113 protein-coding genes and 1 pseudogene (2 of these 114 only partly in view) are annotated in these 112,270 nt (G+C 63.1%); 69 read left to right on the forward strand and 45 right to left on the reverse strand.

All coding sequences use genetic code 11. From position 1 onward, the window contains the following. Both puuE and uraD read left to right on the forward strand, forming a co-directional pair. Positions 1-256: the 3' portion of an allantoinase PuuE gene (gene puuE, locus B5V03_RS34125; RefSeq protein WP_129274749.1), read on the forward strand. The gene continues 680 nt to the left of window position 1, outside the view; only the last 256 of its 936 coding nucleotides appear in the window; its start codon lies beyond the left edge, outside the window; it ends in the stop codon at positions 254-256. 7 nt (positions 257-263) lie between these two features. Further along, positions 264-1,151, forward strand: a complete 888-nt coding sequence (gene uraD / locus B5V03_RS34130) for a 2-oxo-4-hydroxy-4-carboxy-5-ureidoimidazoline decarboxylase (RefSeq protein WP_129274750.1) — start codon at positions 264-266, stop codon at positions 1,149-1,151. Here the strand turns inward: uraD and B5V03_RS34135 are convergent. From B5V03_RS34135 to B5V03_RS34145, 3 genes are read right to left on the reverse strand one after another with little or no spacing between them, the layout of a single operon-like run. Beyond that, positions 1,148-2,545, reverse strand: coding sequence for a nucleobase:cation symporter-2 family protein (locus B5V03_RS34135; protein WP_129274751.1), 1,398 nt, complete (start codon positions 2,543-2,545; stop codon positions 1,148-1,150). The two genes, uraD and B5V03_RS34135, sit on opposite strands and share 4 nt — an antisense overlap. A gap of 22 nt (positions 2,546-2,567) precedes the next feature. Then, on the reverse strand, positions 2,568-5,291 hold the full coding sequence (locus B5V03_RS34140) for a molybdopterin-dependent oxidoreductase (protein ID WP_129274752.1): 2,724 nt from the start codon (positions 5,289-5,291) through the stop codon (positions 2,568-2,570). Continuing rightward, positions 5,288-6,115 (reverse strand): FAD binding domain-containing protein, encoded by an 828-nt coding sequence (locus tag B5V03_RS34145; RefSeq protein WP_129274753.1) that lies wholly within the window; start codon positions 6,113-6,115, stop codon positions 5,288-5,290. Before B5V03_RS34145 ends, B5V03_RS34140 begins: the two co-directional genes overlap by 4 nt. Positions 6,116-6,267: 152 nt before the next feature. Here B5V03_RS34145 and B5V03_RS34150 point away from each other — a divergent pair, with 152 nt between their 5' ends. Beyond that, entirely contained in the window at positions 6,268-7,617 is a 1,350-nt protein-coding gene (locus B5V03_RS34150) for an 8-oxoguanine deaminase (RefSeq protein ID WP_164988467.1), read from the forward strand. Positions 7,618-7,726: 109 nt separating this feature from the next. On the opposite strand, the gene B5V03_RS34155 is transcribed toward B5V03_RS34150, so the two are convergent. From B5V03_RS34155 to B5V03_RS34170, 4 genes are all read right to left on the reverse strand, one after another. Next, positions 7,727-8,803, reverse strand: coding sequence for a BMP family ABC transporter substrate-binding protein (locus B5V03_RS34155; protein WP_164988468.1), 1,077 nt, complete (start codon positions 8,801-8,803; stop codon positions 7,727-7,729). A 77-nt stretch (positions 8,804-8,880) separates the two neighbouring features. Continuing rightward, the gene (locus tag B5V03_RS34160; RefSeq protein WP_129274756.1) at positions 8,881-9,798 is read right to left on the reverse strand and encodes an ABC transporter permease; all 918 of its coding nucleotides are present in this window, start codon (positions 9,796-9,798) and stop codon (positions 8,881-8,883) included. Next, a complete protein-coding gene (locus B5V03_RS34165; protein ID WP_129274757.1) occupies positions 9,785-10,876 on the reverse strand; it encodes an ABC transporter permease in 1,092 nt (363 codons plus the stop codon). The genes B5V03_RS34160 and B5V03_RS34165 overlap by 14 nt, the downstream gene beginning before the upstream one ends. Further along, positions 10,860-12,431 carry an ABC transporter ATP-binding protein gene (locus B5V03_RS34170; protein WP_129274758.1) on the reverse strand — a complete coding sequence of 524 codons (1,572 nt, stop codon included), beginning with the start codon at positions 12,429-12,431 and terminating at the stop codon, positions 10,860-10,862. Before B5V03_RS34170 ends, B5V03_RS34165 begins: the two co-directional genes overlap by 17 nt. 582 nt (positions 12,432-13,013) lie before the next feature. On the opposite strand from B5V03_RS34170, the gene B5V03_RS34175 reads away from it, so the two are divergent. Beyond that, positions 13,014-14,120, forward strand: coding sequence for a hypothetical protein (locus B5V03_RS34175; protein WP_129274759.1), 1,107 nt, complete (start codon positions 13,014-13,016; stop codon positions 14,118-14,120). A gap of 232 nt (positions 14,121-14,352) precedes the next feature. Here B5V03_RS34175 and B5V03_RS34180 read toward each other — a convergent pair whose 3' ends face one another. From B5V03_RS34180 to B5V03_RS34205, 6 genes are read right to left on the reverse strand one after another with little or no spacing between them, the layout of a single operon-like run. Then, positions 14,353-14,838 (reverse strand): nucleoside deaminase, encoded by a 486-nt coding sequence (locus B5V03_RS34180; RefSeq protein WP_129274760.1) that lies wholly within the window; start codon positions 14,836-14,838, stop codon positions 14,353-14,355. A 13-nt stretch (positions 14,839-14,851) separates the two neighbouring features. Continuing rightward, positions 14,852-16,384, reverse strand: a complete 1,533-nt coding sequence (locus B5V03_RS34185; RefSeq protein WP_129274761.1) for an ABC transporter ATP-binding protein — start codon at positions 16,382-16,384, stop codon at positions 14,852-14,854. Next, positions 16,381-17,064 carry a biuret amidohydrolase gene (biuH, locus tag B5V03_RS34190; protein ID WP_129274762.1) on the reverse strand — a complete coding sequence of 228 codons (684 nt, stop codon included), beginning with the start codon at positions 17,062-17,064 and terminating at the stop codon, positions 16,381-16,383. Before biuH ends, B5V03_RS34185 begins: the two co-directional genes overlap by 4 nt. A 26-nt stretch (positions 17,065-17,090) precedes the next feature. After that, positions 17,091-18,017 (reverse strand): ABC transporter permease, encoded by a 927-nt coding sequence (locus tag B5V03_RS34195; protein WP_129274763.1) that lies wholly within the window; start codon positions 18,015-18,017, stop codon positions 17,091-17,093. A gap of 1 nt (position 18,018) precedes the next feature. After that, complete coding sequence (locus B5V03_RS34200; protein ID WP_129274764.1) at positions 18,019-19,131, reverse strand: ABC transporter permease; 1,113 nt, start codon at positions 19,129-19,131, stop codon at positions 18,019-18,021. Next, entirely contained in the window at positions 19,128-20,240 is a 1,113-nt protein-coding gene (locus tag B5V03_RS34205) for a BMP family ABC transporter substrate-binding protein (protein WP_129274765.1), read from the reverse strand. Before B5V03_RS34205 ends, B5V03_RS34200 begins: the two co-directional genes overlap by 4 nt. A gap of 406 nt (positions 20,241-20,646) precedes the next feature. Here B5V03_RS34205 and B5V03_RS34210 point away from each other — a divergent pair, with 406 nt between their 5' ends. Further along, a complete protein-coding gene (locus tag B5V03_RS34210) occupies positions 20,647-21,909 on the forward strand; it encodes an allantoate amidohydrolase (RefSeq protein ID WP_129274766.1) in 1,263 nt (420 codons plus the stop codon). 93 nt (positions 21,910-22,002) lie between these two features. Continuing rightward, positions 22,003-23,376, forward strand: coding sequence for a hypothetical protein (locus B5V03_RS34215; RefSeq protein ID WP_129274767.1), 1,374 nt, complete (start codon positions 22,003-22,005; stop codon positions 23,374-23,376). Between the two features lie 8 nt (positions 23,377-23,384). Here B5V03_RS34215 and B5V03_RS34220 read toward each other — a convergent pair whose 3' ends face one another. Continuing rightward, the gene (locus B5V03_RS34220) at positions 23,385-24,704 is read right to left on the reverse strand and encodes a dicarboxylate/amino acid:cation symporter (RefSeq protein ID WP_129274768.1); all 1,320 of its coding nucleotides are present in this window, start codon (positions 24,702-24,704) and stop codon (positions 23,385-23,387) included. Between the two features lie 86 nt (positions 24,705-24,790). Further along, a complete protein-coding gene (locus B5V03_RS34225) occupies positions 24,791-25,804 on the reverse strand; it encodes a formamidase (RefSeq protein WP_129274769.1) in 1,014 nt (337 codons plus the stop codon). 235 nt (positions 25,805-26,039) lie between these two features. On the opposite strand from B5V03_RS34225, the gene B5V03_RS34230 reads away from it, so the two are divergent. Genes B5V03_RS34230 through B5V03_RS34240 form a run of 3 tightly spaced genes read left to right on the forward strand, consistent with a single transcriptional unit; the run spans position 26,040 to position 29,985 of the window. After that, a complete protein-coding gene (locus B5V03_RS34230; protein WP_129274770.1) occupies positions 26,040-26,702 on the forward strand; it encodes a TetR family transcriptional regulator in 663 nt (220 codons plus the stop codon). A 13-nt stretch (positions 26,703-26,715) separates the two neighbouring features. Beyond that, positions 26,716-28,581, forward strand: coding sequence for an adenine deaminase (locus tag B5V03_RS34235; RefSeq protein ID WP_164988470.1), 1,866 nt, complete (start codon positions 26,716-26,718; stop codon positions 28,579-28,581). 12 nt (positions 28,582-28,593) lie between these two features. Then, positions 28,594-29,985, forward strand: coding sequence for an NCS2 family permease (locus B5V03_RS34240; RefSeq protein WP_129274772.1), 1,392 nt, complete (start codon positions 28,594-28,596; stop codon positions 29,983-29,985). A gap of 8 nt (positions 29,986-29,993) precedes the next feature. On the opposite strand, the gene B5V03_RS34245 is transcribed toward B5V03_RS34240, so the two are convergent. From B5V03_RS34245 to B5V03_RS34265, 4 genes are all read right to left on the reverse strand, one after another. Continuing rightward, the gene (locus B5V03_RS34245) at positions 29,994-30,215 is read right to left on the reverse strand and encodes a hypothetical protein (protein WP_129274773.1); all 222 of its coding nucleotides are present in this window, start codon (positions 30,213-30,215) and stop codon (positions 29,994-29,996) included. Positions 30,216-30,605: 390 nt separating this feature from the next. Then, the gene (locus tag B5V03_RS34255; RefSeq protein WP_129274774.1) at positions 30,606-31,979 is read right to left on the reverse strand and encodes a vWA domain-containing protein; all 1,374 of its coding nucleotides are present in this window, start codon (positions 31,977-31,979) and stop codon (positions 30,606-30,608) included. A gap of 5 nt (positions 31,980-31,984) precedes the next feature. Then, on the reverse strand, positions 31,985-32,932 hold the full coding sequence (locus B5V03_RS34260) for an AAA family ATPase (RefSeq protein ID WP_164988471.1): 948 nt from the start codon (positions 32,930-32,932) through the stop codon (positions 31,985-31,987). Between the two features lie 147 nt (positions 32,933-33,079). Beyond that, positions 33,080-33,280, reverse strand: a complete 201-nt coding sequence (locus B5V03_RS34265; RefSeq protein ID WP_057749711.1) for a hypothetical protein — start codon at positions 33,278-33,280, stop codon at positions 33,080-33,082. 225 nt (positions 33,281-33,505) lie between these two features. Between B5V03_RS34265 and B5V03_RS34270 the strand changes: the two genes are divergently transcribed. Further along, on the forward strand, positions 33,506-34,480 hold the full coding sequence (locus tag B5V03_RS34270) for a quinone oxidoreductase family protein (RefSeq protein ID WP_129274776.1): 975 nt from the start codon (positions 33,506-33,508) through the stop codon (positions 34,478-34,480). Between the two features lie 39 nt (positions 34,481-34,519). Here the strand turns inward: B5V03_RS34270 and B5V03_RS34275 are convergent, their stop codons facing one another. Together B5V03_RS34275 and B5V03_RS34280 are read right to left on the reverse strand one after the other, a co-directional pair. Continuing rightward, the gene (locus B5V03_RS34275; RefSeq protein ID WP_129274777.1) at positions 34,520-34,795 is read right to left on the reverse strand and encodes a hypothetical protein; all 276 of its coding nucleotides are present in this window, start codon (positions 34,793-34,795) and stop codon (positions 34,520-34,522) included. 98 nt (positions 34,796-34,893) lie between these two features. After that, a complete protein-coding gene (locus B5V03_RS34280) occupies positions 34,894-35,502 on the reverse strand; it encodes a S24 family peptidase (RefSeq protein WP_129274778.1) in 609 nt (202 codons plus the stop codon). Positions 35,503-35,668: 166 nt separating this feature from the next. On the opposite strand from B5V03_RS34280, the gene B5V03_RS34285 reads away from it, so the two are divergent. Together B5V03_RS34285 and B5V03_RS34290 are read left to right on the forward strand one after the other, a co-directional pair. Further along, complete coding sequence (locus B5V03_RS34285; protein ID WP_129274779.1) at positions 35,669-36,202, forward strand: GcrA family cell cycle regulator; 534 nt, start codon at positions 35,669-35,671, stop codon at positions 36,200-36,202. 46 nt (positions 36,203-36,248) lie between these two features. Next, positions 36,249-36,824: a hypothetical protein gene (locus B5V03_RS34290; protein ID WP_129274780.1), complete on the forward strand. Its 576-nt coding sequence runs from the start codon at positions 36,249-36,251 to the stop codon at positions 36,822-36,824. A 45-nt stretch (positions 36,825-36,869) separates the two neighbouring features. Here the strand turns inward: B5V03_RS34290 and B5V03_RS34295 are convergent, their stop codons facing one another. After that, positions 36,870-37,226, reverse strand: coding sequence for a hypothetical protein (locus tag B5V03_RS34295; protein ID WP_028174425.1), 357 nt, complete (start codon positions 37,224-37,226; stop codon positions 36,870-36,872). Between the two features lie 197 nt (positions 37,227-37,423). Between B5V03_RS34295 and B5V03_RS34300 the strand changes: the two genes are divergently transcribed. The 3 genes from B5V03_RS34300 to B5V03_RS34310 all read left to right on the forward strand — a co-directional run bounded on the left by B5V03_RS34300 (position 37,424) and on the right by B5V03_RS34310 (position 38,936). Next, positions 37,424-37,891, forward strand: coding sequence for a hypothetical protein (locus B5V03_RS34300; protein ID WP_129274781.1), 468 nt, complete (start codon positions 37,424-37,426; stop codon positions 37,889-37,891). Between the two features lie 378 nt (positions 37,892-38,269). Further along, positions 38,270-38,455 (forward strand): hypothetical protein, encoded by a 186-nt coding sequence (locus B5V03_RS41820; RefSeq protein ID WP_007601490.1) that lies wholly within the window; start codon positions 38,270-38,272, stop codon positions 38,453-38,455. Between the two features lie 139 nt (positions 38,456-38,594). Further along, positions 38,595-38,936 (forward strand): phasin, encoded by a 342-nt coding sequence (locus tag B5V03_RS34310; RefSeq protein WP_027562452.1) that lies wholly within the window; start codon positions 38,595-38,597, stop codon positions 38,934-38,936. Between the two features lie 190 nt (positions 38,937-39,126). Here the strand turns inward: B5V03_RS34310 and B5V03_RS34315 are convergent. The 3 genes and pseudogenes from B5V03_RS34315 to B5V03_RS34325 all read right to left on the reverse strand — a co-directional run bounded on the left by B5V03_RS34315 (position 39,127) and on the right by B5V03_RS34325 (position 42,503). Continuing rightward, positions 39,127-39,446 (reverse strand): annotated as a pseudogene (locus B5V03_RS34315) (c-type cytochrome). Positions 39,447-39,723: 277 nt separating this feature from the next. Continuing rightward, positions 39,724-40,554, reverse strand: a complete 831-nt coding sequence (locus B5V03_RS34320) for an alpha/beta fold hydrolase (protein WP_129274783.1) — start codon at positions 40,552-40,554, stop codon at positions 39,724-39,726. A gap of 152 nt (positions 40,555-40,706) precedes the next feature. Beyond that, positions 40,707-42,503: a ShlB/FhaC/HecB family hemolysin secretion/activation protein gene (locus tag B5V03_RS34325; protein WP_129274784.1), complete on the reverse strand. Its 1,797-nt coding sequence runs from the start codon at positions 42,501-42,503 to the stop codon at positions 40,707-40,709. Positions 42,504-42,632: 129 nt separating this feature from the next. Between B5V03_RS34325 and B5V03_RS34330 the strand changes: the two genes are divergently transcribed. Further along, the gene (locus B5V03_RS34330; RefSeq protein ID WP_129274785.1) at positions 42,633-43,874 is read left to right on the forward strand and encodes a FecR family protein; all 1,242 of its coding nucleotides are present in this window, start codon (positions 42,633-42,635) and stop codon (positions 43,872-43,874) included. A 62-nt stretch (positions 43,875-43,936) separates the two neighbouring features. Then, on the forward strand, positions 43,937-46,681 hold the full coding sequence (locus B5V03_RS34335) for an EAL domain-containing protein (protein ID WP_164988472.1): 2,745 nt from the start codon (positions 43,937-43,939) through the stop codon (positions 46,679-46,681). Between the two features lie 23 nt (positions 46,682-46,704). Here B5V03_RS34335 and B5V03_RS41825 read toward each other — a convergent pair whose 3' ends face one another. Then, positions 46,705-46,965, reverse strand: coding sequence for a hypothetical protein (locus tag B5V03_RS41825; RefSeq protein WP_164988473.1), 261 nt, complete (start codon positions 46,963-46,965; stop codon positions 46,705-46,707). Positions 46,966-47,221: 256 nt separating this feature from the next. Here B5V03_RS41825 and rocF point away from each other — a divergent pair, with 256 nt between their 5' ends. From rocF to B5V03_RS34360, 4 genes are all read left to right on the forward strand, one after another. Continuing rightward, positions 47,222-48,199: an arginase gene (rocF, locus tag B5V03_RS34345; protein WP_129274788.1), complete on the forward strand. Its 978-nt coding sequence runs from the start codon at positions 47,222-47,224 to the stop codon at positions 48,197-48,199. Between the two features lie 160 nt (positions 48,200-48,359). Next, on the forward strand, positions 48,360-49,628 hold the full coding sequence (gene soxC / locus B5V03_RS34350) for a sulfite dehydrogenase (RefSeq protein WP_129274789.1): 1,269 nt from the start codon (positions 48,360-48,362) through the stop codon (positions 49,626-49,628). Beyond that, the gene (locus B5V03_RS34355; RefSeq protein ID WP_129274790.1) at positions 49,615-50,157 is read left to right on the forward strand and encodes a c-type cytochrome; all 543 of its coding nucleotides are present in this window, start codon (positions 49,615-49,617) and stop codon (positions 50,155-50,157) included. The genes soxC and B5V03_RS34355 overlap by 14 nt, the downstream gene beginning before the upstream one ends. 114 nt (positions 50,158-50,271) lie before the next feature. Beyond that, complete coding sequence (locus B5V03_RS34360; RefSeq protein WP_129274791.1) at positions 50,272-50,556, forward strand: hypothetical protein; 285 nt, start codon at positions 50,272-50,274, stop codon at positions 50,554-50,556. 5 nt (positions 50,557-50,561) lie between these two features. On the opposite strand, the gene B5V03_RS34365 is transcribed toward B5V03_RS34360, so the two are convergent. Together B5V03_RS34365 and B5V03_RS34370 are read right to left on the reverse strand one after the other, a co-directional pair. Next, complete coding sequence (locus B5V03_RS34365) at positions 50,562-51,776, reverse strand: mandelate racemase/muconate lactonizing enzyme family protein (protein ID WP_129274792.1); 1,215 nt, start codon at positions 51,774-51,776, stop codon at positions 50,562-50,564. 198 nt (positions 51,777-51,974) lie between these two features. Further along, positions 51,975-53,261 carry an NRAMP family divalent metal transporter gene (locus tag B5V03_RS34370; protein WP_129274793.1) on the reverse strand — a complete coding sequence of 429 codons (1,287 nt, stop codon included), beginning with the start codon at positions 53,259-53,261 and terminating at the stop codon, positions 51,975-51,977. Positions 53,262-53,551: 290 nt separating this feature from the next. Here B5V03_RS34370 and B5V03_RS34375 point away from each other — a divergent pair, with 290 nt between their 5' ends. The 3 genes from B5V03_RS34375 to B5V03_RS41830 are packed head-to-tail and all read left to right on the forward strand — an operon-like array spanning position 53,552 to position 54,662. Next, positions 53,552-54,259 carry a phytanoyl-CoA dioxygenase family protein gene (locus B5V03_RS34375; protein ID WP_129274794.1) on the forward strand — a complete coding sequence of 236 codons (708 nt, stop codon included), beginning with the start codon at positions 53,552-53,554 and terminating at the stop codon, positions 54,257-54,259. 49 nt (positions 54,260-54,308) lie between these two features. After that, positions 54,309-54,482 (forward strand): DUF3606 domain-containing protein, encoded by a 174-nt coding sequence (locus tag B5V03_RS34380; RefSeq protein WP_129274795.1) that lies wholly within the window; start codon positions 54,309-54,311, stop codon positions 54,480-54,482. A gap of 30 nt (positions 54,483-54,512) precedes the next feature. Continuing rightward, positions 54,513-54,662 carry a hypothetical protein gene (locus tag B5V03_RS41830; RefSeq protein WP_164988475.1) on the forward strand — a complete coding sequence of 50 codons (150 nt, stop codon included), beginning with the start codon at positions 54,513-54,515 and terminating at the stop codon, positions 54,660-54,662. A 23-nt stretch (positions 54,663-54,685) separates the two neighbouring features. Here B5V03_RS41830 and B5V03_RS34385 read toward each other — a convergent pair whose 3' ends face one another. Next, the gene (locus B5V03_RS34385; protein WP_129274796.1) at positions 54,686-54,871 is read right to left on the reverse strand and encodes a hypothetical protein; all 186 of its coding nucleotides are present in this window, start codon (positions 54,869-54,871) and stop codon (positions 54,686-54,688) included. A gap of 215 nt (positions 54,872-55,086) precedes the next feature. Here B5V03_RS34385 and B5V03_RS34390 point away from each other — a divergent pair, with 215 nt between their 5' ends. Further along, positions 55,087-55,431 (forward strand): response regulator, encoded by a 345-nt coding sequence (locus B5V03_RS34390; RefSeq protein WP_129274797.1) that lies wholly within the window; start codon positions 55,087-55,089, stop codon positions 55,429-55,431. On the opposite strand, the gene B5V03_RS34395 is transcribed toward B5V03_RS34390, so the two are convergent. After that, positions 55,428-55,772: a response regulator gene (locus B5V03_RS34395; protein WP_129274798.1), complete on the reverse strand. Its 345-nt coding sequence runs from the start codon at positions 55,770-55,772 to the stop codon at positions 55,428-55,430. The genes B5V03_RS34390 and B5V03_RS34395 overlap by 4 nt on opposite strands. Before the next feature lie 140 nt (positions 55,773-55,912). Between B5V03_RS34395 and B5V03_RS34400 the strand changes: the two genes are divergently transcribed. The 3 genes from B5V03_RS34400 (at position 55,913) to B5V03_RS34415 (ending at position 57,231) form a co-directional block, all read left to right on the forward strand. Continuing rightward, entirely contained in the window at positions 55,913-56,161 is a 249-nt protein-coding gene (locus B5V03_RS34400; RefSeq protein ID WP_129274799.1) for a hypothetical protein, read from the forward strand. A 446-nt stretch (positions 56,162-56,607) separates the two neighbouring features. Further along, complete coding sequence (locus B5V03_RS34410; RefSeq protein ID WP_129274801.1) at positions 56,608-56,856, forward strand: hypothetical protein; 249 nt, start codon at positions 56,608-56,610, stop codon at positions 56,854-56,856. Positions 56,857-56,973: 117 nt separating this feature from the next. Beyond that, a complete protein-coding gene (locus B5V03_RS34415; RefSeq protein WP_129274802.1) occupies positions 56,974-57,231 on the forward strand; it encodes a hypothetical protein in 258 nt (85 codons plus the stop codon). 95 nt (positions 57,232-57,326) lie between these two features. On the opposite strand, the gene B5V03_RS34420 is transcribed toward B5V03_RS34415, so the two are convergent. Beyond that, positions 57,327-57,584 carry a hypothetical protein gene (locus B5V03_RS34420; protein ID WP_206736230.1) on the reverse strand — a complete coding sequence of 86 codons (258 nt, stop codon included), beginning with the start codon at positions 57,582-57,584 and terminating at the stop codon, positions 57,327-57,329. Positions 57,585-57,685: 101 nt separating this feature from the next. Between B5V03_RS34420 and B5V03_RS34425 the strand changes: the two genes are divergently transcribed. The 4 genes from B5V03_RS34425 (at position 57,686) to B5V03_RS34440 (ending at position 61,926) form a co-directional block, all read left to right on the forward strand. Continuing rightward, the gene (locus tag B5V03_RS34425) at positions 57,686-58,459 is read left to right on the forward strand and encodes a DUF4261 domain-containing protein (RefSeq protein WP_129274803.1); all 774 of its coding nucleotides are present in this window, start codon (positions 57,686-57,688) and stop codon (positions 58,457-58,459) included. A gap of 182 nt (positions 58,460-58,641) precedes the next feature. Further along, positions 58,642-59,274, forward strand: a complete 633-nt coding sequence (locus B5V03_RS34430) for an imm11 family protein (protein WP_164988476.1) — start codon at positions 58,642-58,644, stop codon at positions 59,272-59,274. Between the two features lie 106 nt (positions 59,275-59,380). Beyond that, positions 59,381-59,941 carry an imm11 family protein gene (locus tag B5V03_RS34435; protein ID WP_245502426.1) on the forward strand — a complete coding sequence of 187 codons (561 nt, stop codon included), beginning with the start codon at positions 59,381-59,383 and terminating at the stop codon, positions 59,939-59,941. A 350-nt stretch (positions 59,942-60,291) separates the two neighbouring features. Then, a complete protein-coding gene (locus B5V03_RS34440) occupies positions 60,292-61,926 on the forward strand; it encodes a hypothetical protein (protein ID WP_129274806.1) in 1,635 nt (544 codons plus the stop codon). Between the two features lie 155 nt (positions 61,927-62,081). Here the strand turns inward: B5V03_RS34440 and B5V03_RS34445 are convergent, their stop codons facing one another. Beyond that, entirely contained in the window at positions 62,082-63,626 is a 1,545-nt protein-coding gene (locus B5V03_RS34445; RefSeq protein WP_129274807.1) for an FAD-dependent monooxygenase, read from the reverse strand. A gap of 715 nt (positions 63,627-64,341) precedes the next feature. Here B5V03_RS34445 and B5V03_RS34455 point away from each other — a divergent pair. Beyond that, positions 64,342-64,668, forward strand: a complete 327-nt coding sequence (locus B5V03_RS34455; RefSeq protein ID WP_433995365.1) for a hypothetical protein — start codon at positions 64,342-64,344, stop codon at positions 64,666-64,668. Positions 64,669-64,702: 34 nt separating this feature from the next. On the opposite strand, the gene B5V03_RS34460 is transcribed toward B5V03_RS34455, so the two are convergent. After that, positions 64,703-65,164 carry a hypothetical protein gene (locus tag B5V03_RS34460; RefSeq protein WP_129274810.1) on the reverse strand — a complete coding sequence of 154 codons (462 nt, stop codon included), beginning with the start codon at positions 65,162-65,164 and terminating at the stop codon, positions 64,703-64,705. A gap of 183 nt (positions 65,165-65,347) precedes the next feature. Between B5V03_RS34460 and B5V03_RS34465 the strand changes: the two genes are divergently transcribed. The 14 genes from B5V03_RS34465 (at position 65,348) to B5V03_RS34525 (ending at position 75,319) form a co-directional block, all read left to right on the forward strand. Further along, a complete protein-coding gene (locus B5V03_RS34465) occupies positions 65,348-65,863 on the forward strand; it encodes a M23 family metallopeptidase (RefSeq protein ID WP_245502442.1) in 516 nt (171 codons plus the stop codon). 17 nt (positions 65,864-65,880) lie between these two features. Continuing rightward, complete coding sequence (locus B5V03_RS34470; RefSeq protein ID WP_129274812.1) at positions 65,881-67,167, forward strand: PBSX family phage terminase large subunit; 1,287 nt, start codon at positions 65,881-65,883, stop codon at positions 67,165-67,167. 88 nt (positions 67,168-67,255) lie between these two features. After that, positions 67,256-67,510 (forward strand): hypothetical protein, encoded by a 255-nt coding sequence (locus B5V03_RS34475; protein WP_129274813.1) that lies wholly within the window; start codon positions 67,256-67,258, stop codon positions 67,508-67,510. A gap of 43 nt (positions 67,511-67,553) precedes the next feature. Next, positions 67,554-67,778 carry a hypothetical protein gene (locus B5V03_RS34480; RefSeq protein WP_129274814.1) on the forward strand — a complete coding sequence of 75 codons (225 nt, stop codon included), beginning with the start codon at positions 67,554-67,556 and terminating at the stop codon, positions 67,776-67,778. Then, positions 67,775-67,903 carry a hypothetical protein gene (locus tag B5V03_RS42840; protein WP_283811561.1) on the forward strand — a complete coding sequence of 43 codons (129 nt, stop codon included), beginning with the start codon at positions 67,775-67,777 and terminating at the stop codon, positions 67,901-67,903. Before B5V03_RS34480 ends, B5V03_RS42840 begins: the two co-directional genes overlap by 4 nt. A 140-nt stretch (positions 67,904-68,043) precedes the next feature. Then, entirely contained in the window at positions 68,044-68,619 is a 576-nt protein-coding gene (locus tag B5V03_RS34485) for a portal protein (RefSeq protein ID WP_129274815.1), read from the forward strand. A gap of 242 nt (positions 68,620-68,861) precedes the next feature. Next, complete coding sequence (locus B5V03_RS34490; protein WP_129274816.1) at positions 68,862-69,392, forward strand: hypothetical protein; 531 nt, start codon at positions 68,862-68,864, stop codon at positions 69,390-69,392. Beyond that, positions 69,389-70,501 carry a hypothetical protein gene (locus tag B5V03_RS34495; RefSeq protein WP_129274817.1) on the forward strand — a complete coding sequence of 371 codons (1,113 nt, stop codon included), beginning with the start codon at positions 69,389-69,391 and terminating at the stop codon, positions 70,499-70,501. The genes B5V03_RS34490 and B5V03_RS34495 overlap by 4 nt, the downstream gene beginning before the upstream one ends. 95 nt (positions 70,502-70,596) lie before the next feature. Next, positions 70,597-71,115 carry a portal protein gene (locus tag B5V03_RS42615; protein ID WP_245502427.1) on the forward strand — a complete coding sequence of 173 codons (519 nt, stop codon included), beginning with the start codon at positions 70,597-70,599 and terminating at the stop codon, positions 71,113-71,115. After that, the gene (locus B5V03_RS34505; protein ID WP_129274819.1) at positions 71,112-71,408 is read left to right on the forward strand and encodes a hypothetical protein; all 297 of its coding nucleotides are present in this window, start codon (positions 71,112-71,114) and stop codon (positions 71,406-71,408) included. The genes B5V03_RS42615 and B5V03_RS34505 overlap by 4 nt, the downstream gene beginning before the upstream one ends. Before the next feature lie 63 nt (positions 71,409-71,471). Beyond that, positions 71,472-71,900, forward strand: coding sequence for a GNAT family N-acetyltransferase (locus B5V03_RS34510; protein ID WP_129274820.1), 429 nt, complete (start codon positions 71,472-71,474; stop codon positions 71,898-71,900). Positions 71,901-72,139: 239 nt separating this feature from the next. Further along, on the forward strand, positions 72,140-73,408 hold the full coding sequence (locus tag B5V03_RS34515; protein WP_164988488.1) for a CaiB/BaiF CoA transferase family protein: 1,269 nt from the start codon (positions 72,140-72,142) through the stop codon (positions 73,406-73,408). A gap of 132 nt (positions 73,409-73,540) precedes the next feature. Next, positions 73,541-74,746 carry an acyl-CoA dehydrogenase family protein gene (locus tag B5V03_RS34520; RefSeq protein WP_245502428.1) on the forward strand — a complete coding sequence of 402 codons (1,206 nt, stop codon included), beginning with the start codon at positions 73,541-73,543 and terminating at the stop codon, positions 74,744-74,746. 9 nt (positions 74,747-74,755) lie between these two features. Further along, complete coding sequence (locus B5V03_RS34525) at positions 74,756-75,319, forward strand: flavin reductase family protein (RefSeq protein WP_129274823.1); 564 nt, start codon at positions 74,756-74,758, stop codon at positions 75,317-75,319. 25 nt (positions 75,320-75,344) lie between these two features. Here B5V03_RS34525 and B5V03_RS34530 read toward each other — a convergent pair whose 3' ends face one another. Further along, entirely contained in the window at positions 75,345-76,253 is a 909-nt protein-coding gene (locus B5V03_RS34530) for an NAD(P)-dependent oxidoreductase (RefSeq protein WP_129274824.1), read from the reverse strand. 176 nt (positions 76,254-76,429) lie between these two features. On the opposite strand from B5V03_RS34530, the gene B5V03_RS34535 reads away from it, so the two are divergent. The 6 genes from B5V03_RS34535 (at position 76,430) to B5V03_RS34560 (ending at position 82,773) form a co-directional block, all read left to right on the forward strand. Then, entirely contained in the window at positions 76,430-77,413 is a 984-nt protein-coding gene (locus tag B5V03_RS34535) for an ABC transporter substrate-binding protein (protein ID WP_129274955.1), read from the forward strand. A gap of 78 nt (positions 77,414-77,491) precedes the next feature. Next, a complete protein-coding gene (gene ilvD / locus B5V03_RS34540) occupies positions 77,492-79,186 on the forward strand; it encodes a dihydroxy-acid dehydratase (RefSeq protein WP_129274825.1) in 1,695 nt (564 codons plus the stop codon). Between the two features lie 110 nt (positions 79,187-79,296). After that, on the forward strand, positions 79,297-80,142 hold the full coding sequence (locus tag B5V03_RS34545) for an ABC transporter ATP-binding protein (protein WP_129274826.1): 846 nt from the start codon (positions 79,297-79,299) through the stop codon (positions 80,140-80,142). After that, positions 80,139-80,924 carry an ABC transporter permease gene (locus tag B5V03_RS34550; RefSeq protein WP_129274827.1) on the forward strand — a complete coding sequence of 262 codons (786 nt, stop codon included), beginning with the start codon at positions 80,139-80,141 and terminating at the stop codon, positions 80,922-80,924. The genes B5V03_RS34545 and B5V03_RS34550 overlap by 4 nt, the downstream gene beginning before the upstream one ends. Continuing rightward, positions 80,921-81,688 (forward strand): ABC transporter permease, encoded by a 768-nt coding sequence (locus tag B5V03_RS34555; RefSeq protein WP_129274828.1) that lies wholly within the window; start codon positions 80,921-80,923, stop codon positions 81,686-81,688. Before B5V03_RS34550 ends, B5V03_RS34555 begins: the two co-directional genes overlap by 4 nt. Before the next feature lie 38 nt (positions 81,689-81,726). Beyond that, positions 81,727-82,773, forward strand: a complete 1,047-nt coding sequence (locus B5V03_RS34560) for a peptidase M29 (protein ID WP_129274829.1) — start codon at positions 81,727-81,729, stop codon at positions 82,771-82,773. Here B5V03_RS34560 and B5V03_RS34565 read toward each other — a convergent pair. Genes B5V03_RS34565 through B5V03_RS34585 form a run of 5 tightly spaced genes read right to left on the reverse strand, consistent with a single transcriptional unit; the run spans position 82,770 to position 88,502 of the window. After that, positions 82,770-83,762, reverse strand: a complete 993-nt coding sequence (locus tag B5V03_RS34565; RefSeq protein WP_129274830.1) for a 3-hydroxybutyryl-CoA dehydrogenase — start codon at positions 83,760-83,762, stop codon at positions 82,770-82,772. The two genes, B5V03_RS34560 and B5V03_RS34565, sit on opposite strands and share 4 nt — an antisense overlap. A 3-nt stretch (positions 83,763-83,765) precedes the next feature. After that, complete coding sequence (locus B5V03_RS34570; RefSeq protein ID WP_129274831.1) at positions 83,766-84,854, reverse strand: NAD/NADP-dependent octopine/nopaline dehydrogenase family protein; 1,089 nt, start codon at positions 84,852-84,854, stop codon at positions 83,766-83,768. Further along, entirely contained in the window at positions 84,851-86,386 is a 1,536-nt protein-coding gene (locus tag B5V03_RS34575; protein WP_129274832.1) for a class I adenylate-forming enzyme family protein, read from the reverse strand. Before B5V03_RS34575 ends, B5V03_RS34570 begins: the two co-directional genes overlap by 4 nt. Positions 86,387-86,388: 2 nt before the next feature. Beyond that, positions 86,389-87,678, reverse strand: a complete 1,290-nt coding sequence (locus tag B5V03_RS34580) for an acyl-CoA dehydrogenase family protein (RefSeq protein WP_129274833.1) — start codon at positions 87,676-87,678, stop codon at positions 86,389-86,391. Beyond that, on the reverse strand, positions 87,675-88,502 hold the full coding sequence (locus B5V03_RS34585; protein WP_129274834.1) for an alpha/beta fold hydrolase: 828 nt from the start codon (positions 88,500-88,502) through the stop codon (positions 87,675-87,677). The genes B5V03_RS34580 and B5V03_RS34585 overlap by 4 nt, the downstream gene beginning before the upstream one ends. Positions 88,503-88,701: 199 nt before the next feature. On the opposite strand from B5V03_RS34585, the gene B5V03_RS34590 reads away from it, so the two are divergent. The 3 genes from B5V03_RS34590 to B5V03_RS34600 all read left to right on the forward strand — a co-directional run bounded on the left by B5V03_RS34590 (position 88,702) and on the right by B5V03_RS34600 (position 91,722). Continuing rightward, positions 88,702-89,463, forward strand: a complete 762-nt coding sequence (locus B5V03_RS34590) for an SDR family NAD(P)-dependent oxidoreductase (protein WP_129274835.1) — start codon at positions 88,702-88,704, stop codon at positions 89,461-89,463. 29 nt (positions 89,464-89,492) lie between these two features. After that, complete coding sequence (locus B5V03_RS34595; RefSeq protein WP_129274836.1) at positions 89,493-90,329, forward strand: enoyl-CoA hydratase family protein; 837 nt, start codon at positions 89,493-89,495, stop codon at positions 90,327-90,329. Between the two features lie 142 nt (positions 90,330-90,471). After that, positions 90,472-91,722, forward strand: a complete 1,251-nt coding sequence (locus B5V03_RS34600) for a flavin-dependent oxidoreductase (protein ID WP_129274837.1) — start codon at positions 90,472-90,474, stop codon at positions 91,720-91,722. Positions 91,723-91,728: 6 nt separating this feature from the next. Here B5V03_RS34600 and B5V03_RS34605 read toward each other — a convergent pair whose 3' ends face one another. Continuing rightward, positions 91,729-92,184, reverse strand: coding sequence for a cupin domain-containing protein (locus B5V03_RS34605; protein ID WP_129274838.1), 456 nt, complete (start codon positions 92,182-92,184; stop codon positions 91,729-91,731). Between the two features lie 30 nt (positions 92,185-92,214). Then, on the reverse strand, positions 92,215-93,390 hold the full coding sequence (locus tag B5V03_RS34610; RefSeq protein ID WP_129274839.1) for an ABC transporter substrate-binding protein: 1,176 nt from the start codon (positions 93,388-93,390) through the stop codon (positions 92,215-92,217). Positions 93,391-93,641: 251 nt separating this feature from the next. On the opposite strand from B5V03_RS34610, the gene B5V03_RS34615 reads away from it, so the two are divergent. The 3 genes from B5V03_RS34615 to B5V03_RS34625 all read left to right on the forward strand — a co-directional run bounded on the left by B5V03_RS34615 (position 93,642) and on the right by B5V03_RS34625 (position 96,473). Continuing rightward, positions 93,642-94,160: a MarR family winged helix-turn-helix transcriptional regulator gene (locus B5V03_RS34615; RefSeq protein WP_164988489.1), complete on the forward strand. Its 519-nt coding sequence runs from the start codon at positions 93,642-93,644 to the stop codon at positions 94,158-94,160. Positions 94,161-94,303: 143 nt separating this feature from the next. After that, positions 94,304-95,995 (forward strand): benzoate-CoA ligase family protein, encoded by a 1,692-nt coding sequence (locus B5V03_RS34620; RefSeq protein ID WP_129274840.1) that lies wholly within the window; start codon positions 94,304-94,306, stop codon positions 95,993-95,995. Between the two features lie 19 nt (positions 95,996-96,014). Then, on the forward strand, positions 96,015-96,473 hold the full coding sequence (locus B5V03_RS34625) for a RidA family protein (protein ID WP_129274841.1): 459 nt from the start codon (positions 96,015-96,017) through the stop codon (positions 96,471-96,473). Between the two features lie 24 nt (positions 96,474-96,497). On the opposite strand, the gene B5V03_RS34630 is transcribed toward B5V03_RS34625, so the two are convergent. From B5V03_RS34630 to B5V03_RS34640, 3 genes are all read right to left on the reverse strand, one after another. Beyond that, positions 96,498-97,226, reverse strand: a complete 729-nt coding sequence (locus tag B5V03_RS34630; RefSeq protein ID WP_129274842.1) for a CBS domain-containing protein — start codon at positions 97,224-97,226, stop codon at positions 96,498-96,500. Positions 97,227-97,324: 98 nt separating this feature from the next. Continuing rightward, on the reverse strand, positions 97,325-98,299 hold the full coding sequence (locus B5V03_RS34635) for a CHAD domain-containing protein (RefSeq protein WP_129274843.1): 975 nt from the start codon (positions 98,297-98,299) through the stop codon (positions 97,325-97,327). 25 nt (positions 98,300-98,324) lie between these two features. Next, positions 98,325-99,857 carry an AAA family ATPase gene (locus B5V03_RS34640; protein ID WP_129274844.1) on the reverse strand — a complete coding sequence of 511 codons (1,533 nt, stop codon included), beginning with the start codon at positions 99,855-99,857 and terminating at the stop codon, positions 98,325-98,327. A gap of 194 nt (positions 99,858-100,051) precedes the next feature. Between B5V03_RS34640 and B5V03_RS34645 the strand changes: the two genes are divergently transcribed. The 7 genes from B5V03_RS34645 (at position 100,052) to B5V03_RS34675 (ending at position 108,749) form a co-directional block, all read left to right on the forward strand. Continuing rightward, positions 100,052-100,885, forward strand: a complete 834-nt coding sequence (locus B5V03_RS34645) for a universal stress protein (RefSeq protein ID WP_129274845.1) — start codon at positions 100,052-100,054, stop codon at positions 100,883-100,885. A 69-nt stretch (positions 100,886-100,954) separates the two neighbouring features. Beyond that, positions 100,955-103,648 carry a bifunctional acetate--CoA ligase family protein/GNAT family N-acetyltransferase gene (locus B5V03_RS34650; RefSeq protein WP_129274846.1) on the forward strand — a complete coding sequence of 898 codons (2,694 nt, stop codon included), beginning with the start codon at positions 100,955-100,957 and terminating at the stop codon, positions 103,646-103,648. A 208-nt stretch (positions 103,649-103,856) separates the two neighbouring features. Then, entirely contained in the window at positions 103,857-104,993 is a 1,137-nt protein-coding gene (locus B5V03_RS34655; protein ID WP_129274847.1) for an ABC transporter permease, read from the forward strand. 2 nt (positions 104,994-104,995) lie between these two features. Continuing rightward, positions 104,996-105,763 carry an ABC transporter ATP-binding protein gene (locus tag B5V03_RS34660; protein ID WP_164988478.1) on the forward strand — a complete coding sequence of 256 codons (768 nt, stop codon included), beginning with the start codon at positions 104,996-104,998 and terminating at the stop codon, positions 105,761-105,763. 3 nt (positions 105,764-105,766) lie between these two features. Continuing rightward, positions 105,767-106,870, forward strand: a complete 1,104-nt coding sequence (locus B5V03_RS34665) for an ABC-type transport auxiliary lipoprotein family protein (RefSeq protein WP_129274849.1) — start codon at positions 105,767-105,769, stop codon at positions 106,868-106,870. Positions 106,871-106,998: 128 nt separating this feature from the next. After that, positions 106,999-107,712 (forward strand): helix-turn-helix domain-containing protein, encoded by a 714-nt coding sequence (locus B5V03_RS34670; protein WP_129274850.1) that lies wholly within the window; start codon positions 106,999-107,001, stop codon positions 107,710-107,712. A 308-nt stretch (positions 107,713-108,020) separates the two neighbouring features. Continuing rightward, complete coding sequence (locus B5V03_RS34675) at positions 108,021-108,749, forward strand: Crp/Fnr family transcriptional regulator (protein WP_129274851.1); 729 nt, start codon at positions 108,021-108,023, stop codon at positions 108,747-108,749. Between the two features lie 4 nt (positions 108,750-108,753). Here B5V03_RS34675 and B5V03_RS34680 read toward each other — a convergent pair whose 3' ends face one another. Then, on the reverse strand, positions 108,754-109,536 hold the full coding sequence (locus B5V03_RS34680; protein ID WP_129274852.1) for a cyclase family protein: 783 nt from the start codon (positions 109,534-109,536) through the stop codon (positions 108,754-108,756). Positions 109,537-110,126: 590 nt separating this feature from the next. Between B5V03_RS34680 and B5V03_RS34690 the strand changes: the two genes are divergently transcribed. The 3 genes from B5V03_RS34690 to B5V03_RS34700 form a co-directional block, all read left to right on the forward strand. Then, positions 110,127-111,098, forward strand: coding sequence for a TRAP transporter substrate-binding protein (locus B5V03_RS34690; RefSeq protein WP_129274853.1), 972 nt, complete (start codon positions 110,127-110,129; stop codon positions 111,096-111,098). A gap of 64 nt (positions 111,099-111,162) precedes the next feature. Continuing rightward, positions 111,163-111,711, forward strand: a complete 549-nt coding sequence (locus B5V03_RS34695; RefSeq protein ID WP_129274854.1) for a TRAP transporter small permease — start codon at positions 111,163-111,165, stop codon at positions 111,709-111,711. Beyond that, positions 111,702-112,270: the 5' portion of a TRAP transporter large permease gene (locus B5V03_RS34700; RefSeq protein WP_129274855.1), read on the forward strand. 724 nt of this gene lie beyond the right edge of the window; 569 of the gene's 1,293 nt are visible here — the first part of the coding sequence; the start codon lies at positions 111,702-111,704; the stop codon falls past the right edge of the window. Before B5V03_RS34695 ends, B5V03_RS34700 begins: the two co-directional genes overlap by 10 nt.

Genomic DNA, 112,270 nt, shown 5'->3' on the forward strand with positions numbered 1-112,270 from the left:
AGGCGAGCAGTTCTTCACCTATCTGAAGGACGCCTTCGACGTGCTCTATGCCGAGGGGGAGACCGCACCGAAGATGATGTCGGTGGGGCTGCACTGCCGTCTCGCCGGCCGGCCCGGTCGCGCCGCGGGGCTGATCCGTTTCCTCGATTACATCGGCAAGCACGAGCGCGTCTGGGTGCCGACGCGGCTCCAGATCGCGCAGCACTGGCACGACAAGCACGCGCATCTGGCGGCAGACGCGTTCGAGATCGGATAAGGAAGCAATGTCGCAGATCGCCTTGTCTGATCTCAATGTCGCGAGCTTCGACGATTTCGTCGCAGTACTTGAAAACGTCGTCGAATATTCGCCTTGGATTGCCCAAGAAGCCGCGGCGCGCCGTCCGTTTGCCGGCATCAATCCACTGCTCGACGCGATCAAGGCGGCGATCGCGAGCGCTGAGCCCGAGGTGCAACTGGCGCTGATACGTGCGCACCCCGACCTTGCCAACAAGACCCAGCGCGCAGCGGGACTCACGCCTGACTCGAGTGCCGAGCAGAATAGCGCCGGCCTGGACCGTCTGTCGGACGCCGAATACGCGGCCTTCGAGCGGGCGAACAATGCATATCGCGAAAAATTTGGTTTCCCCTATATCGTCTGCGCGCGCCGGCATACCAAGGATTCCATCCTGCGGGACTTCGAAGCGCGGCTGCAGAACATCGCCAAGACCGAGACACGCCGCGCGCTTGAGGAAATCTCTCGTATCGCTGCTCTGCGTCTCGATCAGCTCGTCATCGCCGATGACAAGCTCAAGGTGCACGGCCGGCTTTCGACCCATGTACTGGACAATCACGCCGGCAAGCCCGCGCCGGGTATTCCGGTCGAGCTGGTCGAGCTCGCCGCGCTCGGGGAAAGCCGCGTCATCGCGCGCACTGTCACCAATGCGGATGGCCGTACCGACCAGCCGTTGATCGGCGGCCGTCCGCTGCCGATCGGCCGCTACGAGCTCCGCTTCAGCGTTGCCAAATACTACGCCGAACGAAACGTGCCGCTGTCCGACCCGCCGTTCCTCGACGAGATCCCGCTGCGCTTTGCGATCAGCGAGCCGGAAAATCACTATCACGTGCCGCTGCTGGTCACGCCCTGGAGTTACTCGACCTATCGCGGCAGCTAAACGTGCTGCGCGGATGACGCGACTGCGGCGGCATCCGCTTCAGCCGCGGCGCCGCCGCTCAGGCCGTTGAAGAACGCATTGAGGAGTACCGAGACGATTGCGCAGAGCAGGATTCCGGACTCCAGCAGCGGCTGGAGATCGTGCGGCAGATTCCGGAAGAAGCCGGGTGCTGCGAGCGGGATCAGGCCGAAGCCGATCGAGATCGCGACGATGAAGAGATTGTAGCGGTTGTTGCGGAAATCGACCGAGGTGAGGATGCGCGCGCCTGTCGCTGCGACCATGCCGAACATCACGAGGCCGGCGCCGCCGAGCACCACCAGCGGCACCGCCTCGACCAGCGCGGCGAGTTTTGGCAGCAGCCCGAGCACGAGCATGATGCAGCCGCCCGTGACCGTCACCCAGCGCGAGCGCACGCCGGTGACGGAGACGAGGCCGACATTCTGCGAGAACGAGGTGTAGGGAAAGGTGTTGAAGATGCCGCCGAGCAGCGTACCGACGCCGTCGGCACGCAGGCCCCGGCTCAGGGCTTCGCGGTCGATCGACTTGCCGGTGATGTCGCCGAGCGCGAGGAACATGCCGAGCGACTCGATCATCACCACGATCATGACGACGCACATGGTGATAACAGGCACCAGATGGAATTGCGGCATGCCGAAGCGGAACGGGATCACGATCGCGCCCCAGGACGCCGCCGCGACCTTGTCGAAATGCATCACGCCGAGAACGGTCGCGAGCACGGCGCCGGCGATGATGCCGAGCAGCACGGAGACGTTGGCGAGGAAGCCGGTGCCCCATTTGATCAGGCCGAGAATGAAGAGCAGCACGAACAGCGAGATGCCGAGCCCCTGCAATTGCCCGTAGGCCGGATTGGGAAAGCTGCCGGCGACGCCGTCGACCACCTTCGTCAGCGTCGGCAGGCCGCCGCCGGCCCAGTTGATGCCGACCCGCATCAGCGAGATGCCGATGACGAGAATGATGGTGCCGGTGACCACGGGCGGAAACAGCGGCAGCAGCCGGCTGACGAACGGCGCGACAATGATACCGAACAGGCCAGCCGCGATCACGGAGCCGTAGATGCCGAGCAGGCCGATATCAGGCGCGACCGCCATCGACAGCATCGGGCCGACCGAGGCAAACGTCACGCCCATCATCACGGGCAGGCGGATGCCGACACCGGGAAAGCCGAGACATTGCACCAGCGTCGCAAGTCCGCAGGCGAACAAATCGGCGCTGATCAGGAAGGCGACGTCCTCCGGTGGAAGCTTCAGCGCACGCCCGATGATCAGCGGCACTGCCACCGCGCCGGCATACATCACCAGCACATGCTGGAGCCCGAGCGCCAGGAGGCGCGGGACCGGCAAAACTTCGTCGACGGGATGCACTTCGCCGGTCATGGATCAATCCCCCGAAATATGCCTATCCAAATTTCTCGTGCAGCGCCGGAAACAGCCGGTCCGGCTTGAAAGGTGGTGCGGTGAACCGGATGCCGGTGGCATCCGCGATCGCGTTGCCGAGCGCAGCCGCGACCGGATTGTACGGACTCTCACTCATCGACTTCGCGCCCAGCGGCCCGATGGTGTCCGTCGTCTCGGCGAAGAAGACCTCCGTGCGCGGAACGTCGGCGAAGGAAGGCAAATGGTAGTCGCGGAATTTCGGGTTGGTGACGCGACCGGTCGCGTCGATCACCATCTCCTCGTAGAGCGCGGCACCAAGCGCCTGGGCGACGCCGCCTTCGACCTGGCCGCGGCACTGCATCGGATTGGCGACGACGCCCGCGTCCGCCGCCTGCACGCTCCTGAGAATCTTGAGCTCGCCGGTGCCCTTGTTCACCGCGACGCGAAAACCCTGGACGTTGAAGCCAACCGAGCGCGGTGTGCCGCCGGAATTGCCGTTGGCCACGAGCGGCTGGCCGCGTTCGCGGGCAAGTTTCGCCAGCTCAGCAAAGGGCATCCGTCGCACGCCGCTGACGACCGTCTCGCCTTCGAGCCTGCAAGTTCCGACGTCGCACAGCCAGGCATCTGCAGCCGCCACCTTCAGATCCGTCGCGAGCTGCATCGCCGCTTCATGCGTCGCCTTGCCGGCGACGAAGGTGCCCGCGCTGCCATAGGCGCCGGTGTCGTGGCCGCCATGGGCGGTGTCGGACTGGCGCAAATGGATGCGATCGACGGTGGTCGCCAGCGTCGTCGCCGCGATCTGCCGGTGCACGGTGCTGGTGCCATTGCCGAACTCGGCGGTGCCGACGGTGAGATCGAAGCCGCCCTCGTCATTGAGCGCGATCATGGCGTCCGCGATGTGGCCGGCCGGCGGCACGGTGTCGATCATGGTCAGCGCAACGCCATCGCCGATCAGCCATTCCGGCGACAGATCCGGCTGCGGGCCGTCCGCCTGCATCGCGCGCTCGACGAGGTCGAGACACTGGTCGAGCCCGTAGGAGCCATAGACCACGTCGTGAAATTCGGATGGCGGCGGCGACAGCATGGGGTCGCCTGTTTTGACGACGTTGCGCCGGCGCATCTCGTAGGGGCTGATGCCGAGCTGCTTGGCCAGTTCGTCGATCGCGGCCTCGATCGCAATCTGCGTCTGGGGCAAGCCATAGCCACGAAACGCGCCCGCCGGCACCGTGTTGGTGTAGACGGCAAATCCGTCGACCCGCTTGTTCGGGCAATTGTAGACGGCGATGGACTCGGACAACGAGTGGAACATCACCGGGCCGGCGTGATTGCCGTAAGCGCCGGTGTTGGAGAGCACCTCGAGCTGGAGCGCGGTGAGCTTGCCGTCGGCATCGGCGCCGGCCTTGATGTGGACCCGCATCGGGTGCCGCGTCGATGTCGCGATGAACTGCTCTTCGCGGGTGAGCTCCAGCTTCACCGGACGTCCGGTCTTCAGCGCAGCGAGCGCGAGAATGTCCTCGACGAACATCTCCTGCTTGCCGCCAAAGCCGCCGCCGACGCGCTCGCAGAACACGCGGACCTTGTCCATCGGAAGCTTGAAGATGTCCGACAGCGCCCGCCGGGTTAGGAACGGCACCTGTGTCGACGTGCGGACATTGAGGATGCCCGCCTCATCAAGCCAGGCGAGGCCGCCATGGGTCTCCAGCGCCGCGTGCTGCACGCGATGACTGTGGAAGGTGGCTTCGTACTTGACGGCGGATGTCGCCAGTACAGCCGCAACATCGCCGTACTCGCCATGCGTCTCCGCGACGAGGTTGCGCTTGGCGTCGGCAACACGGTTCTCGGTGGTCCGGTCAGGATGAACGACCGGTGCGCCCGGTGCCATCGCTTGCTCAGGATCGATCAGCGCAGGCAGAATCTCGTAGTCGACCTTGATTCGGCGGCACGCCTCCTCGGCGGCCGCCTCGCTCTCGGCGACGACGGCGGCAACCTTCTGGCCGATGAAACGGACGACGTCGTCGAGGATGCGGGTATCCTCGGGATCCATCCAGTCCTTCTCGTGCCGCGCGGTCGACATCAGCACCGACGGCGCATCCTCATGCGTCAGCACGGCGTGCACGCCGGGAACGTTCAGCGCGTCCGATTTGTCGATCGCGATGATCTTCGCGTGGGCGTGCGGCGAACGCAGCAGCTTGATATGCAGCAGGCCGTCGATAGCAGTGTCGAACGTGTAGCGAGCCTTGCCGCGCACGACGTCGGGGCCTGCGGGGGCCGGCAGGCTGCGGCCGAATGCGGCGCCGGCCTCGACGCTCTCCTCGACATTGTTTTTTCCGAGCAGCGCGTCCTCGATCGCGCGATAGCCGGTGCAGCGGCAGATGTTGCCCTTCAGCGCGGAGCCGAGATCGGTGCGCTGCGCCTGGTTCAGCGAGGCGCAGGTCAGGATCATGCCGGCGGTGCAGAAGCCGCATTGAAAGCCTTGCGCATCGAGGAAAGCCTGCTGCATCGGATGCGCGCCGTGATCGCTGCCGAGCCCTTCGATCGTGGTGACGGCGCGCCCTTCGGCGCGGAAGGCTGGGATCAGGCAGCTATGCACCGGCTCGCCGTCGAGCAGCACAGTGCAGGCACCGCAATCGCCGGCATCGCAGCCCTTCTTGACGCCGAAATGGCCGAGCTCGCGCAGGAACGTGCGCAGGCATTGCCCCGCGCGCGGCTCTTGCGAAAACGGCGTGCCGTTGATCTCGAAGCTCATGAGGACGTCGCTCCGAGAAGTTCGTTGCGGATCTCCTCGGCGAGTCGCAGCGTCATGTGCTTGCGCCAGAGCGGCTTGCCGTGGATGTCGGTATGGTACAGCTGGTCCGTGATCTGTTGCGCGATCGCGTCGCGAAGCGCATTCGCGTCCGGGGCCTTGGGAAAGGACAGTCGGATCGGCCGCACAGTCGATGCAGTCACTGTCAGTGCCAGCGTGCCATCGGCGTCGAGACTGCCGATCAGGAGCGCCGCGGAGCGGCCGACTGGTGCGAGCGAGATCTGGCGAAAGGCCGAACGGCGCTTCAGCACGGCAATCGGGATGTCGATCTGTCGGATCAGGTCGCCTTGCGTCAGACGGTTGCTCTGGTTGCCGGTGACGAAGTCGATGACGGGAACTGTCTGTTCGCCTCCGCCGGCCTTCCAGATCGTGCAGACTCCATCGAGCGCGGATGTGAGCGAGATCATCGGTCCCGCCGGCAGTGACATGCAGAGATTGCCGCCGACGGTCGCGGTCTTCCAGATCTTGAACGAGGCGAGGAAGGCCCGGCAGCACTGGCCGATCAGCGGTGCTGCGAGCCAGTCGGACGGGCAGGCGAAGCCATCGAGCTGTGCGACGGTACAGGTGGCTGCGATGCTGAGATGGGTCTCGGTGACCGTCAGCGCCGGCCATTTCAGATCGGTGAGATCGATCAGCCGAGTGAGGTGCGCCTGCGGCTCCGAGAACAGCCAGGTGCCGCCTGCGAGCCAAGCATCACCGGCCGTCCAAGCGGGCAGGTCGCAGCGCGTTTGCGGATGGGCCACCGTCGTGATGGTATTCAAATCCATGGCTGCGCCGTGCTTGCATCGAGTGAATCGAACAGAGAGAAAGTGTTGCAAGACCAGCGCCAAGTGGCAACAACAACTCGCGGTGATAATGCTCTCGGGCTGGCCTCCGCCTTGCAGGCCCGCCTTCGGCGGATATGAGGAGAACTGGGATCATGAGCGACGCAAAGCCGATCTGGATCAGGGATCCCCTGGCCATCCTCGCCGACGGCGCCGAGCGCGGGATCGTGGTGAAGGACGGCCAGATCGTTGAGCTGGTGCCGGCCGGCGGCACGCCTGCGACGGCCGATGTCGCGGTGTTCGATGCGGGCGAGCATGTCGTGCTGCCGGGCCTGATCAACACCCATCATCACTTCTACCAGACCTTGACCCGCGCGCTGCCGGCGGCGATGGACCGCGAGCTGTTTCCCTGGCTCCAGGCGCTCTACCCGGTATGGGCGAAGCTGACGCCGGAGCGGCTGCAGCTCGGCGTCACCGTGGCGATGTCCGAGCTGCTCCTCTCGGGCTGCACCACGACGACGGATCATCACTACGTCTTCCCGGCGGGGCTCGAGGAGTCCGTCGATATCGAAGTCGACGTCGCAAAGCGGCTTGGCATGCGCGTGCTGCTGACACGCGGCTCGATGAACCTGTCGCAACGTGACGGCGGCCTGCCGCCTGACAGCGTCGTGCAGGACGAGGACACGATCCTCGCCGACAGCGCGCGCGTGGTGGCCAAGCATCACCAGCGTGGTGCGGATGCGATGGTGCAGATTGCGCTCGCACCATGCTCGCCGTTCTCGGTGACGACGTCGTTGATGCGCGCCACCGCCGATCTCGCCGACAGGCTCGACGTGCGCCTGCACACCCATCTCGCCGAGACCGAGGACGAGAACAAATTCTGCCAGCAGATGTATGGCTGCCGTCCGCTCGACTATCTCGAGCAATGCGGCTGGCTCAATGCGCGGACCTGGCTCGCCCACGGCATCTTCTTCAATGCCGACGAGATGAAGCGGCTGGGCAAGGCCAAGACGACCATCAGCCATTGCGCGTGCAGCAACCAGCTTCTGGCGTCGGGTTGCTGCCCAGTCTGCGAGATGGAGGAGGCCGGTGTCGGGATCGGCATCGGCGTGGACGGCTCGGCCTCGAACGACGGATCGAACCTGATGCAGGAGGTCCGGGCGGCATTCCTGCTGCAACGGGCGCGCTACGGGGTGACCAAGGTCAGCCACAAGGATGCGCTGCGCTGGGCCACCAAGGGCTCGGCGGCCTGTGTCGGCCGGCCGGAACTCGGCGAGATCGCCGTCGGCAAAGCGGCTGACCTCGCGCTGTTCAAGCTCGACGAGCTGCGCTTCTCCGGCCATGGCGATCCCTTGGCCGCATTGGTGCTGTGCGGGGCGCATCGGGCCGATCGGGTGATGGTCGCGGGAAAATGGGCCGTGATCGACGGTGCGATCCCGGGACTGGATGTTGCTGAGCTCATCCACCGCCACAGTTCCGCGGCGCGGGCTATGCAGGCGGGATAGTCCAGCCAGAGTAGAAAGAGGGGGCGACCACAAGTGCCGGGTGCTTCTGGCCACCCCCTCCGAACCTCCTCCGGGAGGAGCAGGTGATTTAGTCAATGCAAGAAGCGTGCTACTTGCCGGGCAGCTTGTCGTCGATGCCCTTGACGTAGAAATTCATGCCGAGGATCTGGCCGGCGTCGAGATTGGCGCCGCCCTTGCACTCGATCTCCTTGCCGTCCTGCCCAATGACCGGGCACTTGAACGGATGCAGCTTGCCCGAGGTGATCGCGGCCTGAGCATCCTCGGCGATCTTCTTCACGTCGTCAGGCATGTTGGTGTAGGGCGCCATCGCGAACATGTGGCTGTCGAGGCCGCCCCAAGTGTCCTCGGACTTCCAGGTACCGGCAAGCTCCGCCTTGACGCGCTCGATGTAGTAGGGGCCCCAGGTGTCGAGGATCGAGGTCAGCTGGGTCTTGGGACCGAACTTGATCATCTCGGAATCCTGGCCGAAGGCGAGCTTGCCGCGTTCGCTGGCAATCTGCATCGCGGCGGGCGAATCCGTGTGCTGCATGATGACGTCGGCGCCCTGGTCGATCAGCGCCTTGGCGGCGTCGGCCTCCTTGCCAGGGTCGAACCAGGTGTTGGCCCAGATGATCTTGACCTTGATGTTCGGGTTGATGGTCTGCGCCGCCAGGATCGTCGCGTTGATGCCGGAGACGACCTCCGGAATCGGGAACGAGCCGATATAGCCGAGTACGCCGGACTTCGACATCTTGGCCGCGATCAGGCCCTGGATGTAGCGGCCCTGATACCATTTGGCCGAATAGGTCGACATGTTCTTGTCGCGCTTGTAGCCGGTCGAGTGCTCAAAATGCACGTTCGGATATTTCTTGGCGACCTTCAGCGTCGGATCCATGTAGCCGAACGACGTGGTGAAGATCAGCTTGTTGCCGGCGCGAACGAGCTGCTCGATGGCGCGCTCGGCGTCGGGACCTTCGGGCACGTTCTCGAGATAGGTGGTCTCGATCTTGTCGCCCAGCTCCTTGACGAGAGCCTGGCGGCCGACGTCGTGCTGGTAGGTCCAGCCGAGGTCTCCGATCGGACCGAGGTAAATGAAACCGACTTTCAGCTTGTCGGCGGCGGAGGCTGCACTGACGCTTCCGGCAAGCAGAAGGCCGGCAGCGAGCGCAAGAACTGATTTCCTCATCATCAATCTCCAAACATCAGGGGAAAGCCACGATCCGCAAAATGCGCGCCCCATCGCGCACCTCGCGGAAATGAAACTCAGCGGTCAGGCACGAACACGGTGCCGAGCGCGGCCGGCGCGGTCGAACCGCCGGTGCGTGCACGGGAGAGCAGGACCAGCACGATGACGGTCGCGAGATAAGGCAGCGCCGACATGAATTGCGAGGGAATGCCGACGCCCCAGCCTTGTGCATGCAGTTGCAGGATCGTCACCGCGCCGAACAGATAAGCGCCGATCACGAGCCGGCCCGGCCGCCAGGACGAGAACACGACGAGCGCCAGCGCGATCCAGCCGCGGCCTGCGGTCATGCCGGGAATGAAGAACGGCGTGTAGGCGAGTGGCAAATAAGCGCCGGCAAGCCCGGCGCAGGCGCCGCCGAACATCACCGCGAAGGTGCGGATGCGCAGCACTGGGTAGCCGAGCGCATGCGCGGAGACGTGGTTGTCGCCGCAGGCGCGCAGGATCAGCCCCGCCCGCGTGCGGTACAGGAACAACCAGACGCCGACGATCAGCGCCAGCGAGAAATAGACGAAGGCATCTTCGCCGAACAGCACGCGACCGATCAGCGGGATGTCCGTGAGGCCGGGAATGTAGAGATGCATTGCCGGCGTAATGCGTTCGCCGACGAAGCCGGCGCCGATCAGGCCGGAGAGACCGACGCCGAGGATGGTCAGCGCGAGACCCGTCGCGACCTGGTTGACCGCGAGTCCGAGCGCCATCAGCGCGAAGACCAGCGACATCAGCGTGCCCGCGACGATGCCGAACAGCGCGCCGATGAAGATCGAGCCGGTCAGCCATGCCCCGCCAAAGCCGCAGGCCGCGCCGACGATCATCATGCCCTCGACGCCGAGATTGAGCACGCCGGAGCGCTCGGTCACGAGCTCGCCGGTCGCTGCGAGCAGCAGCGGCGTCGATGCCGCGAGGACCGCGAGGACGATGGCTTCAATGAGTTCCACTGGCCACCTGTCGGTTCGGGAACACTAGCTTGAAGCGGTAGAGAATGAGGGAGTCGCAGGCGAGCACGTAGAACAACAGAATGCCCTGAAATACCTTGGTGACATCCAACGGGATCTTCATCGCGATCTGCGCCTGCTCGCCGCCGATAAAGGTCAATGCGAGAAAAAGGCCTGCAATTAATATTCCTAGCGGGTTCAGACGGCCGAGGAAGGCGACGATGATCGCGGTAAAACCGTAGCCCGGCGAGATGCCGGGCTGCAGATGGCCGACCGGACCCGCGACCTCGATGATACCGGCAAGACCCGCAAGCGCGCCCGATACCGCGAAGGTCAGGATGATCAACTGGTTGGCGTTGAAGCCGCCGAACCGCGCGGCGCGGGGCGCCGCGCCGACCACGCGGATCTCAAAACCCTTGATGGTTCGTCCGAGCAGGATTGCGGCTCCTGCGACGACGAGCAGCGCGATGATTGAGCCGAGATGCAGCCGGCCGCCTTCGATCAATAGCGGCACCGTCGCGACCGGATCGAATTCGGCAGTGGTCGGAAAATTGAAACCGTGCGGATCACGCCAAGGGCCGCGCACGAGATAGTCGAGGAAGAGATCGGCGACATAGACCAACATCAGGCTGGTCAGGATTTCGCTGGCGCCGAACTTGACCTTGCAGATCGCCGGGATCAGCGCATAGAGCGCGCCCGCGGCTGCCGCGAGCACGAACATCGCAGGCAGCACCCACACACCGGCGTCGGTGCCTTGCGTCTTCACCGCGATCCAGCTTCCGGCGACCGCGCCGATCAGGAACTGCCCCTCCGCGCCGATGTTCCAGGCGTTGGCGAGATAGCAGAGCGACAGACCGATTGCGATCATCACCAGCGGCGTCGCCTTCACCGCGATCTCCTGCAGCGAATAGCCGTCGGTCAAGGGTGCGATGAAATAGGCATGCAGCGCGAGCAGGGGATTTTTGCCGAGGATCGCGAACAGGATGGTCATGGTGACGATCGTCAGCCCGATCGCGATCAGCGGCGAGACCAGCGCGATAGTGTTGGAGCGTTCGGCGCGCTTCTCAAGCACCAACTGCATGCGCGGCCTCCTTCGTGTCGAGGCTGCTGCCGCCCATGAGAAGGCCGAGCTTTTCGCGGCTCGCATCAGCGGTGGCGAGCGGCGCTGAAAGGTGGCCGTGGAACATCACCGCAATGCGGTCGGCGATTTCGGCGAGCTCGTCGAGATCCTGGCTGGTGACGAGCACGGCGGCGCCCGCGGTTGCGAGATCGAGCAGCGCCTGGCGGATGACGGCGGCGGCGCCGGCATCGACGCCCCAGGTCGGCTGGCTGACCACCAGCACCGCAGGGTTGCGCAGGATCTCGCGTCCGACGATGAATTTTTGCAGATTGCCGCCCGAAAGGGATGCTGCTTCCGGATCGCGCTTGGCCTTGCGCACGTCAAACGTTTCGGTCGCGCGATCGACCGTTTTCAGCGTGGCCGCGGTGTCGATGAAGCCGTGATGGACCATGCCGCTGGCGGCGTGCCCGGTGAGCAACGCGTTCTCCGACAGCTTCATGCGCGGCGCGGTGCCGTGGCCGAGCCGCTCCTCGGGCACGAAAGCGGCGCCGAGCTTGCGCCGCTGCGTGATCGAGAGGTGGCCGGCGGCAATGCCCTCGATCACCACCGTGCCGGGGTCCTTCGAGAGGCGCTCACCGGAGAGCGCGGCGAACAGCTCGTCCTGGCCGTTGCCGGCAACGCCGGCAATGCCGAGGATTTCACCGCCCTTGAGTTCGAACGAGATGTGCTCGAGCCGCACGCCATGCGCCTCGCCCGGCGCGAGCGAGAGATCGTTGACGACGAGGCGCGGCACCGTGGTCTTCCGGCCGGCCGCTGCCTTCACCTCCTTGATCTCGCCGCCAACCATCATGCGCGCAAGCGAGGCCGCGGTCTCGAGCCTGGGATTGCAAGTGTCCACCTTCTTGCCGCCGCGCAGGATCGTGGCGGTGTCGCACAGGCGCTTCACCTCCTCGAGCTTGTGGCTGATGTAGAGGATGGCGCGGCCTTCGGCTTTGAGGCGTTCCAGCACGATGAAGAGCTGGTCGGCTTCCTGCGGCGTCAGGACCGCGGTGGGCTCGTCCAGGATCAGGAATTTCGGGTCCTGCATCAGCGCGCGCACGATCTCGATGCGCTGGCGCTCGCCGACCGAGAGTTGCCAGACCTCGCGTTTGGGATCGAGCGGCAGTCCATAGGTCTTCGACACCTGCTCCAGCCGCGCCGACATGTCCTTGAAGGATTCCTTGCCGTCGAGGCCGAGCGCGACGTTCTCGGCGACGGTGAGATTGTCGAACAGCGAGAAATGCTGGAACACCATACCGATGCCGCGGCTGCGTGCTTCGGACGGGCCCGACAGCACGATCGGCTGGCCCTGCCAGCGAATTTCGCCGGCGCTGGGCTGGATCAGCCCGTAGATTGCCTTCACCAGCGTCGACTTGCCGGCGCCGTTCTCGCCGAGCAGGGCGTGGATTTCGTTCGGCCAGATATCGATGTCGATGGAATCGTTGGCGAGGAAATCGCCATAGCGCTTGGTGAGCCCGAGCGTCTGAAGCAACGGGGACTCGCCGGAATGCAGGCCGTTAGGCGTCGGATCTAACATTCGCTGATGCGCTTGCATGGGGTGAAGTGCCTCAATACTGGGCTAGTTTGAACCGCCGCGTAAGGTGTGAAAAAGCGTCATCCCTTGCTCAACGCTTCGGCAGGTGGCCGGTGTCGCGAGTCGCGGCCCGCGCCGGCCGATGATTGTCCCCAGCCGGTATTCGAAAGCGGCTTTGCGTCTTCTCCCCCGAGCGAAGCCTGTTGTAAATTTGTGACGGTTTAAACCAAATCGGAACCCGCTGTGCAGGCTTGACGTGAAGTTGAGCAAGATCGCGCCAGCGCGCGTATGCAATTCCGTCCCGACGCGACGGACGTCGCGGACGATGATGTTCGCACTCCCAGACCGACGTGAAAGACAAGCAAAATCAAACGGGAATGTCCGGCAAGGATAGACATCGTGTTGCCGTGCGCAGGCGATCGCGAAACAGAAAACCCCTCAAGATTCCGCAGTGAGGCGCTATCGCCTGCCAAAACATGCGGCATGCCTTGAAAAAAGTTGAGGCTTCTCACCCCGGGATATCGGCGCAAGTGTCGCACCCAAGGGACGTTCATTTTTACGTGTCCAAACTTGGGGGTATTCAGGATGTCGTTTCGTTTCAAGGCAGTTGCAGCCGCCGCGCTGTCACTTGCCACGCTCGCCACCTCTGGCCTGGCTCAGGCAGCGGATCTGACGGTCAAGGCCCCCAAGAAGGCGGCGGACCTCCCGTTCTTCCTGGTGATCGACAACCGCGTGTCATTCTCCTGGATGCCCAAGGGCACCGACCCCGGTATGTGGAGCGTTCGTCCCGACGGCAGCATCAACGGCACCACCGCCAAGCAGGTCTACTCCTTCACCCATTTCGACCTCTGGCAGTACGGCACCAACTTCTTCACCATCTCGATGTTCAAGTCGGGCAAGAACGACCCTGCCAATCCCTGCACCGCGCCGGGCGTGACCATCACCGGCGGTGCCGCCGACTGCGCCGGCGCGACCGAGATCTACGGCCTGTTCCGCTCGACGTTCGGCTGGAACGAGATCTTCAACACCAAGGCCTTCACGATGGGGCCGCTGCACAACATCTCGTTCGAAGTCGGCATGGACGCCAACACCGAGAACAACTTCCTGGCGCCCGCCAAGCGCGACGTCGTCGCCGGTCTCCAGTTCGCCTTCGACCTTCCCTACAAGGGCTACATCAACGTCGCGCCGTTGATGTATTACGAGTTCCTCAACCACAACGCCTTCACCCAGTGCGGCCTGTTCGGTGCCGGCGTTGCGGGCGTGACCTGTAATTCGGACGGCAATGTCAGCTACAAGCCGACCTGGGCCGTTGAAATCAACTACTACATGGACCTCGGCTTCCTGCCGCCGAACATGCAGTTCTGGTCGATCAGCGGCCGCGCCGGCTGGTATGGCCCGAAGGGCGACTCGAACGGCCTGCCCGCGCTCTCCGGCATCGGCCGCTTCTCCACGACGTCCAAGACCGAGCTGAACAGCGAACCGATCCGCCTGACTTTCGACGCCTCGAAGGCGGTCTGGGGTGACAAGTACTCGCACTTCGTCGACCTCTGGGTTGCCTATCGCTACTGGCAGAACAAGTTCGGCCTCGACCACAACGCGATGCCCGGCGTCTGCACCGTCGCGGCGACCGGCCAGAGCACCAAGAGCTGCACCGAGTCCACGGTTTACGGTGGCGTGACGGTGAAGTTCTGATCGGCTGAAAATCTTAAAGATCGGATGGCGCCGCGCAGGGAATGCGCGGCGCCATTTTCTTGTGTTCACCTCGCCCCGCTAGCGGGGAGAGGTCGGATCGCATCGTCAGATGCGATCCGGGTGAGGAGGACTCACCGGGAGTCCAACTCTCACGGTGTTTGCGGAAGCAGCCCCTCACCCCAACCCTCTCCCCGCAAGAGCGGGGCGAGGGGGCGCATCGAGCTCGCGGCGACTACTTCGTCCAAACACCGTCGTGCAGCGCTTCGGCTTCGTCTTCCAGCAGCGGGCCGACGACCTCCGTCGGCCGCTGGCCGCTCGCGAAGACCTCGCGGCAGGGCAGATCGAGCGTCGGGTTCTCGGGATGGTTGCCGGTGACGCCGCGCAAGCGGTGCTCGCTGAGGCCGTAGACGACGCGGCCGATGCCGGCCCAGTAAATCGCGCCGGCGCACATCGCGCATGGTTCTGCGGAGGAATAGAGCGTGGCCTTCGCCAGTACCTCGCGGGCAAGCGTGCGGCAGGCCTGAGTGGCCGCGAGGCGCTCGGCATGCGCGGTGCCGTCGTGATCCGGCATGTAGCCGTTCTCGGTCTCGATCAGCACTTGGCCGTCGGCATCGACGACGATGCAGCCGAAGGGGTGGTTGCCATGGGTGAGGGAACGGCCGGCGACCGCGAAGGACAAGCGCAAAAAGTGCTCGTCGCGTTCGGCTGTACCGCTCATTGCCACTCCCAGGTCAGTGCCCCGCCATGTGCCGGCCGACCACGGTGAGGTCGGCTTCGCTGGTCCGTGCTTCATACACGAATTCGCCGTGGAACATCACCACCAGCCGGTCGGAGAGTTCGAGCAATTCGTCGAGGTCCTCGCTGACGAGCAGCACCGCGGCGCCGCGGTTGCGCGCGGCCATGATCTCGGCGTGGATCTGCGCCACCGCGGCGAAGTCGAGGCCGAAGCAGGGATTGGCTGCGATCAGCACCTCCACGTCGCCCGCAAGCTCGCGGGCGAGCACGGCGCGCTGGACGTTGCCGCCTGACAGCGCCGAGATCGGCGTATCGGGCGTGCGGGTCTTGATCTTGTACTGGCCGATCTTCTTCTTCGCGTCGTCGCGGAAGGCGCCGCGATTGAGCCACCAGCCGCCGCTGGCGAACGGCGCGCGGTCGAACTCGCGGAAGGCGATGTTGTCGGCAACGCTCATGCCGCCGACACAGGCGTTCTTCAGCGGCTCCTCGGGGAGGAGCGACATCCTGTGGCAGCGCATCTCCTCGCGGCTGGCGCGATAGGGATCGCCTGCGACCCGGACCTCGCCGCTCTCGGCCTCGCGCTGGCCCGCCAGCACCTCGACGAGCTGGCGCTGACCGTTGCCGGAGACGCCGGCGATGCCGACGATCTCGCCGGCACGGACCGTGAGCGACACATCGTGCACGGCGACGGCGCCGGTATCGTCGAGCGCACGGACTTTCGCCAGCTCCAGCCGTGCTTGGCCGGCTTCGCCGGTGCGCGGCGGCTGAACCGTCAGCTCCTCGGCGCCGATCATGGTGCGCGCCATCGCATCCGGCGTGAGCTCCGCGACCTTGCCGGCTCCGGCGAGCTTCCCGCGGCGCAGGATGGTGACCTCATCGGCGAAGGCCATCACCTCGCGGAATTTGTGCGTGATCATCAAGATGGTCAGCTCGCCCTTCACGACCATGTCGCGGAGCATGCCGAGCACTTCGTCGGCCTCTGCCGGCGTCAGCACCGAGGTCGGCTCGTCCAGGATCAGGAAGCGGCGCTTCAGGTAGAGCTGCTTGAGGATCTCGCATTTCTGGCGTTCGCCAGCGGAGATGTCGGAGACCCTTGCGCCGAGCGGGACCTTGAACGGCATGCGCGCCAGGAAGGCCTCGAGCTCCTTCATCTCCTTCGGCCAGTTCACCACGGCCGGCACATCGTCGCGCGCCAGCACCAGGTTCTCCGCGACCGTCATCGCCGGCACCAGTGTAAAATGCTGGTAGACCATGCCGAGGCCGAGCGCGTGGGCGTCCTTCGGGTTGGCGATGGCCTGCTCGCGGTCCCCGACGATGATGTCGCCTTCGGTCGCGTGGTAATAGCCCATGATGCATTTGACGAGGGTGGACTTTCCGGCGCCGTTCTCGCCGAGCAGGGCGTGGAACGAGCCCGGGCGCACCTTCAGCTCGACATTGTCGAGCGCCAGGAAGTCGCCGAACCGCATGGTCATGGCGATGGCGTCGACGCCGAAGGCGCCTGAAGGGGGAACCGGCTCGCCGATGATCACGAAATCGCTCCGATGAAGGCATCGGAGGTCGAGACGGCTCCGAACACGCCGCCCTGCATCTTGATCATCTTGAGCGCATGCTCGTGGTTGCTCTTGTCGGTCGCGCCGCAGCAATCGTGCAGCAGCACGCATTCGAAGCCGCGGTCGTTGGCCTCGCGCATGGTGGTGTGGACGCAGACGTCGGTTGTGATGCCCGTCAGCACGATGTTCTCGATGCCGCGCACCCGCAGGATCAGCTCCAGATCGGTGGCGCAGAACGAGCCTTTGCCGGGTTTGTCGATGATGGGCTCACCCGGCAGCGGTGCAAGCTCCTCGATGATGTCCCAGCCGGGCTCGCCGCGCACTAGGATACGGCCGCACGGGCCGGCATCGCCGATGCCGGCGCCGATCTGGCGCGAGCGCCAGCGCTTGTTGGCGGGCAGATCGGAGAGATCGGGGCGATGGCCTTCGCGGGTATGGATGATGTGGAAGCCTTGGGCGCGCATTGCCGTGAGCAGCTTCTTGATCGGCTCGATCGGGGCCCGCGTCAGCGAGAGGTCGTAGCCCATCTTGTCGACATAGCCGCCGACGCCGCAGAAATCGGTCTGCATGTCGATGATAACAAGCGCGGTGTTCTCGGGGCGGAGATCGCCGTTATAGGGCCAGGCATAGGGCTCGGACTTGATATAGCGCTCGGGCATGGACGACCTCGTTGCGTGCCAGCGTGTTACCGTGTGATCGACAATTCGGCGGGCGCGCCGGTCAGCGTCCGCTTCGGCGAGCAGGTGATGATCATAATCGCCAGCGTCAGGATGTAAGGCGCGGCGTTGAAGAGGTGATAGCCGGAGGTGACACCGACCGATTGCAGCGCGGGGCCCAGCGCCGCGGCGCCCCCGAAGGCGAGCGAGGCCCACAGGCAGAGCAGGGGATCCCAGCGCGCGAAGATCACGAGCGCGACGGCGGTGATGCCCTGGCCGGACGACAGGCCCTCGTTCCAGCTGCCGGGATAGAACAGCGACAGGAACGAGCCCCCGATTCCGGCGAGGAAGCCGCCGACCATGGTCGCGCGCAGGCGGATCAGCAGTACGGAGTGGCCCATGGCGCGGGCGGCATCCGAACTCTCGCCGGCGGTGCGGATCAAAAGGCCCCAGCGCGTGGTGCGGAAGGCCCAATAGAGGATCGGCGCGAGCGCGACGCCGATCAGGAACAGGACATTGACCCGCAGCGCGGCGCGGACCTGCGGGATGTCGCTCCACCAGCCGAAATCGATTGCGGGCAGCCGCGGCGCGGTCGGCTCGATCAGCGGCTTGCCGAGATAGAAGGCGAGTCCCGTGCCGAACAGCATCAAGGCGATGCCGACCGCGACATCGTTGACGCGGGGCAGCGAGCAGATGCCGGCGTGCAGCGCGCCCAGCAGCGCACCGGTGATGCCGGCGGCGAGCACGCCGAGCCAGGGAGAGCCGGAAAGGTAAGAGATGCCGTAGGCGCTCATGGCGCCCATCACCAGCGTGCCTTCGAGGCCGAGATTAATCCGGCCCGAGCGCTCGGTGATGCATTCCCCGAGGCTCACGAACAAGAACGGTGTGGAGACGCGAATGGCGCCGCCGAACACGGCGAGGGGAACGGTCCAGAGTCCGATCGATCCGTCTGCCATCTCAGGATTTTCCCTTCAGAAACCCGATGCGGCCGTAGAGTGCATCGCTGGCCAGCACGAAGACGAAGATGATGCCTTGCAACACCAGCACGGACGCATCGGGCAGGCCGAGGCGGCGTTGCAGCAGGCCGCCGCTGGCGCTGATGCCGCCGAGCAGGATCGCGACGGGAATGATGGCGAGCGGATTTTGCCGTGCGAGGAAGGCGACGAGGATGCCGGTGAAGCCGTAGCCCGCGGCGAGATTAGCATTTGTGCGCCCCTGGACGGCTGCGACCTCGACCATGCCGGCGAGACCTGCGGCACCGCCGGCGAGGAAGCAGATGGTGAGAATGAGTTTGCTGACGCCGAGGCCGACAATCTTTGCGGCGCGGATGTTGCCGCCGGCAACGCGCGCGGCGAAGCCGAACACGGTGTGGTAGATCAGGATATAGGCGGCGATCGCGGCGATCAGACCGAAGACGAGACCCCAATGCACGTCGGTGCCGGGAATGGAGCCGATCATGTTGGCCGCACCGATCTCGCGCGTGGACGGCTTGTTGAGGCTCGCAGGATCGCGCATCGCGCCTTCGACGAGATGATTGAGGATTGCGAGGCCAATGTAGACGAGCAGCAGGCTCGAGATGGTTTCGTTGACGCCGCGATATTGCCGCAGCGCGCCCGACAGCATGATCCACAAGCCGCCGCCGACCACACCGGCGATGACCATGGCGATCTGCACGATGAGCGGCGGCATACCCTGAAGCATCAGTGCGGCGCTCGTCGCCGACAGCGCGCCGATCAACAGCGCGCCTTCGCCGCCGATGATGACCATGCCGAGTTGCGCGGGCAGCGCTGTGCAGAGCGCGGTGAGGATCAATGGCGCCGCGCGCGTCAGCGTGTTCTGCCAGGAGAACCAGGTGCCGAACGCGCCGTAGTACATGTAGAAATAGAGGTCGAGCGGGTTCTTGCCGAACATCGCGACGAAGATGCCGAACACCACGAGCGCGCCGGCGAGCGCCGCGCCCGGGATCAGGACATATTCGATCGTGCCGCCGTGGCGTTGCAGAAAGCCGGGATCAGCGGCCGGGGCAATTGTCCCGGCCGCTTCAGTGGAATCCGCGGCTTCCGTGGTCACGAAGTCGCTCCGATCACGCCTTCGACGAGATAGTCCATCTTCTCGAGTTCAGGATCCTTCTGGCCGCGATCGGTGCCGGCCGGGATGACCGTCTTGCCCTTGTTGTCGACCAGCCCGCCCTTGAAGATGGCGTAGCCTTCCGCCGACAGGAACTTTGCCTTGATGTCGTCGGCATGCTTGCGCGCTTCGGCGGAGACGGCCTCGCCATAGGGCGAGGTCTTGACGATCTCTTCCTTGAGGCCGCCGCGATAGAAGTTCGGGATGCTCTCGCCGGCGGCGATCATCTTGACGAACTTCGGATAGAGCGCTTCCCAGTTCCACTCGGCGCCGGTGAGATACGCCTTCGGCGCCAGCGGCGACTGGTTGACGTGATAGCCGCAGACAAAGGCGCCGCGGCGCGCCGCGTTCTCGACCATGGTCTTCGGACCGTCGACATGGCAGGTGAGCACGTCGACGCCCTGGTCGATCAGGCTGTTGGTGGCTTCGGCTTCCTTGACCGGCATCGACCAGTCGCCGGTGAAGATCACCTGCGTGGTAGCCTTCGGGTTGGCGAGCTTGGCGCCGAGCGCGAAGGCGTTGATGTTGCGCAGTACCTGCGGGATCGGCTTTGCCGCGACGAAGCCGACCTTGCCGCTCTTGGAGGTGTAGCCGGCGACGATGCCCGAGATGTACTGCGCTTCGTCGATATAGCCGAAATAGCTGCCGGCGTTCTTCGGATCCTTGTCGCTCCAGAGGCCGCCGCAGTGCTCGAAGCGGAGCTTCGGGAATTTGTTGGCCATCTTGATCATATGCGGGTTGTAGTAACCGAACGAGGTCGGGAAGAGCAGGGAGGCGCCGTCGAGATTGATCATGGATTCGATCGTCTTCTCGACCGCATCGGTCTCCGGCACCTTCTCTTCCTCGACGACCTTGAGGCCGGGGATCTTCTTCAGTGCCGCGGCGCCCTGCGCATGCGCCTGGTTGTAGCCGTAGTCGTCGCGCGAGCCGACATAGATGAAGCCGATGGTGGTGTCGGCCGCGAAGGCCGGGCGGACGCCCGCTGCAGCGCCCAGCGTGAGAGCCGCGCCGCCTTGCAACAAATGCCGTCGTGAAATCCTGCCAAAATCCATTGGTTGCTCCCTTGGCGGATGCACCGCCTTGATCTCGCGGCTGCGCCGGTCTGGCGGAGCCAGGATAAGATGTCGCAAGCATCGTGCCAGAGGCCATGAAGCATGCATATGGATTTAAGTATTTGAAGTGTATGGAGTATTTTTCACGAATGATTCCTGGCGAGGAAATTGGCAGATTAATTCATGGGCAGTATTTTATGATTGTATGCAGACGAGTTAAGCAGTCTTAACCGGCTCTGGCATGTGTACGACGGGCGCCGGACGGTCTGCCGCCAAGGCGCATTCATGCTAACCACGCGCTGGTTGGGACGGCGCCGGCGGCATGATTTTGCTGGCACCGAACTTGTATCGATTGTCGCCAGGGCTGCAGCCGCTGTGGTTCCTAGAAGATGGAAAGCTCGCCGAGATGGGTGCTGGTAACGCCGTTCACGATGCATCACTCGGCAAGGAGATCGTTCGGCGCATCAACGAGCTCGGTGCGATCTCGGAAGACCCCGAAAAGCTCACCCGCATCTATCTCAGCAAGGAGCTGCGGACCGCTGCGGAGCTCATCCTGGGCTGGATGCGCGAGGCCGGCATGAGCGCGCATCTCGACGCGGTCGGCAATGTCTGCGGTCGCTACGAAGGCGAACGGCCGGGTGCAGCCTGCCTGATGCTGGGCTCGCACTACGACACCGTGCGCGACGCCGGCAAATGGGACGGGCCGCTCGGCGTGATCACGGCGATCTCCTGCGTCGCCGATCTCAATCGCCGGGGCAAGCGCCTTCCCTTTGCCGTCGAAGTCATCGGCTTTGCCGACGAGGAGGGGGTGCGTTTCGCGTCCACACTGCTCGGCAGCCGAGCGGTGGCCGGCACCTTCGACGAGAGCGTCCTGAACACGCGCGATCGTGACGGCGTGTCGATGCGCGATGCGCTCGTGACGTTTGGCCTCGACCCCGATCACATCGGTGCGGCCGCGCGGGCCCGCCGCGAGCTGCTCGCCTATCTCGAATTGCACATCGAGCAAGGACCGGTGCTGGAAGCCGCGAGCCTGCCCGTCGGCGTCGTCACTGCGATTGCCGGCGCAACGCGGCTTGCCGCGCGGCTGACCGGCATGGCCGGTCACGCCGGCACCGTGCCGATGGCGCTACGTCGCGATGCGCTGACAGGCGCCGCCGAATGCATCGGCGCGATCGAGCAGTTTTGCCGCACCGACGAAAGCGGGCTGGTCGGTACCGTCGGCTATATCCAGGCGCGGCCCGGCGCGACCAATGTCATTCCCGGCGAGGTGTCGTTCACCATCGACATGCGCGCGCCGACCGACATGCACCGCAAGCGTGCGGTGGCTGATATCGTCCGCCAGATCGAAGCGATTGCAAAGCGCCGGCAGCTGTCCCTTCAGCTCGACGTCACCCATGAGAACCGCACCGCGCCATGCGCGCCCTGGCTAAAGGAGCAGATCGCGCAGGCGATCGCCGCCGAAGGCTTTGCCGCCTTCGAGCTGCCGAGCGGGGCAGGACACGACGGCATGGCCATGATCGACATCGCCGATGTCGGCATGATCTTCGTTCGCTGCCGCGGCGGCATCAGTCATCATCCGGACGAGCATGTCGAGCTTGCGGACGCCGATGCCGGCGCACGGGTGCTGCTGCGGGTGGTCGAGAATTTCAGGCCGCGGGAGGACCGCTGACCGGCTGGAGCCCGCAAGTCACCGGGTAGAGACACGAATCAGACACGTGTAAAACGGTGACCGCCACCACGTGACATCAACCGATTGACGCATATGAACAGCGACATCTCTTTTTCATCGCATCGCGAGAACCGCTTTTACCAGGGCGCGGCTGCGACGTTTGTCGCCAACGCCCTTCAGGCGGTCAATTTTCTCGGTGACCGGTTCACGAGGAAGTCGCCTCATTCGCTGTCGGCGATCGAGGACCTTTACCGGCACTCGATGGACAGCGCCTTTTCGGTGACCGAGGCCTTCCTCGTCACGGGGGCGCCGCACGCCTCCGCCTACTATCCGCGCGATTTCGCCTGGTTCTATCCTGACGTGCTCGATCCCGAGACCATCATGGATGGGCAGGATGCGGTGCGCCGGGTGCATCTGCTCGAGAAAAGCGTCCGTCTCTTGCTGGAGGCGGTTCGCGCCGACGTCGTCACGACAACCATCGTCCCGGCGGGGCGCCGCCGGTATCTCGGCGTGAACTATTTCTCGCGGCCCTCGGATACGCTGCTCGGTATTCTCGCCGGTCTCCAGCAGATGCTCTCCGCCGAGGAGAGGGTGTCATCCCATCTGGCGATGTCGCAATGTGCGCATGCCGGCCGCCTGTTGCTGGCCGAATATGGTGTAGACCTGAAGCGCGCGATCCTCCGGCTCGCGAGCGAGCTGGAGCCGTTCGAAGACGGCGGTAACAGGTACTTGCTTTGCGACGCCCGCGCGCCGCGTTCCGCGGCGACCGATACTCGTGCCGAGCGCAGGCGTTTCGTCACCAACGCCTGCGTGTACACAACGTTCGTATGGGGTGTGCAGCTCGGAATCGTCGACGAGAACGAGCTGAAGCGGCTGCTCGGGCGCGACCTTGCACAATACAAGCAGGACCTGCTCCGTCTGTTTGGCAAGGACGGCTATATCGCGCATTCGCTGGATGGCCCGGCGGGCTCGCCGGTGTCATCGGTCGCGCTGGATTTCGTCAGCGTGCATCGCGGTTTCTGGGACATGAACGATGCCAGCGAGCGCGCGCTGTTTGCGGCCACGACGGATCTGGTCATTGCCGAGCCGCGCTTCCGCATCCCCAGCACGTTCCACTTCCTCGTGTCCGCGGATAATCCGCGGAACAAGATGATCCACAAGATCGCGGCGCCCGCCTATCAGGGGCGTTCCTCCTGGCCGACATTCAACGTCGAGTTCGCGGATCGCATGCTGGACTACGATGAAGCCTCGGGGAGCGATACCTACCGGGCTTGCGCGCAGGGGATATTGAAGGACATCCGGACCGCGACCGAGGTCCACGGCGGATACCAGGAGCTGATCTCGGAACACGGTCTGAAATATCGCACCTGGGCTTATAAGGGCGCGGTGGCGCATTCCTGGTTTCCGCGTTTCCTGTCGGTCTGGAGGAGGGCGTACGGAACGCCGCTCCTCCAGTGGAATGACTGATCGGCGCGCTATCCCGCCGTCACGTCCACCAGTTCGCCGCCTTCGAGAACCTTGGCCGCCTTGGCGCGATCGAGGTCGCCTTCCCAGGCAGCCACGACCACGGTGGCGACGCAGTTGCCGGTGAGGTTGCCGACCGCGCGGGCCATGCCGATGAACCAATCGACCGACAGCACCAGCACGAGGCCGATCGCGGGAATGCTCGGCACCGCGTTCAGCGTCGCCGCCAGGATCACGATCGCCGAGCCAGGCACGCCGTGCGCGCCTTTCGACGTGATCAGGGAGACGCCGAGCACCAGAAGCAGATCGCCAAAGGACAGCGGCGTGTTGGTCGCCTGCGCGATGAAGACGACGGCAAGCGTGAGGTAGATCGAGAAGGCGTCGAGGTTGAAGGAATATCCGGTCGGAATCACGAGGCCGACCACGGAATCCTTCACGCCCATCCGCTCGAGCTTCTTCATGATCTGCGGCAGCACCGCGTCGGACGAGGCGGTCGCGAGCACGATAGTGAGCTCCTCGCGCAGGTAGGCGAGGAATTTGAGGATGTTGATGCCGGCGAGCGCCATGACGCTGCCGAGCACGCCCAGCACAAAGATGCCGACCGAGACGTAGAACAGCATCACCAGTGACACGAGCTGCTTCAGCGAACCGACGCCGTATTTGCCGACGGTGTAGGCGACCGCGCCAAGCACGCCAAGTGGAGCAATCCGAACAATAAGCCCCATGACACGGAACAGCACAGTGGAGGCGGCGTCGATGATGGAGGTGACGAGCTGGCCCTTCTCTCCGCCGACGAGTGCAAGACCGACGCCGAACAGCACGGCAAAGAACAGCACCTGGAGCACGTCGTTGCGCGACAGTGCGTCGAAGGAGGTGGTCGGGATCACGTTCATCAGGAACGCGCCGATGCCGCCGCCTGACAGCTTGTGTGCGTTGTCGGCATAGGTGTTGAGCGCCTTGGCGTCCAACGTCGCGGGATCGATGTTCATGCCGTGGCCTGGGCCGAACAGGTAGGCGAGCAGCAGGCCGACGACGAGGGCGACGGTGGTCATCACCTCGAAATAGAGCAGCGCCTTGACGCCGACCCGGCCGACCTTCTTGAGGTCACCGGCGCCGGCAATGCCGTGGACGACGACACAGAACACGATCGGGGCCACGATCATCGAGATCAGCTTCAGGAAGGCGTCGCTGAGGATCTTGAGGCTGACGGCGAAGTCCGGGACGGCCATGCCGAGGATGATGCCGAGCACGAGCGCGGCCAGGACCTGGACGAACAGCGAGGTGTAAAGCGGCTTGGGCTCGGCGGCCGGGGCCGCGGCAATGGTCGACATGGTGAACTCCCCCGATTTGACGCGTCTTGGACGTCAAAAAGGAGCAACTCCTGTGCCAGATTGTCGCGTTTTCCTCTGGAAACGGCCTATTCCGCCGCCTTCGCCGTCCGGCCGAACATCCGCGTCGGCGCCGGGAAGCCGCAGGAGCTGCCGTCGGTTACCTTGACCTGGTCTTCCCACGGCAGGCGATAGGTTCCCGCAACCATGTCCTGCATGAACGTGTAGGGGCAGTCCATCGCGCCGCCCTTCACCGCGACATAGCCGCGGTGCCAGAGCTGGTAGATGTTGTTCTCGACGCCCCAATTGATGCGGGCTTCGCGCACGAGGTCCGGCCGGACCTCGGCCGTGATGATCTCGTCGGCGCGGCCAGTGGTGCCGTGCGCCAGCACGGTGCCGTCGAAATTGACGATCATGCCTTCGCCCATGGAATCGAACGAGCCGTCCGAGCCGCACATGCAGACATTCGCGGTGACCATCAGGTTCTGGAACGAATTGGCCTGGTTGGTGAAGCGCCAGGCGTCGCGGATCGGCGCGGTGTAGCCGGCGGTGCGGATCATGATCTCCGCGCCCTTGTAGGCGCATTCCCGCGCCATCTCCGGGAACATGCCGTCATGGCAGATGATCAGCGCGATCTTCGCACTGTTCGGCCCCTCGATCACGGGAATGCCGACATCGCCCGGCTCCCACGGTTCGACCGGAATCCAGGGATGGAGTTTGCGGTAGTAGAGCTTGATCTCGCCGTGGTCGTCGATGATCAGGCCGGAATTGTAGGGATTGCCGTGCGGGTTGAACTCCATGATGGAGAAGCAGCCCCAGATCCTGTTGTCGACACAGGCCTTCTTGAAGGCCGCGACCTCGGGCCCGTCGAGCCGGCACATGATCTCGGGATTGGTATCCATCGAGAGGCCGTGCAGCGAGTATTCGGGGAACACCACCAGATCCATGGTGGAGAGATTGCGGCGGGCCTTGCCGACCATCCAGACGATACGCTCGGTCTGCCGGGCCAGATCGGCCCGCGTCACGACATTCGGCAGTTGCAGCTGCACGAGCCCGATGACAACGCCGTTGGGAGATTTGTTCAGCCCGCCAAGCCCGTTCATGATCAGCTCCCTTGTTCGGCTTCCTTGCCGTCCGCGCGGCGCCATTGCGCGCAGTTTCCGGAAGAGCAAATCCGATTTTGACGGCGCGCAAAAGTCCATTTTTCAGGCGGCAGGCGAAAGTCGCGCGCGTGAGGATCGTAGCGCTCCCCGGAGGAGGCCGACGCACATTGTTGCGGCGCGCCGTGCCTCAAGTCTCGGCTTGACCCTCCAATCCGCCTAATGTCAGACTTATGACATGAGTACAGCAAAGCGACATATCGCCAGCCTTCGTGACGAATATGCCGAGATGACACGGCAGCGCATCGTTGCGGCCTTTGTCGAGACGCTGGAGGACGAGGCGGCCGACGACATCTCCATGGCCGCTGTCGCCAAGCGTGCGAGGGTGGCCGAGCGAACCATCTATCGGCACTTCAGGACCCGTGCGGAGCTGTCTGCCGCGGCCGGTGAATGGATCGAGGACAACGTCTTCAGCTATATTCCCTTCACCTCGCCCGACGAGCTGCCCGAGATTTTCCGCAAGCTGTGCAAGCGATTTGATCGTCATCCGCATCTGGCGCGCGCCATTGCAGTGACGCGGGCAGGCAGACGGATGCGCGCGGACTTCCGGCGGCACCTGATCGGGCAGCATCACAAGGCGATGGCGCCACTGGTGCGGCATCTTCCCGCGAAGGACGTACGCCAGGCGGAGGCGCTCGCGTCCTATCTCAACAACGTGCTGGCCTGGAATGCGATGCGCGAGGACTTTGGCATGTCCGGCGCCGAGATCGCCGACGCGATCGAGTGGGCGCTCACCACCCTTTTGAAGGATGTCCGTCAGCGCGATGCCGCCGCGGCGCGCAACGGCAAGGCTGGCAAACCGCCGCGGAAGCGAACCACGGCTGCGAGAGCACCGGCGTAGAGTGAGGCAGGCCATGAATGCGATCCCCGACGACCTCTTGATCAACGCGCCCGACGAAGTTCGCATCCGTCAGGATCTGGTGCTGACGGCGCTCGGGCGCCGTCCGGCCGATCGCTCCTTGCGTGTCGGCAGGTTGCTCGATGTGCACAGCCGCACCTGGAGCGAGGATCAGGAGATCGTCTTAAGGGGGCGGCGCATCGCCTGGATCGGGCCGGCCGGCAGCTATCCCGGCGAGGTGCGCGAGCGCGTGCATCGGCCGGATCTTGCCGCCGTGCCGGGCTTCGGCGAGGTGCACAAGCATATCGAAAGCTCGCATCTGACGCCGGAATGGGAGGCCGCGCTGGTGCTGCCGCATGGCAATACCTGGACCTGCGAGGCGAGCCACGAATTCTCCAACGTCAACGGTGCACGCAATCTCGAATTCTGGTTCGAGGCACGCCGCCGTGGTTCGCCGCTCAAGATCTTTCCGCAACCCGGTTCGGCGGTGCCACCGACGGCCTACGAATGGGGCGGCGGCTGGTATGGCCACGATGAGCAGGCCCGCTTCATGGGCGAAAGCCTGATGGTCACCGGGCTCGACGAAGTCATGGACTGGCCGGCGGTGTGGAATCCCGACAATCCTTCCTACAAGCGGCTCTGGGGCATGATCGAGGCGACGTTCGCGGCGCGCGGCGTCGTCGAAGGCCATGCCTCCGGCTTGCGAGATCTGCCCTCCATCAACGCCTTTGCAGCAGCCGGGCTTGCGTCCGACCATGAAGTGCAGACGCCGGAGGAAACCTGGGACAAGCTCACGCGTGGCCTGTTCGTCGAGCTGCGCGTCTATGCCATGGACGAGATCGTCAAATGGCTGCTCGCGAGGGGTTTGCAGGACTGGTCGCAGATCGCGTTCACTACGGATGACCGCAGTGCCAGCCACACGCTCGAGCTCGGCGCCAGCGATCACAATGCACGGGTCGCGATCGAGGCCGGCCTTGCGCCGGAAATCGCGATCCAGTGTCTCACCATCAATCCGGCGCGGCACATGCGCCTCACGCCGTTCGTCGGCAGCCTGGCTCCGGGGCGCTTCGGCGACGTCGTGCTGCTGTCCGATGTTGCCAAGCTCACGATCGCCGAAGTGTGGGCCGATGGCGGACAGGTGTCCGAGGGCAAGCGTTACCTCGGCCAGGTGCCCGAGATCCAGTGGCCGGATTGGGCAACGAAGACGGTCAACATCAGGCGCGCGATCAAACCTCAAGATTTCGAGCTGCGGGCCGAGCCCGGTCGCGCCACGATGAAAGCGGCGGTGATCCGTCCCTTCCATTGGCATCCCGAATTCTACACGCTCGAGCTGCCGGTGCGTGACGGTGCCGTGCAGCGCGACGAGAGTGAAGCCATCACCAAATTTGCCATCGTCGACCGCTTCTCTGGCGACGGGCGCGTCGCAAAGATGTTTTGGCGCGGCTGTGGACCGCGCACGCCGGAGACGGCAGTTGCCTGCTCGGTGGCGCACGACAAGCACAATATCTGGGTGGTCGGTTCGTCCGATACGGCGATGGCAAAGGCGGTGAACGCGCTGATCGCGCTTCAGGGCGGGTGGGCGCTGGTGCGCGAGGGCGAACTAGCCGCCACCGTGCGCTTCGAGGTCGGCGGGCTAATGAGCTGTCGCTCGGCGCACGCGCTCGATGCAGAGATGCAGGCGCTTTATGCAGAAGGACGCAAGGTCGACTGGATGTATGAGCCGACGTTCCGGCCGCGCTGGTATCCGGGATTCCCGGAGCGGCTGATGTTTGCAACGCTGACCTGTGCGCCCTGGAGCTGGGTGCTGGTGGCGCCGTGCGAGCAGGCGCCGCTCGGTTTCATCAACGTGCAGACGGGCGAAGCGCACCCGGTGGTCTGGTAGGGGAGGACTGGGATGGACGAGATGACGAAGCCGCAAGAGGCTTCCGCAGAGGCGGCGCCGCCCGCTGCCTCGGGACTGCTTGATCGCACCTTTGGCCTCACCGAGCGTGGCACGAGCGTTGGCCGCGAGGTGATGGCCGGAGCGACCACGTTCGCGGCGATGGCCTATATTATCGCCGTGAACCCGGCCATCATGTCCAACGCCGGAATGGACCGTGCCGATCTCGTCAGTGCCACGGCACTCGCCGCGATCGTCGGCTCGGTGATGATGGGGCTGTGGGCCAATCTGCCGCTCGCCGTTGCGCCGGCGATGGGATCGAACGTCATCTTCACCTATGTCATCGTCAAGCAGATGGGCATGCCCTGGCAGGGCGCGCTCGCGATGGTCGCCTTCACCGGCGTGCTGTTCCTGATCCTCAGCCTGTCGAAGCTGCGCGAGAAAGTCGCGAAGGATGTGCCGGAAGCGCTGAAGATCGGCATCCAGGCCGCAGTTGGGACCCTCATCGTCTTCATCGCGTTACGAGGCGCCGGATTCGTGGTCCAGAACCCGTCGACCTATATCGCCATGGGATCCCTGCGTAGCCCGCCGGTGCTGCTGACGCTGTTCGGCCTCCTGCTCACGCCGGTGCTGGTCGCGCGCCGGGTGCCGGCGGCGCTGATCCTGTCGATCGCGTTGCTCACCGTGATCGGCTTCTTCGTTCCCGGCGTCAACGGCAAGATGGTGACGTCGGTGCCATCAGCGATCATGGCGTGGCCGCGCTGGCCGACCAGCACCTTCATGGCGCTCGACATCGGCTATCTCTTCAGCCATTTCGTCGTGGCGTTGCCGCTGCTGTTCTATTTCCTGTGTGCTGAATTCTTTTCGACGCTGGGCACGCTGATCGGCGTGACGGGCGCCGCCAATTTGCGCAAGCCCGACGGCTCGATCCCGAATGCCACCGCTGCATTTGCGACTGATGCGACGGCATCCATCGTCGGCCCGCTGCTCGGCACGTCGGTGGTGACGGCCTATATCGAGTCGATCACAGGTGTGCAGGCTGGAGGCCGGACCGGCCTGACCTCGCTGACGGTTGCTGGATTCTTCTGCCTCGCTTTGTTCTTCTGGCCGATCTTCGTCATCATCCCGCCGCAAGCGACCGTGCCCGCGCTGGTGCTCGTCGGCGTGCTGATGATGCAGGGCCTCGCCCGCATCGACATGACCGATCTCGGCAATGCGGTTCCGATCGTGCTGACATTATTGGTCACCGTGCTGACCAATAACCTCATCAACGGAATGGCCCTGGGAACACTGAGCTATATTGCCCTGGAGATGGCGGTCGGCCGGCGGACGCAGATTCCCGCGATGGTGTGGGGCTTAGGCGTCGTGTTCATCGCTTACGCGATCGTGATCGCGCAGATCTTTTGACGCGTGCGTCAGGCTGCGAGGTCCAGCAATCGGCACGATCCGCGCACCAGCGCCTTGCGCCCGGCCGGTGTCATCGCTGGCGCGCCGTCATCGACCACGACAAGGCCGAGCGCGACCAGGCTTTCGACGACATAAGCCTTCGAGGGGCGACCGTTCGACACCGGCTTGCGAAGCGCCTTCAGCGCTTCCCACTGGTCGGGTGAAAGATCGAAGTCGAAATCGTTGCTCATGTTGCCTCAAGCGATAGTACCGTTCGTGCGCCCCTGTTAGCGGCGCTGCATGAAGACCATGCGACGACAATGAGTCCGGAATTCGGTGAGGTGTTTAGAACGTCTCTTCACCAATTGCCGCACGTCGTTGCGCCACAAGCGTTAAGATCGTTTGCGCACGAATATCGTCCCGATCTCCGATCACTAATTGATGATTTGCGCTTGATCGTGTGCAGCTACCGCAGTGCACGGGAAGCATCGCTGTCCCATCCTGCGTCGCGATATGCACAGAAATCGTGAGACGAGGGGGTCGGGACTCTGTTACGCTGATTCGCAGGGGAATGGCTTCACGCGGCAGGAGTGGAGTGCATGGAGCTTGCGTGAAGCTGGCGCCTGACGACGTATCGAGACCTATTGATAAGTCGCCACGATGTCGGACACGGCGCGCTCGAGCTGCTGCGCGGTGGCACATTGGCGCACGACGCTGCAAAAAGTCGCATAGCGCGGCATCTCGGAATCGCCAAAGCCCCAGGCAAGCCGTCCCTCGGGATTGAGCCAGACCAGCCGCTTCGATCGCTCGGAGATGCGGCGCAGGATGTCGGCACGCGGATCGAGATTGTTGCTGCGGGCATCGCCGAGCACGATCACCGTGGTCTGCGGTGTCAGCGTGCTCATGAAGTCCTTCTCGAAATCGACCAGAGACGAGCCGTAGTCGGACGAGCCAAAGCCGACCTTGGACATGATCTCGGCCATTGCCTCTTCGGGCGACTTCTTCTCCAGGATCTCGCTGACCTCGATCGTATGTGAAGAGAATGCGAAGGAGCGGACGTCGTCGACCACCTCGTGCAGCGAGTGGATCAGGAGCAGGAAGAAGTCCGAGACCTGCGCGACGGAGCCGGAGACGTCGCAGAGCGCGACGATTTTCGGGCGGTCGCGGTGCTTGCGCTTCCAGGCGGTCAGGAAGGGGATGCCGCCCCAGGCGGCGTTACGGCGCAGCGTGCGGCGGACGTCGAGATGGCCGCGGCGCTGGCGCTTGCGTGGCTTCGAATAGCGCTCGCGCAGACGCTGTGCGATCCGGCGGATCAGGGCGCGCATCTCGGCAACCTGACGCCGCTCGATGCGGGCAAGCGGCGCGTTGCGCAGGATCTCGTTGCGGAGGTTTTCGGCCTCCTCGCGGGCATAGAGCGCAAGCCCTTGCGAGACCGTGTCGCGCACCGCCTCGCGCAACGCGTCGAGTGCGGCGCGGAGGCGCTCGGCGAGTGCGGGATTGGTTGCGGTCAGCTCGTCGAGCTCGTCGCGCAGGCGCTGCAGGCCCATCGCATCGAGGATACGGCTGGAGAAGATGCCGCGCTGGGTGGAATAGCGGATGTCGGAGAGCGAGGCTGCACCGGAGGCGCTGGCGATGGCGGCTGAGATCGCGTTACGATCCTGCGACAGCAGCATCTGCGCCAGCGGGCCCAATCCTTCGGGTGGTTGACCTTCGCCCGCTTCGCTCGCCGAGCCGGATTGGTCAGAGTGATCCGCGTCCTGCGAAGCGTCGCTATTGATTTCAGGTTGATCCTGCCGCGGTTCTGGCTGGCCGAAGAACAGATCAAAGCAGTCGCCGAGCGCGAGCTTCTCGTCCTGGGACTTGGCGAGCGTCAGCAGAAGCGCATCGCGCAGAACGGTTCGGTCAGAAAATCCGACCTGCGACACCGCGCGCATCGCATCGATGCTTTCGGCGGGCGAAACATGGACGCCGGCCCCGCGCGCCGCCCGAAAGAAACGATGGAGGTTCTCGCGCATCGGGGTCAACCGAAGACGTTGGACCGCGCCGCCTTGGCAATGAAGGTCGTGACCTGCGGCGTTGCGGCCTCGATGTCGGCTTCATACTTCAGGAGCACATTGAGCGTGTCCTTGACGATCTCGGTATCGAGCTCGGAAGCCTGGAGCAGTACCAGCACGCGCGCCCAGTCGATAGTCTCACTCACCGAGGGCAGCTTCTTCAGATCCAGCGAGCGGATTTCGTGGATGAAGCCAACCATCTGCCGGCGCAGCGTCTGCGATATGTTGGGCACGCGGCTCTCGACGATCCGCTCCTCGAGCCGCTGCTCGGGGAAGCCGATATGCAGATGCAGGCAGCGCCGCTTCAGCGCGTCGCCGAGGTCGCGCTCGCTGTTGGATGTCAGAATCACCGTCGGTGGTGTGATCGCCGAGACGGTGCCGAGCTCGGGGATCGTGACCTGGAAGTCGGAGAGGATTTCCAGCAGGAGCGATTCGAATTCGGCATCCGACTTGTCGATCTCGTCGATCAGCAGCACGCAGCCGCCCGGCTGCTCGAGCGCCTGCAGCAGGGGGCGCGGCTCGACGAACTCCTTGGAGAAGAAAACGTCGCCGAAATCATGCAGCTGGTCGAGCGCGGCATGCAGCGTCTGCGCGCCGCCGAGGACTTCGCCGAGCTTGTCCTTCAGGATCTGCGTGTAGAGAAGCTGCTTGGCGTATTTCCACTCGTAGAGCGCCTTGGCCTCGTCGAGGCCTTCATAGCATTGCAGGCGGATCATCTTCTTGCCGCGCCAAGCGGCAATCGCCTTGGCAAGCTCGGTTTTGCCGACGCCCGCGGGGCCCTCGACAAGGATCGGCTTCTCGATCTGTTGCGACAAATAGACGGCCGTCGCGATCTGCCGGCTCGCGATATAGCCCTGCGCGGCGAGGCCGCTCTCCACTGCCTCGATCGCTGTCGAGGGCTTCTGTTCAGCCACGAATTGGCGCTCCCAAAGGTCTTGCTTGAGGCCTGTTCTGCCTGCGTTCCCGGCAAAGAACAAGCCTCGTTTGGGAGACATCTGACCCGCGCGACCGGCGTTTTTTCCGCTTAACGCAAATAGTTGAGCGGTTCGACTATCATGCGGTCAGTGCCGCAGCAGTTCGGGTTTCCGGATCGTCTGCCGGACCTCGGCGCCGCAATCGGCGCACTCATAGACGAAGTCGATCTTGGCAAGGCTCCAATGCGGCTCGACCTCGCGCACATACATTGGCAGGAACCCCATGCATGTCGGGCAAATCACAGGCGCGATTTCGATATCCTGATGATGCTGTACATAAGCTGGCATCTCGGTTCTCCTTCGCAGGCGACCACCAAACCCCGCGCGAAGGCTACTGCCGGTCACCTCAAGGTTGTCATCAACTCTTTCGAACAGAGGTGGAACGGCGGGCGTTTGTCGTTCGCTGTGACATTCTTGTTACGTCTTCTATACTGTAACGGGCGGACCAAATGCCTATTTCACCAGGCGATCCGGTTCTCGGACTTTCGCTGCAACGATAAGGGAGCAACGCCCATGACGCATGCTATTCGCTTTCACAAGACCGGGGGGCCGGAAGTTCTGGTGTGGGAGGAGGTTGGTGTCGGCAAGCCCGGACCGGGCGAAGCGCGCATCCGCCATACCGCTGTCGGTCTCAACTTCGTCGACATCTACAATCGCTCCGGTGTGTATCCCGCGCAATTGCCGAGCGGTCTTGGCAGCGAAGCGGCCGGCGTCGTTGAGGAGGTCGGGTCCGGTGTCACGGATCTGAAGCCTGGTGATCGTGTCGCCTATGGCGCTTCGCCGCTCGGCGCTTATTCCGAGGCGCGGTTGATCCCGGCCGATCGGCTGTTGAAGCTGCCTGATGGTGTCGATGACAAGACGGCGGCGGCGATGATGTTGAAGGGCCTCACGACGCAATATCTGATCCGGCAGACCTATCGGGTGAAGGCTGGCGACACCATCCTGCTCCATGCCGCGGCCGGTGGTGTTGGTCTGATCCTGAGCCAGTGGGCAAAACATCTCGGCGCGACCGTGATCGGCACCGTCAGCAGCGACGAGAAGGCGAAACTCGCCAAGGCGCATGGCTGCGACCATGTCATCATCTACAGCCGCGAGGATTTTGTGAAGCGCGTGGACGAGATCACGGGCGGCAAGAAAGTGCCGGTGGTTTACGACTCCGTCGGCAAGGACACGTTCCTGAAGTCGCTGGACTGCCTCGCGCCGCTCGGCGTCGCTGCGCTGTTTGGTGCGTCCTCCGGCGCTGTCGAGCCGCTCAATCTCGGCCTGCTCGCGCAGAAGGGCTCGCTCTACGTCACCCGGCCGACGCTGTTCACCTACGCCGCCAAGCGCGAGAGCCTGGTCGCAATGGCGAACGAGCTGTTCGATGTCGTGAAGTCCGGCGCGGTCAAGATCGAGGTGCACCAGACCTATCCGCTGAAGGACGCCGCCAAGGCTCATGCCGATCTCGCCGCGCGCAAGACCACGGGATCGACCGTTCTCACGGTATAATCTCCGGACGGGCGGTGACGCAGGCTGCTTCAGTCTGCGTCACGTCCGCTCGTGCTTGCGCAAGTCGCGGGCGTGATCAATGCGGATCGCCTGGAGGTCGACATCTTCAGGCGGAATTTGGGGCAGGGCGGCCTCGGTCAGTATGGCCTCGGTCACGTCTTCGACCGAGCCCTCCGCGATCTCGTGGATGAACGAGATGTTCTGATATTCACCCGAAGCGACGCGGGAGATGACCTCGCGCCTTGTGATCTCGGGGTCGACGATCGCCTCGCGGCCGTGCCGCCCGTAGTCGATCATCACGACGAAATACTGCATGAAGCGATCCTGCCGCGCCCTATGGTCGGGGCACGGCAGAGTATTTCCGAAAAACGGAATTAAGTCAAGCAGTAATTTCCGAAAATCAGAATCTCGTCCTATTTGCCCTTCTTGCGGGGGCGCGCAGACTTGGCGCGTAGCCGTTCGAGCTGCCCCTTGGGCATGGAGAGGCAGATCTCGCCGACCCATTCGAGTTTCACGCCGACGATTAGCTTGGCATTGAAGCTGGATAGATTGACGACGGAGGGCGATTTGCCCCGCTCGATGGTCTTCAAATAGCGCTCGCCGGTCTTGAGCCGGACCACGGCTTCCTCGCCATAGAAGCTCGACAGCGGATGGCGCTGGTCCTTGTAGACCACGATCACGTCGCCGCTTTCGTATTTGGGCAGCATCGAATCGCCGACGATCTCGAAGGCGACGGTCTCTTCCATGATCGGGAAGGGCAGCGTGATATCGCCGAGGCCTTCCGGCGGAACCTGTTCATAATCCGGCTCGATCACCGCGCCGGCGCTGACGCGGCCCATGATCGGCGCGAGATTGAGCTCGAGATACTCCATGATCGGAATGATCTCCGATGCCTTCACCAGCCGCTCGCCGCCGAGGATCTCCGAGACCGCGCCGGGCCGCACACCCATGGCAGCCGCGAGGCCGCCCTTGCTCTTGCCCGTTTTCTCCAGGCCCCGCTCGATCATTGCCGCGTCCAACATGGTGATTCCCTCGATTGTCCATCGTCTCGCCTCTTGTAATCCGAAATTCGGAATTGATGCAATTATGAATATCAGAATTATTGCTTGACTTGAGCTTCGGAATACCGGAATGTGTGCCTCGCCCCCCGATCGTGCGACCGGAGGAGGCGCATCACAGGACAGCAGCATGGAACCGGGCCATTGGCCGTCGGAGCACTCCGACGCGCTTCGCGACTATTTTCTCAAGGGTGTGTCTTACGCGGAGATCGGGCGGGAGATTAACGCAAGGTTTGGAACGGCTTACACGCGCAACGCCGTGGTCGGCCGGGCCAAGCGACTTGGGCTCATTCCGCCGGCACGGATGGCGAGCCCGTCGATCGTGCCGTCTTTGCCGGGTGACGTATGCCCGCCGTCACCGTGCCGATTGGCGTTACCGTACCTGAACGTACCGCCGCAGTCCGCGATGAAACCTGTCGCGGGGGTGAAACTGCGCTGCGTCGGCGTCCGGCCGCGCCTGATCCCGCTGGATCAACTCGATCGCGAGGACTGCCGCTATCCCTATGGCGGCGACAAGGATGGGGAGGAGATCACCTTCTGCGGCCATCCGTGCCAGCCGGGCTCCAGCTATTGCACACCGCATGCCGGCCTGACGCGCCGGTCTGGGGCTGCGTCTGCCCGTGTCGCAGGTCCCGTCGTGCTGAGGCTCGTGTCCGCCGCCTGAAAGTGCGGCCACCCGTTCAGTCGATAAATTTGCAAGGAGTATCCGCATGGGACGTGTCCGGCGCAACAAATCCTACAAATTGACGAATATCTACGACCGCCGTTCGCGCGAGGCACCGTTCAATGCCGAACTGGCGGAGGTCGTGGTCGACAATCCGCTGGCGCTCGATCCCGGCGAGAAGATCGTGGCGGTCCGGTCGGTCCGCGGCGATCCGCTCGGCCGGCTGCACGCGCATCACCAGATCGACGAGGCGCAATATCGCGGCGGGCGCGCCTTCCAGAACGATTGGGAGCGGGCGGAGCGAGGGCCTCAGGCGGTCGATACGACACGCGAATATGTCGATGGCACTGGCACGCGCGAGCCCGTTACCGAGAGCCAGCGACAGGCGGTGCTGCGGCTGAACCGCATCGAGCGGGAGCTCGGCACTGACGGTTCGGCGCTGGTGTACGACGTGCTGGTGCTGGGCCTGACGATGGATCAGATCGGGGAGCGTCGAGCCGCCCGTACGCAGCGCTGGAACGACTATTTCGCGCGGCGCTTTCGCGAATGCCTGGACCGGCTGGCGCTCATCTACGGCTTTGCGACGGAAACGGGGACGAGGCGTGCAAACCAGCGCGGATGATTGCGGCACGCCTGCGGTCTTGCCGCGGGCGTGCCGGCTCGCTGCTTAGGGATGCGGCACGATCTGGTACGGCGTCGTGTAGGGCTCGACGCGAAGCGAGGCGTTGGCCAACAGCCCGATTCTGGCGGTCGGCGCCTGCTGTAATTCGCCGTTGGGGCCCCGGTGCACGTTGTATTGCCAGACGGTGAGATCGCCCTTCTGCGCCAGCGCGTGTGCAATCGCGCTCGCATCATTGCCGCCGAGTGCCTGAAGCTCTTCCGCCGACAATCCGACGACGATTTCATCCTTGATGGTGACGATCTTGAACAGGTTCATCTTGGTCTCCTGCGCCCATGCGCCTTGTATCGAGAGGGTGAGAAGCGCAACCGCGGCGCCCTTGATGAGATCGCAGCGAGAAAGCATGCCGTCGTCCTTTGGTGCTGACGCGCGCCCGAATCGGTTTGAGTCCATCAGCCATGGCGCCCGTGATCTGCGTGGCCGGTTCGCAACCGCTTGGTCGTCCGATCCTAGACGACGGTTCATGCGCCGAAATATATCGGAAGCGATGAACCTCGATGCGAAGCGATGAGTCCAAGCCGAGAGCTCGAGGGGATATGCAGATGAAATTCGCCGCGACTGTGGTTTGCCTTCTCGTGTCGGTCGGCGCCGCAGGCACCGCTGCGGCCGCCGACCCCTTCTACATCGGCACCTGGACAGTCACTGCCGCCGTGGTCGCGCCTTGGGCTGATCCGCAACGCAAGCCTGACGGCACCGAGCGGGCGCGGCTGATGGGCAAGGCAGTGGTCTTGAAGGGTAGGGAGATCTCGGGACCACGGCCCTTTGCCTGCGCCAAGCCGCAGTACAAGGTGACGGATTACGGCCCCGACATGATCTTCCAGGGCGCTTTCGACGAGATGCAACGTGCCGACAAGAAGGCCGATCCGAAGGCGCTTGCCATCTCGCTCGGCTTTGCCAGCGGTCCGATCAAGACCCTGGAGACCGGCTGCGAGATCGACGTTCATTTCACCGACGATACAACCGCCGAGATCGGACTCAACAATTACGTGTATACGCTGAAAAAGCGCTAGGCGGTGCGCCGATGTCCATTCTTGTTGGAAACAGGGCGAAACGCTGCGCCGGTTGACAGCGATAACGGCCGTGTGCGTGATGCGTGCTGCTTCTTGACGCAGGCGGGTGACGGCGGTTCATATTCCTGTTATCCGGATTTGCCGTGCTGCGATGCAGACGAAGCATCGCTCAGCCGGTGGTTGGGCTTGCCGGAGGGGTTGTTCCTTGGCATAATTACAACCTGCTTGGTCCGTTTGGATATGTAGTCCAGCGTGCTACCCCGCCGGGGCCCCTCCGGCCGAGAGTTTGTCCCGGGCATGGCGTCCGGTTCTGGCGTTAGGCTCTCGAGTGGGAGCCCATGGCTGATCAGGAAAGCCGATGCTTGTCATAGGTGCGAGATGAAGAACCTCAATTTCGCGGCTGAACTGCACCTTAAGCTTGGCGCACCTGCGAGCGGCACTGTCGAGAGCCTGCGCCTGCTCCGCGCATTTTTGAAGCTCGCGCCTCGACAGCGTTTTGAGGTTATCAAGCTTGTCGAAGACCTCGCCACCGAAGAAGCCCTTCCCGAACACCCCCTGTCCTGAGCCGGGCCGCGCGCCCTAGGCCTTATCCTCCGTTTTCCTGCCCAAGCCGGCCCGCCGGGGACGTTTGCCCCGGGGCTAGCCGCTGGAAGGCGGTCCGGCAAGTGTGGTATTCAGCTAAGAAAAAGGGAGGAGTGCGACCATGATCGAACCGAAGCTCGAAGTTCCGGCCGAACTGCGCGACCTGGCCGAGAAGACGATCGACCAAGCCGAAAAGGCATTTGGCATGTTTTTCGACGCGGCCACCAAATCGATGACGTCGGTCCCCGGAGCAGGCACCGAGGTGTCGAAGCAGGCGCTCGCTTTCACTGAGCAGAACATGAAGTCGGCGTTCGAGCACGCACGCAAGCTCGTTCACGCGACCGACCTTCAGGAGGCGATGCGAATCCAGTCCGACTTCCTGCGCAGTCAGTTCACCAGCGCCGGGGACCACATGCGTCAGATGACCGGCAGCTTCATGCAACCCGGCAAGGGGAAGTCCTGATTTCCGGCGTGTATACAGCGTGCCCACAAATTGATCTTGCGCGGCGCGGTGATCCGCACTTCGATGTTGATGCAGGTCCATGATGGGCCACCGAATGGTCCTCATTCGCCGTCCATCATCCTTTCTGCTGATCCCTGTCGGTCCTCCGGCAGGGATTTGCAGTTTGTGGGTGTCGCGATTGGCCGGCGCCCTACGGACGCAGCGATCCGATATACGCGGCGATGTCGCCGGCTTCGGTCCGGCTCAGGGGAAAGTCCGGCATCTTCGGATGCGGGTCGAGCAGGAACAAAGCGAGCCTCTCCGGACTAAAGTCCGGCCGGCGCGCAACCGATGCAAACGAGGGGACGTCGGCGCTCGCCTGGGCCTGCCCGCTCGCCACGACGTGGCAGCTTGCACACCATCGCTTGGCGAGGTCGGCACCATGCCCGGCATCGGCGGCGAGAGCGGACGACGTGCCGCAGCTCGAGGCCACGGGAAGCAGCAGGCAATTCGTCTCAAATGCCGATGCATCGGGCAATCTTGATGCGTTCGCTTGCGGCCACCATGTTCATCCGCAGCACGATCCCGGAAACTGGGAGAGATCGATCCGGGCGATGATCGACCGCAGCAGCCTTCGAACGGAACGATAGACATGCCGCGCGAATGCCGGCGTCTTTGCCGCGCGCAGGCCAAGACGTTTCATATCAAAGCTTTCTGTGTAGTGCGACACGTGCCTCTCCGGGATGGTGAGACCTTCCTAGCCTGGTCGGCCGGGAACTGCCTTGATCTGTCGCAAAGCTTTTTCCGGCTAATAGTCGCCTGGGTTCATGATCATCGGGCTTTTTGTGTCGACCGGCGCTAGCGCGCTGCTGGCGCTGTCACGCAGGAATCGGTCGAGCGTCTCCTGGATCTTCTCCTTGACCGCATCAGGGCCACGGTCGCTCATCTCGGTATGCTGCGCACCGGTGTGGACGATGTCGATGCCGCGCGCCTTGGCTTCTTCCGGCGTCGGCAGCACGCCCGGGTCCGTGACGAAATGCGGATCCTTCGAGCGGAACGACAGGATCTTCATGTTGTCGCTGAGGACGAACGGCACCCGCAGATTGTCGAGTGTGATCACTTTCGACACCAGCTCCGGGTGCTGACGGGCGACGTACATTGATACGTCGCCGCCGTTGGAATGTCCGACGAGCGTGATGTGGTCGTAGTCGACGTTCTCCTGCCGCCTCTTCAGTTCGCCCAGCGCGAAAAGGATGTTGGCCTCGCAGCGGATATAGACTTCGCGTCGGCCGACATATTGCTGGCCGACATGGGTCATCAGCGGCGGATCGCTCGGCAGGTCCTGCTGGATGCTGGCAACGAGATAGCCGCGCGCCGCGAGCACGTTGGCGAGGAAGGAATATTCGGTGGCCTTGACGGTGTTGCCGTTGCTGATGATGGCAAGCGGCAGCTTCCAGAGGCGGAGATTGGCCTTGGTCTCGTAATCGCGCCGCACCGCGATCTCGACCGTGATCGGCCGCTGGCGCGAGGCGTCGAACAGGGTCAAAATCTCATGGCGGATCGCGAACCGGCTAACGACGAAATATTCGCCGACGCCGAGAACGCAAAGAAACGCCAGAATTGCAAACACCCTCTTCATGGTTCCGTCCCAATCACTTTCGATTGAAAATGGTCATTGGCAGCCCCGGATCGAGCGATCGTGAGCAGGTTACGGGATTAAATTTAGGCAAGTCTGTGAGCAAGGCCGCAAAAGGGCCGCATGAGGGAATGCGTCGCGCGAGGGGCTCGCAGCTAGAGGCAACCGCCTCTGCCGCGCTCGGGGCAGAGCCGGAACGCGCTCGACAGCGTGAACAGGAAGCGCGGGCTGCGGCGCTCGTTGTCCGGCGCCCGGTAGCTCAAGGGGACGGCTACGCCGAGATCGGCCTGAATATCGTCCCACAGGAAGAACCGCACGCCCGCGCCTGCCGATGTCAGCGCCAGGCCGTCACTCAGCCGGTAACCGTCGTTCCAGACTGCGCCGGCGTCGCCGAAGGCGTAGAGCTGATAGCCGGTCCAGTAACGGAAATTGAGCTTCTGGTCGAAACGCACTTCAAGCGAGCCAGCCAGACCGTTGTCGCCGCTGATCTCGGCTGCGCCATAGCCCCGGCCGAAGGCCGCGCCGCCGAGATAGAATTGCTGCGAGGTGAACAGCGGCCGCGATGCCGTCTGGCTTGCCGCGGAGAGCTTGAGCGACCAGGCGTCGTTGAGCGTCTGGTAGCGGGTGAACCAGAGGTTCAGCACCGAGAAGTTCGACGCGGCGCCATCGCGCGACAACAGATCGTCGTCGAAATGCGAAGCGCCGAAGACGTCGAGCCCCTGGCGATAGGTCAGCGTCGCGAAATTGGTGCCGCCGAAGCGATCCTGGAGCCGGTAGTCGGCAGTCAGGCTCGCAGTCCTGATGTGGTCGTTGTACCAGGGGCCGTAAAGATCGTGCTCGGACACATTGCTGAAGGTGCCTGCCACGGTGAGCGTCAGCCCCGACGATTGCGACATGAAGGGCACGGTGCTCGCCCGCACCTCGAAAGCTTCGGTCGTGGTGATGTCGCTGTCGAGGCGGCGCGCATCACCCGGGCGCACCGCACTGTACAGGACGGACGCACCGAGGCGGACGCCGTCGACGCCGACGGGCGCGTCATAGGACAGCCGTGCAAAGCCAAGCTCGCGCGGGTCGTTGGCAATGGTCGACAGGTTGACCGCCAGCGTGTCGCCAGGCGTGAGGTAGGAGTTGAATGCGCCCGTAGCATAGGTCTGCCAGGGACCGACCGAGGAGGATCCGAGATTGTCCAGCCCGAACGACGTGAAGACGTACCAGGTCTTCAGATAGACGGTGAGGCGGAAGCGGCCGGTCGCGCCGCCGATCTCCTCCAGCGCGGTATCGGTGATTCGGACGCCCGGTCGGCCATTGATGAGGAACAGCTGGCGTTCGAGCGTTGCCAGGCGCGAGGGCTGCTCGGCCAGAACCGGGCCCAGCATCGGCCTCACACCGAATTGCTCGGCGCCTTCGCCTTTCAGCTCGGCCTGCACGATGGCGCCTTCGATCACCTGGATCCGGACCCGGCCATCAGCAATGTCCTGCGGCGGCACGATCGCCCGGCTCAGATGGAAGCCGGCGCCACGGTAGAGATCGCTGATTGAGCCGGCGATCGCGGCGAGGTCGGCCTGCGAGACCTTCTTGCCGAGATAGGGTTGATAGACCGCGGCGATGCGATCGCGGGAAATGGCGTGCGCGCCGCTGACATCGATGCCGCGCAGCACGAATTGCGGCTTCGTATCACCGCCGGTGTTGGGCTGGCCGACTTTCGGTAGCCTGACCGGAGGACGGCTCAGGGATTCCCGTTCGGTTTGGTTTTCAAAGTATTTCTCGGGCTGCCGTGGATCAAAGCCCGGCTGGTTCGCCTGCTGTGCGAAAGCCTGCGGAATGCTCGTAAAAATTGGTGCCAAGAGCACCAATGCGGCAAGGAGATGCCGCTTCTCAAGGCACGCAGCGAACCGGTCTCCGTAGTTTGACGGAGATCTTCCTGTGAGGCCGCAAGAGCTCGTTAGCTGCATGATTTTTCTTAGTTTTTTATGGTCAATGATTGGTTAATGCCGCTGCTCCGCTCGCCGCGTCCCGCTAATTCTCTCTTGAGTGATTTCCGATACTCCCCGGTCCGGCTGTAACGCGGACTGAGGATCGTCATGCTCGGCAGAATTGGAATGCGGTGCGGCTTCGCGGCGGCGCTGATCCTGGGAATGGCTTCCGCTGCATTTGCTGCGGAGGATGGCGTCTGGTCAGTCAGTAAAGCCACCGGCGAGGTCTGGCTTGCCGCCAACGGCGTGCAGCCTGTGTCGCTGACCCCGGAAGGGACGCTGAAGGCCGGTGATACCATTCGCACCGGACGCAACGGACGCGTGCTGCTGGTCCGCGGTGAGGAATCGATCCTGATCTCCCCCAACTCGGTGGTCGGCTTGCCGGCCGAGAAGAAGGAGGGGCTCTCGACCACCATCATCCAGCAGGCGGGGTCGATCCTGCTCGAGGTCGAGAAGCGCAACGTCAAGCATTTCGAGGTCGAGACGCCCTATCTCGCTGCCGTGGTCAAGGGAACGCAGTTCAGCGTGACCGTCGGCGCAGGCAGCACCAAAGTCGGCGTGCTCCGGGGCCAGGTCGAAGTCTCCGACTTCAAGACGGGACAGATTGCCCAGGTCATGCCGGGACAAGCGGCCACGGCCTTTGAGCACGGCAAGCCCGGCCTCAGCCTGAGCGGCGCCGGGACCCTCAATCCGATCGAGCAAGGCAAGCCGCGTGCCTCGACGATCGAGCGAACTCCCGTGCCGAAATCGGGCCTGTCCGCGCCACGCAACGCGGCCAACGGTCATGCGATCCATGCGCTCGGTCCGATCGACAAGGGGACCAAGGCAGCTGGTACGCCGATGCAGTCGCATCAGGCGGCTGGAGGTCAGGCACCCAAGGGCGGCGTCGTGCGCATATCGAGCTCGCTCGGAGAGGTGAAGCTGAACTTCCACAAGGTCACGAATGGTCTCGCCCACGGCGCGGTTGCGCCGGGCCATGTACGTAACGCCGCGAACCCAAGCACCGGCACAGCTACGGTGTGGAGCGAAAGCTCGACAAGCACGACCACCACGGCCTCGAATAGCTCCGCCGTAACAGCGGTCGTCGCGAGCAGCAGTGCATCCACCGCCAGCGCCACATCGGCGTCGTCGAGTGCGACGACAACCACTATTGCGACCACCGCGGGTTCAACCAGCAATGTGTCCAGCGGAAGCTCGGGGAGCGGAAGCAGCGGGACTGGCGCGACCGGCAACGGGAGCAGCGGCACCGGCGACAATGGCAACAGCGGTAACGGCAACAACGGCAATAACGGCAATAACGGCAATAATGGCAATAATGGCCATCACTACGGTTGGTACAAGCATCACTAGAATCGCGCCGTCGCGATAGGGGGAGCACCTGGCGGCAAACGCCGTCGGTGCAGGGGAGCAAGGTGAAACGTTATCGGCCGCATATTCTTGTCGTGATCGCGCTGGCGGTCGTGCTGTCCACGGGGTGGCATGGCGCGCTTCGCAATGCGCTCACCGATCTGCGGTTCGCCTGGCAATCGCGAGCGGCGAGCGGCAATGTCGTCGTAGTCGCCATCGACGCGCCCTCGATCGACCAGATCGGGGTGTGGCCGTGGCCACGCCGGCTCCACGCCGAGCTGTTGCACAGGCTCGAGGCCGCGGGCGCGCAGGATGTTGCCTTCGACGTGGATTTCAGCACGCCGTCGGATCCGGCTTCCGACGAGGCCTTCCTCACAGCGCTTCGTGAGGTCGGCGGTTCGACCATTCTGCCGTCCTTCAAGCAGCCGGCGCCGAATGGTGGCGCGGCTCACGTCAATCGTCCTTTGAAGCCGTTCAGCAACCAGTCGTGGCCGGCTGTCGTCAATGTCGCGATCGAATCCGATGGGCTCGTGCGCCGTTATCCGGTCGGCGAGAAGCTCGGCGACTCCCAGATGCCGTCGATGGCCGTCGTGCTGGCCGGGCAGGACGCCAATCGGCGTCCGCCCTTCCTGATCGATTTCGGCATTCGTGCGGGCTCCATTCCAAGTGTCTCCTATTTCGACGTGCTGCGTGGCGATGCCGCGACGCTGGACAAGTTGAGAGACAAGAAGGTCATCGTCGGCGCCACGGCGCTCGAGCTCGGCGACCGATTCAGCGTTCCGAACGGCAAGATCGTCTCGGGGCCCGTTCTCCAGGCGCTGGCGGCAGAATCGATCCTCCAGAACCGGATGCTGCACTGGACGTCCGATGTCGGCATGATCGTTGGCCTGGGCCTGATCTGCCTGCTGATGATGTACTCATGGCGCCGTCTTGCACCGGGCGTGCGGGTAGCAGTCCTGGTCGCAGCGGGGGGCGGAGTCGAAGTGGCCGCAGCGCTTGTTCAGGCAAGATGGCCCCTCATCATCGACACGTCGCTGTTTCATATCGCGATCATCGCCTATCTGACGGCGATCGCGCTCGACGAGATCGACTTCCGCAGCCTTCTTGGGCGCATCGCCGAGAGCCGTTTTCATCGCATCGCGATGTCACTTGGCGATGGCCTGGTCTGCACCGACGAGGATCACCGGATCACGGTGTGGAATCCCGGTGCCAGCGCGATCTTCGGCTATATGCCGACTGAGATGATCGGACGTCCGTTCGAAACCCTCTGTGCCGTGTCAGCTGACGGCCGCGCAAAAACATTTGCCATGCGCGATGCTGCGCGTCAGGCGCTGCTGGTGCCCGGCGGGGCTGTTGTCGTCGAGTTCGAGGGGCGTCGCAAGAACGGCGAGACGTTCCCTGTCGAAGCGAGCTTCTCGGGCTGGCAGGGAACGGAGGGCTTCCAGTACGGAGCGATCCTGCGCGACATCTCGGTTCGCAAGCGCGAGGCCGAACGCGTCAGATATCTCGCCGAACACGACGCGCTGACTGGGCTTGCAAACCGCAACATGTTGCATGCCGGCCTTACAAGTCTGATCGCCGAGGCGGAGCGGCGGTCTTCCGACGTCGCATTGCTCGTGCTCGGGCTCGACGGCTTCCAGCGGATCAACGACATGCTCGGGCATTCGGCGGGCGACCTCGTGTTGCGCGCCGTCGCCGAGCGTCTCCGCAGCGAGGTCAACGGCAAGGCGGTCGTCGCCCGGCTCAGCGGCGATGAATTCGCTATTGCGTTTGATTGCGCGGAAGCCGGCGAGCCGATAGCGGAGTTCGCCGAACGGATCGCACGCGCGTTTGAAGCGCCGCTCGCAACCGGCACGCGACAGCACCGCGTCAGGATCAGCATTGGCGTCGCCGTCTATCCCGATGGCGGACACAACGCCGACGACCTTCTGAGCAACAGCCATCTCGCATTGAGCCGCGCGAAGGCGACGCGGCGCGGTAGCCACGTGATCTTCGAGAGTGCGATCAGACAGGAACTGGAGAATCGGCTGACGCTCGAAAGCGAACTGGCGCTTGCCGCAGACCGCGGTGAGTTCGAACTGTTCTACCAACCCCAGGTCCGCCTGGTCGACGGCAGCCTGGTCGGGGCCGAAGCGCTGATCCGTTGGCGGCATCCCATGCGCGGCTACGTCTCGCCCGGAGAGTTCATGCCGGTGGTCAATACGTCAGCCCTGTCTGAGCGGATCGCAAACTGGGTGATGGAGACTGCCTGCCGGCAGGCGCGCGCCTGGGAATTGTCCGGTAACGGCGTGCGCGTTGCGATCAACCTGTCGCCCTCGCAGCTCCACTCCGGTGATCTCGCGCATTCGGTTGCGGCCCTGCTCGAGGCGACGGGGCTCACGCCGTCGCTGCTCGAGCTCGAGGTCACCGAAGACATCCTGCTCCACGACGAAAGCCGCGTGCTCGACATGTTCAAGCGGATCCAGCAACTCGGCGTGCGCGTCCTGTTCGACGATTTCGGCACCGGTTATGCGAGCCTGAGCTATCTGAAGAAATTTCCGCTCGACGGGCTCAAGATCGACCGGTCGTTCGTGCTCGATCTGCTCGCCGATTCCGACGACGCGGCGATCGTCGGTTCGACCATAGGTCTCAGCAAGCAGCTCGGGCTCACGGTCGTGGCCGAGGGTATCGAGAACCGGGCCACGGCCGATTTCCTCGTCAGCATGGGATGCGAGGAAGGGCAGGGATATTTCTTCGGCCGTCCGATGCCGGCGGAAGCGTTCGACCGGCAGTTCCTCGCGGCCGAACACGCCGCCGTCAGCGCTGCATAAACGATCGCGTATCACTCAGATCGCTAGCGGCGGCGCGCCACGGCGACGCCGAACAGGAAGGCCACGAAGAGGCTGGCCAAGGGGGCTTCGCGCGTGATCGCGGCGACCGTTGAGAGAGGTCGGCCTGGCTTTCTCGCGTCCTCGATTGCCAGAGTGAGGCGGTCGACAGCTGCGTGCAGACCTCCGGCGATCTCGCCGATCGTGCGGCTTACATCAGTCGCCGCATCGATAGCGCGCTCGGTCATGCCGGGCTGAGGTGTGGACTGCGGTATCTCCGTGCTCAAGCGCGCGACCTCCGGCGTGACGATGTGATGGAGGCCGGCACCTTTGGCTATCCGCGCGAGCGCTCGTTCTGAACAGCGGGTCTGGTGACCTTTGGCTATCCGCGACAGGCGCCGTTTTGAACGGCGGGTGCCGGCCTTGGATGAGCAATTCCGTGCGCGGGATTTTGTTCCGGATCCTGATGGGGCACCCCCCGTGAAACGACGGATGCGAATCTCTGTTAGGCTGGCTCAACCTTGCTGATCTCGGGAGAAGGCCGTGACCGATCGGACCATAACGGATCGACCCCGGCGCATCGCCTTGCTCGGTGCTCCCATCGACATGGGAGCCTCGCAGCGCGGTACCCTGATGGGCCCGGCGGCGCTGCGCACCGCCGGCCTTGCGACACTGCTCGAAAGCCTGGATTTTGAAGTCGTCGATTACGGCGATCTCTCCGTGGCCGAAGTCAGGGACCTCGCAGACAAGCCGCCCGAAAAGGCCAATCACTACCGTGAAATCCAGCGCTGGACGCGCGTGCTCAGCCGCCGCGGCTATGAGATCGCGCAAACCGGTGCGCTCCCGATCTTCCTCGGGGGCGATCACACGTTGTCGATGGGCTCCGTGAATGCGATGGCGCGACATTGGCAGGAGTGCGGACGCGAGCTGTTCGTGCTCTGGCTGGACGCCCATGCCGACTACAATACGCCGGAGACGACGATCACGGCGAACATGCACGGCATGTCGGCAGCGTTCCTGTGTGGCGAACCGGGCCTCGACGGCCTGCTCGGCGATGATCCGCGTGCCTCGATCGATCCTGACCGGCTCGATCTGTTCGGTGCACGCTCGATCGACAAGCTCGAAAAGGAACTGATGCGCGCGCGCCGGATCAGGATTGTGGACATGCGCCAGATTGACGAGTTCGGAGTCGCCGTGTTGATCCGCCGCGTCATCGAGCGCGTCAAGGCCAGCAACGGCGTGCTGCATGTCAGCTTCGATGTCGACTTTCTCGATCCATGTGTGGCGCCGGGCGTCGGCACCACAGTGCCGGGCGGGGCGACCTATCGCGAGGCGCACCTGATCATGGAGCTGCTGCACGATTCCGGCGTGGTGGGATCGGTCGACATCGTCGAGCTCAATCCGTTCCTGGACGAGCGCGGCCGGACTGCGCGCACAGCGGTCGAGCTGATCGGCAGCCTGTTTGGGCAGCAGATCACCGACCGTCCGACGCCAAGCAACGCGATCGCTCCGGGCGAGTGAATCGGCCGGCGTTTGTGCGCTGCAGGGAAAGGAACTGCTCCTGCAGCCGGTGGATTTAGATGGGCCCTGGTCGAAATTGCCTGCTTTTGAAACAGCTATGAATTGCAAATGCCGTCGTCGGACCGTTTGATGCGGGTTCAGTGCCAATCGAGGGCCCGCAATGAGCAGCACGATACGTTCCGATGATGATCCCGTGACGGCCACACGCCGCCGCTTCCTGACTGCCGGTACGGCGGCGCTCGGAGGCGCAGTTGTCGGTGCGGGTGCTGCTGCTGCCGAGACGGACAACCTTCCGCCCAATGTGCCCGAATGGATGAAGGCGCCGGGCGAGCCGACGGGAGGCCAGCTCTATGGCACGCCATCGCCGTTCGAGAAAGGCGTCGTCAGGAACATCTCGACGACTCTCAAGCAATACATCTCTGCGTCCAGCCGGTCGCCCTTGCAGGATCTCGACGGTATCATCACGCCGAACGGGCTGTTCTACGAGCGGCATCATGGCGGCGTTCCGGCCATCGATCCGGCGCAGCACCGGCTGATGCTGCACGGTTTGGTCGAGCGTCCGCTGATCTTCACGATCGAAGATCTCAGGCGTTTCCCGTCGGAGTCGCGCATCCACTTCCTCGAATGCTCCGGCAATCCCGGCTACAGCAAGCCTTACGGCAAGACGGCATCGGACCTCGTGGGTTTGGTGAGCTGTGCGGAATGGACCGGCGTCAGCCTGAAGCTGGTGCTTCAGGAGGCGGGGTTAAAGCCGGGCGCCAAATGGGTGGTCGCCGAAGGCGCCGACGCGGCTGCGCTGACGCGAAGCATCCCGATCGAGAAGTGCCTCGAGGACGCCATCCTAGTCTACAGCCAGAACGGTGAACGGCTGCGTCCGCAGCAGGGCTATCCATTGCGGCTTTTCCTGCCCGGCTTCGAAGGCAATATGAGCGTGAAATGGCTGCGACGCTTGCACGTGACTGCGGAGCCCGTCTATTCGCGCGAGGAGACCTCGAAATACACCGATCTTCTGCCCGACGGTACGGCGCGGGAGTTTTCCTTCTACATGGAGGCCAAGTCGATCATCACGCGTCCCTCTGGTGGTCAACGCCTAAGCGCGCCCGGCTTCCATGAGATCACCGGGATCGCCTGGAGCGGCCATGGCAAGATTGCGCGTGTCGAAGTATCCGTCGATGACGGCAGGAGCTGGCAGGACGCGCGATTGCAGGAGCCGGTGCTGACGCGTGCCTTCACGCGTTTCCGCCTGCCCTGGCAATGGGACGGCAAGCCCGCCATGATCCAGAGCCGTGCCATCGACGAGACCGGCTATGTGCAGCCGACGCTGGCCGAGCTGCTCGCAGTGCGCGGCGAGAATTATTTTTACCACAATAACGCGATCTGGCCCTGGCGCATTGATGATAACGGCGAGGTGACGAATGCGCTGGCGTGAGATTTGTGGCGTTGCCATCGCAATCGCCGTGTGTGGCTTCGCGAGCGGAACACAGGCGCAAACCACGTACGGCATCGGGCGGCCGGCGACGACGGCCGAGATTGCGGGCTGGAATATCGACATCGGACGCGACGGCAGCAATCTGCCGAAGGGAAGTGGTTCGGTCAGTCACGGACGCGAAGTGTTCGCTGAGCAATGTGCCTCGTGTCACGGCGATAAGGGCGAGGGCGGCCTTGGTGACCGGCTCGTTGGCGGGCAGGGCACGATCGGAACGCCAAAACCAATCCGGACTGTTGGCAGCTATTGGCCCTATGCACCGACATTGTTCGATTACATCCGTCGCGCCATGCCGCAGAACGCGCCGCAATCGCTGAGCGATGAGGACGTCTACGCAGTGTCCGCCTATGTCCTGAACCTGAACGGGCTGGTGGGAGCGGATGCGACACTCGATGCCAAATCGCTCGCGGCCATCAAAATGCCCAATCGCGACAAGTTCGTCGGCGATGCGCGTCCGGACGTAAAAAAGTGAACGCATGGAGATGATCAAGTTCCAACCACTGGCTCGGAACTTGCTTAAGCGCAGGCTGGAACTCGCGGGACGCATTTGAATTAACCCGCGAGAGGAAAAGATATGGATCATTCGATGGCAACTGATCGCTTCGCAAACTCCATGTCCTCGGCGCTTCGCCATCCCGGCGTGATCGCGTTGATTGTGGCCGGCTTGACGATTGCAGCAATGCTGATCGTTGACCACGGACCGTGGAACCGGGCCAAGACGCAACCGGCTCATGTTGCGATGTACGCGACCACAGGCGAAGCCGCGCACGCGGCCGGTGCCAAGGTGCTTCCGACCGAACCCAAATCACCGATCGAGCCGGAACGGCCGGGGCCGAAGACGTCCCCGACCGTCAACCCCGTGACGCCGTAAGGACCTCAGATTTTGCGGCCGTAGTTGAGCAGGCCGCCGCTCGTCTTCGACGGATGCGCGCGCAGCGCTTCCTCGTTGGGCTCGGTGCCCCAGCCGGGCCGGTCCGGGATGACCAGATGGCCATTCTGAATTTCCGGCTCGTGCGTGAAGAGCTCGCGATCCCAGGCGAGGCGATCGATATCGATCTCCATGATGCGCAGGTTCGGTACCGCCGCGCAGAAATGCGCGTTCATCATCGAGCAGAGATGGCCGTAGAAATTGTGCGGGGCGACGTTGACTTCGAACGCTTCTGCGGCGGCTGCGATCTTCATGGATTGCCACACGCCGTTCCAGGGCGTGTCGATGATCGCGACGTCCATGGCCTGCTGATGGAAATAGGGCAGGAATTCCCGCAGGCCCAATAGCGTCTCGCAAGATGAAATCGGGTGCGGACTTTGCCGGCGGATGTAGCCGAGCGCTTCCGGATTAAAACTGTCGATCTCGATCCAGAACATGTCGAGATCCGCGATGGTGCGCAGGATCTTCAGGTAGCCCTCGGTCTTGGCGTTGAAGTTGCAGTCGAGCAGGATGTCGACGTCGGAGCCCGCGCCGTCCCGGATTGCTTCCAGATGCATGCGCAGGTCGCGCAGGATTTTCCTGTCGACATTGATCTCGGGGGAGAAGGGGGAGCCGAAGCCCGGCCGCCAGCCGGTCGGCCTGCCGTCGTCATAGGAGAAGATGTTGGTCTTGAGCGCGGTGAACTGCTTCTCGCGCACCTCGCGGCCCATCGCCTTGACGCCGTCGAGGTTTTCGATCGGCGGCTTGTACCAGGAGGGGTGATTGATCCGCCAGGTCGCGCAATGCGACCAGTAGACCCTGACGCGGTCGCGGATCTTGCCGCCGAGCAGCTCATAGCAGGGGACGCCGAGACACTTCGCCTTGGCATCGAGCAGTGCATTCTCGATCGCGCCGAGCGCCTGGGCGACGACACCGCCGGCCGCTGGGCGGGTGGCCGCGAACAGCTCGGCATAGATGCGCTCATGCTGGAAGACGTTCTGCCCGATCACGCGGGCGGACAGGCGCTGGATCGCGGCGCCGACGCCGGGCGAACCAAAGCCCTCGTCAAACTCGCTCCAGCCGACGACGCCGTCTTCGGTGGTCAGCTTGACGAAATGGTAGTTTCGCCAGCCGGCGTCGCAGGCGAGGATTTCGATGCTTGTTGCTTTTGATGATTTGGTCATGTCGCTCCCTGTCGCCCGGCCGGACTTTGTTTTTCTTGTAGCCCGGCCCTTGCCACAACTGTTAGGCTAACCACGGACCGGCGTGAAGCCCGCAGCATTGCGGCCCGACCAGTTTCTGCGGTTCATCAGCGTCCCCGCCGTGTTCGCGGCCTTCGTCATCGCCTCGCGGATCTCGGCAGCACTGTCGTAAGGTTAAAGTCAGCCGATCGCGGACGAGCCGAGCAGAGCGAGCACGGCCAGCGCCATCAGCGCGGTGCCGAGCCAGCCCAGTGCGATCAGCCATGACCGGGCCCTGAAGCGGCCCATGATCGCACGGCTCGAGACGATCAGCATCATCATCGCCATGATCGGAACGGCGACGATGCCGTTGAGCACGGCGCTCCACACCAGCATGTGAATCGCGCTGATGCCGGTGAAGCCGAGGCCGAAGCCGATCGCGGTGGCGGCCGCGATGATCGTATAGAAGCCGACCGCCTCGTCGGGCTTTGCCTCGAGCGTAGCGTGCCAGCCGAAAATCTCCGCAACGCCGTAAGCGGCAGAGCCCGCCAGCACCGGGATCGCCAGCAGGCCCGTACCGATGATGCCGAGCGCGAACAGGGCGAAGGTGAAGTCGCCGGCGAGCGGCCGCAGCGCTTCGGCGGCCTCCGTTGCCGAATTGATGTTGGTGACGCCATTGGCGTGCAGCACCGACGCCGTGGTCAGGATGATGAAGAAGGCGATGCCGTTGGAGAGCAGCATCCCGGCGATGGTGTCGGCGCGGATGCGCGCGAGTTCCGGATCGCCGCCGCGCTTGAGCTCACGAAGCGGCTTGTCGTGCTTGCCCTGGTTCATCTCCTCGACCTCCTGCGAGGCCTGCCAGAAGAACAGATAGGGGCTGATGGTGGTGCCGAGCACGGCGACGACCATCATGAGATAGTCGGCGCTGACATTGGCCTTCGGCCACACCGCGGCAAGCAGCGCCGTGCTCCACGGAATCTCCACAGTGAAGGCGGTTGCGACATAGGCGAACAGCGCCAGCGTCAAAAATTTCAGCACCGGCGAATAGCGGCGGTAGGGCAGGAACACCTGGAGCAGCGTGGAGCCGGCTGCGAAGATCAGCGCGTGCTCATGGTCGAGACCGCCGATGACGAGCGAGAGCGCCTCGGCCATCGCGGCGATGTCGGCCGCGATGTTGAACGTGTTCGCGGCGACCAGCATGGCGACGAGCGCCAGCACCGCCCAGCGCGGCGCGACCTGCATCACGTTCGCGGCCAGCCCCTTGCCGGTGACCCGGCCGATGCGTGCGCTGACGAGCTGAATGGCGATCATGAACGGCGTGGTCAAGAACACCGTCCACAACAGGCCGAAGCCGAATTGCGCGCCGGCCTGCGAATAGGTGGCGATGCCCGACGGATCGTCATCGGCCGCCCCGGTGACGAGGCCCGGCCCCAGCCTTTGCAGCAGTGTCGGTGCGGGCTTCGTCGGGGCGAGGGCGTTGTCGCTCATGAACGGTCTCGAGGGGCCAAAGTCTGTAAGGAAATGTTGCGAGGGAACGAAAGTTCCTGAAGCAGGCGCGATGCCCCTGCCGCAAATTTCCGATTTAGCGAAATGTCCTTGACCCGTCGGGCAAAACAGTTGTATAAGGGCATCATCGCAAAGAACAGTCGATGCCCGCGCCGTCACCGGTCGCGGGCTTTTCGTTTGTTTCCGCCCGAGACGGACAGCTCGCCGGCGGCGTTGCGCGACGCTCTTGCTAAGAACACGTTGAGATTGTAGGGAGCGCCATGAGCCTTCCCATGAGCCTTCCCATGAGCCTTGCCCCGCCTGCCACGAAGGTCGAGCCGCTGAACGCAGAGCAAGCTGCAAGCTTGGATCGTGACGGTTACCTGCTGTTGCGGGGCGCAGTCCCTGCGGCGTGGCGCGATGCGTTGCGTGCTGCCTTCGACGCGGGTGTCGGGGCCGGCGACCAATGGGCCGCTCCGCGCGGCGCCGGCTGGCGCCACGCCCTGGTCGATCTCGATCCGACGGTGCAGCGGACCTGCCGCCTGCCGCCGCTGCTGGCGGCGGGCGCGCAGATGCTGGCCGGTCCGTTCTTTCTCGCCCAGGTCGAAGGCCGCGAACCGCTGAAGGGCGGCGGTCACCAGCCGTTGCATCGCGATGGCGCCGGCATGAAAGCCGTGGCCGCATTGGTCTTCCTCGATGCTTACGGACCGGACAACGGCGCCACGCGCGTGATCCCGCGTCATCTCGACCGGGGGGCTCCCGATCAAGGCGTGCCGGAGGAGACCCTGTCCCTGATTACGGCGGGCGAGGCGGGAGACATTCTGGTGTTCGACGCCGATCTCCCGCACGGGGCGACCTGCAACCGCTCCGGTGCGCGGCGACGTTCGCTGCTGCTGAACTTCATGGCGGAGGGCAGTCGCGCGACCATGGAGGCCTGCCGCGCCCTTCGCAACGTGCGCATGGACACCAGCGAGGTGTTTGTCCCCGGGCAGACCGTTTAGGAACGGCCCGTCCATGGCGGCGTTTTGCCTTCGGTGAGGAGGAGACGCAATGGACAGCCTGACGAAGCGCGAGCAGCCGGACCGCAGCAAGATCAACATGCACGAGGCCTTCGAGGTCAAGTACTGGACCCACGCGCTCGGCGTGTCGAAGGAGGAGCTGCAAAAGGCCGTCGACAAGGTCGGCAATTCGGCCGCCGCCGTTCGCAAGGAGCTGGCGGGGTAGCGCGTTCAACGCAATTTGAGGGAGGATAGCGTGGGCCTGGAAGCCATCTTCTTCATCGGCGCCTTCATCCTGCTCGTGGCGCTGATCTATGGCGTGCTGCGCAACCACTACCGCAGCCGCACCGAGCGGCATGTCGCCGACAGCATCGTGCGCGAGCGCTACAAAAATAACGAGACCTGAGCGACACGGCCGGACGCCGGCCGCTACTTGATGCTGACGAACATGCCCCAGGCGGCGGCGAGTGCCGCGCCGGTGAAGACGACCACCGGATTATCGCAGAAGGCGCTGCCATAGCGGCAGACGTCCGAGCCGAACTGGCCGAGCTCGTGATGGCTCGCGGAGTAGAACAGTCCCGACAGCACCAGCAATGCAGCGGCGACGTAGTACATCGAAGGTCTCTCCCAAGCTTCTCGATCAGCGCCCGCGCGGGCGGCATGTCCCAGCCTGGCGCGAATAGATTTCATTCCGCCGAATCCGATGTGCTGCATTTGAATAAAGTTTGTGCCGTCGGGTAAACGGCAAGCCCGGCGGAACGAAACCAATCGCGTGGCTCGGAAGCGGAACCCCTCAAATGCACTGAAGTTAACCGACAGAGGTCCTGACCATGAGCCAAACTGTTCTCGTTGTTGATGATGATGCCGGCGTGCTCGACGTGATCGCGACCATGCTGGAAGATTTGGGCTGTGCCGTGATCACCGCCGGCAACGGCACGGATGCTCTGGACACGCTTCATCACAACGAACAAATTTCGATACTCATCACCGACATCAACATGCCGGGGATGGATGGCCATGAACTTGCGGAGCGCGCGACGCGTCTTCGCCCGGGGCTAAAGGTTTTGCAGCTATCCGGCCGCGAGCGACGGCGGGACGGATTTCCCATGATTCGGAAGCCGTTCACTGAGGATGAACTGGCGCGCGTCATGCAACAGACGACCGGCGCTTGCTAGCGCAGCAGCGCCGCCATGCAACGTTCAAGCTCTTCGATCGGAAAAGGCTTTTGAAGGTGAGGGCAATTCCTGAATTCCTGGGGTAGCCCCTCCGCCCCATAACCGCTCGCAAAGGCCAACGGGACGCCTCGCTGATGCAGGGCTTTGGCAATCGGTTCAGAACTGTGAGCGCCGAGTTGAACGTCCAGGATGGCGGCATCAAAAACGGCTTCGCTCGCCAGCTTCAGCCCACTTGCCAGATCGGCGGCCTCGCCCGCGATGGTATGACCTAACTCGGTCAACATATCGGCGACCATCATGCGAATGAGCGCGTCGTCCTCGATAAGCAATACTGAAGCCATATGCGCTGCCGCCCCTCACCGTCGCGTTTGACGCGATCTGAATTGCATAACGTTCCTGTTGAGGAACCCGATATGACATCATCCGTTTATAGGTCAAGCCTCGCAATTTTTGAAATGCAGCGTGTTGATGGGAGGAATGCATGGCTGAGCGCCGCCGCGTGAAGCATTCGAAAAGCCTTAGGGAGCGTCTTCTGGAGGACGCGGCAAAATATCGAGAAGCAGCCGAGCTGTTGCCGCCCGGCGCCGAGCGTGAGCGCCTCCTGAAGCGCGTGCAGCAAGCGGAAGCGGCAGCGCAGTTCGATGGCTGGCTGACGTCCAGTCGTGCCGCCCCGGCTTCGCCAGGCGCGATCGGGCAAAGGATGATTGGGATACGTGAAACTACTGACTGAGCGAGCGGCGCAGCTTGAAGCCTTGGCGGCGGACGAGCCCGACTCCGATTTCAGGGATCAACTGGTGAAGCAAGCGCAGTCATATCGCGAGCTGGCTGCAAAGCGGGCCCAGGACTATGGATTGCCGATGCCCGGTCCGGCGTCGAAGCAAACGCGCCCTTGCGGCGCGCCCGCAACTCCCGCCCGAGTTTGCCGCACTCTGCAATACGGCGACAGGTGGCCCTTCGACCCTGAGGGGCCACGAAACAGTCCTGAAACAATCCTGAAACCCGATTGTCCTGAACGCCGCGCCCGCTCGTCCCGACCAACGGAGCGAAAAGGAGATCATCATGATCCAGGTCGGTTCGAAGGAAGAAGTCGCGTTTCTGCTGATGCTGTTCGGCACCCACACCCAGCCCGTCAAGCCGCCGAAGCCGAAATCGCGGCAGGCGTGAGGCGCTGATCCCATGCCCGGTTTGGCCGAGTGCCAGAGCCTCCTGCGGCTGCTGATCGCGAGGGGCGACCCGAAGGCGATCCCGCTCGCCAAGGGCGCCATCGATCAATATCTGAACACGGCGCCGGACTGCCTGCGCGGGCGCGGCCTGCGCGTGCTCCAGCGCGACACGCTGGAGCAGCACGGCGCCGCGGTCGGTGTGCAGCGCTCGTTTGCCGAAACGGTGGACGCCTATATCGAGGGCAAGCTCGCGGACGAATAAGGTGCCTGTCGCCCTCGTTCGCTTGAACAGCGTCGCTTCCCGAGTGGCATCCCTCTTGCTGAACTCCGTCTTAATCCCGGCCCGGCCGTTCGGGCTGATCCAGATTGAGGCGATCCCATGCAGTCACCGTCCCGTTTCGAAGCGACCGCGTCCCTGAAGCTCCACGCCCTGATCTCCGACCTGCAATGGCGGATCCAGATGCTCGAGGCCGATATTGCCGAGGAGGAGCGCCGAAGCGGGAGCGCCGATCCCGGCAGCCCCACCTATTCGATGCTGGCCCTGACGCTGCGGGCGCGCAGGGACAATCTGCGAAACTCGATCGCGATGCTGGAAGGGCGGGTCGAGCGAAAGTCGCCGTTGCCGCAGGCCGCCTAGCTGCCGGATCGACGCTCCCGCGGCGCCTGAACTATCGAGCGAAGGCAAGCGCGGGCGCACCGGATAACACCCGAACGCTTGAGGCGACCGGACAGTCAAGCCGAGATTTTCAGGGTGCAGAACTGGTTGAAGGCGCTCGGCCGGTAGTTGGCAAAGGCTTCGCCGCTCGCGAAGCCATCTTTGCGATACGGCGCCAGCGCCGGCTCGAATGCCGGGCCGCTTCCGGTCTCGAGACTGAGGCGGCTCAGCCCGCGCGTCTCGGCTTCACGCACGATGTGGTTCAGCAGCAGCGCGGCGACGCCCCGGCGTGCGGGAATTTCGCGCAACTCGCAAAACACTGAAAGAGCGAACATGGCGCAGATTTGTTGATACTGTTCCTGTTTTGTTCTATGTTCAACCTGTGAGCGAACCGTGATCGATCATGAGTCACGGCCTGTAATTTCTGAGGCGACCGATGAGTAAGTCTTTTCTCGCCCTGGTCTTGTTGGAATCTCCAGCAACCCCGGACATGGTCGCGCTTGCCGAGGCTATTCGCGCGCGACATCCCGAGCTGCCGGTGGAGGTGGAAGGAGGCCGAGAGGAAGGAGCTCGCCAGGGTTCGCCGCTCATTCGCTGCGGCAACGAACTTGTTGCGGTGATGTCGATGCCGGCGCCCGTTCCAGAGGATCCCGGCCTGTGGTCGCGCGCGTCCACGATATGGCCGCAAGCCAAGGCGGTCGCGGCGCGGCACCGGGGGCATCTGATCGTTTCGGTGCTCGGCAAGAACCAGCAACTATTGCCGACCGCTCGTCTGACGACGGCCGTCATCGGCGCGTTGATCGCGACCATGCCGCAATGTTGCGCCGTGGTCTGGAATGGCAAGGTCGCTCGACCCGCGGATCTTTGGCTGGACATGTCCAGCCGATCGTTTGCGCCATACCCCGGCTATCCGGTCTCACTGTGGATCGACATACTCCCGTTCCGGTCAGAGACGGGCATTGGCGCAGTGACGATGGGGCTTTCGGAATTCAGCGAACGCGAAATTCAGTTCGAGACCCACAAGCTGCCTCTTGCAACACTCATCAACAAGGTGGACGGTCTTGCCGTCTATCTGGTTGAGCACGGACCTGTTGTCAAAAACGGTGACACGTTTGGCGGCAGCGCGCATGAGCGCTTCACGGTTCGTTACAGGAACTCCGATCAATTCGGTGGCTTGCCCGTGTTTTTCTGTATCGACCATGCGGCGTGAGCGTGTGATGACGCGAAAGGAGTTGCGAGCGTTCCGCTCGGATCGATCGTTTGACACGTCGGGCAAAACACTGGCAGAATGGCATCATCGAGATCAGTTCGGAGAAAAGCCCGCGGGGAATGCCGCGGGCTTTATTGTTGGCAGCTAGTACACTGCGCGCACGATGTTCACGGGACACCGTCATGGGTGATGAAAGGTCAGTTTCGATTGCGAAACGGCCCAGAGCGCGAAAGCGTCGCTATTACGCAATGGGTCCCGACTACAGTGTGGGAAGCAGGCCGGGCTATTGGCTAGAGGACAAGAGTATCCTGCCTCCCTACGAGGTATTTCGTCTGCCAGCTTCTACCGGGCGTGCACCTTTCGTATTTGATAAATCGGTGGGCAGCTTGCCGTATGACCTAGAGCCCTACTACCGCTGGTGGCTGATTTCGGATCGGACAAAGGCAGTCTTGGAGCGTCTTGACCCCGAGGCCTTTGTGTTCGTGCCATGCGACGTGCGAGTACCGCATGGCAGCTACCGTGGGCCGCACTATTGGCTTTGCGATGTTGTTCGCGTTCTCGACGCGCTGGATGAATCACAATCGTGTTTGACCATCCGAATTGAGAACGATGCTCGCTCGCTCGATTTTGGAAAGAAGGTCTACATGGCCATGCCGGGCTCCAAGCTGGTCTTTACGGAGGCCGAAATCGGCAAAGCGCATATCTTTCGTATGGCTCATAGCGAGGCGGACGTCATATGCGATCAAGACCTGAAAGATGCCTGCAAGTCGGCAGGTCTCAAGAGAATTCGGTTTCGCGACGCCTCAAAGCTCTGAGAAAGTGTGCTGAGCCAAGCGGACAAGCGTAGGGAGCGATAATTCTATGGCTGTGTCCCGTAACGAGAGGCGAAAGCCAAAGGCGCCAAAGCTTTATCGTGTCGGAATGGATTACAGACTTCGCACGCGGCCGGGTTTGCAGCTGGAGAATATCGCTGCCTTGGGCGCTGGCCGCGTGCTGGATTCACCGCGGGGCAAACGAAGCTTCCCGACGCTCTCCGAAACGCCGCGGTTCCTGATCGACAAATCCCTTGGGCGGGCGCCCGTCGACTGCGAGCATTTTCACGACTTTTGGCTCGTATCCACTCGGATGAAAAGCGTTCTGGAAGCCGTGGATAGAGAGGGTGTGGCGTTCCTGAGGTGCGAAACGCGGTCGCTGAGTGGAAATGCGCCCGTCTATTGGCTTTGCGATATCGTTCGTCTGCTTGATGCCGTCGACGAGGAAAAGTCGAACCTCGAAATCCTGGAGGATGGCACAGACTACCGGCACTACAATGCGATGGCGCTATCCAGCTTTGCCTTTAGAGAGGAAGCTATCGGCTCGGCTCATATCTTCCGGCTACGCTTTCTGAGTTCAAGAATCATCTGTGATCAAGCAATGAAGGATGCCTGCAAAGCCGCTGGCTTGAGGGGCTTGGGCTTTCGCGATGCCTCCGGCAACTACTAGCCCGTTCGCGCGTATTATTTCGCATTGAAGTTCGCACAAGACTTGACCGCTTCGGTCATTGGTGGGCCGACGCGCAAGTGGCTCGCTCTCACAGCCCTTCGCTCGCCAGCGCCCGATTTCCTTCGGCCGCGCAGATCGCTGCCGTCGTGACACCGGCTCAAAGACGTCGGTGTTGAATACGTTTGCATGCCGAGGGGCGGCGTCTGCCCGCTGCGACCTCATCAATCCGCAGCGCGCAAATAAAACGGCCAGCTCTCTGGGTCGGCCACCACCAAACATTTCAGGTCAGCGCTGCCGGCTGTCATCACGAACAGCTCAGATGCCGGCGTGCGTCAGAAAGTAGCGATTGTATGTTTCCAATTCATCACGTCTTGCCACAGCTGTTTGCAGATCATCCTGTCATCGAGCTCCTGACCGATCGTTTCAATCACGATGCGATTGGAAATCGTATGGCATTGCCGCCCAGTCAGGGGCTGGCGACCGATCTCAGCTCGAGCCCGCATACTGGAGGGCATCTCGGAACGTACTATGAGGGATTCTGCGAGTATTTGAAAAACGTCAAGCGGTCTTCGAGATACGATGCGGCTCTCGCGGGCGATGCACATGCTCTGGACGAAATGGCTTCCGAAATGGACAGGCTTGTTGCTGCTGGCAAGCATGCGCTGGCCAATGGCCATTTGTTTGCCAATACTCCGGAGGGAAAGACGCCTGAAGAGGCAAATGAAGAAAACAAAAAATGGTTCGCGGACTGGATGAAATATTCCGCCGACTATCAAGCGCAGATCCAGCAGATGCAGGAGACGGTCGACCAATTCAACAACGCCGGTCAACTGCGCGCAGCCTTGCATGCACCGCTTCTGTTCCCGACCAGCGGTCTCAACGTAGCAGAGAGAATTGATATCTTGAAGCGCCTCCGAGATGGCTCTCCTATCTCGCTGCACTTCACTCCTGTCGGCCCTGTTCCTGATCTTCCGGGACTTGTTCCTCCGTTCGTCGACACTCGCTTGCCCGGTTTCATTCCGCCCTCGCTTGCAGGATTAAATCAGCCGGAAGGGTTCACGCCGAGCAATCCGTCTCTGACCTATGGATTACCTGGATTTCCGGTGCCCCATCCCGATTGGCAACGTCTCACGGAAGTGCCTCCCAGTACGGCCGCGGCCCGGGAGCCACAAGTCTTGCAATTCCACCCAGAGACAGGCCGGCCCCTCACATTCTCTGACGGATCGTATGTGCTTGGACCGCAAGCGCCTCCTGATGACGGTTCTGCGTTGTTGATGGTCGCCGGCGTGCTTGGTGCAGGAGCCATGATGGTACCTGGAACACAAGGCCTAGGTGCCGCCTTGCTCGCAGGCTTAGCTGCTGGCGCTCTCACCCGACCCGCTTTCTCGGCAACTCGCACCAGTGATACCAAGGTTGGAGATGGCAGCGTCTTCTCCAGCGGTGCGGGTCCCTACAAGGCGTTCGACGTCAAACTCCCTGGCCTACGCTCGGATAATGGTTGGGGCGGTTCTGCCGGACAATCAGGATCATCGCAAACTGAGAGCAGGATCGTTAGTCCAGAGCCAGAGCAGGCCGGTACATTTGCCGATCGTTTTGGAAAATGGACGGACACGCAAGCCGGCACCATGCCTGCCCAAGTCGCGCCAGGAGCATCGGCCATTTCTCCCGCTGGCGCAGTCGCGCCCGAGGAGGTTCGCCGCCTCACCCGCGTCAATGCGTCGAACGCGGGTAGCGTCTTCACATCGGGGAACGCGCCGGTGCCGCATCTGCCTTCCACGGAACTCAACGACCGGTTTGGCAACTGGACCGTGCCGACCGCTGACGGCCGGCCTCGGCAGACAAGCAAGCCGATCGGTGTATTCGCGGATGAGCCGAGCTACCTCATTCCGCCACCGATCTTCGGGGTGGACGGTCCAGGCAGTCCACGCAATGACGCTGAGGAGTGGTTCTCGCGCTGGATACGGCCACTGCTTCCTCCGGAGTGAAAACTGGTTACCGCGCCGTGCATGTACCTTTCGAGATCGGTCGTTTGACACGTCGTGCAAAACGCTGGCAGAATGGCATCATCGAAAAAAGTTCGGATCAAGCCCGCGGGATTCCGCGGGCTTTTTTGTTTCGAGGTGCACGAGACATTCGTGCGCTACGCTACAGCCGGTCCGAACCACCGCGTCAGCGCCGCTTCGAGTCCGTGTCGGCTCTCATCACCCACCCATGCCACATGGCCGTCAGGCCTCACGAGCACTGCGCCTGGCGCGGCGACAGGACCGATGGCCGGAAGCTCCCATGCGCCGTCACAGGCGGCGTCGACGATGCTGACGCGATCTGCCCAGGGCGCGATGTCGAAGTCGTTCGCCTCGCCGAAATTGAGCAGCACGCCCCGCGCGCTGTGCAGCAGCGTGAATAGTCGCAGCTTCTGTCCTTCGACCGTCACATCGAGATCAGGCATCCGGCGTCCGAGCAACGGATGCCCTTCGCCGAGATCGTAGCTGATATCGAGACCGCTCATCATCGCGCCGAAGCGTCTTCGCGCTTCGTCCATGCCGAGCAGCTCCGCGACGATGTCGCGCGCGGCCTTGAGGCCGTCATCGCCGCGGCGGAGCAGGGCGATCTGCGCCATGGTGCTGCGCAACACACGCGCTGCGACGGGATGGCGTTCGGCATGATAGGTGTCCAGCAGGGTGTCGGACGAGATGCCTTTGACGACCTGTGCCAGCTTCCAGCCGAGGTTGACGGCGTCCTGCAGGCCGGTGTTGAGGCCCTGGCCTCCGACGGAGTGATGGATGTGCGCGGCATCGCCGGCGAGCAGGACGCGCCCGTTGCGGTACGACGCAGCCTGCCGGGTGACATCGGTGAAGCGGGAGATCCAGGCGGGATTTTGCAGGCCGAAGTCGGTGCCGTACACGGCCATGAGCGCGTCGCTGAGATCGGTCAGCGTGGGCTGACCGGCACGGTCGAGCGTGGCTTCCGTCACGACGACCAGCACGCGTCCGCTCTCGGTCTTGCTGAGGCCATGAAAGCCGAGTGCGTCGTGACGCAGGCCCCATGCCGGCGTCTCACGCATCTCGACCTCGGCCATGAGGTTGCTGAGCGTCGGCTCGGAACCGACGAAGTCGATGCCGGCCGCCTTGCGCACCAGGCTGCGGCCGCCGTCACAGCCGACCAGATAGTTTGCGCGCAATGTCCGGCCGCCCGACAGCGCAACGTCGATGCCGGTCTCGTCACCGGTTTCGTCTTGGGCGAAGCCGGTCACCTCGGAACCCCGATAGATCGGCACCGCGAGCTCCTCGACCCAATCGGCCAGAATGCGCTCGATGTGGCTCTGCCGCAGTGCGACGCCATAAGCGTGCCGGGTGGGAAGACCGCTGATGTCGAGCCTCGTCCAGGCGAAGCCGGCGAGCTGGACGATCTGTCCTTCGCGCAAAAAGCGGTCGGCCACACCGCGCTGATCGAGGATCTCGATGCTGCGCGCGTGCAGTCCGCCGGCGCGCGTCTCGACCAGCTCCTGATTGGCGCGCCGCTCGACGACGGCGACGTCGACATTCGCCAGCGCGAGCTCGGCGGCCAGCATCAGGCCGGTCGGTCCGCCGCCGGCGATGACGATCGCGTGGTCGGTCGGCGCCGGGTTCCCCGCGTGGATACGTTTAGTGCGGCCGCGCGACCGGGACGTCGGAAGCAACACAGGCATGTCGTGACCCCTCGACTTGTTGGATGGGCGAGGGTTCTACGCGATCACCGGGGACTTGAAGCAAGCCCGTTGCGCACCACATATTGAAGTGGGAGGAAGGACGTCGCCATTTGCCTTCGGCGTCTGACACGTCGGGCAAAACACTGGCAGAATGGCATCATCGAAAAGAGTTTGGGTCAGCCCGCGCGGAACAATCCGCTTGCGGGCTTTTTCATTTCCGCGCCGGGCGGAATTGGCTTCCCTGGAGGGCCCCAAGTCATGTTTCGTAAAAAACGAAATAAAGGTTGACCCGTCGGGCAAAACACTGGCATAGTGGCATCATCGAAAAGTTCGTAACACCCGCGCGGGACGCATCCGCCGCGGGTTTTTTCGTTGCCAATTTTCGGAATCGGACGGCGGCCCACGCATCGCGGCCACGCACTCGCTTGATACGCGTTGAGGGAGCGCCAATCGGCGTGCCGCCGTCCGAACCATTGCTGGCCCGTGCACGCGCGAACGTGCCGGCCTTGCGGCGCCGGGCGCTGTTCGCCCGCGCCGCTGCGGCCTCCGGGCTTGTCGGAGATAGGGTTCGCGCCCGAAACGATCGCGCTTCGTCACGCGATCTGCCGCGCATTTTCCTTCTGTGTGGAGAGACGATGACCGCCTATCTGATATCGCTCGCGCTCGCGGGCCTGGTTGCGATCGTGCTGTGGGAGACGTTTGCTTGAGCGAGGAAATCGAATACGAGGTCGTGAGCGAGCCGGTCCGTGTGCCTGCGCGCCGGAAGACGTCCAGCGCGCGCACCCTGACCGAAATTCGCTCGCTCGCGCGCAGCCATACCAGGACCGCGCTCAGGGTGCTGGTCGGCATCATGCGCAGCGATGATGCGACGCCTGCTGCCCGCGTCTCGGCGGCCAACGCGATCCTGGATCGCGGCTGGGGTAAGGCCGCGCAACCGATCGAGAACGGCGAAGACGGCGTGCTGGAATTGATCCACCGGATCGAGCGTATCATCGTGTATCCCGGGAGTTCGGGCGATGGTGCTGCCGGGCGCGACGCCTGAACCCGCGGGCTGTGAAAAATTGGCTGAGCTCAGATCAGCCCTTCTTCTTGGAGTCGCTATACATGCGTTGTGCGCTGTCCGGACAATAGGCCATCGAACCGCCGGGGCGCTTAAATTTCCCGTCCTGGGTCTCGCGAAGAAAGATCGTCTTCTCGTCGATCTTCTTCAGGAGAATGATCTCCTTGTACGGATGTCCTTCCCTGTCAGCGGAATCGCAGACCACGTCGAGTCTGATGCTGCCGGGAGCGGTATCCGATAATTTGGTGATCTTGCAGCCCTCCTCGCCGCCCGAGATAAAATTGTCGTTCCAGTCGATCTGTGTGTCGCCGTACTCCCCGCATCTTGCATCGAAATTCGAGCCCGGCGTTGCATAGGTGCCGTCCTTTGGGCGCCATTTACCGGACGCACTCTTAGGGCCTTCCTGAGCGCGGGCAGGCGGACCAGCGGACGACAGCAAAAGCGAGGCAAGTGCCGACAACGAGACGAAGCGCTGCATCTGATTCAGTTTCACGAATCTATTCCTGCACAAGATCTGATGGTGAGCTGTTAGAGGGCAACCCCAGAATAGTGCATCCATCACAGGTTGAGCAAGTAGTGTGCAAATTGGCATTGCTTGGTTCGCCTCAATCCATTCAATGAATTGTGAATTTATATGTCCTGGGAAGATGCTCTGCGACGAATGTTGCCGCCAACCGACGGCTTTCAACCACACACCACCAGCCCATACGGTGCAATTCGGGACCGCGGCACATCGCCCCATCGTGGCGTGGATGGGAACTACCACGTCGGGTCGAACGGGCAGCAGAGGCTCAATCTGAGGCATCCCGCATTGCAGTCTCCAATCGATGGCATCGTGACGAATGCCGGCGAGGGATCTGCAGGTCGAATAGCGATCAGGGATGCAGATGGCGTGTCACACGAATTGCTGCACACGCATAGGCAGTATGTCAGCGTCGGCGATCGGGTTGTCGCGGGACAGATGGTCGGCACGATGGGCAACATGGGAGTGCGCGAGAAATACGTGGAGAGTGGTGATCATCATCTACACTATCAATTGATCGATGCCGCTGGGCGTCGTCTCGATCCTCAGAGTGGCGTTCTTGCTGGTGTCAATCAAGCTCCGCAGGGACAAACCGACACTCCTGACAACGAGGACTGGTCGGCGATGTGGCGCAGGCGCAGCGGCCTGCCCTAGGCGAGCGAGCGCATCCATTGTCTATCCTGAAAATTCCAACCGCCAAGATTTTCGAGCCGTTACTTAGGTCCGCGCGCTACAAGGGCGTCTACGGGGGGCGTGGCTCAGGCAAATCGCATTTCTTCGGGGAGCTCCTCGTCGAGACCTGCCAGGCCGAGCGCGGTACGCTCGCGGTCTGCATCCGGGAGGCGCAGCGGACGCTGGCGCAGTCCTCGAAGCGGCTGATCGAAAGCAAGATCGCAAACCTTGGTCTTGGCCACGGCTTCAAGCTCTTCAGCGACAAGATCGAGACGCCCGGCGACGGGCTCATCATCTTCCGCGGGCTTCAGGATCATACGGCCGACTCGATCAAGTCACTGGAGGGATTTCGCATCGCCTGGATTGACGAGGCGCAGTCGCTGAGCGCACGCAGCCTCGCGCTGCTGCGGCCGACGATCCGCGCAAAGGACTCCGAGCTCTGGGCGAGCTGGAATCCGCGCCGCAAGAGCGATGCAATCGACGACTTTTTGCGCGGGCGCCGGCCGGATGGGTCTGTGGTCGTGAAAGCGAACTGGCGCGACAATCCCTGGTTTCCGGACGTGCTCGAGGAGGAGCGGTTGCTCGACCAGAAACTCTATCCGGAGCGATACGACCACATCTGGGAGGGCGACTATGCGCGTGCCTTCGATGGCGCCTATTTCGCCACACTCCTGTCAGAGGCGCGCGCGCAGGGGCGGATCGGGAAAGTTGCTGCAGATCCGCTGTTGCCGCTCCGCGCCTTCATCGACATCGGCGGCGCGGGCGCCGCTGCGGACGCCTTCACGATCTGGGTCGTGCAGTGGGTCGGGAGCGAAATTCGCATTCTTGACTATTACGAGAGTGTCGGCCAGGTGCTGGCGTTTCACGTCAACTGGCTGCGCTCGCGCGGCTATGATAGCGCCATCCTCTATTTGCCGCATGACGGCATCGCCGCCAACAATATCACCGGCAAGCGCTATGAAGATCATTTGCGCGAGGCCGGCTTCACGGTCGAGCCGCCAGTGAAGAACCAGGGCCCGGGCGCCGCGATGATGCGGATCGAGGCACTGCGCCGGCTCGGGCCGCAACTCTGGTTCAACGCGGAGACGACCGAGCCTGGGCGCGAGGCGCTCGGCTTCTATCACGAGCGCAAGGACGAGACGCGCAACATCGGGCTCGGCCCCGAGCACGACTGGTCGAGCCATTCCGCGGATGCGCTGGGATTGATGGCGATCTGCTACGAGCAACCGGGCAGGGCGACTGCGTTCAACCGGCCGATCCGGTACGTCGAGCAGGGATGGGTGTGAGTCGACGAGGCGAGGGTAAAACCTGTAGTTGACGATGTTCTTGCTGTGTTCTATGAGATGTAATCTCCACCGCTGCGTGAGTTTTGCAATGTCGGCGTTTGGAATACTGGTCGACCTGATTGGATATTCGGTCGCGCGAGCTGCCTTGCCGGTCCTTTCATTCGGCTGGATCTGTGTCGAACCATTCAGTGCAACTCCGCAGCCATTGCGGTGGCCGTGGTATCGTCGCGATGCCAATGGATGTGTCGAACTCCGGCAGGGGGTTGCCGGCTGGATCGGATTTGGGATCTGTATTCTCGTGATGCTGGTTACGGCGCTGGCTATCGATACCGCTTTCAGGTGAGCCAAAAGCCGGATGAGATCCCCGATGACAGGAGACAAGGGGCGTGAAATTCAATCGAGGGGGCCTGATCTGCGTTGGCCTCTATACGTCTTATGTTCTGTTCATGCTCGCTGTGGCCTGTCTCGCACTTGACGGCAAGACGCGCGGATTCTTTCTGGCTCTCAGCGCTCTTCCCGGCTGGTTGGTCGTTGGAGCCATGCAGGAAGCGCCGATGGAGTGGCTGCTGGTCAATATTATCCCGTCGTCGGCGTCGGGGTGTATCTCGTGAGTTTTGCCGTAGCCTATCTGTTCGGATGCATCCTCGAAAAGATCATCCTCAGCACCGCGCCGACGCTGAAGCGTATTGATAATGGTGGTTCGACCCGGTCCACGGTGACGATCGATAAGTCGTGATTGCTTGATCGATGGAGGCTGGGTGCGCCGCCGGCGCGCCCTGTCGGCGAATGTGACGTCCTTATGATTCCCGTGCGTCGGAGCTCCGCGGGGAGCAGCGCCAAACCGCTGCGAACAAGTGCCGATAGGAAAGGTTGTTCATGCCGAAAATGCCAATCTCCGAAGTGAAGGCGATGCTCGCCGCCGAGAAGGCCAACGCGCTCGCTGCGATGTCGGCAGCGCGGCTCGCCGAAGAGCGCGCCGACGCGATGGACTATTATCTCGGCGACATGCGCAAGGACATGCCGGCGCAGGACGGCCGCTCGCGCGCCGTGTCGACCGATGTTGCCGACACCATCGAGGGCCTGATGCCGTCGTTGATGGACATCTTTGCCGGATCTGACGAGGTCGTGAGCTTCGAGCCGGTCGGGCCGGAGGACGTCGCGGCCGCGCAGCAGGAGACGGACTACGTCAACCACGTCTTCATGCAGCAGAACGGCGGCTTCATGGTCCTCTACTCCTTCATCAAGGACGCGTTGCTGTCGAAGGCCGGCATCGTCAAGGTCTGGTGGGAGGAGCGGGAGGAGGAGAGTCGCGAGACCTACTATGACCTCACCGACGACCAGTTCGCGTTGCTCGCCCAGGATGTCGCGGAATCAAACGGGATGATGAAGATCGTCGCTCACACGGCGAACGATATGAACGCGCGAGAAGCGAAGAGCGAAGCTGCGGGATGAGGCACGGAATTCTCGATGATGGCGGCGCCTCCAGTGCCAATGATCGTGCGACGGGAACACGATGAACCCGTGCTCTTGGCTTCGTTCGAGTGCGCTCAGAGCGATGAGCGACATTCCGAGTGAACAGTAGGAGACATGGCCTCTGCAAGATTGGCATTCGCTTGGATGCATCAAAACCTATGATTGATTCGGTGCCCTTACACCCCGTGACCAACAGATCCCCTCGTATCGGCAGGCATGCAATGAACCCGTCCAGCATCATGAAAACGTCAATCTTGGCTCTGATCGTTTCGATCATGGCGTTCTGCAACGCTCCTGTTGGCGCCTTCGAGATGCCGACGCCGGAGGTCATGAAGATCTGCGCGGCGGAATTGCGGTCCCAGAAGGGCGCAGCTCCGGTTGCTTGGTCTAAAAAGCCACTTCCGTCCTTGTACCGCCGTGCGTTCGGCCGTTGGCTGACGCGGACCGAGACCGTCGAACTCTGGGTAGTTCACCGCAATTCGAACGGGTCGTCGACGATTACGGCGCGTACCCTATCCCATCAGCCTGAGGAGAGAGGCTTTCTCGTCATGGTCATGGACGACAAACGCGTCGTCAAGATCGATGGGGTCGCAGCATTTGATTTCGCGTTCTCACCACGAGAGGCCAACGGCGTCGCCGGTGTCTTTTTTTGCGACAAGAACGGCCCTTCGTTCGAATGGTTATGGACGGGTGACGATTGGCGCGTGGACCGCGGTGACCTCCCGTCACCGGACAAGGAGAAAACCGAATGAGCGGATCGGCCGACAAGAATTTTCGAAACTACGCTGCCGCGCTTCGAGGTCGTGAATCGAGTGGGGACTATTCGATCGTCAACAACCATGGCTATGCGGGAGCGTATCAGTTCGGAAGGCCGGCGTTGATCGATGCCGGCTTCATGGATCGGAAGGGGCGATGGACACCCTACGCCGCCTCGTTGGGCGTCGATTCGCTGGAGGCTTTTCGGAACAATTCCGCGGTCCAGGACACCGCGTTCCAGAATCTCGTCGAGAAGAACTGGGACTATTTGCGCAGCCACATGCACTATGTCGGCCAGACCGTCGGCGGAATTCCCATTACGGTTTCGGGTCTTCTGGCGGGTGCTCATCTGGTCGGTGCAAGCAAGGTCAAGGAATTTCTCGATTCGGACGGTGCAAAAATTGCGATAGATGGAAACCGAACTCCCGTCACAGAGTACATGAAAAAATTCGCCGGATACGACTTTGCATTCGACGCAGATCCTGGAACATTACGAGGTATCGTCGGTGGGCCGGGCTCCAGGGCGGGCGATGGCGGATCTGGGAAGAGCTCCGACGGACGGGTCCTGCGACGCGTCTACCAAGCCCCGACGCGGGAAGGACCGAGCACTCCAAGTTCATCGTTTGAGGATCGCTGGGGCACTTTCGGTGGGGATAGCTGGGGCAGCGATCGGCCCACGCTGACCTATGGCCTGGGCCAGCGCTTCGATGGAGATCGCATCGCATGGCCTCGTGCGGTCGAAGCTCCGGGGGCCGGCACCGCGGCGCCTGCATCTCTGACTGATCTCCTGGCGCGATATGGATTGGTGGAGGCGAACGTGCCGCGTGAGGTTGCAGATGGGGGCTCGTTTCGGTCGGCAGGACCGAGAGTTGTACGCGACGATGCTCAGCCTGCGGCCCTGCCGGACGCGTACCGTATGGGATCAATCGGAGCGCCTACTGTGTCGGCGATCGGGTTTGTAGATCCCCGAGGCCAGGCTTCACTCGGCGCAGGTACCGGGGAGCGGCAGTCAGTCGCTCCAGTTTCTCCACAGAGCGGAGACGGACAACGGACAGGCGGTCTGCTCGGCCTGATCCAGGACTATATGCGCAACAACGCTTATTAGCTTGACTTGCTGCCCCACGTCGGCGGCCTGCATACCGAATCGAAAGTTCAATCCACATGCCCGTTCCCTTGCTAGCCCCGGCGCCATCAGCGCCGATGGGCTCTCTCGTCACGCATGACGTCACCATCGTCACCACGCGCAAGCTGGCGCAGGCGCGGGTGATGGGGGTGCCGCCGGAAGAGTTCGGTATCGAGCGCGGTGCGCGCAGCATCCGCGATTGCAATTATTGCTTTCATGAGGTCGTCACCAGGACCGAGGCGCAACTGATCGCGGAAGGCTTTGATGCCGGCCAGATCAGGGCGCTGCGGCCACATATAGGCACGACTGAGATCGAGACGCTGGCGCGCGACACGGTGGAAGAACATCTGTCCGCGACGGCCGGTGGCGGCAGCGCCAATTCGGCGGCCCGGCTCGTGCGCAGGTATGAACCGGACAAATTAATGGGTTACTGCGTCGCTCTCTATTTTGCGAAACTCCTGGTCTTCGACAAGGTTTTTGGCCTTGGCTCCACGGATCCTCTGGCGGGATTTGCAGCGATCACGGCCAATCTCGTGGTCTCATTCTACTTTGCCAAGCGCGGCTTCGAGAATGTTGCAAGGATCATCAAGCGGTGAATGTGCCAGACGAAATCAGGGCAATTGTCGCCGAAACACTGGCTGAACAGCATAGGCTCCAGCAGGAGAGCATCGATGCGATCGTATTGAAGGCGGTGGCGTCGGTGCTGGCTTCTTTTGGAATCGAAGATGATGACCGGAAGGAGCTGAGGGCAGATTTTCAGCACTTGCGCCGGTGGCGAAAGAGCGTGGAGCAGGCGCAGAGCTATACCTTCAAGGCCGTGATTACCGTGATCGCGACTGGCCTGATGGGAGCCGTTTGGCTGGGCGTAAAGGTCGTGCTGGGCAAGTGAGCCATCACTGCGGCGACACCGCTGCGTTTACACTCGTGTCAGTCCTTACCGACGGGCCTTCCCATGTACAGCATTTGTATCGTCGATGCCGAGGATGACGAGATTGCCGAGACCCTTGGCGATTTGCATCGGCTAACATTCTTCAACGGGGCGTCGTTGCCGCAATTCGAGATGGGAGCGTGGTGGCTCGCCTATCACAATGATGAGGCGGTCGCTTTCGCCGGCGTTGTGCCGTCGACCCATGCGCGAAACAGCGGATATTTCTGTCGAGTCGGTGTCTTGCAACGGCATTGGGGTCGCGGCCTTCAGCGCAGGCTCATGCGGGCGATCGAAGCGAGGGGACGGCGTGTTGGATGGGATAGCATCGTCTCCGATACAACGGACAATCCGGCATCTGCCAATAACTTTATCCACGCGCGCTATCGGCTCTTCGAGCCCGAGGTGCCCTGGGCCTGGTCGCATACGCTTTATTGGCGAAAATGGCTTCGCTGAGCGAACGAAGCGAGGTTTCCCGTGCCGCGGAACGTGACTTCGGCGGCGTGGAGTGGCCTGCGCGAGATAACCCAACGTGCCCGGAATATTCGACGGCCCGGCAGCTCGACGGCTGCCGGGCCCTTTTTGCGTATTGAAGCGATGCCGGTGAAGCACTTGCGAAGTTGGTGACGTCGGGCTTTAAGTTTGCCCTTGCAGGAAATTCGGCGACCATAAGCCGATGTAAGGGAGCGCTGTCGATGCCCACCAAGCCTCAGTTGCCGGAACGTTCACCGCGGGTCACGGGGGGCCCAACTGCGCTCGATGGTCTGCTGGTCATTGACTTCACGCGCGTCGTAGCTGGGCCGGCCTGCACGCAGACGCTTGCTGACTTCGGTGCACGCGTCATCAAGATCGAAAACCCGGACGGCGGTGACGATACGCGCGCCTACGAGCACGCCGAAATCGGCGGAGAGAGTGCCGCCTATCTCAGCCTGAACCGCAACAAGCGTGGTATTGCGCTCGACCTCACCGTGCCGGAAGCCCGCGAGATCGCTCTGGATCTGATCCGCAAGGCGGATGTGGTCGTGGAGAATTTTTCCAGCGGGGTGATGAAGAAGTTTGGCCTCGACTATGAGGCTGTTGCGCCGCTCAATCCGCGGCTGGTCTATTGCTCGATCTCGGCTTACGGACGAACCGGACCATTCGCCTCGCGCCCGGGTTTCGATCCCATCACGCAGGCGGAAAGTGGCTTCATGTCGCTCAACGGGTTTGCCGACGGCCCGGCTGTTCGTACAGGCCCGCCCATCGTGGACATGGCGACGGGGATGTCTGCCTGCAACGCGATCCTGCTGGCGCTATTGGCGCGGGATCGGCTGGGGCGCGGGCAGCACGTCGAGGTCTCGCTGTTCGACATTGCGATGGGGATGACCGGATTCTACGGCATGGCCTATCTGATCAATGGCGAGAACCCTGGCCGATTCGGCAATTCGCCGAGTGGTTCCCCCACCGTCGGCGTCTACGAGGCCTCTGATGGGCCGCTTTATATGGCCTGCGCCAATGACCGGCTCTATCGCCGACTGGTGGTTGAGGTGCTGAACAGGCCCGACCTGATCACCGATCCGCAGTTCGCATCGCGCAAAGCGCGCTCTGAGAACAAGGAGCTCTTGCGGGCAGCCATCGCTGAGGTCTTTGCAAGCGATACGCTCGAGAACTGGATGGCGAAGATGAAGCTGGCCAATATCCCGGTCGGCTATCTCCGGACGGTCGAGGAAGGGTTCAATGCGCCCGAGGCCCGCGAGCGCCATCGCCTCAGCCGGATTCCCCATCGTACAGCGGAATGGGTGCCCAACATCGAGCCGCCGATCAACATGAGCGTAACGGCGGCAGTCGATCCAGTGGCTGCTCCGCTGCTGGGCGAGCACACTGCGCACGTCTTGCGTGATACGCTCGGCTACGACGAACGTCGCATCTCGGAGCTCGCCCAGAAAGGCGTTTTTGGATCGGGAAAACCTTCGACGCCGGTTTGAGCCGGAGCGGTCGAGGGCAGGCTACCGGGCGACCGCACCTTCCAACGCTGCCACAGCTTGATTTGGCTAAGTTCCCGCCGCATAAATGTGTCGAAGCGAGGGACACGAATGGCGCCTGGTCAAGAGCCGAGCATGGGCCAGCCGACAAGGCAGGAAGCCATCGAACGCGCCTATGCGGCCATGATCGCGAAGGCCCGGGCGCTCATGCCACGGCTGCGGGAGCGGGCGGCGCGGACGGAGGAACTGCGGCACCTTCCTCCGGAGACCGAAAGGGATCTCCACGACGCTGGCCTCTTCCGAATGCTCCAACCGATGCGCGTCGGCGGTGCCGAGCTTGACTATGTCGCCCTTGTCGACTGCGCGGAACTGCTCGGCCAGGCGGACGCGTCAGTGGCGTGGAACCTTGCCAATCTGGCGAGCCATCACTGGATGCTCGGAATGTTCGAGCAGAAGGCGCAGGATCTGGCGTGGGGTCGTGACCCTGACACGCTGATCGCGTCCTCGTTCATTTTTCCCGCCGGGCGCGCCACGAGGGTCGAGGGTGGGTACCGGCTGCATGGAAGCTGGCCGTTCTCCTCGGGCGTTGCCTCCTGCGAGTGGAACATGCTTGCGAGCGTTGTCTACTCCGACGACGAAGCGGACGGCATCGAGTATCGAATCTTTCTGCTGCCGAAAGGCGACTACAAGGTGCTGGACACCTGGAATGTCACGGGACTGCGCGGGACGGGCTCCTGCGACGTCGAGGTCAGGGATGCGTTTGTACCCGACTACATGACGGTCGCCGTCGGAGATCTCGCCGGCGGCCCGACGCCTGGGAGCAGGGTCAATCCCAATCCGTCGTATACGTTGCCCGTGTTTTCGCTGTTTCCCTACGTCCTGTCGGGCGTTGCGCTCGGCAATGCGCAAGCGTGCCTCGACGACTATGCCGATGTCGCGCGCCATCGTATTTCGACCTACAATCGTGCAAAGCTCAGCGATTTTCAGAGCACGCAGATCAAGATCGCGGAGGCGTCGGCCAAGATCGACGCTGCGCGCCTGGTCATGCGTTCGGCCTGCCTCGATGCCATGAGCGATGCGCGGCGTGGTCACATTCCAAACATGGCCAGCAAGACCAGGTACCGGCGCGACGGAGCTTTCTCGGTCAATCTTTGCACAGATGCGGTCTCGATGCTGTTTGCGGCGAGCGGCGCCCGGGGCCTGTTCACGACGGGCGTGTTGCAGCGACAATTCCGCGATGCGCACGCGATCAACTCGCACCTCGCATTCAATTTCGATGCGGCCGGGACCAATTATGGACGCGTGGCTCTGGGCCTGCCGTCCGAAAATCTCACGCTGTGAGGCCGGCCGATGAATGATCTGCCGAAGCAGCCGGCCGTTCCCGATCCAGCCAATGAACTCGCAAGCGACAGCTCGCCGATTGACCCCCGCGATTTCCGCAACGCGCTCGGCACCTACGGAACGGGGGTAACGATCATCACCGCCACGGCTGCTGATGGAAAGCCTTATGGAATCACCTGCAATTCGTTTGCATCGGTTTCCTTGAATCCCCCTTTGGTCCTCTGGAGCCTTGGAGTCTATTCCTCGAGCCTCACCGTGTTTCAGAACGCGAGCCACTTCACCGTCCACGTGCTTGGCACATCGCAGCAAGCGCTTGCGAACAAGTTTGCAAAATCGTCCGACGACAAGTTCGCCGGAGTCGACTGGACGCCGGGCCTCGGTAACGCTCCGGTAATCGCCGAGAGCGTCGCCAACTTTCAATGCCGATCCGTCAATCGCTACTATGGCGGCGATCACGTGATCTTTCTCGGCGCGGTCGAGGCCTATGCCTACAACACCGGGAAGCCTCTGCTGTTTGCGCGGGGCATGTATGGCCGGTTCCTGGCTGACGACGAACGCAAGAAATCGCCGTAGAGTGTTTCGGAGCGTGTTCGGCAGCTCAATGCTCTGCCGCTGAAAGCTTGTAGATCTCCAGCGCGTCCGCATCCGCGCCGCGCGCGGCCTTGGCCAGCCTAAAGAGCTGCCCCGCAAGCGATGCCATCGGCACCGGCGTCGAGGTCGACTGCGCGACATCGGCAACCGTGTCGAGATCCTTGAGCATCGTAGCGATGTGACCGAGTGGCGGGGTGTGAATGCCCTGGACCATCCGCGGCACGAACAGCTGAAGCGGAATGGAATCCGCAAAGCCGCCAGCGAGCGCCTCGGGCAATCGGTTGGCATCAATTCCTGCGTTCACGGCAAGGCGCGTTGCCTCAGCGAGGACGGCCATCGCGCATCCGACGATCACTTGATTGCACAGCTTTGTCGTCTGGCCGGCGCCAGTGGGACCCATGTGGGTGAACCTGCGCGCCATGGCGAGGACGTAGGGGCGGACCCTCTCGATGTCGGCAGCATCTCCGCCGGCCATGATGGCAAGCGTACCTTCCTCGGCGCCCTTGGTGCCACCTGACACGGGTGCATCGATCCAGCCTGTGCCGTTCGCGTCTTTCAGGCGCATCGCCAAGCGACGCGCAGCGTCAGGATGAATCGACGAGAAGTCGACAACGAGCTTGCCGGCGCCGGCTGCAGTTGAAAGACCTTCGGCTCCGAAGATCACCTCTTCCACGGCCGCAGCATCCGTCACGCACATGAAGACGATGTCGGAGCTCGCCAAAATCTCGCGGGGGGTAGTCGCGCGCGTGGCGCCGGCTTCGACGAGCGGGGCGACCTTGCCTTCCGAACGGTTCCAGACATTGACCTGATAGCCTGCTTTGAGCAGACGCCGGGTCATCGGTGCCCCCATAAGTCCAAGTCCCAGATAGCTGAGCCGGTCGATGCCTTGCGGGTTTGTCCTGCTCGCGTCAGCCATAGGTTGTCTCCTCCTGTCGCAGCGCAATGGCGCGCGGCCGCCGCCTTACCATACATGGCGCATCCTGCGGCGAAACCAGCCTGCTTGCATGGCTTGCCTGATTGTTTGAACCATGAAACATTTGGGCCCGCCGGGTTGGGTGGCGCCGTCGGCGCCGAAGCAGCGGAGTGGGCGCGATGCGAACGGTTTCGAGGTGGATGCTGGCAACAGGGGCGGTGGCGGCCGTGATTGCTGGCGCAAGTCCCTCACGGGCGCAGCAGACGATCCGTGTCGGCTGGACGATCCCGGCTGAGGAATCCAAGTATTGGATGATGCGTCGGCCAGCTGAATTTCCCAATATCGGCAAAACCTACAATATCGAGTGGACGCAATTTCAGGGCACGGCGCCGATGACGCAGGCATTGGCAGCAGGCGCTCTGGATTGCGCGACGCAGGCACCACTGTCGCTCTCCAACGGGGTGGTTGGCGGCAATCTCAAGGCCTACATCGTGGCTCAGCACGTTTTCGAGAAGCCCGGCGGTTTCTCGGTCTACTGGGCTGTCATGGATGACTCGCCGATCAAAACGATTGCCGATCTCAAGGGTAAGACTGTCGGCATTTCCGTGATCGGCGGCGGTACGCAGGGCCCGTTCAACCTGCTCCTGAAGCAGAATAGCATCGATCCGGCCAAGGATATCAAGCTGGTTGAGGTCGGCTTTGCCGTCTCCGAAGATGCGTTGCGCCAGGGCCGCGTCGATGCGGTCAACATGAACCAGCCGTTTGCCGCGCGCGCCGAAGCCAAGGGCGGCACAAGGAAACTGTTCTCGCTGTCTCAAGCCATGCCGAACATCGTGCACATCCTCGAAGCCTGCCGTGCCGATTTCGTCGACAAGAATCCGGAGTTGGCCAAAGCTTATGTCCGCGACATCACATCAGGCATGAAGAAGGCGCTTGCAAACCGCGAAGAGACCCTGAAAGTCGTATCGGAGGTGCTGAAAGCGCCCATTCCGGTGCTCGAGACCTACTTGCTCAAAGATAACGATTTCGGTCGCGACCCCGGTGCGGCGCCGAACTTCCCCGCGATCCAGAAGATGCTGGACATCTACGCGGATACCGGGATGTTGCCGAAGCTGGACGTTGCGCAGTTCAAGCATCCGACGATCGTCGCGCCGCTGGAATAGGCGACAGAGTGAATTATCCGAACGATGAGATCGCGGCGTCCCGGATCATCCGGGACGTTGCATGAAGAAGATGCACGAATGAAGAAGTTGCGATCACGGGTCACGACGGACGGCCTCGACCGGGCCCCGCACCGCGCGTTCATGCGCGCAATGGGGCTCGATGACGCTGCGATCGCCAAGCCGATGGTGGGCGTCGTCAGCATGAAGGGCGAGCAAACGCCCTGCAACATGACCCACGACTTCCAGGTGGCCGCGGCCAAGACGGGAATCGAGGAAGCCGGCGGCACGCCGCGCGAATTTTCGACCGTGTCGGTCTCCGACGGCATCAGCATGAATCACGAGGGGATGAAGTTCTCCCTGTTTTCGCGCGAGCTGATCGCCGACTCGATCGAGGCCGTCGTCCATGGCCTCGCCTACGACGCGCTGATCGGATATGGCGGGTGTGACAAGACGCTTCCTGGCGTGATGATGGGCATGGTTCGCTGCAACGTGCCGTCCATTTTCATCTATGGCGGCAGTTCGCTGCCGGGGCGCGTGGATGGACGGACGCTGACGGTTCTCGATTCCTATGAAGCCGTCGGCAGCTTCATGACCGGGGAGATCGACGGCGCTACGCTGGAGCGGATCGAGCGTGCCTGCCTGCCGACTATCGGCGCGTGCGCTGGCCAGTTCACTGCGAACACGATGGGTATGGTATCGGAGGCGATGGGGCTGACCATTCCCAACGTCTCGATGGTGCCTGGTGTCTATGCCGAACGCGCGCAGATCTCGCGACGTGCCGGCCGGCTGATTATGGAGATGCTGGAACGGGGCGGGCCCCTGCCGCGCGACATCGTGACGCGGAAATGCCTGGAGAACGGTGCGGCGATCGTTGCCGCGACAGGCGGCTCGACCAACGCCGCGCTGCATCTGCCGGCGATTGCAAACGAGGCCGGCATCGCATTCACGATCGAAGATGTTGGCGAGGTCTTTGCCAGGACGCCGCTGATCGGAAACCTACGGCCTGGTGGCAAATACACGGCGAAGGATGTCTACAATATCGGCGGTGCTGCCGTCTTGATCCGCGAGCTGATCCAGAGCGGTCACATCGATGGCAGCTGCATCACTATCACGGGCCGCACGCTTGCCGAAGAAAATGGCGCGGCCAACGCTCCTGATGGAGAAATCGTTTATGCGGCCCGCGCGCCGATCATGTCCGACGGTGGCGTGGCGGTGCTGAAGGGAAATCTTTGTCCCGATGGTGCCGTGATCAAGGTCGCGGGGTTGAAGAGCCAATTCTTTGAAGGGGTCGCGCGCGTCTTCGAGGATGAGGAGGCCTGTGTCAAAGCGGTTCGTGACCGCAGCTATAAGGCCGGCGAGGTTCTCGTAATCCGCAACGAGGGGCCTGTTGGTGGTCCCGGCATGCGCGAGATGCTTGGCGTCACCGCACTGATCTACGGGCAGGGGATGGGCGAGAAGGTGGCCCTGATTACCGATGGACGGTTCTCCGGTGCGACCCGCGGTATGTGTATCGGTTATGTGTCTCCCGAAGCCTTTGTGGGCGGTCCGCTGGCGCTCGTTCGCGACGGCGACAGGATTCGGATCGATGCCGCAAACAGGGGGATGGATATGCTGGTCGACGAGCAGGAGCTCATTGCGCGCCGTCGCGAATGGAAGCAACGCCCGCCTCGCCACCGAGCGGGTGCGCTCGCAAAATATGCGAGACTGGTCGGTCAGGCGCCAGGCGGAGCCGTCACGCACGAAGGCCCGGCAGAATGGCCGTGGTTCGAATGACGCGGCGTACTCGTGCGAATATGGCCGCCCGTCTGGCAAGTTTCTTGCTAAGCTCGTGCCGCTGATGAGGACATTCAGCAGGTTGGCGCGCGAGTGAAGTGAGAGGCGGGATGAAGGTGTTGCCTTCGAGATCGAACGAATGGGTGAGATCGGTGACGCCACAAAAGCCGGCTTCTGCGATCATCGAGATCGACCGCGTCTCGCAGGTCTTTCAGACCTCGGCGCGCAAGGAGCATTTGGCGCTATCGGAGATCTCGCTGACGATCGAGGAAGGAGCTTTCGTCTCCATTCTTGGTCCGTCGGGCTGCGGCAAGTCAACGCTGCTTTACATCGTCGGAGGTTTCGTCAACCCGACCAGCGGTGCGGCGAAGATCAAGGGGCAGGCCATCACAGGGCCGGGTCCGGATCGCGGACCGGTGTTCCAGGAGTTTGCGCTGTTTCCCTGGAAGACCGTGCTGGGCAATGTGATGTACGGGCCGCGTCAACAGGGCGTGCGGGCCGCCGAGGCTGAAGCGCAGAGCCGGGCGTTGATCGAGATGGTCGGCCTCAAGGGCTACGAAAACTTCTATCCCAAGGAGCTGTCGGGCGGCATGAAGCAGCGCGTGGCGCTGGCCAGAACGCTCGCCTACCATCCCGAGGTCCTGCTCATGGATGAGCCGTTCGGTGCGCTCGACGCCCACACGCGGACGCGTTTGCAGAACGATCTCCTGAATATCTGGGAACGCGATCGCAAGACGGTCCTGTTCGTCACCCATTCGGTCGACGAAGCCGTCTTCCTGTCAGACAAGGTCGTGATGATGTCGAAATCACCCGGCCGCATCCGGCACGTGATCGATATTGATCTCCCGCGGCCGCGACGCCGCAATGAGTTGTTGCTCGATCCGCGCTATCAGAAATACGTCGTCGACATCGAGCGCATGTTCGACGAGAGCGACGAATTCGGGTCTCCTTCATGATGTCTCCGGCGGCCTTGACCAGACGGATTGCACCGGTGTTGGCCTGCGTGGGGCTGCTGGCCGTATGGCAAGTCGCCTCGCTCGCGCTGAAGAACGATAGCTTTCCGACAGCGATCGAGGCGATCCGTGCAATTCCGGACATCCTTGGCGACAAGGAGGCGCTGATCAATATCCTGGCCTCGCTGCGTCGCATGGCGATCGGGTTCGGCGTAGCGGTGATTTTCTCCATCCCGCTGGGCCTGTTGATGGGCCGTAGCCGCGCGGTCGCGGCATTCTTTAATCCGCTGCTGATGATCATCTATCCGGTGCCAAAGGCAGCACTGATGCCGATCATCATGCTGTGGCTGGGCGTTGGCGATATCACCAAGACGCTGGTGATCTTTCTCGGCGTCAGCCTGCCCGTGATCTATCACAGCTTTGAGGGGGCCAAGGCGGTCGAGGAAAAGATGTTGTGGTCAGGCGCGGCTATGGGGCTCTCACCGCTGCAACGTCTGGTCCGGATCGTATTGCCGGCGGCGCTGCCAGAGATATTGACCGGGTGTCGTACCGGTTTGGTGCTGGCGCTAATCACGATGATCACCAGCGAAATGATCGCCCGCCAGTCCGGTGCCGGAAACATCCTCTTCAATGCACTCGACATGGGCCAATACGACACCGTCTTTGCGATGATCATCATTGTGGGAGCCATGGGCATCTGCCTCGATGCGCTCTTCGAGCGGGTCCGGGCCAGGCTCGTGCGCTGGTCAGAACCTCAGTTCGATATTCCGCTGAGCTTCTCATGACATCGCGCCTTCTCTCCACAAACGTCATCCTCGGGCTAGCGCCGATTGTGCTGGTAATCGCCCTGTGGCAGGGCCTCGTGTCATTTGGCTTTGCGCCTGCGGTCTTGCTGCCGCCACCGGGATATGTCTTCAGCCGGTTGTTTCAGCAATTCGTGACGTGGACGTTCCAGCAAGAGATCGTGGCAACTCTGATCCGGTTGTTTGCAGGTTTTGCGATTGCGGTTGTGCTTGGCGTCACCATCGGCGTCGCCGCTGCCGCCAGCCCCGCAATCAATGCCGTGGTTCGGCCGATCGTACGCGTATTGGCGCCGTTGCCCAAGGTCGCGCTCTACCCGGCGCTGCTGTTGCTGCTCGGCTTCGGCCACGGATCGAAGATTACGTTGGTAGCGGCGGATGCGCTCTTTCCGATTCTGTTGTCCACCTACTACGGCGCCTCGACCGTCGAGCAGAAGCTGATCTGGTCGGCTATGGCGGCGGGAACGCCGCGCTATGAAATCCTATTCAAGGTGGTGCTGCCGGCGGCGATGCCATCGATCTTGACCGGCTGTCGGATCGGCCTTGTCATTTCCTGCATCGTCGTGTTTCTGGCCGAGATGATCACGTCGACGGACGGGCTGGGCCATGTGCTCGTCACGGCGGCCCGGACGTTCCAGGCCGTCGACATGTTCGTACCGCTGATCACGATCTCGCTGCTGGGGTTGATCTTGAACGGTCTGTTGGGTGCCGTGCGATCATACCTCGTACGGGGCTTTCCCGAGGCGTGATCTGACCGAATAAGAAACCAGAAGACCGGGAGTGAACCATGCTGGCTGATCGCATCGAGGCAAAATGGATCGACGCGTTTTGCGAAATCTTTGAGCGTTGCGCCGTCAAGGCTGGCGATACTGCGGCGATCCTCTCGGAAACCCAGTCGCGTGCGCTGAATGTGCATCTGGCGGAACTCGCGCTGCTGCGAATGGGCGCGCGGCCATTCCATGTGGTGATGCCGACGCCGCGCAACCGCAACATCGTTCCGGTTCGTTCGACAGGCGCGAGCGAGGCGATCCACCGGCTCGGCCCGGTGATCAGCGCGCTTCAGCAGGCCGGCTTTGTGGTGGATTGCACCATCGAGGGCCTGATGCATGCCGTGGAGACGCCCGAGATCCTCAAGGCCGGCGCGCGTATCCTGGTGATCTCCAACGAGCATCCCGAGGCGCTGGAGCGAATGGTGCCGGATCTCGCGCTCGAGAAGCGGGTTCGAGCGGCGGCGAAGATGCTGCGCGGGACCAAGCGGATGCGCGTGACCTCAAAGGCGGGCACGGCGCTCGATGTCGATATGGTGGGTGCGTCGACGGTCGGAGTCTGGGGCTGGACCGACAAGCCCGGCACGCTGGCGCATTGGCCGGGCGGCATCGTCGTAAGCTTTCCCAAGAGGGAGACGATCAACGGCACGCTGGTGATGGCCCCTGGCGACATCAATTTGACTTTCAAACGCTACCTGACGTCGCCGGTGAAGCTGACCTTGAAGGACGATTATGTCGTCGAGCTGGAAGGCGAGGGCACGGATGCCGCGATGATGCGCGCCTATCTCGCTGCCTGGGGCGATCGCGAGGCCTATGCGGTCTCGCATGTCGGTTTCGGCATGAACCCGGCTGCGCGCTATGAAGCGCTTTCGATGTACGACCAGCGCGACACCAACGGCACGGAAATTCGTGCCGTCTCGGGCAATTTCCTGTTCTCGACCGGCGCGAACGAATTTGCCGGCCGCTACACCGCAGGCCATTTCGACTTGCCCATGATGGGAACCACCATCGAGCTCGATGGCGTCCCGGTGGTGCGGGAAGGTGTGCTCCAGGACGTCTTCGGCTAGTTGCGGTCGAGCACGGGCGGGCGCGCCAGCTCGAAGTGCCGGAGCAGGTCGACCATGGCCTGAAGCCGCTTTGCCCGATACGCGTCGACATCGAGGCCGGAATAATCGAGAAAGCCTGCGCCCGTTCGCAGGCCGATCCGCCCTTCGTGCATGTTCCGTGCAATGACGTCCGGCGCGCGATAGCGGTCGCTGCCGAGCGCGCCTTCGAGATAACGGCTGGCATAGTACAAGATGTCGCCGCCGCCCCAGTCGATGAATTCAAGCAGACCGAGCACGGCGTAGCGGAAGCCGAAACCATAGCGGATCGCCTTGTCGATCTCCTCGGCGCTCGCGACTCCTTCCTCGACCATGCGCGCGGCTTCGTTCATGGCGAGCGCCTGGATGCGCGGGACGATGAAGCCTGGCGTCGCCGCGCAAACCACAGGAACTTTGCCGATGCCCTCCAGCAGCGCCTTGACCTCTTCGATGATGGCGGGATCGGTGGTTTTGCCGGGCGAAACCTCGACCAGCGGGATCAGATAAGCGGGGTTGAGCCAGTGCACGTTGAGGAAGCGCCGGGGATTCACGATCACACCCGAGAGATCGTCAACGAGGATGGTCGAGGTGGTCGATGCGATGATCGTGTCCGGGCCTATCTGCTTTGAAGCCGCCTCCAATACCTCGCGCTTGAGTTCGACGACTTCCGAGACCCCCTCGAAGACAATGCCGGCGTTGGCCAGTGCTGCGGCGCTTTGGCTTGCCGGCACCACCGAGACCCGCGCGATGAGCGGGTCGACATCGGCCTCGGTCAGCAATCCGAGCTTCGACAGGCTGGCGAATGTCTTTCCGACTTCGCCGAGCGCATCCGCCTCCAGCCTGGCGAAGTCCTCTGCAGAGCGAGGTTTGACGTCGATCATCGTGACCCTGTGCCCCGCATAGGCGAACGCGACGGCGATACCGCGCCCCATGCGGCCGGCTCCGAGACAGGCGATGTTGGCGCGACTGGTCATCGATCAGTATCCATTGCGAAGCAGCGTCTGCAATTCGGCCTTGCTGAGGTTGCCAAGACCAAGCGTATCGAGCGTTCGCCCGCCCTGCATAAAGTTCTCACCGCAGATCGAGCCACCGATCGCCAGGAAAGCCCTGGCTAGCGGTGTGGCCACGCCAGCCAGGCCGGCGACTGATACCAGCAACGATAGTCCAAGCCTCAAATCCTCACGCATGTAGCGGTGCTCAGTCAACACGATCCGTTCGCGCCAGTCGCCGGAATCCGTCAGCCGGTCATGCGAGCCGCGGCCATACATCCAGATCTCGCCTTCCTCGGCGTAGTGATGGACGAGCGGGAAGTGCGGCGCGCCGTAGCCGAGCGCTTCGCGCACGGTGATCCGCTCTGCGTCGAGCGCGTCGGTGACCCGGCGGATCGCGGCTTGCGTTCCTTCCCTGTGGATGTCCCATCGTTCGAAATGCTCGATCGGCCCCGCATTCATCACGATCAGTGGCGGGTGGATGATGGGGCCAGCATTCATCAGCGCGCCGGACAGCGCGTCTCCGCATGGTTCGATTGCGTCGGGGAAGGCGCGTCCGATCACTTCGAGCGCGTGCGGTGCCTGACCGAGTGGAAAGACACCGACCGGCAACCGCTTGGCGCGGATCGTAATCGCGATCTCGAACGGCCCGTGCTTGCGGGTCAGCCAGGGCAGCGTTCCGGTTTCGGCAAAGCTCGCCTTGGCGTGGTTGCCGGCATCCCTCGCTGCCTTCGCGAAGATCATCGAGCCGAATGTCGCTGGCGGCAGAAATACGACCTGGCCGTCCCGCAGGTGCGGAGCAAGCAACCGCGCGATGTCCGGCTGGGCGAAGGCGGGAGCCGGGCACACGATCAGCTCGGTGCCGGTAACGGCTTCTGCGATGTCGGTCGTCACCAACGCCAGCTTCACGTCGTGCCGGCCGTTGTGGTCCTTCACCAGAATGCGCGAGCCGGCCGCGCGATGTGCTGCCACCTGATCCGCGTCGCGGCGCCAGAGCCGGACGTCATGCCCCGACAGCGCAAAATCGCCCGCGGCCGCGAAAGAGCCGTTTCCCCCACCCAGAACCGCAATCTTCAAGACGCTTCTCCTTGCGCGCGCGACTGCGCATCAAGCTGTTTCAGCAGAAAATGTTGCACTTTGCCCAACGCGGTGCGCGGCAGATCGGTGACGAAGACGATATCGCGCGGAACCTTGAAGCGGGCGAGTTGTGCCTGAAGGTGCGCTCTCAGTTCGTCGGCTTCGAGCCGGCATCCGGACCGCCGGATCACATAAGCGATCGGCACTTCGTCCCAGCGCGGGTCGGGCCGGCCGATCACGGCGCATTCGCTGACATCGGGATGCTCGAGCAGGACGCGCTCGACCTCGGCCGGATAGACATTCTCGCCGCCGGAAATGATCATGTTCTTCTTGCGGTCGCGGACCCAAAAATAGCCGTCGGCGTCGCACAGCCCGATATCGCCGGTGCGATACCAGCCATCGTGCAGGGCATCGCGCGTCGCATCCGCATTGCCCCAATATTCGAAGAACACGTTGGGCCCTCGTACTGCGATCTCGCCCGGTGTGCCCGGCGGCACTTCGGCGCCGGCCTGATCGATCACCTTTGCTTCGCAACACAGGCCGGCAAGTCCGGTCGATCCCGCACGCGAAAGGTCGCCGCCGAGCCGGGTGTAGATCGCGATGGGGCAAGTTTCCGTTGAGCCGTAGACTTGAAGCACGGGGACGCCGCGAGTGACAAAACGGTCGATCAGGTGCGGTGGCACGATGGTCGAGCCGGTGGCGACGGCTTTGAGCGACGAAAGATCGGCCGCGGGCCAGGTGGGGTGCTCGCTTATGGCCTGGATGATCGCCGGTACCATCACTGTTAGCGTCGGCCGTTCCTGTTCGATGGACGCAAGCGCGGTGTCCGGAGTAAAGCGCGCGTGGATCGTGACAGTCGCACCGATCTGGAGCGCCGGGGTGGTCTGGATGTTGAGGCCACCGACATGGAAGAATGGCAGCACCGTCAGCACATGATCATCGGAGGTCATGTTGTGCATGTGCTGGCTCATGACGCCGTTCCAGAACAGCGCCTCCTGCCGGAGCACAGCTCCCTTTGGTCGTCCGGTCGTCCCTGATGTGTAGACGATGAGGAGCGGGCATGAGAGATCGGCCTGCGGATTGCGGGCGCTGCCTTCACAGCGCCCCAGCAGCGTTTCGAATGTCGTGCCGTGCTGCGGCTCGAAATCGAGACCGACGATGGCAATCCCCGGCGCAGCCTGGGCAAGCTCCGGGAGAACTCCTTCAATGGCCTGCTCGAGCACCAGCACCTTGGCGCCGGCATCGGTGAGAATGAAGAGCTGCTCGGCGACCGCCAGCCGCCAGTTCAAGGGCACGAGCAATGCCCCAAGCCGCGCGCACGCGTAGAGCAGTACTAAATAGTCCGGCCGGTTCAAGCTCAGGATCGCGACGCGGTCGCCTCGACCGACGCCGAGTTGCTGCTTCAAGGCCGTTGCGGTCTGCTCGATACGCGCGGCGAACGCCGCATAGCTCAGCCGCTCCCCATCGAAGGCGATGGCCGTCTTGTCTGGCGCGAACGCCGCGTTGCGATCGATCAGACTACAGAGGTCCACCGTCAGTCGTCCGTTTCGCCGGCCTCGTACAGCGCTTCGCGCCCGATGCGGTCGAGGCAGAGCTCGGCCGTCCAGGGCAGCATCAGTGAGCCGCAGCGGCTGTCGCGATAGATGCGTTCCAGCGGGAGCGAGCGGAGCATGGCCTGACCGCCGCAAGTGCGGATCGCGAGCGCGGCGAGTTCATTGGCGCCCTCCATGACCGAATATTGCGCGGCATAGGCGCGCAGTACCTGTTCCTTGCTCGGATTGGCGCGGGCTTCGGTGACCGCCTGGAACCAAATCGCCTTGATCTGCTCGAGCTTGATCTGCATTTGCGCGACCGCGATCTGCTTGGTTGGGTACATCCGCCGCTTGACCGGCGGCATGCCGGGCACCTCGCCGCGCAGATAACGCACGGTGAAATCATAGGCGGCTTGCGCGAGACCCATATAGGTCGGCGACAGCGTCAGGAACATGTGCGGCCACCGCATTGCGGCCTGGAAATAAACGCCGCGCGGCATCAGGGCGGAATCGTCGGGCACGAATACGTCCTTGAACAGAAGCGTTCGCGAGACGGTGCCGCGCATGCCGAGTGGGTCCCAGTCGCCGACGACGGAAACGCCTTCCGATTTCGCGGCGATGGCAAGGTAAAGCGTATTGCGGCGGGACGCCTTCTCGCCTTCCACGATTTCGGTGCAGAGCACTCCGTAATAGTCGGCGTGGCCGGAAAGCGATGCAAAGATCTTCTTGCCGTTGACGACCCAGCCACCCTCGACGGGCTTAGCTTCCGTACCGAAAGCAACGCCGCCCGCGGCCGCGGCGCCGCCTTCGGAGAAGGGTTGCGAGTAGATCGCTCCATCCTCGACGATACGTTTGTAGTGGACGGCGCGCCGCCGCTCGTGCTCGGCGCGAGTCTGCGTATCCATGTCGAGGTCGTCGGCGAGCGGGCCCGTCCATAGGGTGGAGCAGACATGCATGTTCCATGTGAGCGCAGTGGCGCCGCAATAGCGGCCGATCTCGGCGGCCGCCAATGCATAGGTCTGATAATTCGCGCCAAGTCCGCCATGCTGCTTGGGAACGGCGATGCCGAGGAGGCCGACCCGGTGCAGATCGCGATAATTCTCCGTTGGGAAAACCGCCTCGCGATCGTAGGTCGCTGCACGACCGGCGAACACGCTCTGTCCGATCTCGCGGGCGCGGGCGATGATGCCCGCTTGTTCGTCGCTCAGGCGGAATGCGACGGGATCGAAGATCGGGGCGTCCAGCGCGACCTTGCCCGTTGCGCCGATGGTCTTGCTGACTGGCAGGGTCATTGCGCGGTCACCCGTTTTGCAGCGACGGAATCCAGGAACCCGCCGAGAGCCTGATCGAAGGCGTCAGGTCGTTCAAGATTTGCCAGATGGCCGACACCGGCCAGCTCGACATATTCGGCCGAAGGAATGAAGGTCGCCGTTTTCGCCATCATGGGAGCGGGCGCGTTGTTGTCCCTGGACCCGGACAGCAGCAGCGTCGGCACGGAAATATCCTTTAGCGTGCTGCGCTGGTCAAACCCGATCAAGGCCAGCATCATGGCGCGATAGCTGCCCTCCGGCACGCTTGCCATGCACTCGCGCGCAAGTTCCATCCCTTTCGGATCGGGATCGTCGCCAACCAGCTCTTTCACCAGGGATGGCGCCAACGATTTCATCGTCTCCCCGCGGTCGAGTGGCCCGAGCCGCGCTGCGATGAACGATTTCTGCCAGTCCCCGTCGGACTTGCCGAAGGCCGGGCTGGTCTGCGCCAGGACGACCGCACGCGCCAGTTTCGGCGACTGAACCAGCCATTTCTGGACGATCATGCCGCCGATCGAATGGCCGACCAGAATGGGGCGCGCGGTACCGATCTGCTCGATGAATTGCTGGAGCGCGTCAGCCAGGGCAGCGATGCTGACGCTGGCGAGTGGCGCCGATCCGCCATAGCCCGGCATGTCCCACGCGATGGCGCGAAAGCGGTCGCCGAATGTCGCAAGCTGCCGCCGCCAGGCCCGCGCGGCGCCGCCGATACCGTGCAGGAAAATCAAAGGTATCGCACCCGGATCGCCAGCGGCTTCATAGGCGAAGCGTCCGTCGTTTGTTATCATCGGCGCAGGCTGCGACACGCGACATCCTTTTGCTTGGCCCTGCGATGCTAACAGGCCTGCCGTCGATGGGAAGCGATAATTTTATACTTAAAGCAATTTTCGGGCCGGTCGGTGAGACGCGGCTGCTTGTGGTGGTCAAGCGGACACTTCGTTGCAAAAGCTTGAAGTTTAAAATATATCGAAGCATAGGCCAGCAGCCAGTTCAGGGAGACAACGCATGTCCGGTTTGCCGCACTCACCGCACGCGCTGGTGACCGGAGGCGGCCGCGGCATCGGTCGTGCCATCGCGGCGTCACTCGTCGGCGCCGGCGCGACCGTGACAGTGCTTGGCCGGAATGCTGCAACGCTCGAAGAGGCCGTCAGCGCCGGCGCTGCGCATTTTTACACCGTCGCCGACGTCTCGGATGAGGCTGCGCTGAAAGCCGCCGTCGCCGAGGTGAGCGCGAGGAAGCCGATCGATATTCTGGTTGCGAATGCCGGCAGTGCCGAGTCTGCGCCCTTCGCGAAATCGGACAGCGCGCTTTTTGCACGCATGATGGACGTCAATTTCATGGGTGTGGTCCATGCCGTTCGTGCCGTGTTGCCGGGAATGAACGACCGCCCCTATGGCCGCATCGTCGCGGTTGCATCGACGGCCGGGCTCAAGGGCTATGCGTATGTCAGCGCATATGTCGCTGCCAAGCACGCCGTGGTTGGCCTTGTGCGTTCGCTTGCGCTCGAGATGGCGAGCAGCAACGTGACCGTGAATGCGGTCTGCCCCGGATTCACCGACACTGATCTGGTCGCCGTCAGCATCGAGAACATCATGAAGAAGACGGGACGAACCCGCGAGCAGGCGATTGCCGAGCTCGCCAAGCACAATCCGCAGGGGCGGCTGATCTCGCCTCAGGAGGTGGCCGACGCCGTGCTGTGGCTGTGCGGCGAGGGCGCTGGCGCGATCACCGGTCAGGCGATTGCCGTTGCCGGCGGTGAAATCTAGCGGCCTGGAACTAAGGAAAAGGACATCGCATGAGCAGACCAGCAAATCCCGTCACGGTGCCGCTTGTGGATTATTCGCCGCAACACTTCCTGCTGGCCGTGGTCGACGGTGTTGCGAGCGTGACGCTCAACCGTCCCGAGCGGAAGAATCCGTTGACCTTCGAGAGCTACCGGGAGCTCACCGATTTCTTCCGTGCCTGCGCGTTCGATGATGCCGTCAAGTCCATTGTGGTCACCGGCGCCGGAGGTAATTTCTCGTCCGGCGGCGACGTGTTCGAGATCATCGGCCCGCTCGTGAAGATGGACACCAAGGGGCTGACCGCCTTCACCCGGATGACCGGCGACCTCGTCAAGGCGATGCGGGCGTGCCCGCAGCCGATCGTCGCTGCGGTCGAGGGCATCTGCGCCGGTGCCGGCGCGATCATCGCCATGGCGTCGGACATGCGCCTTGCCGCGAGCGGAGCCAAGGTCGCATTCCTGTTCAACAAGGTGGGACTTGCCGGCTGCGACATGGGCGCCTGCGCGATCCTGCCGCGGATCATCGGGCAGTCCCGCGCCTCCGAGCTACTCTACACCGGCCGTTTTATGACCGCGGAGGAGGGCGAGCGGTGGGGCTTCTTCAGCCGCATTGTGACGCCGGAGCAGGTGCTACCCCAGGCGCAATTGCTGGCAAAGCAGATCGCGGAAGGGCCGAACTTCGCGAACACCATGACCAAGCGGATGCTGGCGATGGAATGGGCAATGTCGATCGAGGAAGCCATTGAAGCGGAGGCGGTTGCTCAAGCCCTCTGCATGACCACGGCGGATTTCGAGCGTGCCTTCGAGGCCTTCGCCAACAAGGTCAAGCCGGTCTTCCGGGGCGATTGAGCCCCGGCTTTGCGCGCAATTAAGGCTAAGCCCAAGACCCGGGCCGAGGGCCGGGCGGAGGCGACAAAGCCGCTTGCGGTGGAGCGACCGGCCATGCGACGTTAACCCATTGCCTGGTGTGTTTTGAGTGGAGTTGAGGGCGATGAAGGCGATTATCGTCGGTGGCGGTATCGGAGGTCTCACCACGGCATTGATGCTGCGTGCGCGGGGCATTGGATGCGAGATCTTCGAACAGTCAGATACCATCCGCGAGCTCGGCGTCGGCATCAACACGCTGCCGCACGCGATGCGCGAGCTCGCCGGTCTCGGCCTGCTCCAGAACCTCGATGACGTCGCGATCCGCACCGATCAACTCTACTACCTCAATCGTCACGGCCAGGAGGTCTGGCGCGAAGCCCGCGGCATCGATGCCGGTCACGACGTGCCGCAATTCTCGATCCACCGCGGCCGCCTCCAGGGCGTCATCCATCGTGCCGTCGAGGAGCGGCTCGGGGCGGACGCAATCCACACCGGTTGCCGCCTTGGTGCCTTCACGCAGGACGAAGGCGGGGTCACCGCCTACTTCTTCGATCGTGCGGGTGCGCACATCCATACCGTGCGCGGCGACATCCTGATTGGTGCCGACGGTATCCATTCGCGCGTGCGCGACACGCTTTTCCCGAACGAAGGACCACCGTGCTGGAACGGCTTGATGCTGTGGCGCGGTGCGCGCGACTGGCCGGTGTTCCTCACCGGCAAGTCGATGATCGTCGCAGGCGGTCTCAATGCCAAGGTCGTGATCTATCCGATCGCGGAAGGATCGAGCCCGGCGAGCCGTCTGACCAACTGGGCGGTGCTGGTCAAGGTCGGCGAGGGCAATGCGCCGCCGCCACGGAAAGAAGACTGGTCGCGGCCGGGCCGGCGCGAGGAGCTGATGCCGCATGTGGCGCGCTTCTCGGTGCCCTATATCGACGTGAAGAGCCTGATCTCGGCAACGCCCGAATTCTACGAATATCCGACCTGCGATCGCGATCCCTTGCCCTATTGGTCGTCCGGGCGCGTTACGCTGCTCGGCGATGCCGCGCATCCCATGTATCCGGTCGGCTCCAATGGCGCCTCGCAGGCGATCCTCGATGCGCGCTGCCTTGCCGACGCGCTGGTGCGCGCCGAGCATCCGCGCCAGGCGTTGCTTGAATACGAGAAGAAGCGCCTGCCGATGACCGCGGACATCGTCCGGTCCAACCGGCGCGGCGGCCCCGAGGGCGTCATCGACGCCGTCGAGCAGCTCGCTCCCGATGGCTTCGATAATGTCGACAACGTCCTGAGCTATTCCCAGCGCGAGGCAATCGTGCGCGGCTATGCCACCAAGGCCGGCTTTGCTGCGGTGCCTGGGCTCGCTGCGGTACGCGCCTAAGCGCCGCTAGCCGCCGGGAGGCGGCGGTAGGAAGTGGATGTTGAACTCGGCGGCCATCGCCACCACGTCCTCCGGCTTCTGCTCCTTCATGTTGTGAAGGCCCCAGAACAAGTCGAAAAGTTTTTTGGTCGGCGAGACCCAGAACAGCACCTTCGCTGTTTGCTCGGACTTGTTGAAGATGCCATGCGGCACGCCCATGCCGAGCCGGATCAAATCACCCGCGCTCGCCTGCGACTCCGAATTGCCGAGCATGAAGTCGAGCTTGCCCTCCAGCATGTAGAGATACTCATCCTGGTCGGGATGGATGTGGGGTGGCACGAACGTACCCGGCGGCAATGTCGCGTGCCAGGAGAAGCTGTGCTCGGTATTGCTCTTGGGCACATAGGTCTGACCGAGGATGTTCCAGGAAATGCCCTGGATCCCCTCGTTGGCCCGGGTGATGCCGGTGATTTCGCTCTTCATTGCAGTCCTCCCTTGACGCGACGCGCAGTCTTAGTTCGCCGCCTTGCAATCCTTGGCATAGCGGTCGCCGTAATTCTCGAAAACCTTCTGGACGACCTCGGTCTGGAACTTGCCGTCCGGGCGCTTGGCGACCTTGGTCAGGTAAAAGTCCTGGATCGGATAGCCGTTGGTGTTGAACTTGAAGGCGCCGCGCAACGAGGTGAAGTCGGCCTTCTTCAGCGCGGCCCCAACAGCATCCTTGTTCGAGAGGTCGCCCTTCACGCCTTTGATCGCGCTGTCGATCAGCATCGCGGCGTCATAGGCCTGGAAGGCGTAAGTGCCGGGCACGCCGTTATAGGCGGCCTCATAGGCGGCGACGAACTTCTTGTTCTGGGGATTGTCGAGGTTGGGTGCCCAGTTCGCGCCGCCGAACATCCCGACCGCCGCGTCCTGCTGCGCCGGCAGGGTCGATTCATCCACCGTGAAAGCCGAGAGCACCGGGATGCTGTCGGCGAGGCCGGCTTGCTTGTATTGCTTGACGAGATTGACGCCGAGGCCGCCCGGCATGAACGTGAAGAGAGCATCGGGCTTCTGCGAGGAAATCTTGGACAGCTCCGGCTGGAAGTCCAGCGTGTTGAGCGGCATGTAGGATTCCTCGACGATCTCGCCCTTGTAGTCGAGCTTGAAGCCCGCCACCGAATCCTTGCCGGCCTGATAGTTCGGCACCATCAGGTACATGCGCTTGTAGCCGCGATCCTGCGCGACCTTGCCGAGGATCTCGTGGACCTGGTCGTTCTGATATGACGTCACATAGAAGAACGGGTTGCAGTCCTTGCCGGCAAAAGTCGACGGGCCGGCATTGGGGCTGATCAGGAAGGTTTTGGATTCCGTGACGGGCCGATGGATCGCCTGGAGGATGTTGGAGAAGATCGGTCCGACCACGAAATCGACCTTGTCGCGCTCCAGAAGGCCCTTGACCTTGGTCACTGCCGCATCGGGCTTCAACTCGTCGTCGACAACGACGACTTCGACCTCGCGACCGCCCATCTTGCCGCCGAGATCCTTTACCCCGAGCGCAAAGCCGTCGCGAACTTGCTGGCCAAGCGCGGCGGCGGGGCCCGACAGGGTCACGATCACGCCTAGCTTGATCTTCTCCTGGGCGAGGGCAGGGCTCATCGCGGTGCCGAGCAGCAAGGCGGCCGCGGCCAAGGTCAATTGCGTCTTCATGATCTGTCCCCCGTGACATCAGGGCTTGCGTCGCAAGCCGAGTACTCTAATCCGAGCTTATGCCGATGATGGCCGCCGCGGCAAGCAAGGCGGGGCGCATCGCGTCATCGCCGGCAGTATGCATGCAAGCGTCGCGCCAATTGCTTGAAGCTTAAAGAAACTGGCGTGCGGTCGATTGTTGCAGCTTTAGGCTTGCGGCCGGCGCAGATTTATTTGAAGCTCAAAACGTTGGGGAATCCGTGCCGACGCCAATGCCGGCCGTGAGTGACTGCACCGAAATGCTCGATTCCGAGACCAAGGCCGTCGAAACGCCGGAAGACCATGCCGAAGAGCTTCGGCTGTGGTTGCGCCTGCTCACTTGTACGACCCTGGTCGAGGGCGAAGTGCGCGGCCGGCTGCGGCAGCGCTTCGACGTCACCCTGCCTCGTTTCGATCTGATGGCGCAGCTCGACAAGGCGCCTGACGGCATGACGTTGTCCGACGTCTCCAAGCGCATGATGGTGTCCAATGGCAACGTCACGGGCCTCGTCGAGCGACTGGTGGAATCCGGCCATCTCGACCGGCGCACCTCGGAGACGGACCGCCGGGTCCAGGTGATCCGCCTCACAAAACTCGGTCGCGCCGAGTTCCGCAGGATGGCTGCGGAGCACGAGACCTGGATCGCCGATCTCTTCGCGGATCTGACGCCGAAGGACGTGCGCGAGTTGATGCGCCTCCTCGCCAAGACCAAGGCGTCGGCGCAGAAATCAGCCGCGCGTCGCCGCTCCTAGCAGTCGGACTGGTCGCCAATCCCTCTTTGCCGCAGGAAAAAGCATGGGATGCCCAAAATCCGCTATTGCACCAAATTGTTTTAAGCCTAAAATGTTTCCCAGTTAGTGCTGCCGGGTGCTTTCCATGCGCAAAGGAGCTTGCGATGGCCAACGCCGCCAAGGTTCACGTGTCGGGCTCGTATGACGGCAATGCTGCAACGGCCCATGTCGATACATTTGCGCGGCAGCATCTGCCGCCGCGCGAGCTCTGGCCGGAGTTTCGTTTCACGCTGCCGGAGCTGCACTATCCGCAGCGATTGAACTGCGTCAGCTATTTCCTCGATCGCTGGGTCGAAGAGGGCCATGGCGATGCGCCCTGCGTCATCAGTCCTGCCGTCAGCTATAGCTACCGCGAGCTGCGAGCACTCGTGAACCGCATCGCCAACGTCCTTGTAGGCAAGCTGGGCCTCGTGACCGGCGGACGTGTGCTGCTGCGATCGGCCAACAGTCCCATGATGGTCGCAACCTATCTCGCAGTGATCAAGGCCGGCGGCATCTGCGTGGCGACGATGCCGCTGCTGCGCGCTAAGGAGCTGTCCTACCCGATCCAGAAGGCGGAGATCACGCTGGCGCTCTGCGACGGCAAACTCTCTGACGAAATGGAGAAGGCGAAAACCGCAGCGCCTGGTCTCAAGCACGTGGTCTATTGGGGCAATGGCGCTGCTGACTCGCTCGAGGCGCTGATCGCCGACGCGAGCCCCGAGTTCAAAGCCGTCGATACCGCCTCCGACGACATCTGCCTGATCGCCTTCACGTCTGGCACGACCGGCGATCCCAAGGGCACCATGCATTTCCATCGCGACATGCTGGCGGTGTGCGACGGCTACGCGCGCAACATCTTGCGCGCAGAGCAGAAGGATCGCTTCGTTGGCTCGGCGCCGCTCGCCTTCACCTTCGGCTTCGGCGGCGTGCTGTTTCCGATGCATATCGGCGCCTCCTTCGTGGTGCTGGAGAAGACGACGCCGGACGACATCCTCACGGCGATCGAGCAATACAAGATCACAGTCTGTTTCACGGCGCCGACCGCATACCGCGCCATGATCGGCAAGCTTCCGGGGCGCGACATTTCCTCACTACGGAAGTGCATCTCCGCTGGCGAGACGCTGCCGAAGCCGACGTTCGACGCCTGGCTCAAGGCGACGGGCATCAAGCTGATGGACGGCATAGGCTCGACCGAGTTGCTGCACATCTTCATCAGCGCGACCGAGGACGAGATTCGTCCGGGCGCGACGGGCAAGCCGGTGCCTGGCTATGAGGCGAAGATCGTCGATGATGCCGGCGACGATGTGCCGCCGGGCACGATGGGACGCCTTGCCGTGCGAGGACCGACCGGTTGCCGCTATCTCGCCGACGATCGGCAGCGCAAATACGTCCAGGATGGCTGGAACATCACCGGCGATACCTATCTGATGGATGCCGACGGCTATTTCTGGTACCAGTCGCGCTCCGACGACATGATCGTGTCGGCCGGCTACAATATCGCAGGCACCGACGTCGAGGCGGCGTTGCTGACACATCCGTCAGTGGTCGAGTGCGGTGTGGTCGGCGCACCCGATGAGGCGCGCGGAATGATCGTGAAGGCCTACGTCATTGCCGCGCCCGGCGTGACGCCCGATGCTCAGCTGGCCGCCGAGTTGCAGGACCATGTCAAACGCGAGATCGCGCCGTACAAATATCCGCGCGCGATCGAGTTCGTGACGCAACTCCCGAAAACCGAGACCGGCAAATTGAAGCGCTTTGCCCTGCGGCAGATGGCGCAAGCCGCCGCGACCTCATCGGGCGCCGCCGCAGAATGAGAAGGATAGAGAATTGTCCGTGACGACGCCGAAAGGCCCGCAGCTTGCGGTGCTGCCGACCGCAGCCGATGACGACACGCGCTCGACGGTGAAGGTGCTGCAGCCGTCTGGCTGGCCGATACCGAAAGGCTATGCCAACGGTATGGCCGCGGAGGGGCGCATCGTCGTCACCGGCGGTGTGATCGGTTGGGATGCCGCAGAGCGTCTCGCGGACGGTTTTGTCGCGCAGGTCCACCAGACCCTGAGCAACATCGCTGAAATCCTCGCCGAAGCCGGTGCACGTCCCGAGCACCTTGTGCGCCTGACCTGGTACGTTGTCGACATGGACGAGTATCTGGCGAACCTGAGAGAACTCGGCAAGGTCTACCGTGCCATCTTCGGTGCGCATTATCCGGCGATGGCGCTCGTTCAGGTCGTCCGTCTCGTCGAGAAGGCGGCGCGCGTCGAGATTGAAGCCACTGCCGTCATTCCCCGCTGAGCCATATTTGACCTGTGGCCCGTCTTAGCTCGCTTTGGCGAGGTCATCGTCCTCGGGCGAGTTCAGATAAACGCCCGACATGGTGTCGACCCAGCAGAGATGGTCGTGCACCTTCTTGACGCCTTCGACGTTCTCGGCCGCGACGACCGCGGCCCGCCGTGCGCGTTCTTCGGTGATAACGCCGCTGAGATGAACGATACCGTTGCGGACAATCACGTTCAGTCCGAATGGGCACCAATCGTTCTTCTCCATGGTGTCGATGATGCGGCTGCGAATGTGATCGTCGTCGGCCGTCGGATCCGGCACCTCGCGGGCGAGGCCCGCCACCGCCTGTAGCAAATTGGCGCGGGAGACGATCCCGACAACCTTGTCGCCGCGCACCACCGGCAGGCGCTTCACGTTGTTCCGTTCCATGAGATCGACGATCTCCGCGAGCGCGGTATCCTCGGTGATGGTGACCGGCGAAGCGGTCATCACCTCCGCGACCTTGCGGCCGTGCTCGTGGACGAAGTCGCTGGCGGACTCGCCCGGACCGAGGATGAACCGCAACCAGCGTCCCCGCTTGCGCCCGGTGCCGATTTCGCTGCGTCGGATGAAATCTCCTTCCGAAACGACGCCGACCAGCTTGCCGGTGTCGTCAACCACCGTGAGACCGCTAATGTGCCGCTTCAGCATGATGTTCGCCGCCTCGACGATGCTGGTGTCGGGGGCGACCGAGATGACCGACGGGGTCATGATCTGGTGGGCGCGCATGGAGAACTCCGCAAGTTCATTAAGATTCGCGATGCGCGAAGCTTAGAGCAGCGGCAGGGGCTGGATTTGACGCAAGTCAAGCAAATGCTTGCGTGCACCTAGTCCTCGGGCTCCGCAGTCGGCGCGAGGTCGGAGGAGCGGAATGGCTTGGCCTTGTCCAGTTTCCGGTAAGCTTTCGAGGCTTTTCGCAGCAGCTTGTTTTCCCGCTTGCGGTCGAGGAAGCGAATGCCGGCCTCGGGGACGGCTTCGTTCAATGACGCCGCCAGCGTCTGTCCGCGCGCATCGTCGTTCAACTGGCCGAGCGACTTTTGCGCTTTGCGCAATTGCTTGAGGATCGACTTCTGCTTGGTCAAGGATTCGTCGGCGAACAGGTCCTCCAGCGACTCGACCGAATAGGTCATCCGCTTGTTGAGAAGCCGCAGCTTGTGCCGCTTCTCGACGTCGAGCTTGCGGAGTTTTCGCGCCTTCTTGAGCAGTGTCGTTTCCCATTCGGCGAGCTGGGCCGTTGCATGGTCGGCGAGCGCGCAGCGGCGCAGCCTGATGGCCTCCTTGCTGCGCCTTGTCGACCAGGGGCCGCTCTCGATCCAGGCCGAGGTCTGCTCGACCAGGCGGCGATAGCGCGCCGATTGCAGCGCGCGCGCCAGCAGGCGGTGGCTCTCGGCGCGCTTCTCGTCCCAGTGCTGGAGCTCGGCGATCACGTCGAGCTCGCCGCCGCTCTCGGCGATGACCCGGTCGATCGCCACGTCGAGGTCGCGCACCATGCCGAGCTGGCTGTTCAGCCATTTCAGCTCGGTCCAGACCGCCGGCCGTAACCCGTCATCGACCACGGGCGAGAAGAAGCGGATGGCGGTGCGCAAATGTGTCAGTGCGATCCGGATCTGGTGCAGCGCCTCCGGGTCGCCACGGCATGTGCCGTCGTGCTGGGCGAGGACGGCATCGAGGTGGCGCCGGGCAATGATCCGGAACGCCGTATCGCAGGCCATGCCGGGGCTGAGGCGGCCCGGCAGGGCATTGCGCCGCGTCGGCGGCTTGGCGCGCGCGGTCGTCGTCGAACTCGTGGTGGGTCGCGACATCCTTGCCCGCGTCAATCAGATTGCCTTATTTGCCTTCGGAGATCGCGTCCCGGCAGCTCCGGAGCGTCTGCTCTTGTGTCCCGGATGCATCGATGCTCGCCCACCCGATGTGGCCGATATTATAGTGCTCCTGCTGCGCAGCAACCTCTTGTGTGGCGTCGGATGCGTCTCCTCGGCGGCTTCCGATTCGCGCTTGGCGCGTTGCGAGGTCCGCAATCAGGAATAGTCCACGCAGCGGCACATTGCATTCACTAGCCAGGGCGGCGAGTTCGTCGCGTTCGGACTCGCGTGCAGAGACGGCGTCGACGATTGCGGAATGGCCCTGCGCCAGCACCTGTCGGGCGCGTTGCAACAGCACCTCGTAGACACGTGTCGTGACCTCAGGCCGGTACGTGGACGGTGGCAACCGGTCGGTGTGTGCCACGCGAAACAGCTGCTTGCGAATGACGTCGCTGCGTAGCACGACAGCTCCTGGTTGCGGTCCGACGTCAGGCGCCAGCCCGCGGGCGAGGACGGACTTGCCGGTCCCCGATAGTCCGCCGACCGCAATCAGGCGCGGCGCGGGAGGATGGATCAGAGCCTGGGCGAGATCGAAATAATTGCGTGCCTCACGAACAATCCTGGTTCGGTCGGCGTCGGGCCGGGCCAGGCGTGCCAGCGTCACCTGGGCGCGGATCGCCGCGCGAATGGACATGAACAGCGGCAATGCGGAGAGCGCGTCGAGATTTTCGGGCGGCGTCGCGCCGAGATATTGGTTCAGGACGATATTGGCGGCGACGGGTTGATCGTGGTGCACCAAGTCCATCAGCATGAAAGCGAGGTCGTAGAGCACGTCGACGGTCGCGATTCCCGGATCGAATTCGACGGCATCGAACAGGATTGGCTGGTCGCCGATCGACACGATGTTCGCAAGATGCAGGTCGCCGTGGCAGCGGCGCACAAACCCTTGACGGCCGCGCTCTTCGAGCCGTGGCCGCAGGCGCAAGAACATTGCGTGCGAGGCTTCGGTGAGCTGCTCGATCTCTTCGGCGTCGATATGGTTGCCCTTCTGCAGACCGTTCCTGTTTCCGTCGATGAGGCCGGGGATGGAGGAAGCCCACGCCTTGCCGTCAACACGGGGCGCAGCCGCATGCGAGTCCGCGATGGCGTCGGCGGCAGCCGAGGCAAGGTTCGCATCCAGCGGGCCGGTTTTCGCCAGATGGTCCAGCGTCCGTTTTTCATCGAAGCGCGACATGTCGACCGCATATTCGATCGGCCGGCCGCGGCCATCCACCGCTATCGATCCGTCCGGTTCTTCGGTGATCGCGACGACGCGGTGATAGATCTGCGGCGCCAGCGGCCGGTTGATCCTGATCTCCTCCTCGCAGGCCGCCTTCCGCTTCGCTAATGTCGAATAATCGAGGAACGGAAACCGCACGGCCCGTTTGATCTTCAACGCGCGTGGCCCGTCGAGAAAGACCGAGGCCGCATGCGTATCGATCCGCTTCACGGTCGGATGGCCGACGGGATCGGTGAGCGCCGCAAAGATCCGGTCCTGGGTCGCGGAATCGTCTGTCATCCCTGCTGGTAGGTCCCAATGCGTCGGAAGGCGATGCGGCCGCCAACCACGTTAATCCTTAGAATGCAGTGGCCGCCAGTCCTTGACTTCGGTCAATGCCCGCCTCTCGCTGGCGGAGTTCTCCCCCCGGGGCTTGATGAGGATCAAACATCCCGGCGAAAGCCGGCCTATTCTGGTCGCAGAGGAGAATCCCGATGCCCATCAAGGACGTCTTTCTGCCGCTTGTCGGCCAGGCCCGCGGGCCGGCCCTTGCTGCAATCGAGAAATGCGTGGCGGTCGCCGCCGACCTCGGTGCCAGGATCACGGCGCTTGCACTCGAGGACGAGGTTTTCGCGCGTCCGAAAGTGATGCTTCCCGATGACGCGGATTCCGTTGCGGCCGACGCCGCGGTGGGGGATATGCAGCTTCTCCTGAATGCATTCACCGGCGCTGCCTCTCGCGCCGACCTCCGCAGTCAGAGCCGTTCGGCCAAGGTGCCGGCGGATCAGATCGCGTCGATCCTGGCCGAGCATGCGCGTTTCAGCGATCTCACGCTGGTCCCCGTGAGGCCGCATGACAGCCGCACCGAGCATATCGTCGAGACGATCCTGTTCGAATCCGGGCGACCGCTGCTGCTCTGTCCGGAACAGCATGTGGATGAGCTGCGCCCGGAATTCGAGAACATCATGATTGCCTGGGATCACTCCGCGCGTGCGGCACGGGCAATTGGCGACGCGATGCCGATCCTTCAGGCTGCTGCATCAGTCCGCGTGGTGACCGTGGCCGACGACAAGACCGACGCGATCGAGCAATCCGGAACGGCCCTCGTCAGCCATCTGAGGGAACACGGCGTCTACGCCTCGTTCGAAACGGCGAAGGGCAGCGGCAGCTCGATCGGCAAGGTGCTCGGAAGCTGGGCCAATTCCAATACCATCGATGCGATCGTGATGGGCGCCTACCATCATTCGCGTCTAAACGAGATCGTCTGGGGCGGTGTGACAAAGACCGTCATTGGCGAGCCACCCTGCTGGGTTATGATCTCGCACTAGGCTCGTCATAAATCATCGGCCTGATCTTCCCACCACCGGAACCACTACCGACCGGGCGCATTTGCTGTCATGTCCACCTATCGCCTGAAGAATCTGCTGTCGCCGCAGTCGGTCGCGCTGGTCGGGGCGAGTGCCCGTCCAGTCTCGGTGGGACGCGCCGTTCTGGAGAACATTCGGAGCGCCGGATTCAAGGGGCGGTTTGGCCTGGTCAATCCGCGGCATGCCGAGATCGGCGGCGTCGCTTCGGTGAAGAGCCTGGACAGGCTGGACTTCGTGCCCGAACTCGTGGTCGTCACCGCGCCGGCACGTGAGGTTCCCGACATCATCGACCAAGCCGGGCGACGCGGCTCGGCGGGAGCGCTGATTGTCTCAGCGGGGCTCGGTCATGGACCGGGATCCGTGCACGAAGCCGCAATCGCCGCGGCCCGCAAATACGGCATGCGGCTGATCGGGCCGAACTGCCTGGGCATCATGATGCCCGGCGTCAGCCTCAATGCCAGCTTTGCCGCGCACATGCCGGCCGCGGGAAATCTCGCCCTGATTTCGCAATCCGGCGCGATCGCCGCCGGCATGGTGGATTGGGCTGCGCAGCGTGGCGTCGGCTTCTCCGGCATTGTCTCGATCGGCGATCAGATCGATGTCGATATTGCCGACCTGCTCGATTATTTCGCGATGGATCACAAGACCCGCGCGATCCTGCTCTACATCGAGGCCATCAAGGACGCGCGCAAATTCCTGTCCGCGGCACGCGCTGCTGCGCGCGTCAAGCCGGTCGTCGTGGTAAAGTCCGGCCGCATGGCACAGGGCGCGAAGGCGGCCGCGACCCATACCGGCGCGCTTGCGGGCGCTGACGCCGTCTATGACGCGGCGTTCCGCCGCGCGGGTGTCCTGCGGGTCTCCGATCTGCGCGAGCTGTTCGACTGCGCCGAGACGCTCGGCCGCGTCGGATCGCCGACCGGAAAGCGCCTCGCCATCCTGACCAATGGCGGCGGTATCGGCGTTCTTGCCGTTGATCGATTGGTCGAGCTTGGCGGAATTCCGGCGTCCATCTCGGCAGATGCGCGCAAAAAGCTCGATGACGTGTTGCCGCCGACCTGGTCCGGCGCAAATCCGGTCGACATCGTCGGCGATGCCGATGCGTCGCGCTATGCGGCGGCGCTGGAGGTGCTGCTCGCCGACCCAGATAATGATGCAGTTCTCGTCCTCAACGTGCAGACCGCGATCGCCTCTGCTGCCGACATCGCAATAGCCGTGACGGAGCTCGTCGGAAAATATCGCGAGCAGCATCGCAGTTGGGCGAAGCCCGTGCTGGCGGCCTGGGTCGGAGCCGATCAGACGATCATCCAGACGCTCTCCGACGCGAGGATTCCGAACTACCCGACCGAAGACGATGCAGTGCGCGGATTCATGCACCTGGTCCGGCACCGCGAAGTGGTCGAGGAGCTGAGCCAGGTTCCTCCTGCAATGCCCGATACGTTCGTGCCCGACGCCCGGGCTGCCAGGCAGATCGTCGCCGCTGCCATCGCCGATGGCCGCAAATGGCTCGAACCGGTCGAGATCAAGCATCTGCTCGAAGCCTATGACATCGCGATGGTGTCGACCCATGCGGCAGCCGATGTCGAGCAGGCGGTCACCTATGCCAACGAAATGTTCGCGCAGAGCGCCACCGTCGTGCTGAAAATCATGTCGCGCGACATCACTCATAAGTCTGACGTCGGCGGTGTCGTTCTCAACCTGACGACGCCGGACGCCGTGCGGGCGGCTGCCACGGACATTCTCGCCCGGGCGAGGAAGCTGCGCCCCGAAGCCCGCATCGAGGGCGTCATCGTGCAGGCGATGGTCGTCAAGGCGAAGGCGCGCGAGCTGATTTTGGGCATTGCCGACGATCCCACCTTCGGCGCCGTGGTCGTGTTCGGCCGTGGCGGGACCGCGGTCGAGATCATCAACGACAAGGCGCTGGCGCTGCCGCCGCTCGATTTGCAACTTGCCCGTGACCTGATCGACCGCACGCGCGTGTCACGGCTGCTGAAGGCTTATCGCGACGTGCCCGCGGTGAAGCAGGACGCCGTCGCAATGGTGCTGGTCAAGCTCGCTCAGATGGCGGCCGACCTCCCGGAGATCCGCGAATTCGATATCAACCCGTTGCTCGCGGACGAAACCTGCGTGACGGCGGTCGATGCCCGTGTCGCAATCGGGCCGCCGCAGCGGAAATTCGCAGGCTCCGGTCCGGCCAATTTCGCCGTTCGCGCCTATCCGTCGCAATGGGAGCGGCACCTCAAGCTCAAGGACGACTGGCGCATCTTCGTGCGGCCCCTGCGCCCCGAGGACGAGCCGACCATCCACGAATTCCTGCGTCACGTCACGGCGCATGACCTCCGTCTGCGTTTCTTTGCGCCGATGAAGGAATTTACCCACGAGTTCATCGCGCGCTTGACCCAGCTCGACTATGCCCGCGCGATGGCCTTCATCGCATTCGACGAGGCCTCCGGCGAGATGGTCGGCGTGGTCCGGCTCCATTCCGACTCGGTCTACGAGAGCGGCGAATACGCGATCCTGCTGCGGTCTGACCTCAAGGGCAGGGGCCTTGGATGGGCCCTGATGCAGCTGATGATCGACTATGCGAGGTCGGAGGGGCTGAAGGCCATATCGGGCGACGTGCTCAAGGAGAACACCGTCATGCTCGAGATGTGCCGGCAGCTCGGCTTCGAGGTCAAGCCGGATCCGACCGAACCTGATATCTGCGACGTCCGGCTGAAGCTCTGAGTGCAGCGATTACGGGTGTGCCTCGAGCGAAACTGCCGCTTCCTTGGTCGTTCTCCTTAAGCTTCCAAGGCTCGCTGGCGCAGCCGCGCTTGATTCGCGTCAAGGAGCGGTGCGCGATCCCAGCCTTGAGACAGGTCAAGCCGGCCGCCACATGCTGGCTTAGAAATCCCGGCTGAATGGGGACCAATTGTCCCGATGAGGTGGAAGCGTGAATTCCCAACCGCTGTTGCTGGCAACGCCCTCCGGCGATGTGCTGAAATTGCGCCCGGAAGGGCCCTGGACCGCAGCGAATGTGACGATGCTCGAAACGCTGTCCCGTTCGGTCGGGGCGGACGTCGATCGATCCAGCGCCGTGACGCTGGACATGTCGGGCGTCAGCGCGCTGGACACGCTCGGCGCCTGGGTCCTGGAGAAATTGTCGCGCCGGGCGGCGTCGTCAGGCAGATCGGCGGAATTAGTCGGTGTCGCCGACCATTTCAGCGGCCTGATGGACGAGGTGCGTCAGGTCAACCGCCATACGCCGGCGCCCGCGGCGGCTCAAAATCCGGTTCTGCTCAGGCTCGGCGATCTCGGTAGATCCACGGTCGGCGCGCGCGAAGACATCACGATCTTCCTGCAGATGCTGGGCGCACTGTTCATGGCCGTGATCGGCGTGCTGCGCCGGCCGCGATCGTTGCGGCTGACGTCGCTGATCTACCAGCTCTATCGCATCGGATGGCAGGCCATTCCCATCGTCGCGCTGATCACCTTCCTGATCGGCGCGATCATCGCCCAGCAGGGATTCTTCCATTTCCGCAGGTTCGGCGCGGAGTCCTACACCGTCGACATGGTCGGAATCCTGGTGCTGCGAGAGCTCGGTGTGCTGATCGTCGCCATCATGGTGGCCGGGCGTTCGGGGAGTGCCTACACCGCAGAGCTTGGCTCGATGAAGATGCGTGAGGAGATCGACGCGCTCTCGACCATGGGGCTCGACCCCGTCCACGTCCTGATCGTGCCACGCGTCGCGGCGCTCGTCATCGCGCTGCCGATCCTGGCCTTCATCGGATCGATTGCTGCGCTCTATGGCGGCGGCCTGGTCGCGCAGTTCTATGGCGGCATGGCGCCGGCGATCTACATTGCGCGGTTGCATGAGGCCATTTCCGTCGCCCATTTCGAGGTGGGCCTTCTGAAGGCGCCGTTCATGGCGCTGGTGATCGGGATCGTCGCCTGCAGCGAGGGCTTGCGTGTGAAGGGCAGTGCCGAGTCGCTCGGCCGCCAGACCACGACGTCAGTGGTGAAGTCGATCTTCCTGGTGATTGTGCTCGACGGCCTGTTCGCGATCTTCTTTGCCTCGATCGGAATGTGACGATGGGTGAATCGCAGGAAGAGTTCGCAATCCGCGTCCGCGACCTCGTGGTCGGCTTCGGCCGCCAGACCGTGCTCGACCGTCTGTCGCTTGACGTCCGCCGGAGCGAGATCCTTGGGCTGGTCGGTGCGTCGGGTGGCGGCAAGTCGGTGCTGATGCGGACCATCATCGGCCTCATCCCGCGCCGGGGCGGGACCATAGAAGTCATGGGACAGCCGATCGGCGGCCGCAAGGAAGGCGCGGCCACGACATGGGGCATCCTGTTCCAGCAGGGTGCGCTGTTCTCCTCGCTGACGGTCCGGCAGAACGTCCAGTTTCCGCTGCGCGAAAATCTGGTGCTGTCGCAGGAATTGATGGACGAGATCGCGATTGCCAAGCTCGAGATGGTCGGGCTGCGGGCGCAGGACGCCGACAAATATCCGTCAGAGCTCTCGGGCGGCATGACCAAGCGCGTCGCGCTGGCACGCGCGCTCGCGCTGGACCCGCCGATCCTGTTCCTGGACGAGCCGACCTCCGGCCTTGATCCGATCGCCGCCGGCGATTTCGACGCGCTGATCGGCACCTTGCAAAAGACCCTCGGCCTGACCGTGTTCATGGTTACCCATGATCTTGCGAGCCTCACCACCGTCTGCGACCGCGTCGCCGCGCTCGCCGACGGCAAGATCGTGGCGATCGGACCGATGCGCGAATTGCTGCAATCCGAGCATCCCTGGGTGCGCGCCTATTTCCACGGCAAGCGCTCGCAGATGCTTCAACACGAGATGAGATGAGACATGGAAACCCGCGCTCCCTACGTGCTGATCGGCAGCTTCGTGCTGGCCGCGATTATCGCGGTGTTCGGCTTCGTCTATTGGCTGAACAACACCGGCGGCATCGGGCCGCGCACGAACTACCACGTGCAATTCCAGGGGCCGGTGCCGGGCCTGCTGGTCGGCGCCGGCGTGCTGTTCAACGGCATCCGCGTCGGCGAGGTGACGCAGCTTGGCCTTGCGCCCGACAATCCGCGCATCGTCAATGCGATGATCTCGGTTGCCGCGACGACGCCGGTGCGCACCGACACCAAGGTCGGGTTCGACTTCCAGGGGCTGACCGGCGTGCCTGTGGTGACGCTGGAGGGCGGCATGATCGTCGCCAGATCCGGCGAGCCCTTGACGCTGATCGCCGAGGCCGGCGCCGGCCAAAGCATGACGCAGGCCGCGCGCGATGCGCTGCGGCGGGTCGACACCGTGCTGGAGGACAATTCCGGGCCGCTGAAGGACACCATGGCGAATCTCAAGACGTTCTCCGACGGGCTGGCGCGCAATACCGGGAAGATCGACGGCATTCTGGCGGGCCTCGAGAAGATGACCGGCGGCGGGACGCCTGCGCAGAAGGTCACCTATGATCTGCGCACGCCGCAGAATCTCGGGCCGGCCGGCAAGACGCTTTCCGCGTCGCTGGCCATTCCCGAGCCGACCGCGGTCGCGATGCTCCAGACCCAGCGCATGCTGTTCTCGCCGGTTGGGGACAATTCGGGCTTTGCCGATTTCCTCTGGGCCGACAGTATTCCAAAGCTGGTGCAGGCGCGGCTGATCGACAGTTTCGAGAACTACGACATCGCCCATGCACCGTTGCGTACGAGCGACCTCGGGCAGGCGGACTACCAGCTGCTGATCGACATCAGGCGCTTCCGGATTGCGGCGGAGGGCGTGGCGCGGGTCGAAATCGGACTGTCGGCGCGGATCGTCGACAAGACCGGGAAGGTGGTCGCCTCGCGCCTCGTCGACACCAGCGAGAAGCTCGACAAGGTCGAGCCGGCCGCCGCGGTCGCGGCGTTCGATGCGGCCTTTGCCCGCCTCGCCAAGGACCTGATCGGTTGGACGGTGCAGGCGGTCTAGCAACAGAACAGGGCGGCCATGTCCGCCAAAATTGATCTGGGTCAATCGGCTCTGGCGCAGTGCAGTAAAATGCAGCCCGCGCGGTCGACCCGGCCTGATGCGGGGACAGCCGACGCTTGGAGCGGTGGATGAAGCCTTCCATGGTCACGATCGAGCCGTATGGGCATTTCTGTAGCGATTGTGCGGTCCGCGAGTTCGCGGTGTGTTCGTCGCTGGACCCGTCCGAACTCAGGCAATTCGAGCATCTCGGGCGCCGCGTCCATTTCGACGGGGGCAAGACCGTGTTCTCCGAAGAGGACATCACGACCTCGTTCTACAATCTCCTCAAGGGCGTCATGCGGCTCTACAAGCTGCTGCCCGACGGTCGGCGGCAGATCGTGGGCCTTGCCTTGCCTGGCGATTTCCTGGGGATGAATATTTCCGGCCGCCACAATTTTTCGGCCGATGCGATCGGTGGTGTCACCGTCTGCCAGTTTGCGAAAGCACCCTTTGGCCGTTTCATCGAGGACCGGCCGCATCTGCTGCGGCGGATCAACGAGCTGGCGATTCGCGAGTTGAGCCAGGCGCGCGACCATATGGTTCTGCTCGGCCGCCGCTCGGCCGATGAGAAGGTCGCGGCCTTTCTGCTCGGCTGGCGCGAGCGGCTGGTCTCGCTCAAGGAGCCGTCCGACAGGGTTCCGCTGCCGATGAGCCGCCGGGACATCGCCGATTATCTCGGCCTGACTATCGAGACCGTCAGCCGTACCTTCACCAAGCTGGAGCGCCACGGGGCGATTGAGATCATCCACGGCGGCATCAGCCTGCTCGACCCCGCACGCGTCGAGGCCCTTGCCGCGGCCTGACGCCCGATCTTGCCGCCACTGCCCAATTTTTTGAGAGATCGCGTCGCATTTTGCTGCATCCTCGGCGGGGCCTTCCCCGACGGGTTCGTGGCCGTCTGACAGCGCCTCGACGCAATGGGGCGTGCGATAGCTGCAACTCTGCATCGACCGGGAGGCATCGGCGCATCCTTCGGATGCCGGCTTCCAGCCTGACGGCGGCATTTTCGCCGCATTTGCTTAAAACAGCGCGCATGCTTTCCGGTTGAAAAGCCTGCTAGTACTGACTACGCAAGAGTTCCAGTGCCTCGCAGTCTTAGGAGTCCAGCGGCGTGCCTCAGGACAAGACCGGCGACCCCCGACAAGCGGCGGGCAACAAATTATCGGTCCTGCGCAAGCATCCGATCTTCGCGGATCTGGAGCCGGAGGCTCTCGACCAGCTGTGCCGCTATGCCAAGCACACCACGGTGAAGCGCGGTGCGACGATCGCCGCCAAGGGCGATCCCGGCAATAATCTGTTCGCGGTGATCACGGGAACAGTGAAGATATCCTCTTCGTCGCCTGACGGGAGGAATGCCATTCTCAATCTGATCGGTCCCGGAGAAATCTTTGGCGAGATCGCCGTCCTCGACGGCGCGCCACGCTCGGCCGACGCGACCGCCAACACCAATTGCGAGCTCTACATCATCGACCGCCGCGACTTCCTTCCGTTCGTGAAGAGTCAGCCGGCATTGGCGATGAAATTCATCGAACTGCTTTGTGCGCGCCTGCGCTGGACCAGCCAGCAGGTCGAGCAGGTGATCCTGCAAAATCTGCCGGGCCGGCTCGCAAGCGCGCTGCTCGGTCTCACTGAGGAGCGCAAGCTCGACTCCGGCAGCGGCACGCTCGCCATCACGCAGCAAGAGATCAGCGAGATGGTGGGGATGACGCGCGAAAGCATCAACAAGCAATTGCGCGCCTGGGCCGGACGCAGTTGGGTTCGTCTCGAGCACGGCGCCATCGTGGTGCTCGACACCGATGCGCTGCGCGAGCTCGCCGAGAGCGGCCTCGACGGCGAGTGAGGCCTTATCGCCGGTCGTCGATGATGGCGACCGCGCGGGTCCAGCCTGCGGAGGCGCGTTCGATCTTCACCGGGAAGCATGACACCGTGAACCCGGTCGAAGGCAGCTTGTCGAGATTGTGTAATTTCTCGAGATGGCAATAGCCGATGTGCCGTCCCGCCTTGTGGCCCTCCCAGATCAGGCCGGCATCTTTTGTTTCTGCATATTTCTTTGCGGTGTAGACGAACGGCGCGTCCCAGCTCCAGCCGTCGGTGCCGGTCAGCCGCACGCCGCGTTCGAGCAGGTACATGGTGGCCTCATAGCCCATGCCGCAGCCGGAATTGACGTAATCGGCCTGACCGAATTTGGCGCCCGCGCTGGTGTTGACGACGACAATCTCCAGCGGCGACAGCGTGTGCCCGATGCGCTTCAGCTCCGTCTCGACATCGTCGGCCGTCACCACGTAGCCATCCGGTAGGTTCCGGAAGTCGAGCTTAACGCCGGGCTGATAACACCATTCCAGCGGCACCTCGTCGATCGTCCATGAGCGCTCGCCGCGATTCATGGTCGGATGGAAGTGCCAGGGCGCATCGAGATGCGTACCGTTGTGGGTCGACAGCGAGACCTGCTCGACAGCCCAGCCCTGGCCGTCCGGCAAATCCTGCGCCTTGAGACCGTCGAAAAACCGCAACATGCGCGGCAGGCCCTGCTGGTGATCGATATAGTGGATCGTCGGGTGATTGCCCGGCGGATCGGCCGTCACGTCGTTTCTGAGCGGCACGGAAATATCGATCAGCTTCCGCGGCATGGGCATTCCCTCGGGATGATGCATTCTGTTTTGGCGCATCTTGAGGCGGCTCCAGATGCGGCGTCAAGTAACGCACCGGTGTGGATGCCTTCGGAAAAACGGCACTATCTGGCGGTTGCCTTCTCGGACCACCGCGTGATCGATCGATGCAACTCCAGCATTGATCGATGCCGGAATTGGCTTGGACTCAGAATGCCGCCCGCCCTAGGGACGACATTGGCGAAATCACGCTGATGCAGCGCGTATCGCTCAGGAACGGGGCGACCGATCTCGCCCGAACCTCCAAGCCGCAACCAATAGCGGTCGAGCACAAAACCAGAGGAACGACCATGGATACGACGAGCATCATTACCTCGCGTCCGGCATTGGCCGACGGCGGGGCGGGATTGCAAGGGACCGGCACTTGCCGGCCAAGCACGGCGCCGACCTGCGCGCTGTCATCAATCAGCCAAATCCACTCGACTCGGCCGCGCAATCCTACCAAGGTGGTGCGGTTGTGACGCTTGACTTCGCACCTGAAGTGGAGCGACCCAAGGCGACCGGCAGCACCTGCCCAACGACGACATAATCAACTCAGGAGGAAAGCCCAGATGAAGACACTGATCGGTATCATCGCTGCCGCTGCGCTGGCGGTCTCAGCACCTTTCGCGACCGCACGCGACTTCCGCTCCGCCGACATTCACCCCGCCGATTATCCGACCGTCGAGGCCGTCAAGTTCATGGGCAAGCAGCTCGCGACGGCGAGCGGCGGCAAGCTCGGCGTGAAGGTGTTTCCCAACGGCGCGCTGGGCTCCGAGAAGGACACCATCGAGCAGCTCAAGATCGGCGCACTCGACATGATGCGGATCAACGCATCGCCGCTGAACAATTTCGTGCCGGAAACCATCGCGTTGTGCCTGCCCTTCGTTTTCCGGGACACGCAGCACATGCGCAATGTGCTTGACGGGCCGATTGGCGATGAGATCCTCGCGGCCATGGCGCCCGCAGGCCTGGTCGGCCTTGCCTATTACGACAGCGGCGCCCGGTCCATTTACACCGTCAAGGCACCGGTCAAGTCGCTCGCCGACCTCAAGGGCCTGAAGATCCGCGTCCAGCAATCCGATTTGTGGGTCGGCATGATCCAGAGCCTTGGAGCCAACCCGACGCCGATGCCCTATGGCGAGGTCTACACCGCGCTCAAGACCGGCCTGGTGGACGCTGCCGAGAACAACTGGCCGTCCTACGAGTCCTCGCGCCATTTCGAGGCCGCCAAGTTCTACAATGTCACCGAGCACTCGCTGGCGCCCGAAGTTCTCGTGATGTCCAAGACGGTCTGGGATACGTTGAGCAAGGAGGACCAGGCGATGGTCCGCAAGGCGGCCAAGGAATCGGTGCCCGTCATGCGCAAGCTCTGGGACGAGCGCGAGCAGGCCTCCCGCAAGACCGTCGAAGCCGCCGGCGTCCAGGTCGTGACGATCGCCAACAAGCAGGAATTCGTCGACGCGATGAAGCCGGTGTACGACAAGTTCGCCGGTGACGAGAAGCTGAAGGGCCTCGTCAAGCGTATCCAGGACACGAAGTAAGGCCATAGCGTCGGGTCCGGCGTCGCCGCAAGGCGACACCGGATTCGCGCAAGGAGACGCTGGAATGACAGACCCACATGTCGCAAGCCACGAGCAGGAGGTCGCCGGACGCCCGTCCACCGGCTTGCTGTCGCGGATCAATGCCGTCGTCGCTCGGCTGGGCATGTATCTGTCCGTAACCGGCCTGCTCGTCATCGTCACCATCGTGTTCTACCAGGTGTTCGGACGTTACGTGCTCAATTCCAGCCCGACCTGGACCGAGAACCTCGCACTGGTTCTGATCCTCTATGTCACGCTGATCGGCGCCGCCGTGGGCGTGCGCGATGCCGGGCATATCGGCATGGACAGTCTGCTGGTGATGCTGCCGGACCATGTGCGCGAGAAGATCGAACTGGTGATCCACATTCTCGTGGCCGTGTTCGGCCTCGCGATGGCCTACAACGGCTGGATCCTCGGGGCGTCGGTCGGAACTGTAAAAATCCCCAATCTCGGCCTGCCTGAGGTGATCCGCTACGTGCCGCTGATCGCCTCCGGCGTCCTGATCGTCTCCTTCTCAATCGAGCACATCATTGCTCTCCTGCGCGGCGAAGAGGTCGTCCCCTCATGGAACTGATCATTCTCGGCGCCACGTTCTTCGGCTTCCTTGTTCTTGGCGTTCCCGTTGCCTTCGCGATCGGCCTCTCGGCGATTTGCACCATCCTCTATGAAGGCCTGCCGGTTGCCGTCATCTTCCAGCAGATGATGTCGGGGATGAACATCTTCTCCTTCCTGGCCATCCCGTTCTTCGTCTTCAGCGGTGAGCTGATGCTGCATGGCGGCGTTGCCGACAAGATCGTGCAGCTCGCCAAGAATCTCGTCGGACACATCCGCGGCGGGCTCGGCATGTCGAACGTGGTCGCCTGCACGCTGTTCGGCGGCGTCTCCGGTTCGCCCGTGGCCGACGTGTCGGCAATGGGCGCGGTGATGATCCCGATGATGAAAAAGGAGGGGTTCGACACCGACTACGCCGTCAACGTCACCACCCACGCCTCGCTGGTCGGTGCGCTGATGCCGACCAGCCACAACATGATCATCTATGCGCTCGCCGCCGGCGGCAAGGTCTCGATCGGTGCGCTGATCGCCGCTGGCCTCCTGCCGGCACTCGTGCTGATGGTGTGCATGCTGGTCGCCGC

The sequence above is a fragment of the Bradyrhizobium betae genome (genome assembly GCF_004123905.1).
GTDB classification, from domain to species: Bacteria; Pseudomonadota; Alphaproteobacteria; order Rhizobiales; family Xanthobacteraceae; genus Bradyrhizobium; species Bradyrhizobium betae_A.

Coding starts and splice junctions, on each gene's coding strand:
- B5V03_RS34440 (WP_129274806.1), top strand. CDS start 60,292: ATGTTTCCAATTCATCACGTCTTGCCACAGCTGTTTGCAGATCATCCT.
- B5V03_RS34180 (WP_129274760.1), bottom strand. CDS start 14,838: ATGAGCGGTACAGCCGAACGCGACGAGCACTTTTTGCGCTTGTCCTTC.
- B5V03_RS42615 (WP_245502427.1), top strand. CDS start 70,597: ATGGGCTCTCTCGTCACGCATGACGTCACCATCGTCACCACGCGCAAG.
- B5V03_RS34360 (WP_129274791.1), top strand. CDS start 50,272: ATGGCAACTGATCGCTTCGCAAACTCCATGTCCTCGGCGCTTCGCCAT.
- B5V03_RS34695 (WP_129274854.1), top strand. CDS start 111,163: ATGACAGACCCACATGTCGCAAGCCACGAGCAGGAGGTCGCCGGACGC.
- B5V03_RS34270 (WP_129274776.1), top strand. CDS start 33,506: ATGACGCATGCTATTCGCTTTCACAAGACCGGGGGGCCGGAAGTTCTG.
- B5V03_RS34420 (WP_206736230.1), bottom strand. CDS start 57,584: ATGTTCGCTCTTTCAGTGTTTTGCGAGTTGCGCGAAATTCCCGCACGC.
- B5V03_RS34210 (WP_129274766.1), top strand. CDS start 20,647: ATGGGTGCTGGTAACGCCGTTCACGATGCATCACTCGGCAAGGAGATC.
- B5V03_RS34595 (WP_129274836.1), top strand. CDS start 89,493: ATGAGCAGACCAGCAAATCCCGTCACGGTGCCGCTTGTGGATTATTCG.
- B5V03_RS34330 (WP_129274785.1), top strand. CDS start 42,633: ATGCTCGGCAGAATTGGAATGCGGTGCGGCTTCGCGGCGGCGCTGATC.
- B5V03_RS34660 (WP_164988478.1), top strand. CDS start 104,996: ATGGGTGAATCGCAGGAAGAGTTCGCAATCCGCGTCCGCGACCTCGTG.
- B5V03_RS34195 (WP_129274763.1), bottom strand. CDS start 18,017: ATGGCAGACGGATCGATCGGACTCTGGACCGTTCCCCTCGCCGTGTTC.
- B5V03_RS34375 (WP_129274794.1), top strand. CDS start 53,552: ATGAGCCTTCCCATGAGCCTTGCCCCGCCTGCCACGAAGGTCGAGCCG.
- B5V03_RS34560 (WP_129274829.1), top strand. CDS start 81,727: ATGCTGGCTGATCGCATCGAGGCAAAATGGATCGACGCGTTTTGCGAA.
- B5V03_RS34365 (WP_129274792.1), bottom strand. CDS start 51,776: ATGACCAAATCATCAAAAGCAACAAGCATCGAAATCCTCGCCTGCGAC.
- B5V03_RS34630 (WP_129274842.1), bottom strand. CDS start 97,226: ATGCGCGCCCACCAGATCATGACCCCGTCGGTCATCTCGGTCGCCCCC.
- B5V03_RS34175 (WP_129274759.1), top strand. CDS start 13,014: ATGTCGTTTCGTTTCAAGGCAGTTGCAGCCGCCGCGCTGTCACTTGCC.
- B5V03_RS34245 (WP_129274773.1), bottom strand. CDS start 30,215: ATGAGCAACGATTTCGACTTCGATCTTTCACCCGACCAGTGGGAAGCG.
- B5V03_RS34400 (WP_129274799.1), top strand. CDS start 55,913: ATGGCTGAGCGCCGCCGCGTGAAGCATTCGAAAAGCCTTAGGGAGCGT.
- B5V03_RS34230 (WP_129274770.1), top strand. CDS start 26,040: ATGAGTACAGCAAAGCGACATATCGCCAGCCTTCGTGACGAATATGCC.
- B5V03_RS34370 (WP_129274793.1), bottom strand. CDS start 53,261: ATGAGCGACAACGCCCTCGCCCCGACGAAGCCCGCACCGACACTGCTG.
- B5V03_RS34445 (WP_129274807.1), bottom strand. CDS start 63,626: ATGCCTGTGTTGCTTCCGACGTCCCGGTCGCGCGGCCGCACTAAACGT.
- B5V03_RS34605 (WP_129274838.1), bottom strand. CDS start 92,184: ATGAAGAGCGAAATCACCGGCATCACCCGGGCCAACGAGGGGATCCAG.
- B5V03_RS34515 (WP_164988488.1), top strand. CDS start 72,140: ATGCCCACCAAGCCTCAGTTGCCGGAACGTTCACCGCGGGTCACGGGG.
- B5V03_RS34290 (WP_129274780.1), top strand. CDS start 36,249: ATGGGACGTGTCCGGCGCAACAAATCCTACAAATTGACGAATATCTAC.
- B5V03_RS34580 (WP_129274833.1), bottom strand. CDS start 87,678: ATGACCCTGCCAGTCAGCAAGACCATCGGCGCAACGGGCAAGGTCGCG.
- B5V03_RS34285 (WP_129274779.1), top strand. CDS start 35,669: ATGGAACCGGGCCATTGGCCGTCGGAGCACTCCGACGCGCTTCGCGAC.
- B5V03_RS34165 (WP_129274757.1), bottom strand. CDS start 10,876: ATGCAGTTGGTGCTTGAGAAGCGCGCCGAACGCTCCAACACTATCGCG.
- B5V03_RS34205 (WP_129274765.1), bottom strand. CDS start 20,240: ATGGATTTTGGCAGGATTTCACGACGGCATTTGTTGCAAGGCGGCGCG.
- B5V03_RS34265 (WP_057749711.1), bottom strand. CDS start 33,280: ATGCCAGCTTATGTACAGCATCATCAGGATATCGAAATCGCGCCTGTG.
- uraD (WP_129274750.1), top strand. CDS start 264: ATGTCGCAGATCGCCTTGTCTGATCTCAATGTCGCGAGCTTCGACGAT.
- B5V03_RS34635 (WP_129274843.1), bottom strand. CDS start 98,299: ATGTCGCGACCCACCACGAGTTCGACGACGACCGCGCGCGCCAAGCCG.
- B5V03_RS34240 (WP_129274772.1), top strand. CDS start 28,594: ATGGACGAGATGACGAAGCCGCAAGAGGCTTCCGCAGAGGCGGCGCCG.
- B5V03_RS34385 (WP_129274796.1), bottom strand. CDS start 54,871: ATGTACTACGTCGCCGCTGCATTGCTGGTGCTGTCGGGACTGTTCTAC.
- B5V03_RS34495 (WP_129274817.1), top strand. CDS start 69,389: ATGAGCGGATCGGCCGACAAGAATTTTCGAAACTACGCTGCCGCGCTT.
- B5V03_RS34425 (WP_129274803.1), top strand. CDS start 57,686: ATGAGTAAGTCTTTTCTCGCCCTGGTCTTGTTGGAATCTCCAGCAACC.
- B5V03_RS34620 (WP_129274840.1), top strand. CDS start 94,304: ATGGCCAACGCCGCCAAGGTTCACGTGTCGGGCTCGTATGACGGCAAT.
- B5V03_RS34460 (WP_129274810.1), bottom strand. CDS start 65,164: ATGCAGCGCTTCGTCTCGTTGTCGGCACTTGCCTCGCTTTTGCTGTCG.
- B5V03_RS34615 (WP_164988489.1), top strand. CDS start 93,642: ATGCCGGCCGTGAGTGACTGCACCGAAATGCTCGATTCCGAGACCAAG.
- B5V03_RS34690 (WP_129274853.1), top strand. CDS start 110,127: ATGAAGACACTGATCGGTATCATCGCTGCCGCTGCGCTGGCGGTCTCA.
- B5V03_RS34645 (WP_129274845.1), top strand. CDS start 100,052: ATGCCCATCAAGGACGTCTTTCTGCCGCTTGTCGGCCAGGCCCGCGGG.
- B5V03_RS34275 (WP_129274777.1), bottom strand. CDS start 34,795: ATGCAGTATTTCGTCGTGATGATCGACTACGGGCGGCACGGCCGCGAG.
- B5V03_RS34215 (WP_129274767.1), top strand. CDS start 22,003: ATGAACAGCGACATCTCTTTTTCATCGCATCGCGAGAACCGCTTTTAC.
- B5V03_RS34650 (WP_129274846.1), top strand. CDS start 100,955: ATGTCCACCTATCGCCTGAAGAATCTGCTGTCGCCGCAGTCGGTCGCG.
- B5V03_RS34510 (WP_129274820.1), top strand. CDS start 71,472: ATGTACAGCATTTGTATCGTCGATGCCGAGGATGACGAGATTGCCGAG.
- B5V03_RS34435 (WP_245502426.1), top strand. CDS start 59,381: ATGGATTACAGACTTCGCACGCGGCCGGGTTTGCAGCTGGAGAATATC.
- B5V03_RS34295 (WP_028174425.1), bottom strand. CDS start 37,226: ATGCTTTCTCGCTGCGATCTCATCAAGGGCGCCGCGGTTGCGCTTCTC.
- B5V03_RS34680 (WP_129274852.1), bottom strand. CDS start 109,536: ATGCCGCGGAAGCTGATCGATATTTCCGTGCCGCTCAGAAACGACGTG.
- B5V03_RS34325 (WP_129274784.1), bottom strand. CDS start 42,503: ATGCAGCTAACGAGCTCTTGCGGCCTCACAGGAAGATCTCCGTCAAAC.
- B5V03_RS41820 (WP_007601490.1), top strand. CDS start 38,270: ATGAAGAACCTCAATTTCGCGGCTGAACTGCACCTTAAGCTTGGCGCA.
- B5V03_RS34610 (WP_129274839.1), bottom strand. CDS start 93,390: ATGAAGACGCAATTGACCTTGGCCGCGGCCGCCTTGCTGCTCGGCACC.
- B5V03_RS34665 (WP_129274849.1), top strand. CDS start 105,767: ATGGAAACCCGCGCTCCCTACGTGCTGATCGGCAGCTTCGTGCTGGCC.
- B5V03_RS34555 (WP_129274828.1), top strand. CDS start 80,921: ATGACATCGCGCCTTCTCTCCACAAACGTCATCCTCGGGCTAGCGCCG.
- B5V03_RS34430 (WP_164988476.1), top strand. CDS start 58,642: ATGGGTGATGAAAGGTCAGTTTCGATTGCGAAACGGCCCAGAGCGCGA.
- B5V03_RS34140 (WP_129274752.1), bottom strand. CDS start 5,291: ATGAGCTTCGAGATCAACGGCACGCCGTTTTCGCAAGAGCCGCGCGCG.
- B5V03_RS34255 (WP_129274774.1), bottom strand. CDS start 31,979: ATGCGCGAGAACCTCCATCGTTTCTTTCGGGCGGCGCGCGGGGCCGGC.
- B5V03_RS34520 (WP_245502428.1), top strand. CDS start 73,541: ATGGGCCAGCCGACAAGGCAGGAAGCCATCGAACGCGCCTATGCGGCC.
- B5V03_RS34590 (WP_129274835.1), top strand. CDS start 88,702: ATGTCCGGTTTGCCGCACTCACCGCACGCGCTGGTGACCGGAGGCGGC.
- B5V03_RS34395 (WP_129274798.1), bottom strand. CDS start 55,772: ATGGCTTCAGTATTGCTTATCGAGGACGACGCGCTCATTCGCATGATG.
- B5V03_RS34355 (WP_129274790.1), top strand. CDS start 49,615: ATGCGCTGGCGTGAGATTTGTGGCGTTGCCATCGCAATCGCCGTGTGT.
- B5V03_RS34565 (WP_129274830.1), bottom strand. CDS start 83,762: ATGACCAGTCGCGCCAACATCGCCTGTCTCGGAGCCGGCCGCATGGGG.
- B5V03_RS34380 (WP_129274795.1), top strand. CDS start 54,309: ATGGACAGCCTGACGAAGCGCGAGCAGCCGGACCGCAGCAAGATCAAC.
- soxC (WP_129274789.1), top strand. CDS start 48,360: ATGAGCAGCACGATACGTTCCGATGATGATCCCGTGACGGCCACACGC.
- B5V03_RS34670 (WP_129274850.1), top strand. CDS start 106,999: ATGAAGCCTTCCATGGTCACGATCGAGCCGTATGGGCATTTCTGTAGC.
- B5V03_RS34170 (WP_129274758.1), bottom strand. CDS start 12,431: ATGTTAGATCCGACGCCTAACGGCCTGCATTCCGGCGAGTCCCCGTTG.
- B5V03_RS34640 (WP_129274844.1), bottom strand. CDS start 99,857: ATGACAGACGATTCCGCGACCCAGGACCGGATCTTTGCGGCGCTCACC.
- B5V03_RS34415 (WP_129274802.1), top strand. CDS start 56,974: ATGCAGTCACCGTCCCGTTTCGAAGCGACCGCGTCCCTGAAGCTCCAC.
- B5V03_RS34300 (WP_129274781.1), top strand. CDS start 37,424: ATGAAATTCGCCGCGACTGTGGTTTGCCTTCTCGTGTCGGTCGGCGCC.
- B5V03_RS34135 (WP_129274751.1), bottom strand. CDS start 2,545: ATGACCGGCGAAGTGCATCCCGTCGACGAAGTTTTGCCGGTCCCGCGC.
- B5V03_RS34220 (WP_129274768.1), bottom strand. CDS start 24,704: ATGTCGACCATTGCCGCGGCCCCGGCCGCCGAGCCCAAGCCGCTTTAC.
- B5V03_RS34320 (WP_129274783.1), bottom strand. CDS start 40,554: ATGAAGAGGGTGTTTGCAATTCTGGCGTTTCTTTGCGTTCTCGGCGTC.
- B5V03_RS34485 (WP_129274815.1), top strand. CDS start 68,044: ATGCCGAAAATGCCAATCTCCGAAGTGAAGGCGATGCTCGCCGCCGAG.
- B5V03_RS34490 (WP_129274816.1), top strand. CDS start 68,862: ATGAACCCGTCCAGCATCATGAAAACGTCAATCTTGGCTCTGATCGTT.
- B5V03_RS34550 (WP_129274827.1), top strand. CDS start 80,139: ATGATGTCTCCGGCGGCCTTGACCAGACGGATTGCACCGGTGTTGGCC.
- B5V03_RS34225 (WP_129274769.1), bottom strand. CDS start 25,804: ATGAACGGGCTTGGCGGGCTGAACAAATCTCCCAACGGCGTTGTCATC.
- B5V03_RS34545 (WP_129274826.1), top strand. CDS start 79,297: ATGAAGGTGTTGCCTTCGAGATCGAACGAATGGGTGAGATCGGTGACG.
- B5V03_RS34525 (WP_129274823.1), top strand. CDS start 74,756: ATGAATGATCTGCCGAAGCAGCCGGCCGTTCCCGATCCAGCCAATGAA.
- B5V03_RS34530 (WP_129274824.1), bottom strand. CDS start 76,253: ATGGCTGACGCGAGCAGGACAAACCCGCAAGGCATCGACCGGCTCAGC.
- B5V03_RS34465 (WP_245502442.1), top strand. CDS start 65,348: ATGTTGCCGCCAACCGACGGCTTTCAACCACACACCACCAGCCCATAC.
- B5V03_RS34235 (WP_164988470.1), top strand. CDS start 26,716: ATGAATGCGATCCCCGACGACCTCTTGATCAACGCGCCCGACGAAGTT.
- B5V03_RS34410 (WP_129274801.1), top strand. CDS start 56,608: ATGCCCGGTTTGGCCGAGTGCCAGAGCCTCCTGCGGCTGCTGATCGCG.
- B5V03_RS34475 (WP_129274813.1), top strand. CDS start 67,256: ATGTCGGCGTTTGGAATACTGGTCGACCTGATTGGATATTCGGTCGCG.
- B5V03_RS34390 (WP_129274797.1), top strand. CDS start 55,087: ATGAGCCAAACTGTTCTCGTTGTTGATGATGATGCCGGCGTGCTCGAC.
- ilvD (WP_129274825.1), top strand. CDS start 77,492: ATGAAGAAGTTGCGATCACGGGTCACGACGGACGGCCTCGACCGGGCC.
- B5V03_RS34145 (WP_129274753.1), bottom strand. CDS start 6,115: ATGGATTTGAATACCATCACGACGGTGGCCCATCCGCAAACGCGCTGC.
- B5V03_RS34155 (WP_164988468.1), bottom strand. CDS start 8,803: ATGAGGAAATCAGTTCTTGCGCTCGCTGCCGGCCTTCTGCTTGCCGGA.
- B5V03_RS34310 (WP_027562452.1), top strand. CDS start 38,595: ATGATCGAACCGAAGCTCGAAGTTCCGGCCGAACTGCGCGACCTGGCC.
- B5V03_RS34535 (WP_129274955.1), top strand. CDS start 76,430: ATGCGAACGGTTTCGAGGTGGATGCTGGCAACAGGGGCGGTGGCGGCC.
- B5V03_RS34280 (WP_129274778.1), bottom strand. CDS start 35,502: ATGTTGGACGCGGCAATGATCGAGCGGGGCCTGGAGAAAACGGGCAAG.
- B5V03_RS34150 (WP_164988467.1), top strand. CDS start 6,268: ATGAGCGACGCAAAGCCGATCTGGATCAGGGATCCCCTGGCCATCCTC.
- B5V03_RS34600 (WP_129274837.1), top strand. CDS start 90,472: ATGAAGGCGATTATCGTCGGTGGCGGTATCGGAGGTCTCACCACGGCA.
- biuH (WP_129274762.1), bottom strand. CDS start 17,064: ATGCCCGAGCGCTATATCAAGTCCGAGCCCTATGCCTGGCCCTATAAC.